Raw genomic sequence first — 113,951 nt, 5'->3', positions numbered from 1 at the left:
GGCCGTTCCCTCGTACGCGGAATGATGTCTCTGATCTTCGGTCTCTTCCTCGGTCTCGTCGGGATCGACGGGCTGACCGGTCAGGCTCGGTTCACCTTCGGCACGATGGAACTGCTGGAGGGCATCGACATCGTGGTGGTGATCGTCGGGCTCTTCGCGATCGGTGAGACGCTGCACGTGGCCAGCCGGATGCGCAGCCTGCCCGAGCACGTGACGCCCCTGGAACCCGGCTCGTCCGGGCGGGGCTGGCTGAGCCGCGACGACTTGCGCCGCTCGTGGGCGCCGTGGCTGCGCGGCACCGCGGTCGGTTTTCCCTTCGGCGCCCTGCCCTCCGGCGGAGCGGACGTCCCCACGTTCCTGTCCTACACCTACGAGAAGCACCGCTCGAAGAACCGTGCCCAGTTCGGCAAGGGCGCGATCGAGGGCGTCGCCGGCCCGGAGGCGGCCAACAACGCGGCCTTCTCCGGCGTCCTCGTGCCGCTGCTGACCCTCGGCATCCCGACGTCCGCGACCGCCGCCGTCATGCTGGCCGCGTTCCAGATCTTCAACCTGCAGCCCGGCCCGCAGCTCTTCGACCGCTCACCCGAACTGGTCTGGGCGCTGATCGCCTCGCTCTACGTCGGCAATGTGCTGCTGCTGGCCTTGAACCTCCCGCTCATCCGGGTCTGGGTCAAGGTCCTGCAGATTCCCCGGCCCATCCTGTACGCGGGCATCCTCGTCTTCGCCACCCTCGGCGTGTACGCCGCCACCGGCAGCGTCAACCAGGTCTTCATCGCGTACGGCGTGGGGGTGATCGGTTTCGGGATGCGCCACTTCGACTTTCCGATCGCGCCGGTCATCCTCGGGCTGATCCTCGGGCCGATGATGGAACTCCAGTTTCGCCGGGCGCTCGTGCTCTCCGACGGCGACCTGACGGTCTTCGTGAGCCGTCCGCTCACCGCGATCCTGCTGGCCCTGGTCGTGGTGGCGCTGCTGGTGCCGTACCTGCCGCGGATCGTGGCGCGGCTGCGGGGGAGGCCAGCCGTGGCCGAGCGGCTGACGTTCGCCGAGGACGATTGATCCCACCTTCTCTTGGCTTCGGTCTTCCGCTGCGGGGGACTCAGGCTCTTGGCTTCGGTCTTCCGTTGCGGGCAGGCACAGCCGCGCTCAGGCCTGGGCGGTGACGCCGAGCCGGTTCAGGACGCCAGCCACCCGGCTACGCTCGTCCGCCATGAACCGGGCGAAGGCGTCACCGCCCAGGTAGGCGTCGGTCCAGCCGAAGCGGGCGCGCGCGTCGGCCCAGTCCGGCGACGCGTCGAGCGCCGCGATCACCGCCCGGATCGCCTCCGCGTCCGGCGCGGACAGGCCGGGCGGGGCGACGATCCCACGCCAGTTGTTGACGACGATGTCGAAGCCGACCGAGCGTACGGTCGGTGCCGCGACCTGGTCGACCGGGCGTTCGCTGGTCACGGCGAGCGCCCGCAGCTGACCCGACCTGATCTGGTCGGCGTACTCGCTCAGCCCGGACATCGCGAACTCCACCTCGCGGCCGAGGATGGCCGCGAGCAGGTCGCCGCCGCCGTCGTGCCGGGTGTACGCGACGCGGGCGGGGGACAGGCCGACCGACTCGGCGAGCAGCATGGTGGCCAGGTGGTCCGGTCCGCCGACCGACGAGCCGCCCCCGGCCCGTACGCCGGCCGGGTCGGCGCGCCACCCGTCGATCAGCTCGTCCAGCGAGCTGTACGGCGAGTCGCGGCGGACGACGAGGATCGCCGGCTCCTGGACGAGGCGCGCGACGGGCGTGGTGCCCGCCAGGGTCGCCGGCGTACCGGCCGCGAGTTCGGCGCCCACCAGCCCCAGCCCCATCAGCATCACCAGGCGGCCGTTGCCGTGCTCGTACGCGAGGCGCCGCAGCCCGACCACCCCGCTGCCGCCGGGCAGGTTGAACACCTCCACGCCGCGGGCGATGCCGGCCGCGTCCAGCGTGCGGGCCAGAACCCGGGCGGTGATGTCATACCCACTACCGGGCGGATTCGGCACCATCACCCGCAGATCGGACAGATCGCCATCGGTGGCGGCGCAGCCCTGCAAAACGGCCACCAGTGCACCGCCCAGCGCGCCTGTGAGCATCGTCCGCCGCCGCAATCCGCACCTCCTTCGTACCGCATCTTGCGCCGTTGCGGCGAATGACGCCAGATCGGTCTTGCTTCCGCGGCGCCGACGCACTTTGCTGTGGACGCGCACGCCACCGACCAGGAGGTGCACCGTGAGGCAGCGTCTGTCGCTGGCCGGCCAGCTGTTGATCCTGCAGCTGGCCATCGTGCTGCTGGTCGTCTGTGCCGTCGCCGCGGTGTCGATCACCGAGTCGGACGCCGCCTTCCGCCGTGTCGAGGGTGAGCGGCTGAGGTCCGTCGGCGAGAACACGGCGATCAACCGGACCGTGCGGCTCGGCCTGGGCAACCCGCTCGGCCGCGAGGCCCTGGAGACGGTCGCGGAGAGCGCCCGAGCTGTGTCCGGTGCGTCGTACGTCATGGTCACCGACGCTGCCGGCACGATCGTGACCGGCCCGGACGCGGGCCGCGCGGCCCCGATGGGCGACAGCCCGGGGCTCACCGGCCGGTCCTGGGTGGGCGTCAGCTCGGAGGGCGGCAAGTCACTGACCGCGCACGTGCCGGTCCTCGACGAGCGGGACGGCCGTTTCATGGGTCTGATCATCGTCGGTCGCACCTATCCCACCCTGATCGACCAGCTCGCGGCCGCCCTGGCGAATCTGCTCACCTATCTCGTGCTCGGCACGGTGCTGGGAGCCGGCGGCTCGCTCCTGCTGGCCCGGCGGGTCAAACGGCAGACACTCGGCCTGGAACCCGGGGAGATCGTCGGCCTGGTCGAGCACCGCGAGGCGATGCTGCACGGCATCAAGGAAGGCGTCATCGGCACCGATTCCGCGCACCGCGTCACCCTCGCCAATGACGAGGCCATCCGGCTGCTCGGCATGCCGGCCGACGCGGTCGGCCGTCCGCTGCACGACCAGGGCCTGGAACCGGCGCTGCTGGACGTGCTCACCGGTCGTTCGGAGGGCGTCGACCAGGTGGTGCTCAGCGACGACCGGGTCGTCGTGCTGAATCGGCAGCCGGTGGTCATGCGCGACCGCGCGGTCGGGTCGGTGACCACGCTGCGCGACCGCACAGAGCTGACCGCCCTGCGCCGCGAACTGGACGTCAGCAGGAACACCACCGACACGCTGCGGGCACAGGCGCACGAGTTCGTCAACCGTCTGCACACCATCGCCGGCCTGGTCGAGCTCGGCGAGCACGACGAGGTGGTCCGCTACATCAACCGCACCAGCGAGCTGCACGAGAGCCTCGACCGCGAGGTGACCCGGGTCGTCCGGGACACCGCGCTGGCCGCGCTGCTGATCGCCAAGGCGAGCCTCGCCGGCGAGCAGGGCGTCACGCTGGCCATCGGCGACGGCACCGACCTGCCGCCGGTCAGCGATCGGCTCTCCAGCGACCTTGTCACCGTGGTGGGCAATCTGGTCGACAACGCCTTCGACGCGGTCGATGCGGGCGGACGCATCACGGTGACCGTGCGGGCGGGGGAAGGTGAGGTGTTGGTGACGGTCACCGACACGGGCCCCGGCGTCGACCCCGAGTTGGCCGGCAGGGTCTTCCAGCAGGGCTACAGCACCAAGGACGAGGCGCACGGCCATCACGGGCTCGGGCTGGCGATGATCCGGCTGATCTGCGTGCACCGCGGCGGCACAGTGCAGGTGTCCGGCTCGACGTTCACGGCCCGTCTTCCGTACGAGCTCGAGGCGATCTCGTGATCCGGGTGCTCGTCGTCGACGACGACTTCATGGTGGCCCGGGTGCACCGCGGCTTCGTGGACCGGGTGCCGGGATTCCAGACGGTCGGGGTCGTGCATACCGGCGCCGACGCGCTGGCCCAGGTGGAAGCCTTGCGGCCGGATCTGGTGCTGCTGGACATCTACCTGCCGGACTTCAGCGGTCTGGAGGTGCTGCGGCGGCTACGGGAAGGCGGCGACGGCGACGGCCCCGATGTGCTGGCGGTGACCGCCGCCCGGGACGTGTCGACGGTACGGTCGGCCCTGCACGGCGGCGTCGTGCACTACGTGCTGAAGCCGTTCACCTTCGACGTGCTCCGCGACCGGCTGGAACGCTACGCCGCGGCGTACGGTCGGCTGGCCGAGACGACGGACGTGGAGCAAGCCGACGTGGACAATTTGTTCGTGGCGCTGCGGACGACGTCCGCCCCGCTGCCCAAGGGGTTGACGGCGGACACGTCCGCACTGATCGCCGCGGCGATGCGAGCCTGCGACGGCGACCTCTCCGCGAGCGAGTGCGCCGAACGGATCGGCCTGTCCCGGGTCAGCACGCGCCGATACCTCGAGCACTTCGTCACCGCGGGCAAGGCCGAGGTCCGGCTCCGGTACGGCTCGGCCGGGCGACCGCAGCGTCGCTACCGCTGGGCCGGCTGACCCTGCCACCGTCGCCGGCGGCTACAGCAACCCCGTCAAGGTCCAGCACGACGTGGTTGCCCCGACCCCCGATCCACTGATGACGCTCGGATAGGGCATGAGACTGCGGCGCGACCCGTTGGGCCGCGCCGCATCAGGTGGGGAAGTTACCTGGGCGCCGGACTACTTCGCGCGGCTCGTCGACGGCCGCGGCCTGGTTGTGGACTGCCGACCGGCCGACCGAATCAAGCCGCGCGACGCGGCGGCGTTCGCCGCGACGCACACGGCGTGTGAGCTGGTCGGCTGGGAGTACCGACTGGTTGACGCGCCGGAGCCGGTGTTGGTGCGCAATGTTCGCTGGCTCGCTGGCTACCGGCACCCGCGCTACCGGATGCCGCAGACGGTGACGGCGCTGCGCGAGGTGTTCGCCGAGCCGGCGCCGCTGGAAACCCCCTTATGGCTCGGAACTGCGGTGCAGTGGGCCGCGCGACGGTCCGTGAGCGTCGCTATGCGGAGGCTCTCAGGGGCTCGAGGGCGGCTAGGACGAGGTCGAGGCCGAAGATGAACTCCTCCGCCGGGTCGTAGCCGGCAGCCACTAGCGCCGCGGCGGACTCGTTGAGGAAGGGGAACTCGTCAGGAGGAAGCTGGGGCAGGAAGACGTCCTCGGTCATGTCCGCGAACTCATCGGCGGTGTCGAACTGCAGGCTGGCTTCCTGCAGGGCGAAACCGTAGACATAGCTGTTGAGCAACCAATTGGCGTGCGTCGCCATCACGACCGAGAAGCCAGCCCTCCGCAGGCAGGCGGTGACCGCTTCGCGGTGGCGGAGGTTCGCGGGCCCCGGCGATGTCCGCGACTCCATCAGGGCGATCGCCCACGGGTGGCGTGCGAGAACCTGTCGGGCGGATACCGCCTCCCGTCGCATCGCCGACTGCCAGTCGGCCTCTTCGGGCGGGAGCTCGATCTCCTCGAACACGACGTCGATCATGGCGTCCAGCAACTCCTCCTTGCTCGCCACGTAGTGGTAGAGCGACATCGCGCCCGCGCCGAGCGCGCCAGCCAGCCGGCGCATGCTCAGCCCGTCGACCCCCTCGCGGTCAGCGAGCCGGACCGCCTCGGCCACCAACCGCCGCTTGCTCAGCACCGCGTCTGACGCGACCTGGCGTTGTTCCCTCGCAGACACGGTTCTCCTCGCTACCTCGAACGGCTTGACAATCGTACAGCGTACGGTCATCGTACAGTGTACGACGTACGGTGTACGAGTCTGCGAGAGTTGCGGCTCGGACGTGAGGAGGCTTCCGTGGGAATCGAACAGCGATCGAGTGCCGGAGCCGGGTCGAGTCAGGCCGGGCCGGCGACGATGCGGGCCGCCGTCCACCACCGCTACGGGCCGCCCTCAGTGCTCGAGTCGTCCGCCGTCGGGCTGCCGCTGCCCGGTCGAGGCGATGTGCTCGTCCACGTGGGCGCGGCCTCGGTGCACCCTGGCGACTACTTCGTCATGACCGGTGTGCCGTACGTGGTGCGCCTGGCGTTCGGGCTCCGCCGGCCGCGTCACGGCATCCCTGGCAGGGACCTCGCCGGCGTGGTGACAGCGGTCGGGAAGGATGTCACCGCTCTCCGCCCCGGCGACGAGGTGTTCGGCTGGAGCACCGCCGGAACGCTCGCGGAGTACGCCTGCGTCCCGGCGGACAACCTCGTGTCCACGCCTGCCAACCTGTCGGTCGTGGACGCGGCAGCGGTGCCCACGTCGGCCATGACGGCGTTGCAGGCATTGCGTGACATCGCGAAGGTTCGACCGGGCCAGACGGTGCTGGTCACGGGCGCGTCGGGCGGTGTGGGCTCCTTCGCCGTGCAGATCGCCAAGGCTTTCGGCGCCGAGGTGACGGGTGTGTGCAGCACCCGCAACGTCGACTTGGTCCGGTCGCTCGGTGCCGACCACGTCGTCGACTACACGAGGACCGACTTCACCCGCACCGAGAAGCGCTACGACGTCATCCTCGACAACGTGGAAGCGAAGCCGCTGGCTGCTGTCCGCCGAGTGCTGACGCCCACCGGCACCCTCATCCCGAACAGTGGACGCGGCGGCCGCTGGCTCGGCCCCCTCGGTCGGATCGTCAAGGCGCGCGTGCTGTCCGGGTTCACCCGTCAGCAGCTGAGGCCCTTCACGTCGGTCGGGAAGCGCCAGGACCTGCTCACCCTGGCCGAACTGGTCACGACCGGGCAGGTCACGCCCGTCATCGACCGCACCTACCCCCTCGACGAAGCAGCCGACGCCCTCCGCTACGTCGCGGCCGGCCATACCCGAGGGAAGGTCGTCGTCACCGTCGGATGACCGGACCGACGAGAACGACCCAACCGTGCGTATGCACGCCCAGACCTGCCGCCACTTCGGCGGACGGACCGCTCCTCTCGAAAGAAGAACCGATGACCATCCGAACGAACACCCCGAACGTGCTCGACAACCCGCCGATCCCCGTGCAGGCCAAGCTCGCCGCCGCGTGGACCAGCTTCATGTTCTTCTACATCTACGTCGACTACTTCCACCTCTACAAGCCTGGCGCCCTCGACGACATCCTGGTTGGCGTCGTCTTTGAGTTCGACATCAGCTCGACGTTGTTGACCACTTTCCTCGTGTCCATGTCGATCCCGATCCTGATGGTGGTGCTCTCCATGACGCTGCCCGCCCGGGTGAACCGCGCCACGAACCTCGTCGTGGCATCGCTCTACATCCCCTACTCGGTGATCAACGCGGTAGGGGAATCCTGGGAGTGGGCCTCCTTCTACGGCCTCTCCATCGGACTCGAGGTGCTGCTCCTGGCCTTCATCCTGCGCTCCGCCTGGACATGGCCTCGAACCCCCGCCGTCCCAGCCGGTCCCGCGACGACCGACCTTCGACAGTAGGTATCCGTGTAGAAGCGCCTCGGAAAGTCCTACGGCGTGAAGCCCGCCGCCGCGGACACCGCCGACTGTGACCAGCTCAGTCGCGGTATGCGCCTAGAAACGGTCCGGTGTGCACATGCCGAAATGCTCAGAAGCCCACCGCTTGGGCAGTTTGGAATCGCGCTCAGTGATCATCACATTTCCGCAATGGACATCGGAATAATTCACTGCCTGCGTGGCGCGGCCAACGACGCCACCATGACCGTTCGCCGGGCGCCATGTCGCTCGAGTAGAAGCCACGAAGCCCCGCAAATCGTCCCGAAAAGGCAAACATGAATCAGGATAAGACGTCCTCTAAGGTCTTACGTGACCACGTGAACTCGATGGCGCTGCTCTCCGAGAGCCTGCGGCTGTATCGCCGTGACTCGGGCGCCGAGCCCAGCGAGCTGGGGCGCGGCGACATCCTGGCGTTCCTGACCCGCCTCAGCCACCTCCACCAGACCGGCACGCTCACCGCGACCCAGCACGTCAAGATCGTGCGACACGTCAAGGCCGTCCTGACGACCTGTCGCGACGCCGGGCTCACCAAACCGGAAAAACCCATGGCCGGGTTACCGGGCGAGTTCTCGATACGCCGCGGCGACCTCCCAGCCACCCCCCCCGGCAAGCAGTCCTGGCGGGCGCTGCCTCCCTCCGTCTTCCATGCCCTCATCGCGGGGCTGCCGGAGCTGGAGAAACAGATCGCGCGGGAGTTCCGCGTGGCCGTGGAGCTTCTCATGGACACCGGGCGCCGGCCCGACGAGATCTGCCAGCTACCCCTGCAATGCCTAGACCAGGACGCCGACGGCAACGACGTGCTGGTCTACACCGACTTCAAAGCCAACCGGATCGGGCGACGCCTCCCGATCACCGCCAGTACCGCCCAGTTGATCCGCGATCAGCAGCAGCGCACCCGAGACCGGTTCCCGAACATCCCTGACCGGCAGCTGGTCCTGCTGCCCGCCAAGCAGCGCAACTCGCATGGCGCCCGAGCGATCAGAGCGACGACCCTCACCCAGGCGCACCGGCTACGGGTCGACAGCCTTCCCGCACCGACGCTGCCCGACGGCACCGCCTTTCCCCGCGAATACCTCGTCCCCTACGCCTACCGCCACAGCTACGCCCAGCGGCACGCCGACGCCGGCACCCCCATGGACGTCCTGCGCGATCTCATGGGTCACCGATCGACCGAAACCACGCAGATCTACTACCGGATCACCGAGAAGCGCACCCGCAAAGCCGTCGACCAGCTCGCGGCCCACCAGTACGACGGCACCGGCCAGCATCTGGCCCGAGAAGTCACCCGGCTCCTCGACAGCGAACGCGCCCGCCGCGGCGTCGGCCAGGTCGCCGTCCCGTTCGGCGTCTGCGCCGAACCCTCCACCGTGAAAGCCGGCGGCACCGCATGCCCCTACCGCCTGCGATGCCTCGGCTGCGGCCACTTCCGCACCGACGCCTCCTACCTCCCCGAACTACGGAGCTACCTCGACCGGCTCCTCGCCGAACGCGAACGCGTCCTCGCCACCACCGACCTCGACGACTGGGCCCGCGCTGAAGCCACCCCCAGCGACACCGAGATCACCAAAGTCCGCCACCTCATCCGCCGAGTCGAAACCGACCTCGCCAACCTCACCGACGAAGAACAAGCCCACATCAAGCTCGCCTGCGCCACCGTCCGGCAAGTCCGCCAACACGTCTCCCTCGGCATGCCCAGCGTCCTCGCACCCACGGCCGATCTACCCGGACCAGGCCGGCGCCCATGAAGGCGGCCCGTACCGCGCTCGCCGCAGCCCGCGCCGGCGACGCCGCCCGGCGCCACGACCGGGTACAGCAAGCCCTCACCGCCCTCACCGAGGCCGCACACGACATCACCGTCTCCTCCGTGGCACGAGCCGCCCGCGTCCACCACTCCTTCATCTACCGCCATCCGGAGCTACGCGCCGCTGTTGAGCAAGCCCAACGGAACACGGCCAGCCCAACAGTCGGCGCCACCTCCGCAGCTTGGATACACACCGAGCTGGCAAACGCCCAAGCCCAGAACGCCCGCCTCGTCAAGCAGGTCAAGCTGCTGGAGAACAGGCTCTCCGACGCGCTCGGCGTCCAAGCCCACCAAGTCAGCGGCATCGGCGCCCCAGACAAGACCGCCCAACTGGAATATCGGTGCCTCGAACTCGAACAACGCGTCCGCGACTTAACCAACCAACTCGAAGAACGCACCGATGAACTCGACGCAGCCCGAGCAGCCAACCGCAACCTCATGACGCTGCTCAACCGGTCACCGAGTTGACCTCTGGAGGCCGTCTCACTGCGGACACCACCGCGCAACCAGCATGAAGTCAATGAATTCGCTGCTCACGGCCACTCCGTCGCGACTAGCGTGAGATCCCCTTTGCCAAGGGACCGTCATGCTGCACTGGCCCGTCGATCCCGTCAGCGCGGCCTCTGTCAGGTTGCTTCCTGAGCCGGGCCACACGCCGGTGGTCTACGAAATGAAGTGGGACGGCTTCCGCGCGATCATCTGGCGGACTTCCGATGGCGTGCGCATCCAGTCTCATAAGGGCACCGACCTTACCTCCTATTTTCCGGATCTCACCGGTCCGCTAACAGCGGCTCTACCAATGAAGATCGTGATCGATGATCATCACAGCTTCAACAACGCCGTCGCGGACGCCTCTCCCACTGCTGCCCAGCACTTAGCTGTCCCGTGGCAGGCTTCCGGCGTACTCCGGTCGGACCCCTGAAGGTGCCGAGGTTCACGGCAGGGGAGTGAGGCGGAAGCTGGTGGCGTCCGCGGCTGACGAGGCGGTTGCCTCCAGTAGGCCGGTGTATCTGCGCGGGCCGTTGCGGCGGGCTGACAGGTAGTGGTTGCGGCCGATCGAGAACAGCGTGACCTCGCCCTCGGTGGCCGGGACGGCCTTCAGCCATTCGTACGGACCCTTGGTGGCTGCGGACAGCCGCAGCGCCGCGTCGCCCGGCAATCGCGGCCGCGTCGACACGAAGCGCTTGTTCGCGGCGAACCCTCTCAGCAGGAAGTTCTCCGGCTGTCGCGGGAGGCGGCATATCTGGAACTGCTCCCAGGTGCCGTAGGTGTCGGGACGCGTCCTGGCCCGCAACAGTCCCGCGTCCAGCCCCTGGTAGCCGTCTTCGGCGGCCACCAGCAGACCGGTCCGCACGTCGAGTAGCCCCACGGCGTCTCGGTCGCAGCGCAAAGGGTCGATCATCGATGCGCCGCCGGCGACGGTGACCAGCGTCAGCAAGCCGACTAGAACCGACGACAGCCAGCGCCGGCGCAACCGGTGGCGGCCCTGACGATACGTCTCGGCCGCGTCGTGGCGGATGCTCTCGTCGACGAACCGGCGCTCCAGCGGGCTCAGCGCCGACCGCCACGACGGCGACGCGGTCCACTGCCGGGTCTGCGCCAGCCGGTTGCCTCGGTAGAGAGTGCCCTGGTCGTACCCGAGTTCCTGCCAAACGGCCGCGGAGTCCGCGAGGTGCCGATGCGCGCGCAGCGTCGCGCGGTCCTGCTCCACCCACCGTCGCAGCCGCGGCCATGCCCGGATCAGCGACTCGTGCGCCAGTTCGACGCTGCCGTGGTCGGTGGTGAGTAGCCGCGCATCCACCAGCCGGTCGACCAGATCCGCCGCGTCGATCTGCGAGCGCGGCACCCGCCGGCCCCGCACCCCATCCAGGTCGTCGAGGTCGATCATCCGCAGCAGCAGCCGGCGAACCGCCGTGCGCTCCTGGTCGTCGAGGCCGCGGTAGACGCCCTCGGCGGTCGCCGCGACCGCGCCGTCCACCCCGCCCGCCGCCTGGTAACCGTCCAGCGTGATCGTGGTGCCGCGACGCCGCCGCCACGCCTCGAGCAACGCGTGCGAGGCCAGCGGAAGCGCTCCGGGCCGGCCCGCCACCTCGGCCACGATCGTGGAGACCAGGGCGCCCTCGATCCGCGCCCCGACGCGGTCGGCCGGTTTCACGACGGCCTCGCGCAACTCGGCCGGGCTCATCCCGCCTACCAGCAGCTGTCCGTCCTGCATCGCGGCGAGCAGGTCCGGGTACTCCGCGAACCGCGGGTAGTGATCGGCGCGTACCGCCAGGACCACGCGTGTCCTGCTGTCCGCCCGGCACAGAGCCACCAGGGCGGCGAAGAAGGCCGTCCGCTCACCGTCCGGTACGGAGGCCGAGAACACGTTCTCGAACTGGTCGACCACCAGCAGCAACTCGGCGGTCTCCGTGAGCAATGCCTGCCGCACCACCAGCTCGGCGTGTGACGGATCCTTGGTCAGGTCGTCGAGCAGCGCACCGGCCGGGACCCGGGCCAGGACGGCCAGATGCAGCGCGAGATCGGTCAGCGGGTGCTCGCCCGCGACCATCAGGACCGCCGGTTGGGACATGGACGCCATCAGCCCGGCCCGCACCAGCGAGGACTTGCCGACGCCCGACGGCCCGAACACCACGACCAACCGGTGCTGCGACACCCGCCGCACGAGGTCAGCGACGAGCTGCCCCCGCCCGAAGAAGAGCTCGGCGTCACCCTGCTGAAAGGGCGCCAGCCCGACGTACGGCGGGGAGCCGTCGACGGGCTCACCCGGCTCGGGACGGTCCGCCCCCGCGAGTACGCGCCAGCGACCCTCCCACTCCGCGACGTCACCACCGCACGCCCGGACATACGCCCGGGTCACCTGCAGCGTCGGCAACTTACGCCCGGCCGCGGCCGCCGCGAGCGTCGCCGCGGAGAAGTTCGCCAGGACAGCCAGCGACCGGTACGACGGACTCCCCGCCTTCTCCCGCAGCTTTCGCAGACCGGCCGCGAACTCGACGAGCGGGTCACCGGTGTCACCTAACGCACGCTCAGGCCGCGGCATATCCACCCCCGTGAGTTGTCCAGCAGTTGTCCGACCCATTGTCCAAACAGGGCAGTCGGAAGCAAGACAACTTGTCAGCCGCTAGACAGAGACCTGAGAGACAGCCGCTCTAGCAGCAGGAGGGAACCGGGATGCTAGACGTACGGAAGTACGTAGCGCGAATTCCAATATCGGTCAATGTGACGGGGATCGAAGGCAGCCGCCAAAGGGAGGGATCATGAAACGGATTTTGTCGCTCATTACTACAGTGGTGCTTGCCTCGGGAGTTGCCGTAGCCCTGTCCACCATGCTGACCGGCCCCGCGGCGGCCACTCCAGCGCCCGGCCCGATCCCGCGTACGGTCGAGCGCGCGCAGGCATCGGCGTTCGCGGGTATTCAGCTGCGCAACGCCAATTCGAACCTTTGCCTGGTATCGCGCGCCGGCAGCGGCGAACGCCCGGTGGTGCAGAGCACGTGTGCGAACCCACCCACGTACTGGGCGGACCAGTACTGGGAGTACATCTACCCGGATCGGCTCAACAACCCTGGATACGTTCGAGTCCGTAACGTGGCACTCGGCCTGTGTCTCACCGCCCGAGGGGCGGCTGAGACTGCTGCGGTGACCACCACATGCGGCAGCGGATGGGCTTGGCCGGATCAGATTTGGCGGCTGACGTACGTGCCGCGGTGGAACGCCGACCGGATCCAGAACCTCTCCTCCGGCAACTGCCTGGCGGCCCGCGGCAGCGGAGAGTCCCTCGCCGTCGTGACCACGTGCAATGACGGCTGGATCGATCAGCACTGGCGGTAGGGGCCGCTCGGCCTTCGTCGGCGGCCGCCGATCGATCGCCCGCAGCCACATGATGGACACCGGCTGCGCCCAGCTCGGGCAGCTGGTGTTGTCGAGCAGCCGGCCCAGCCGTGGGTAGAGCGTTCGGCGGGGCCGTCGACGGGCTCACTCGGCTCGGGACGGTCCGCCCCCGCGAGTACGCGCCAGCGACCCTCCCACTCCGCGACGTCACCACCGCACGCCCGGACATACGCCCGGGTCACCTGCAGCGTCGGCAACTTACGCCCGGCCGCGGCCGTGGCGAGCGTCGCCGCGGAGAAGTTCGCCAGGACAGCCAGCGACCGGTACGACGGACTCCCCGCCTTCTCCCGCAGCTTTCGCAGACCGGCCGCGAACTCGACGAGCGGGTCACCGGTGTCACCTAACGCACGCTCGGGCCGCGGCATATCCACCCCCGTGAGTTGTCCAGCAGTTGTCCGACCGACTGTCCAAACAGGCCGGTCGGAAGCAAGACAACTTGTCAGCCGCTAGACAGGGAACTTCAACACATCGACGGGCCGCGGACTCTGCCGCGACGGGCGGCGGCATCCCTGTCGAACCCGACCTCGCCGGCGAGCCGGCCCTCCAGCCGCGGTCAGGAAGGAACACACAGGGAGCAGATTATGAAGGTCAAGCGTGCGAGCAAGAACGCGGCGGTCATGGCCGCGGCCGCGTGCTGCATCGCCGTCGCGGCACAGCCCTACTCGACTTCCGACCGTTGCCGCATTTGAAGAGCATCGGCTCGACGCGCCTGTACCGGGCCGCACGACGGGGCCAGCCACCCCGGCCGAAGCCGGTGCTCGCGAGGGCGATCAACTCCCGTGGCTCGCGCCCTTGAACGACCGCCAGCCGAAACGCGACCTCGTTGTCGAGCCTTCACTGGTCTACACAAGATGAACGGTAGGAGAAGCTATGAAAGTCAAATCAATGGTACGCGGCTGGGGCCGCCACCTCGTGCTCGGAACAACCCTTGCCATTACCGGGGCAGTGGCCATCGTCTACATCGCTGGCCCAGCCCGGGCGGCCGAGTCCCGGATGCTGATCGGTGAGGGATGGCAGAGTTGCCCGGCCGGATACGTCTGCCTCTGGGCCTTCTCCGACTACACCGGCAGGGGATACGCCTTCTTCAACAGCGAAGTCGACTACGCAACCCTGCCCTCCCCGTTCAACGGCATCCAGGATGACTCCCGGTCGTTCTACAACAATGGCAACACCAGCGACGTCAGATTCTACCGCGCCAATCAGTTCGGCCAAGACTGGCTAGAACTGTGCAAACAGACCGGCATTCCGAAGCTTCCACCTACCACGGATCTCCCCACAACGAGCGCGCTTCCCGGCGCGGACACTGAGCCGGGCCGCGGGTGGCTAGACGTCGTCTCGAGCCACCGATTCGGGGAGTGGTGCTAATGCGTACGGTTGCGTTCGGCGGCACAGCCGCCGCGATGGTCCTCGTCACGCTGATGTCCAGCAATCAGGCGTTGGCCGATCCCATCACCGTCCCGGCACCAGAAGCGACTCCGGTCTCCGACGTGCAGCGGGCTCGGGAATCCATCGACTACCTCATGGCCACCTACCAGGTGTCGCAGGACGAAGCGTTGCGGCGTCTTCGGTTGCAGGAGCGGGCGGACGACTTGGTGGACGCGGTCCGTGCATCGGTGGGCGAGGAGTTGTTGGACTTCCGGATCGATCAGAAGGACGGCGGCAAGTTCGTCTTCCTCACCAGCAAGCCGGACATCGCCAGTCGGGCGCTCGCGTCGGTTGGCGGCGGCTCCGCCGATGCCGAGGTGGTGCGGAGCAAGCATTCGGCGGCGGAACTGGAGGCCGCCAGATCCGCCGTGGCGAAGCGGCTATCCGACAAACCCGCCGTCGAAGTATGGACCGACCCGGCGACGGAAACCATCCGGGTCAGATATTCGGGTACGGACCGGCGGACCGCTTCGCAGGTGCGGACGTCGGCCGGAAGAGTGGCGGGCGACGACGACGTCGTCGTCGCTGTCGACACTTCGGGACCGCCGCCGAGGGGCGAGCAGAAGTTCTGCGACAGCCCGCTGAGCTGTGGCCAGGGAGCCGCCGGCGGCATGCGCATGCACATCCGCCGGGACGACGGCACGTGGGGCTCGTGCACCGCCGGTTTCAACGTGCGCGGCAGCAACGGCTGGGTCTACCTGCTGACCGCAGGGCACTGCGTGGAAGGCAAGCACAAGAAGAAGCGTCAGTACGCCTACCACGCCGGCCTCCCGCTGGTGTGGGAGAAGGCCAGGGACGGATTTGACGAGCATGATCCGACCGCACCGACGGACAGCCGGTACTTCAAGAACGATCCGGGCGGGAATTTCCTCGACTACGCACTACTGCCGTACCAGACCGACGGCATGAACTGGAGCAGCTACTGGTCCAACGGACGCACCGCGCACAACCACGTCGTGTCCCAGTGCGTGAACCCCTTCGCCGACGGGTGCGTAGGAGGAAACTTCGGGATTACCGACGTCGTCCGTGATTGGGAAAGCGTTCCGGTGGGAGCCGTGCTGTGCGCCACCGGCACCGGCACCGGCGTCCTCTATCCCGAGAACGTCGGGTACACCCATGGCACTCGCTGCGGCATCGTCCAGAACAAGACCATGAACGACTATTCCAACGAGGGTGGCGGGAGAGGCATCAAGGTAGATATCTGTGGTCGCCCCGGTGACAGCGGCGGGCCCTTGTTCAGCCAGCTCAGGGGCAGGGCTTACGGCATTCTGTCAGGCGGGCCCCCGGAATCCGGCCCGTGCCGGACGAATGGGCCGCCCGAGTACGGCGTCTACTCGTTGGTAACGGACGCCCTCGCCGACCTCAAGGAACGAACCGACATCACCTTCAATATAATCACGACGGTCAACGGCTAAGCTGATCAATTGTCCGGATGCGCAGACGCCGCCTGACGGCGTCCCTGAAACGGCACATAGATGATCAGCGAAGTATGGGCCGGAAGCAAGACAACGGGCCTGCGTCACTTATAGGGGTACCGGTAGTTTCCGGCCCAAAACAACTGCAGTGCTGCTCAGGGCAGCCATTCAGAGTCAAAGGTTCTGGGACTCGACAACACCCCTGACCAGCGCTGGAGTTGTTTTCGGGCCGGAAGCTGTCCGGTGTCAGTAGATCTTCCTCGTTGCCAGTGACGCTTGCTCGGCCCGCGGATTTCGCCGGGCCATCGTGCTCGGCGCACGCTCGATGGAGCCACGGACGTCAAGTCGTACTGCTCGCGGCCTGGAGGGCGCGAACCGAAAGTAGGACTGACTGGCGAGCAGGCGGTCTCCAGCGCCGGCCAGTCTGCGCTCCCGTTCCCAGCCGACCTTGCAGATCGCCACTCAAAACTCCTTCGCCCCAGGTCACGGCGGGTACAGGGAGGACGAACTTCTGGAACGGGACAGAAACTACCGGGACGCCTCCAAGGCCCGGGCTCAGCGAGCTATCAAGGTATGGGGGTGGTGACCTACGCGTCGCCTCGATGATTCTTCAGAAATGGCGAGACGACGATCTTCCCCAACTTGCCGAAGAGGGCCTTCAGGCTGGGATCAACTGGACCGGCCCGCGCCTCACCGGCTGGGATTTCACGGTCCCCGAGGTCCTTAACCGGCTCGACCAGGTTCTCGGGACCGGGCTGTTCGTCGAGGATGAGACGAGCGGGCATCATCGTGCGATGGCTGACCGCAAGTCGGCGATCGTCCTCGTCGACGATCTCCGCTCATTCGTTGACGGCCGTCCAGCCAAGGTAGCTCGCACAAGCTCAGCTGGAGTCGAACTGCTCGACCGTCACCGGAGCTACCGGCTCGATGAACTCTGGCTGGATCACGATCTGGGCGACGATGACACCAGGACCACGACCCGGCCAAGCGCTACCCCGCGGTGGCCATCGGCGGGTTGTTCACCTCCGTGAAGGAGCAGATGGGCGGCACCTACGGCGCAGAGATGGCCCGCCGCGGCATCATCGGCCTCGCCATCGACTACCGCAACTACGGCCAGAGCAACGGCGCCATCCGCCAGTACGAGGACCCCGACAGCAAGGCCGTCGACCTCTCCAGCGCGCTGAGCTACCTGCGAAGCCGGCAGGACGTCTCCGGAGCGGGACTCTTGGGCATCTGCACGTCGGGAACCGCCGTCATCCACGCTGCGGCCGACGACCACAGCGTCGCCGCCGTAGCCACTGTCGCAGGGCCGTTCTGGGAGCCGATCCTGTGGACCGGCGTCCAGCGCCGTCTGGCCGCCGGCGAGGCAGCGAGGAAGAAGTACGAGCAGACCGGCGTCGTGGACATGGTGCCGGCATATCACCCCATCAACCCGCGGGCGGTGAACACCGTCCCGATGCCTTACTACCTCACCGCCCGGCGCGGAAAGGTGTCCGAGTGGCGCAATGAGTTCGCGGTCATGGCCTACGCCGACATGCTCAAGGCCGACGCCGTGACGAAAGCCGCGAAGGTCGTCGCCCTCACGCTCATGATCCACACCAAGTTGACGGCAGCTTCCGGCCAGTCCACGAAGGTGCACGACCGGCTCGCAGGTCAGAAGGAGTTGCACTAGTCCAAGGGGCAGCACTTCAGCTTCTACGACCACGCCACACGAGTGCACGACACCGCCGACCGCCTAGCGCCCTTCTTCAAGGACACCCTGAGCTAAGCCATCGCGCGGTGTTCTTCACCGGTGCACGCCTCACCCGCTCGCTGGGCCTCGGGAGTCTTCGGCGACAGGTGTCGTGGACAACAGGCTGGAGGTGGTGCCGACGTGAACTGCTGGACGTCGGTACGTACACCGCTTCTTGCCTGACAGAAACCGTCTTGACCCACGTCTTGGCCCGTTGCCCCGGCCTGTACGGCGCGGTCAGCCGCTTGTAGACGATGCCTTCCAGGCCGTGCTCCTGCGCCGCGGCGTACACCTCGGCGGCGCCGTCGACGAACGATGGTGGGGTGTCCACGCCGGCGCCGCGCACCCGCAGGTCCTCCAGCATCGGTCGGCGCTCGGGGCACTGCTTAACCGAATTGTAATGCGACTGGGGGTTAAGGGGTCGTAGGAGTTCACCGTGGTCGTGAACACCGAGGTCCATGCCCTGTCTGCCACCGACCTTAGGCGCGCCTCGCGATGCGTCTCGTTAGCCCGCCGCCTATTGGCTGTCATGCGCCAAACGCAAAGGGGAGTCGCTGTGTGTTGCGCCTGTCGACCCCCGTCGACCTATGCCGATCTTCGTCATCTTCCAGCCGAGGGCCTGCCTTGCGATGGTGCATGTGGTCAGTCAGCCACGGCCAACCGCCATCCGGCCGGCTTGCTCCGCTAGGGAAGTCAGGTGATGGAGAAGCAGTACACCGCGATCCTGCGGGTTGCCGAAAGCACTCTCCGACGGTGGGTTTCGGACGGGCTAGTGCCATGCCATCGTGCTGGCCGACTGGTGCGCTTCACAGAAGCTGATCTGACGGCGATGTTGAAGCCGTCGCCGGCCGTCGTTGCGGGCAGGCATGCACGTCGTGCGGGTCGCAGGCAGCGACGATGACGCTGTTTGCGCCCCGCCCGCGGATGCCCGGCGTCGTATCGCCGCCTCGATGATCGAGGCGGCGATACGCTGGCCTATCGGCCAGGCCGGTGGTCCTCAGCGGCGTGGGGTTGCGACGTGAACGGACCGGCCTCGAGTCCCATCAGGTCGGAGATGGCCTGCTTGACCTTCGGGTGGTGTCGGCGGGTGCTGTGGACGTAGATGTCGAAGGTCGTGCTGACGCGTTTGTGTCCGGCGATCGTGCGCAGTGTCGTCAGGTCGACGCCTTCGGAGGCCAGCCAGGTCAGCAGCGAGTGCCGCAGCCCGTACATCGTCCTCCGTTTGCGCAGCCCGTTGGCCTCGGCGAGGGTGCGGATCTTCTTCCAGCGGTCGTCGTAGAAGTTGTCGTGGAGCCAGTGCCCGCCCATCGGGGCGGTGAACACGAACGCGTCGCGGTCCCGGCTGCCGCAGCGCGCGGCGATGACCTTCATGACCTGGGCCGGCACCGGAATTTCGCGGTAGCCGTCCTTGGTTTTCGGCTGAGGGATGACCTTCCACTGGAAGTGTTCGCGGCGCAGCACCTGCATGATGCTGACGGTGCCTCGTTCGACATTCACCGCTTGCACCGGAAGGCCGGCCGTCTCACCCCAGCGCATGCCCGTCGCCAGCAGTGTCAGCATGAGGTCGGCGGCGTTCGGGTCGATCTCGTATGCAGCCTCGATGACGAGTCGGGCCTCGCGCTGGTCCTCGACGATCTCGCGTGGGGGCCGGATCCGCTGCGGCAGGGCAAGCCCTTTGAGCGGGTTATAGGTGCGCAAGGGTGGCTCGTCGTCTTCGCCGGGCAGGCAGGCGGCCTCGAAGATGGGTGACACCGTCTCCCCGCGGATGTTCTGGATGGTTTTGGCCGCCAGCTTCTTCGCCACTAGTCCTTCCTGCCAGAGGCGCATTTCCCGCCGGGTGATCTCCGCGATGGGCCGCTCGCCCAGCACCGGGAAGACGTGCACGCGCAAGCGCTCGAGGTACTTGCGCTTGGTCTCCGGGTTCGGCTTGACCAATCGCTCGAGGTAGTCCAAGGCGAACGTCTCGAAGGTCACGATTGCTGGTGGTTCTACCGGGTCCGTGGTGGCTGACGCCGCGTCCGCACCGGGGACCAGGTAGGCGAAGCCTTGGGCGATCAAATCCTCGGCCGGCGGCCACTGGTGCCCATGCACCTCCACCAACGCCTTGAACCGCTTCGCGTCGGTGTACGCGTCGGAGGTCGTGCCGTCCCAGGCGCCGGCTCGGGTTCCTCCCGTGCGCCATTTCACCCGGTAGCGGGTGAGCTTGCCCTTCGTCTTCCGGGTCTCGATGGAGGCCATCGCGCTGTCTCCCCAGATGCCAGGGCGACCCGATCCGGATTCCGAGAAGCGCTGCGCCGCAAGGGCGGTGTTCCCACCGTGTTCCCACGGCAGCGCATACTCCGAAATGATGAAGGCCGCCGACCTGATAATCGCTGGTCAGCGGCCACATGATGCTTGTGGAAATACTGTGTCCGAGGACCGACACAGGAGGTACGCCCACGATCATTGCTACGAGAGCGTTGCCGCTCACCATATAAGAGGGCATCTGATCCTCGATCGGGTTGATTCGTGTTTGCGGGCAGTTGGTGGCCGTGCTGGCTCGTTGGCAGGGCATGGGGATGGAGCGACGTCCATATCGATCGGACCTGTCGGATGCGCGGTGGGCGGTGATCGAACCGGTCCTGACGCAGTGGCGGGCCTCTCGGCCAGGACTCGGGATCAACCCGCCGGTACACGATCTGCGGGAGATCGTGAACGCGATCCTCTACGTCACACGCACCGGGATCGCCTGGGAGTACCTGCCGCACGATTTTCCGCCGGCCAAGACGGTGTACGACTACTACGCCAAGTGGGAGAAGGACGGCACGACGCAACGGATCCATGATCTGCTGCGTCGCAGACTCCGGCAGGCGCATGGCCGTGACGGCTCACCGAGCGCGGCGGTCATCGACGCGCAAAGCGTCAAAACCTCCTGCAACGTAAGGGAATCCGAGCAAGGCATCGACGCGGCAAAGAAGATCAAGGGCCGTAAGCGGCACATCGTCACCGATACCCTCGGGCTCCTGCTGGCCGTGGTGGTCACCGCGGCGTCCGTGTCGGACACCGCCGCCGGTCGGGGCCTTCTCGACGAGGTGGCCGCCTCGCATCCCACGGTGCGCAAGGTCTGGGTCGATGGCGGCTACCAGACCACCGTGTGGCGGCGCGGCGCCCGACATGGCATCGACGTCGAGAGGGTCACCCGCCGTCCGGCGGAGAAAGGCTTCCGCGCGTTGCCGCGCCGGTGGGTGGTCGAGCGCACCTTCGGCTGGCTGATGCAACACCGCCGGCTTGCCCGCGACTACGAGTCCCTGCCCCAACGATCACGCACCATGATCCTCTGGGCCATGGCTAACACAATGTCCCGCCGATTGGCAGGAGAATCCACCCAAACCTGGCGCGACTAAACACCGCCAATCCGGGTCAGACCCGGCTGCCCGGGATCAGATGCCCTCTAAGCGCCGGCGAAGACTGCCCTGCTGATCCGCCAGGCATTGTTGACCAGCAGGATGACCTCCTCGGACGCCAGCGCCCGCGCGACCTCGTCGATACCCTCGTCGGTCGAGAGATCGGCGGGCAACCTGGACGAGAGCCTGCTGGAGATCACCTGGCGGGAGCGACTACTCGAGTCGTTGCAGCGGCACTGCTCCGAGCTGATCGCGGCACCGGCGGACATCGCGGGGCAGGTCACCGACGGTCCGCGCCAGCATCGACGTCGACCGCCTGGTTGCTGTCACAGCGGGACGTGTCGGACGTGCGTCACCGGTCTGCCTTCGACCCAGAGGTCGGCTCCTGCGCGACGGTGGGCCCGCCAGTGCCTGCGAGAAGCCCTGGGCCCATCGGAACCGGGCGACGACGGTACGGCTTGGTGGCGCGCTCAGCCGATCAGCCGCAGTACGTCTTGGCGACTCCGATCGGCGCGACTGCTTCCCCGCAGCACCCACTGCGGTGCGACGTGGGGTCGGGCGGGCCCGCGGGGTCGGGCACCAGGGCTTCGATGGTGGAGGGGGATCAGGTGTCGCGTCCTGGTCGTGGGCCTCCGGCGTCAGGAGCGCGCGCCCCCATCCGGGCATTGTCGACAGCGGTGTCAGAGCACCCGGGGCGGGGTGTTGCCCGCGGCGACGATGGCCCGGCGCATCGGTACCGCCGCCAGCAAGGTGAACCCGATCACGAAGAAGATCAGCAGGGAGACCAGGCCCACCCGGTAGCTGGCGGTGAGTTGGAACACCAGCCCGAACGCCAGCGGCCCCAACCAGCTGGTGCCCTTGTCGCTGATCTCGTAGAAGCCGTAGTATTCGGCCTCCTTGCCGACCGGGATCAGCTGGGCGAACAGTGACCGGCTCAGCGCCTGGCTGCCGCCGAGTACCAGCCCGATCGCCGCGCCGAGCACCATGAACGGTACCGGCGCCTCGGCCGGAAGCCGGAATGCCGCCACGATCACCGCCGTCCACAGCACGAGGCTCAGCAGCACCGTCTTGTGCGCCCCGATCCGTGCGGCCAGCCCGCCGAGCAGCAGCGCCCCGCCGAAGGCCAGGAACTGCACGAGCAGGATCGTGACGACCAGCGTGGTCTGGTCCAGGCGCAGTTCCTCGGTGCCGTACTGACTGGCCAGCGCGATCACCGTCTGGATGCCGTCGTTGTAGACCAGGAATGCCAGCAGGAAGAACAACGTCAGCGGGTACGCCCGCATCGCACGCATGGTGCCTCGCAACTGCCGGAACCCGTCGACCAGTACGCTGTCGCGCCGCTCGGCGGCCTCCGCGCCTGGACGTTCCCGCAGCCAGCGCAGCGGCACCAGGGTGAACAGCGCCCACCACAGCCCGGCCGACACGATCGACCAGCGGGCCACGTCGAGGGTGCGCTGTGCGTCGCCGTCCACGGCGAACGCGCTGACCGCGGCCAGGTTGCCCAGCAGCAGCAGCCCTCCGCCCAGGTAGCCGAGCGCCCAGCCGCGGCTGGAGATGGCGTCGCGCTCGTTCGGGCCGCCGAGCTGGGGCAGGAACGAGTTGTACACCACCACCGCAGCGCCGAAGGCGATGTTCGCCACCACGAACAGCGCCCCGCCCAGCAGGTACCGTTCGCCGGTGACGAACACCATCGCCACAGTCGCCCCGGCACCGGTGTACGCCGCGGCGGCGAGCAGCCGCTTCTTGTGCAGCGACCGGTCGGCGACCGCCCCCATGATCGGCAGCACGAACACGGTCAGGAACACTGACAGCGACACCAGATAGGGAAAGTACGACCCGGCGGCCATCGTGATGCCTAATGGATGAACCGATCCGGCGCATTCGTCGGCGCCGAGCGGGCAGCCGGCCGCCTGTTCGGCGACGCTGGTGAGGAACGGACCCAGGAACACGGTGATCACCGTGGTGGAGAATGCCGACATCGCCCAGTCGTAGAAGTACCAGCCGGTGCGTTCGGCGCGGGTGCTGCGGCCCGGGGTGGCGTCGGTGATGGACGCGGCCATGCGGGGTCCTCGTCTTCGGCGGCCGGCGCGGCCGGCAGGGGCGGTGGGTCAGCCAGGCCAGTGCCCGCGCTCCGCGTACACGTCGCGCAGCACCTCCAGGTGATCGGTCATGATGCCATCCACGCCGAGATCCAATAACCGTCGGATGGTCGCGGCGTCGTCCACCGTCCAAACGTGTACCTGCAAGCCGAGCCGGTGCGCGGCGCGCACGAAACGCCGGTCGACCACCGGCACCCCGGCGTGGCGCAGCGGCACCTGCGCGGCCACCGCCCCCACCGGCACCCGCATCGGCAGGCCGGTCAGTGACGTCACCCGCAGCCGAGCCACCTCCCGCATGCCCAGCGACGTGGCGACCTGCGGGCCGGCCAGGGCGCGCAGCCGCGCCAGCCGGGCGTCGCCGAACGAGGTCAGCAGGACCCGTCGCTCGGCGCCCGTGCGGCGCACCACCTGCACGGTGGCCTGCTCGGCCCCGTCGGCCTTGACGTCGATGTTGAACCGTACGCCGGGCCATGCGCTCAGGATCTCCTCGAGGCGTGGCACCGCGGCGGCGCCTCCGACGCGTACGGTGGCCAGGTCCGCCATGCTTAGCGCGGCCACCCGCGCCGGCTCCCCGGCGACGCGGGCGAGGGTGGGATCGTGTACCACCACCGGCACCCCGTCGGCGGTGGTGTGCACGTCGGTCTCGATGTACCGGTAGCCCATCGCCACGGCCCGGGCGAACGCCTCGGCGGTGTTCTCGTCGCCGGCGGCGGCCCCGCCGCGATGGGCGAACGCCAACGGCGTCGGGGCGTCCAGGTACGGGCACGGCTGCGACATGCGGGCACCCTACGCGGCCGACGCCGTGCCGTAGTCAGTCGGTCGGGCGGACAGGAACCGACCGCTAGGCAGCGTCGTCGAACGAGCCCCGCCTGGCCGGGCTCAGCCGGCGGTCCCGGGTGACAACCCGAAGGGTTTCCAGCCCGGCGCGAAGCGCATGGTCGTCTCCGAGGGCCAGTCGGATGCGCACCCGCCAGATGTATCTGCCCGATCAGTCGGTGAACAGGTTGAGCAGGTCGCCGATGTTCCGGTCCGCTTCGGCGGGGTGGCGGAACCGACCGGCACCGTTAACGGTGTACTGATTGCGGCGCCCGACGCGCTCACGAGTAAGGTAGCCGTCGGTTTCGAGGTCCGTGACGATGGCTTGCGCGGCGCGTTCGGTGATGCCGATGGTGTCGGCAACATCGCGCAGGCGCACGGTGGGGTCGCGGGCGATGGCCAGCAGTACGTGGGCGTGGTTGGTCAGAAAGGTCCAGGTCCGCACGCTCGATCCCGAGCGCTTCACCGCTTCCGGCACCGACATCTTTCGCCCCCATCTCCGCCCGTTCCCGAACAAGTCACACCGCGTGAACGCGCACGACCAGACGAGAATGGCACATCGTAGGTTATGGCGACCTAGAAGGTCGGCTTTCCCCTTCACCTTCCCAGGCAGCTTCACGCACGAAGCGCGATTCGTGGATACTCAAATCCAGCGAGGGAAAGAACTCGAACATCGTACGCGTGACCGTCAGTTCGGACCCGTGTTTCGACGGTGCAGCCACGGGCGGATGATTGCGTCCAAGATCGTCCTGCCTCTACCCGCATGGCCAAGACCGCCGGGCCCGGAGCCCAGCAGACCCGGGCAGGCATATCAGGACTCGAAGTACCGGCCCTGTGGCCGTCGGTAACGCCGCCTCGGAGCCTGCGACAGGCGTCGCATCGCGAACACCGTTCCAGCCACGCTAGCCAGCACCGCGGCGACAATCAGTAGCATCGATGTGCCGGTTATCGGCGATGGGGTCTCGGAGTTGGCTGCCGCCGAAACGCGTACAGCGTTCGCCGACCCACCGTTACCGGCTGCAGGCGGCGGTGCCGTCGGCAGTGCGGCGAAGTTCACGATGCCGCTGCTCTCCAACAGGGTCATATGCGTCATCACGAACTGGTTGGTGCGCTGCGCCAGTTTGCGGATCGTGTCATTGCGGGTGCTCGCCCGGATCGTCGCGATGGCCGGGAAGATCTTGCCGTGAGCGGCGCGGAGCCGGTCGATGTAGACCTTGTCGAAGTCAGTGCCCTCGGCGTCGCGCATCTCGCCGAGCCACCCCTGCTGGTCCGCGTTGGGCTCGTCCGGCAGAGCGATGTCCAGCTTCTTCGCGGCATCACGGACAAACTTGTCCAGAATCTTGTGCTGAGCCGCGATCTCGCGCCCGATGGATTGGATCCTGGGGTCGTCCGACCTCTGCTGCGCCATCTCGCCCGCGGGAATCTCCCACAACCCGGCGAGGCGAACCTTCGTCGCGAAATCGCGATCGGCGTCCGAGAGGTCGCCCCTGCCGCGGTCGCTCAGCAAGCCGTTCGGCGGCTCGGGAACGCCGGGCTCCGCCCGCGCGCCCTGTGGATCGAGCAGGACCGCTGCCACGACGAGCATCGCCGCACCCGAGAGCCAACGACGCCACGACAACATCCCCGAGACGGCCAACACGTGAATCTCCATTCGTGAATTCACCATCTATGCAGGCTGAAGTACGTACGCCAGCCCGCTCGGGATCAACCCATGTCAGAAGTAGTTGCCAGAGGCGTGGCACATGACGAGGTCGCGTGCCAGTGGATGGCATGCAACGACGCCTCGCCCGGAGCCGAACCGGCAGATCACCTTCTGCACAGGCGGGGCACTACGCCCAGAACGCCATGAGGCGTGTCATCACCCGCCGCGGCGGGTGCACGGCGCGCCAGTGGCAGAGGCGACGACGAGTACGTGACCGTCGGATACTGGCAGGGCCGGTCCGCCGGCCGACCGGACCGCGCCGTCAGCCCTGGCCGGCTTCCCGGTAGGCGGCGCCGACCGCGGTCGCCGTGCCGTCCGGGCCGTACAGGCCGGTGTCGCCGCTCTCCCGGGAGGAGAGGGCGAACCAGGCGTACCGCTCCACGAAGGGCAGCCGCTCCAGCATCGCCGCCGAGCCGCGGGCGAACGCCGCCTGCTGCTCGGCGGTTGGGTAGCGGGGCGTCCCGGCGAAGTTCACCAGGGCGTACTCGGTGACCCAGACCGGCAGCCCGTACCGGTCGTGGACGGCGGTGACGTAGCGGCGCAGCTGGTCGACCGCGGCCGGGCCGAAGTCGCTGCCGTACCAGTGCAGCGCCACGAAGTCGACCCGGTACCCGCGGGCCTTCGCCCCGGCCAGGAACCGGTCCAGCCAGCCGCCGGCGAGGTCGGCGCCGGTGGCCGGGGCCGGGCTGCCCAGCCGCCGCCCGGTCGCGGTCAGCCGGGGCCACAGGTCGAGAGCCTGCTCGACGGTGAGGTTGGCCTGGGCCGGCAGGTCCGGCTCGTTGAAGCCGAGCAGCGGGCCGGAGCCACCGGGGATGCGCCGCAGCCGGTCCGGGGCCGCCTCGGCCGCGCCCCAGACCGTCGGCACGAACTCCACCCCGGCCGGCGCCCCGACCCCCTCGGTCGACCAGGTCAGGTACCAGGACGCGGAGACGTCGGCGAGGGCGCCGGCGGCGCCGGGGTACGGCGTGGTGGAGACGCCCTTCTTGGCGGTGCGCACGCCGGCCGGCGCGGCCGGCGGCCCCGACGTCGGCGCAGCGGTCGGCGACGGGGCGGCGGTCGTGGGGCCGACGGTCGTCGCGGCGGCCGTCGGCGGAACCACCGTGGATGCGGCCGCGGTGGGGGCGGTCGCCGGACGGCGCTCGTCGCGGTGCGTGGCGACACCGACCGCGACCCCGGCGGCGACCACCAGGGCGACCAGCGCCGCGACCGGCTTGGCCGCGAGCAGTCCGGCCGCGCCGCCCCCGGCCGCCGGGGCCAGCGCGCCCGCCCCGGCGCCGGTGGCGGGCGCCAGCCCGGCCGTGACGGTCCCGGCGGTACCTGTCGCCGCCGCGCCGGTGGTGCCGGCGGCCGCGGCGGCGCCGGCCGCGCCAACGGCGAGCTTGCCGGTGAACAGGCCGGCCGGGACCGGGACCAGCGCCGCGCCGGCCAGCAGCCGCTCGGCGGCGACCAGGTCCGACCAGGCCCGGCCGCAGCGCGGGCAGTCCCGGGTGTGCCGGGCCAGCCGCTTGCGCCACAGCGGCTGGGGGCGGCCGTCCCACCCGGCGGTCAGCGCCGCGAGGTCGAGGCAGCGCGGGGTGGCGCGCAGCGCCCGTACCACCGCGCGGGCCGTCTCCAGCTGGGCCTTCATCCGCTGGATCCGGACCGCCACGTGGGCCCGGTCGAGGCCGGTGGCGGCCACCACCTCGTCCCGGTCGAGCTGGCCGGCCGCCTCCAGCCACCACAGCGCGAGCAGCCCCCGGTCGTCCGGGTCCAGCCAGCGGGTCGCCTCGGCCACCTCCCGCCGCTGCCCGGACAGGCCCAGCTGCAAAATCGTCAGGTCGGCGAAGTCGGCGCCCGGGTCGGCGACGTCCTCCGGTACCGCGTCGGCGAGCGGCGGCCGGCGGCGGTGCCGGTCCCGTACCTGGTGCATGGCGATCGCCACCAGCCAGGAGCGGAACCGGGCCGGCTCGCGCAGCTCGCCGAGGCCGCGCAGCATCCGCAGCATGGTTTCCTGCACCACGTCGTCGGTGTCCGGATGGCCCTGCAGGGCCCGACCCACGACGTTGTAGACCAGCGGCAGGTACGCCGCGACCAGCGTGTCGACGGCCCGCTGGTCGCCGGCCCGGGCCGCCCGTACCGTCGCCTCGTCGGTCCGCGCGGCCCGTGTCGCGTCGTCCGCCATCCGCTGTACCTCCTCGTCGGCGCCCGCCCCGCGGGGCGCCCCTGAGCTGGGGACGTGGCGCGGGGGCCGGGATAACAAGGATCTCCGACGTTTCTGTTATCGGCGCCACCGGCAGGCGTCTCCTCCTCGACGCCACCCGCGCGCCGGCCCCGTCGGGGCCGGCGCCCGACCGTACGAGGAGCCTTCGATGACGATCACCCGCAGGACCCTGCTCGGCCTCACCGCCGGCGCCGTCGCCGCCGGTGTGCCGCTGGTCGGCGCGCTGACCACCCGCGCGTTCGCCGCCGACGGGCTGCCCCTGACGATCGCCAACGACACCGGCCGCTTCCCGAACTCCGCGATCACGGTGTACGTGGTCGGTACCGACCCGGCCGGGCGCCAGGGTTTCGTCAGCCGGTCCCGTGGCTTCACCCCGTGCAGCACCGCCCAGAACGGCCCCGACGGCTTCGCCGACCTGGGCATCCCGCTCACCGGCGGGACCACCACCCTGATCCTGCCCAAGATGTCCGGCCGGGTGTACGTGGCGATCGGCGACCGGCTGCGGTTCAAGGTGGTCACCGACGGTGCCGGCAGGCCGGCGCTGCAGTTCCCGGCCGGCTGGGTGGCCGGCGACCCGAGCTTCGGCGTCCTGCACGACTGCATCGAGTTCACGTACAACGACGCCGGGATGTTCTGCAACACCACGATGGTCGACATGTTCAGCATCCCGATGTCGATCAAGCTCGACGGCGAGAGGTCGCAGCGCACCGGCCTGCTCACCCCGGGTGGCCGGGACCGGATCTTCGCGGCGGTCGCGGCGCAGCCCGACTTCGGGCGGCTGGTGGTCGGCGACCGGCTGCGCGTAATTGCCCCGGGGCACGGCATCGACGGCGGCCGGTTCCCCGCAAGCTACTTCGCCGGCTACGTCGACCACGTCTGGCGCACCTACGCCCAGCGGCCGCTCACGGTGACCACGAACGCCGGGACGTTCACCGGCCGGGTCCTCGGCGACCGGCTCGTCTTCAACCGCGGCGCCGCCTCGTTCGGCCGGCCAAGCAGCCGTGACCTGCTCTTCTGCGACGGTACGCTGGCCGCCCCCAACGACGGCGTCACCGGCCCGGTCGCGGCGGTGCTGGGCGCCGCCCTGAACCGGTCGACGCTGCACGACCGTGCGCAGCAGCCGGTCGCGGAGGCGGCGGCCCACTACCGCAACCCGGTCACCAACCACTATTCCCGGGTGATGCACGAGAACTCCGTGGACCGACGGGCGTACGGCTTCGCCTTCGACGACGTCAACGACCACGCCTCGTACCTGGAGGACCACGCGCCGAAGGGGATGCGGATCACCCTGACCCCGTTCGGCGCCGCCCCGGCGGTCGGCACGGCCGCGGCGGCGACCACGCCGGCGGCGGGCGGCTCGGTCCGCGACGCGTACGGCCGGACCGAGGCGGAGCGGCACGACGCGCAGTCCGGCACGGCGACCCAGGGCTGCGCGGAGGGCGGCCGCAACGTCGGCTGGATCGGCGCCGGCGACTGGCTGCGCTACGACCGGGTCGACTTCGGCAAGGGGCCGGCGCGGAAGTTCGCCGTCCGGGCCGCCTCAGGCGCGGCGGCCGGTGTCTCCGGCCTGGTCGAGGTGCGGCTCGGTGGCCCGACCGCCCCGGTGGTCGGCTCACTCTCGGTCGCCACCACCGGCGGCTGGCAGTCGTGGCGGACCGTGTACGGCACGCTCACCGCCCCGGTCACCGGCGTGCACGACGTGTACCTGACGTTCGCCAGCGGCCAGCGCGCCGACTTCGTCAACGTCAACTGGCTGACCTTCGCGCGCTGACCGCCGGTCAGCCGGCCGGGGCGCGCCGGGGGGCGTCGCGGGTGGCGGCGGCGGTGACCACGTCCGGCAGGTGCGCCGGATCCGGGCCTCGACGCCCGGGTCCGGCGGCCCGGACGCGTGCACGCTGCGGTCGCCGAACTCGAACCGCAGCTCGGTCCGGTCGCCGGCACCGGTGAGGTGCTCCACCCGGACGGTGCGCAGCTCATGGTCCTCCCCGGCGCCACGCCATCAACGTCCTGGCACTGCTGCGGCACGCGCCGCTCAACCGCCGCGGGATGCATCGCGTCCAGACACCGGACCACGGCGACGAGGGCGTCGCGCTCCGCCACGCTGATCGTGGGGGAGCGCACTGGGTCGCGTCGCCTAGCGCCACCCACGGTCGCCGGGTTTCGTGGACTGGGCCAAGACGTGCCTGGCCACCGCTCCAGGTTCGCGTCGCGCGCCTTGTCGAACGACTCGCTGTCCCATTCGCCGTCCCGACGTCCGCCGGTCCGCCACTTCACCCGATGCCGGGTGACCTTGCCGTCCTTACCCGTCGCTTCTCGATGGTCGCCATGCCCCTGCCCTCCCGTGCAAGGGCGGCATCGACCGGCTCGGTCGTGCCCCGTCCGCGCGTGCACCAGTGCGACCCGTATCCGCCCCCGAGTGTACGAGGATCCGCACAACTCGGCGTCTGATGATCCCCGGTGTCCCGCCGGGAACACGAGCCAAGAAACGATCAAAGCCGCTCACCCCTGTTTCAGGAGGTCAACGGCCTTATATCTGTGGTGTCCGAGGGGGGACTTGATCAACAAACCGTGGCACCGATGCCACAAGGCATCGGTGTTCATGTGCTAAATCCTACCCTTCTTCCTCTCGTCGACCATCCCTCGAGCGAGCGACATCCATGGGGTTCACCTCGGCTGAGCAGGGCTGGCGAGGTGGTTCCTGTGGCAATCGACGTTCTGGAGGCTGACGAGCAGCGGAGTCATCGCGCCACTGGCGAACCGTCCGGTTATCTCGTCCAGTCCGGGTTCTCTCCGACCGTCTCCGAGACTCGGTGCGGCAACATGTGCTCCGCCGGGCCGCCACGGCGCGCTGCACGGCTGCCGCAGGGCCCGACTGGCGGTCCGAGGGCAAGGAGTCAGGGCGGCGGTCCTGATCGTCTTGACGCCGAGGGCTCGCACTGGCTCGGGCCGATCGGGATCGTCGCTTCGTTGCCCGTACGAGTGGGTCAGGCACTATGCGGGACGTGCAGCACGCGCCAACGGCCGCCCGGCTGGTCGCAGTCTAGTGAAGGCCAGGCGTCGACACGCCTCACGTAGCCAACGGTGCTCATCCTGGACCTGTGCGCCTCAAGTCGTGGTGCCAGATAGGCGGAAGGACGCCGCCCCGCGCACCTTTGTCCATGGAAGCACTCATTTGGCCGATGAGAGTGCACCAGATGATGCGCTCGGTTCAGCCGACCTCACCAAGTCCGGGCGAAACCGGCTGATCCCCGTGCCCAACGGAAGCTAGGTGGCGCTTCTATTTTCCGGATGCGAGGAAGTGAAACAATGCGAGCATCAGAGCGAGCGAGCCTCCCGTAGTGCCGCCGTCTTCAAGGATGGCCGCTGCGACGGTGTCACCGCCGACCCAGGCTAGAAGACCGGTCGCTGAGCCGATCATGATGCTTGCCAGGATCATGAGCGCGAACCACAGTGCGCGGTCACCTATCAGAATGAGGCCGAAAATGATATTCATTCATTTTCCGCCCACAGTACTTCCTTACCGCTTGATGGCCTCCGGAACGTAGCCATGAACCAACGCGCGATCGTGTCGACGAGTGCACCGGATCTGGCCGATGCGACGCCGCCACGCGGGGGCGCACGTCGGGCCGACGGTGTGTCAACCGGCACTGTGAACGTTCGTGGTCACGGCATGAGAAGGCGCCATAGGCTGACCTCGGACGCGGCGAGGGGAGCTACCCATATGATCGACCACTGCCCGGAGTGCGGTGAGCCCGGCACGATGCTCATCTACGGTCTGCCCGGTCCCCAGCTGAGCCGCGCCGTCGACGCCGGCCGCGTCAGACTCGGCGGCTGCATGATCGAGCCAGGGCAGCCGGACTGGTACTGCCCGGCGGGGCACCGGTGGAGCGACGAGGATCTCGACGGCCAGCAGCGGCTGCTCGACGAGATCCTGGCCGAGTGCAACGCCCCTCCCACCGCTCACGCCGGTGCAAGCGTCGTCGAGTGGCGCGTCGGCGAGCCCGCGCTCACGCTGGTCACGCCGGGGGCGCCCGACGAGGTGGCGCCGTTCGAGCCGAGCACCCCGGTCGGTGAGTACGCGTTCGTGGTGTCCCCCGACGAGCGCTACGTGGCGCTGTTCATCGATTCGGGGCATCGCACGCACGGCTTCGAGCTGTTCGAGGTGCGGCCCGAGTTCCGGCACATCGGTGGGCTGCCCGCGATGCCGGGCTCCGGGCACCCGCCCGTGTTCTCGCCGGACAGCCGCTGGCTCGTTGGGTTCGTCGCGGACGGATACCGGGTGCGCGGCACCGACCAGCACTTCACCGACCTGTTCGACAAGCGGTCCGGCGCCCGGGTCACGCTCGACTGGGCGAGCCTGCGCGCGCTGCGGGTGCCCGGCGGAGAACTGCACCGGGTCGACGTCGGCGTCGAGATGCCGGTGTCCGCATACCCGCACGAGTACACGGAGTGGGACACCGAGGATGCCGTCCGGTTCACCGCCGGCGATGTCGCGGTGCTGCGGATGCCGTGGGGGCAGAAGGTCGCGGTGTCGCTGCCCCCATCGGCGCCGGTCACCGGCGACCGGCCGGTCCCGGCTCCCTGATGTGCGGCTCTTCGGTACGGCTAGCCCAGGTCGAGGAGGGCGAGGCCGTGCGCACCACCGACAGCCAGCCGGGAGTCCGCCGCGGCGTACGCCGCGCTCCCGGGTCCCGCGGTCACTACGCCGGTGGCCAGATTCGGGGTTCCTTCCGGCCATTGTCGTTGCCGGTAGGTGTGTTGGCCCAGTGGAGCTGTCGCCGGTAGCCGTGTAGGCGGTCTCCATCAAACCCGGGCGGAACACTCCGCCGACTCCATTAGCGGCCCCCATCTGCTGGATATCGTGTGTACCTTCTTGCCGAAGGTGTGCGATTGCCTACAGCCTCAAAGGCCGCGCTGACTCCCTACTGGACCGCCACTGGACCGGGGGTGCTTAGGTGGGGAGGATGTGGGGCACAAAGCCGTTCGCGGACGAGGTGACGATCGGGCCGGACGGGATCACGCTGCGGTGGCCGCTCGGGTCGGCCGAGGAACGCTACAGCGGCACGTGGATCGCGTGGAGTGCCGTCCGCGACGCCGACCCGGACATGTTTCCGCCGGAACTGCGGCTTACCGACGGGCGGACCGTTTTCATCAGCCGGGAACGGCAGGCCGAGCTCGCCGTGGCACTGACGGCAGCCCAGGTGCCGGTGCGTAAACGCGGTGATGTCTGGTCAAACCTGCTCGAACCGTTCCTCGACATCGACTACGACGAGGTGACCCGCGCCGGCTGCGAAAGCAAGCTGCACGCCTGGGGATTCGACGATCAAGAGATAAAACAGATCCGCGACAGGGTGTGGGACTGGATGACCGCTCTTACCCTGGCAACGTCGGAATGGGGCAACTACGGCCACCACGACGTGTTGCTCGCCGCCGGGAACCTGCCCGCTGAACGTTACCTGGCCTTCCGCGCCTGGGCCGACACGATAGCGGCCCGCGCCCCCTGAACAACTCAGTGGGCGATAAGTGCGGCATAGATGCTTTCGGACGTTGTTCGGGTTTCGGCCGTTTCCTGAGCTTTTGTCATTGCTCGATGTCGTGATGTAGCGGCCGTGACCGACATGACCCACCTTGAACCGTGTACTACCTGGTCATGGGTGAGCGTTCCGGGTACCCGAGTGACCTGTCCGACCGGCAGTGGGCGTTGATCGATCCGTTTCTGCAGGCGTGGAAAGCGAAACGCCCGTCGCCGTCGGGGCATGAGGGGCCGCTACGAACTGCGGGCGATCGTGAACGCGATCTTCTATCAGAACCGGACCGGCTGCCAGTGGATGTACCTGCCAAACGACCTGCCGCCCTGGTCAGCGGTGTACTACTACTTCAGACTGTGGCGTGACGACGGCACCGACCAGGCCATTCATGACTTGCTGCGCTGCCAGGCAGATGCCCAACTCGGGCGCCAGGCCTGTCCCGGTCCGACCAGGCATCCGCGCTCCGTCTGCTCGATTTTGCCGTCCGACTTGTCTATTGAGCCTAAAGGCCCAGTCGAGGGCGGGCAGGCAGAGCGTGATCTGACGGAAAGTGCGTCGCTGCGTCGATGGAGGCCTGCCATGATGTGGGGCGCTCAAATTTGTCTTCGTCAGGTTTGGTGGAGCCACCGATCATGCAGCACAGTATCCGGCCGGCCCGGATGACGCCCGCGAAGCCGCCGGACCGGCGCTCAGGTGCGCACGTCCCGGCAGTGCGCGCGTTGTGCGACGGAGCCGATGCGTCGACTTTGACACGCGCAACCGCTGGGTCAGGTGAGGAAGCCGAGGTCGTTGGTGTGCAGGGCGAGTGGGTGGGGTTCGCCGGTGAGGGCTGCGAGGGCGGCGGCGACGGCATGGAGGTCGGCCTTGATATAGGTGGTGGTAGCGGGGCCGGTGTTGTCGGTGTGGCCGGCGTAGGCGCGGGCGATGCCGTAGCTGAAGTTGCGTTCGACCCAGGTCAGGGTGGTGTGCCGTAGCCAGTGGGTGGAGACGCCCTGGGCGGCGGCCCAGGGGAGCTGTTCGCCGATGCGTTTCCACAGCCGGTCGTAGCGGCGGGTGGTGATCGGCCGTCCGTTGCGATACCGCAGTATCGGATCCTCAGCAACGACGGCGCCGCGGGCGTGAGCGTGTTCGTCGAGTCTGGTGGCGAGGCTCAGGGTGATCGGCTGCCATCGGATCGTTTCGCCTTTCTCCCGCACAAGGACGAGACCGTTGGTGGTGTCCAGATCTGCCAGCCGTAGGCCGAGGGCGCCGCCGCGTCGGCAGGCGGTCTCGGTGTGCAGGCGCAGGATGAGGCTGTCGAGGATGACGTCGTTGCCGGTCGTGCGGGCCACCTCGGTGATCGCCTGCATCTCCCAGGGAAGCAAGGCTCGGCGGGTGCTGGGGAGCCGCCGTGGTTTAGGAACCTGATGCGCGGGACTTGATCCGACGGGAATGAGACCGTCGGCCTCGGCGCGGCGGAAGAAGGCGCGGGCCGCGGAGTTTGCGTTCTCGCCGGCGTGCCGCCCGCCTCGATAGTTGCGCCGCTGCTGGCGGGAACGAGCGGTGCAGTCACGTTGGAAGGCTTCGACGTCGGATGCCCGGATGCTATCGATCTGCCGCTCGCCCCAGTGTTCGACCATCCGGGTCCAGTAGGTGCCGTAGGACCGGGTGCTCGCTGGGCTGGATGCCGCGATCACTTGCGGCAGGTACTCCTGGACGGTTATCGCGTGGCTCGTCGGCTCGGCTACGGCGAGGCCGAAGCGGGCGAGCATGGTGTGTGCCGGGTCGGGCGTCTCAGCCGTCATCGACGGCTTCCCGCTGGGCGTAGTGCCGCGCGATCAGGTCGGCGATGGCCGTTTCCGGATGGACGACCAGGATGTCGTGTGCCGGTGCGGCGACCAGGACCACGGGCCGTTCGCTCGTTCACCACGGCGAACGAGCGAACGGCTCCGGGGATCAGGAGATCGCCGCGGCTACCGACAATCGATTTTCCGGTAGGGGAGCGGACGATGACGATCGCGTCGTCGACGACGGCATGCTCGATGCGGTCTCCGCCGGACCAACCCAGGACCCGCAACAGGTACCGGATCGAGACGCGACCCGCTGCATCCGGCCGGGCTAGGCCGAGGTGAAACGAAGACGGATGCTCGCCTACCGGCAGGCGTGCCGCAGGTAGCTGGGGAACCGCCATCGGCGCTGCCGGGATCGGCCGTCTTCGAGACTCGGGCGGCACGAGGGCGCCGATCAACTGTTCGCTGTAGTCGGCTTGTCCATCGATGTGGGGATGCCGACGAACGGTACTGCCCATGGGTTCATGGTCCGCGTCACAGCGACGGTGAGGGCGGTAAGCGGCAAAGTCTGACCGATCGACCGGCATCTTGCCGTCGCTCCGCCCCTGGGAACAAAAAATCGTGAAATTCCGCATCGAATGCGAAACTTCACGATTAATGGTGTCCGAGGATCAACACTCAAGATAAGCACACGGTGATCGTGAGCAAAGAGCTGGCTTGCGGAACGTGAGGAGTTCTATCGCCTCACCTATTGCCCGTCCATCGGCACGCGCGAACACTCGTCGGCGGAGACCTCGTCGGGGGAGAACATCCTGCAGAAGGTTTACTCGACCGCGGGCGGCCAGCACAAGCTCCAGATCGACGGCGTGTCCGGCAAGCCGAGCTGCGTGATGAGCAACAAGGAGGCCACGGGCATCCACGTCGCCAAGAGCGGCAAGTCCATGGCCGACGGCAACTGGCACACTATCGAGTGCCGCCGCGCTGGCACCATGCTGTCGATCCTCGTCGACGACCGGGCGGGAGGACAGCGCGACACTGCCCGCCGGCCTGTCGGCGGTCACCACCCAGCCGCTCAGCCTGGGTGGCAAGGGTACGGGCGTCAACAACGACCAGGTCCACGGCAGCCTCGACGACGCCTGGGGTCAGCATCGGCTGAGAACCGGACGGCGACGGCCGGGATCCCGGGTCCCGGCCGTCCTGTTCGGTCGCTCTACCGCCATTCCGGCGTCATGGACGGTCGACGGCGGACATCGCGCCGACGACCAGCAACACTCCGATCATCGTCCCGAAGAGGATGCCCGCGGCCCAATCCCGGGTGGTGCGGAGGCTGAACAGCACGATGATGAGGATGGCGGCCACCGGCAACAGGAAGATCTCGGCGAACCCCCACATCGCGTTCACCCCCCGCTCGCTTCCCTTGGTGGTGGAAGCGCCGAGCACTATGAGAAGTGCCAGCAACCCATGCGGTGCCAGACCCAGGACGACGCCCAGGCCGAGGGCTTTGCCCGTCGGCGGGCTGGCGTCGTATGGCATGTCGTGCATCTCCTGGTCGGTCGAGTCATGAGCAGGCGCGGGAGCGGGACGCCGGGCCGGTGATCCTTGCACCCGGCGCCCCGCGAGTGGCTCTCGGACTATTACTCGACGGAGCCGTAGTCCCCGGTGGTGATGGCGGCGATGCTGCGCCGCACGTCGTTCTCGCTGTAGTCGTCGGTCCAGTAATCGGAGTGCTCGTTGGGAATGTCGGGGACCCATCCCCGGGCGAAGATGTTCGCGCCGAAGGCCAGTCCATTGGATCGATCATGTTCCAGAAGACCTGGCCTGGGAGGTGGATGATGTCGAACGCGTGTGTCGTCACCCAGACGTGGTCCGCTGCGATGGTCGGCAGGTCTGAGGCTTGCCACACACCGATGCCAGGACTTGCCACGAGGATGAGGTCGTCGGCGTCGAGCCCTTCGGGTTCGCGCGCCGTGTAGCCGATCGCGGTTGTCCCGTAGCTGTGCCCGAGAACCGTGGGTCTTCGCCTCAGTGTGCTCGACCCCAGATCGCAACCTTGGCGGCCGCCGAAGTCGCATAGCCAGGCACCGGCTGCCCCGACAACCGGCACAGCTCCTGCACGGCACCGGCGAAGCCTTCGGCATCCGGGTGAGTCCCCCCGCTTCTCCGGAGTCTCACGAGGCGTTGCGGAACTGGATCCGGCAGGACGAGGCCGACCGCGGGTAGCGTGACGACCGGCCGACGACGGACATGGTGCAGGAGAACCGCCGGCTGCGGCGGGAGAACGCGGAGCTGCGCCGGATCAACGAGGTCCTCAAGGCAGCGTCGGCGTTTTTCGCCGCGGAGTGCGACCCGACCCGGCGTCGGTCATGAGGTTCGTCGATGAACACCGTGGCCGCTACGTGGTCGCGCTCCTGCTACGGGTCCCGGGCGTCAGCGAGTCCACCTACTACGAGTGGCTGGCCAAGGTCGAGCAGCCGTGCGACCGCTACGACGTCGACCGTGCTCTGTTGAGCAACATCCACGAGATCTGGCAGGCATCGGGTGGCACCTACGGCGCTGACCGGGTGCATCAGCAGCTGCGCCGCGACGGTATCCGCTCGGACGCAAGCGCATCGAGAGGCTGATGGCCGTTCAAGGCTGGCGGGGCGCCTATCTACGACGCGGCTGGCGCGGGGGATCCACCCGCCGAGACTCGCGCGCCACACCCGCGCCGGACCTGGTCAACCGGCAGTTCACCGCGAGCGCGCCGAATCGGCTGTGGGTCGCTGACGCCACCCGAATCCCCTGCGGCGAGGGGGTGTTCTGGCTGGCCACCGTCCGAGACGTGTTCTCCCGGCGCATCGTCGGCTGGAAGACCAGTGACCGGTGTAGCACCGATCTGGTGCTCGGCGCCCTGGAGTACGGCGTCTGGTCCCGTGACGTGCGCGCTGGCGAGTGGATTCATCCCAGCGATCAAGGATCGACCTACACCGCGTTTCGCTTCGGTGCTCGGCTGGCCGACCACGGCATCGCCGCCTCGATGGGTTCGGTCGGCGACAGCTTCGATAACGCCCTGATGGAGTACTTCTTCTCTACCCTGAAGACCGAGCTGGTCTACCGGACCAGCTGGCGATCCCGCGAGGAGGCCGAGAACGGGCTCTTCGCCTACATCGACGGGTGGTACAACACCCGCCGCATCCAACGCGAACTCGGCTACCTCAGCCCCGACGAGTACGAGACTGCCTGGCACGATCAGCCAGACCTCACCCACACCACCTTGGCGGCAACCGGCGCCAGGTAACCAACGCTCCGGAGAAGCGGGAGGAACTCATATTCGTCTGAGCTGAGGTGGCCGAGCTCGCGTTGGATGTGGCGGGTGTTTGTACCAGCCGTCGATGTATTGAAGATCGCGTTCTCGGCTTCGTCCTGGGTCCACCAGCTGGTGGGGTAGACCAGTTCGATCAGCCGTGAGTTTGGGTCCCAGCGTTTGCTCGTGATTCTTCTGTGCGTGTAGTCGGGAGCCACCTTCGGTGAGATACCACTAGCGTTGGTAGCGGTCTCGGCTCGCCGGTATTGAGCGACGTGACTTGTGCGTTAACCCGCGGTAGCCGTGCAGCGGCACCGCATCATTCTCGACCGGTTTGCTGCGGACGGACGGATTTTCGCTGTCTCACTGTAACGACGCAGATCACTAGCACCGCCTCGAGCAGCAGGCCAGCGATAGCCAATGCTGCTAGGTGGATCCAGGCCTCCCTGTACTCCTCCTGTGCGGATCTCTTCCGCTCGGCCACGACCCGGCTCGTGGCGTCCGACAGTTTGTTGGTGGCCTGGCGGATGTCGTACGACAGCGCCCGAAGCTCGGTCCGGTTCGCCGCGCCCTCTTCCCCCTTTTGGTCGCCCCGTAAGAGCATGTCGTTTTGCAGCACCTTACGACATTTTTCCCATGCCTTCTCGAAGTCGGAGACGGCAAGCATCTCCGAGAAGTGCAGGGTGAGGACGCGTGCCTCGTATTCGCCTTCGCTCTTCTCCACCTCATTGAGCGCAGCGTCGAGGACATCGCGGCCAGGCTGGCGGTCCTGCTCGGAGGTTAGGTAGTCGTCGAGCAGCGTCAGGAAGCGCGTCACAACGGCGTCCATCGTCCTCATGGCATCGAGGTGGATGTCGCCGCGTTGTCGCTGTTCCGTGACCTCGTGGTCCCTCGTCACCAGCTGATCGAGCGCGCGAAGGCCCGGCACCCCCAGGCATACCACCGTGAACGCGACCGTCAGCAGGATGTGCGGTCTGAACGGGGTGTCGATCAATGCTTGCAGCCACGTATGTCTGCCCGTTCGCGATCCCACCGCTTCAGGAAACACCTCGAAGGATGGTCAGCGCATGAGATTCGCACACCACCAGCTGCCGAGCTTGACGAAATTGCTCCGCGCCAAGCGCGTCCAGGTGGTCCATTCCCGCCGCGCCCCAGTCAGGCACGGACTCATCGTCGCAACCAGCGCGGACAAGGATGAATGGTAGGGCCTAGGTACGCGGCCACCGCGGTACGAAGAACACGATCGTCTAGAATGTCAGTGGTTTGCTCGGGATCAGGGACGACAGTCATAGCTCACGGTGCGTCACTTCAAGCCCATGCGCCACGCAGTCGACGCGGCAGGGAAGTGCGGGCTACTCGTACCCGGTTGCGGCCTGAACCATCGCGGCAAACAAGCGCCAGGAGGCTTGGTCTCTTTCAAGATCAGGCGCTTCGGCGACACGGGCGTCGGCATACGCCGATAGGCCATCGAGGAAACGATCAAGGGTGCCGTTCTCCCAGTCGGCTGCTCCTGTCGATCGGAAGTCAGCCAGCACAGCCGAGAGGTAGCGGGCGAAGTCGTCGCGTGTCTCGACGTTGCTCGGGTCCACGTGCGTTGCCCTCCAGTCTCGTATCCCACTGCACCATGGTGCATGGTCCGGCGACTACCTGGTGACCGGTCGGCCCGCGCCCAACACGGCTAAATGAGTACGCGTCGCCGCCCCGGGGCCTCAGGGTGCCAGGCAGCGGCCGTCGGGGAGGGGCCCGCTGATGTCCGGGGAGTCGGGTCCATCGCCCATCTCGGCGTAGGTGACGATGCAGACCCCGCCGGGTAGGGTGGCGGCGTACATGATCGCGCCCGGTGGGGCCGGGTCGTCGCGGGGCGAGCAAGGCGCACGATCGCGTCGGGGAAGACCTCGTCGTGAAGCACCTGTCGAAGCATTTCAACGTCGGCTTCTGTGGCGCGTCGCAGTGCCCGACAATCGAAGTCGCCGCCGTCCGGAGCGCAGATCGCATCGAAGAGAGCACGCCACACCCGGGAAGCGGCGGGGTCGATGCCGGCCGCGCACGGCAGGGCTTGCGGTTGCTCTCGTCCAGGGCTTCGCGGTCGCAGAGTGCCAGAGCAGTGGCCATTTCTTCCTCAGCCTGCGAGCCGGTGGTTATGCAGGAGTACGAGCCGATCGGCTCCGTTGCGGGACGGATCCCCACCCGGGCAATGACGCCCGCACCGACTAGGACCAGCACAGTGATCACCAATCCGATGAGCTGCCTGCGTCGCGAGGCTGGAGGTCGGTCGGCAGCTGGCGTGTGCTCAGTAGCCAGCTGGCTCAGCGAGACGACCACGATCAAGAAGGCGGCACATGCCCGGCTCCCTGGAGCACATCAGGGCCGTTGTCAATGGTCAAGTCGAGATGGCTGAGCAGGTGCGCGCCCTGCCTGGTGGGTGGGACGAACTGTCCATCGGCGGCCGCTTCCGATACGGCGGTGATCCGATTCGTCGATTACCCTGCCGGACCGCTGACGTCGCAGAGGATGACGGTCATGCCGGTCAGGGCGTTTGCTGTCGCCTCGATGCTCGAAGTCACGTGGCCCAGCAGCCGGCTTCTCTTCAGCTTTTGCGAAGGCTCCAGACAATCTCTCGCTCGCTGTCAAGATCGGCGACCGTTGGACTCCACGCTGTATAGGCCGCCTCAACTCGACCGCAAATAACAAAACCGGAAGTCCTTTGTGATGATATCTTTACCAATAAGAGTTCTTTCTCATCGATCAAGTCGGCGGCTCCCCTTGGTAGATCCTGGTCCGTGGTAGTACCTAGTTTGAGCTCAACCCCATCGAACGAAGTCGGCAGGCTTACCCAGGCAACGCTCTCGAAGTGGACATCGAGACACCGCTTCCCTTCTGACGGTAGCGAGCGTAGTAGCAGCTGGGAGTGACCGACGCCGTATCGCCAGAGCTTGAATCTGCGATTAGAGGTGAACGGCTCGGCGTTCTTATTCGAATGGGTTCGGGACAACGCGGCCTCCTCGATAAAATGTAATTCGACTCCAGGCGTCCGGGCTTTGGCTTACCTGATGCAACTCCCAGTTCGTCAAGTTTTCGTACATGCTCGGATCAACACCAGCTCCCGCACGTGCCGAGGCGACAGGATCCACGATTCCATCAAGGTTGAATGAGATTCGCTTGTTCGAGCCACTGCTCAGATAGCTCTTAAGTTTGTCGTACCACATTTCGTTGCCGGGCCATTCTCTGTGTGTCAATGCTTCGCGCTCCATTGCGAACACAGCTAGTGCTGATTCGCCATCTACGTCTTCCAGACCAAGGGCAATGTGATCGCAGTCCGTGTTGTGTACGAGCACCGGCGTGTTGGCGGCCATCACATAATACGTGTGCAGGCGGTCAACTGTCAGGTTGTACATCGTCATGCTGCCCGTGAAGTTGTGCACCGATTGTACTGTCGTGGAAACGCCGTCGGTACTACTCAAGATCGTGCCGGCGACGAGATCTTGTGCGTCGGTCCAACGCTGTTCTGCGGGTGTCCAGAATGGATGGTGCGCGGTGGTATGAACAACGGATCCGTCGGCCAGGGTCAGGTCCGTCAGTTCCGTGTCGGTATTGACGTGCACCGCGGTCACTGGTTGTGCAGCGGTTTCCTGGCTGACCGGGTCGGCAGCGAGCACTTGCTGACCTGGCCTGATGTCCTTGATCGGGACCGTGTCACCATCGGCCATAAGGACCCGGGTGTCGGCGCGGAAGCTGTTGCAGCTGGTGTTATTCGGGCGCAGGCCTCCCCGGATATCGAGAAAGTCTTTAATCGTTGAGGCGACGTCCAAAAGTGTCTCGGCGGTCTCGACGGCCTTTTGGATAGCGTCCCGTTCTTGGCAAGCTCCCGTGAAGATGGCAAGAGTTGCGCAAGATTTATTGAAGGTGTCCACCTTCGCTTCTAGCTTTAGGGTTCCATTCAGATTGTAGATCTGTTGATCATTGACGAATTTCTCAACGAGAAAACTCTCTTGTGCATTTACATCGCACTGTGACTCAGGGCCCTGGAGGTCGTCAAAGAGGCAGAAGTCCCACGTATCCCAGGCTTTCGCGGTGGCAAGTGCTCGGATTCCTGTACAGTGATCGACGCATAGGCGGGTGGCCGGATCCCAGATGACAGTGTGATTGAAACTGAGGTAATCGACGTCGCTGCGATTCCCGCTCGGGACGAAGGCGGTACCAGGCTCAATGTAGTAGCTCTCGTCGGGCGAAGTCGGGAAATGCAGGCTTACGATGTTAGTGTATCCATTTTGACTGTCCAGGGTGTATACGTCATTGTATGTCACCGCGAGGCCGGTCATTGCGCCATCCCATGGACTGGAGAGCGTCTCGGTGAAGCCGTAGTCGTTTTTGTGAATTCGTGCGATCCGGGGCTTCTGGAGCGTGCCGTCCGCGAGTGGTGGCACGTCCACCATGGCGTAGATCAGGTTTCCGGCCGATGCGATGTGTGCACCCATCACCTGGTAGGCAAGTCCAGTAGTGATGGTGTCGGGGGTTCCGATCGGCGTAGTTGAGAGCTTTCCGTCGGTGTCGGACAAGGACAGTTTGGTCAGTGTTCGACCGTTGATTAGCCAGGCGGCGGAACTGTCGGCGGTTAGTAGTGAGCTGATCGCGATGTCTCGTCCGACGACGTTGGTGACGCCGCTTTCGAGCCCGTACTGATAGAGGGTGCCCGAGCTGTCGAGGGTGTAGAGGTATTTGCGTGCGATGACTGATCGCATGTTGGCAGGCGCCCGTAGGGTGCGGGTGGACCCAGTGTCCGGGTTGACGGCTCGCAGGCCGCAAACATCGTCTGCTACGTAAATCAGCACTCCGTCATTGCCCACGATTGAGGCCCGGGAGAAGCTTGAGAGTGCCCCGGAGTTGCCATCCATGCAGCCGCTGTCATCGCCGCCGGCCACCGTGCCCGTGTCGGCGGGGTGAAAGATGTTGGTCCAGGTGATTTTCGAGCGCTCGGCTGTGTAAGCCATGCCGCGAAGCACGGTAATTCCCCAGCGGTCGCCGTGCATAACGTCGATCCTGGTTAGATTTCCGCTGTTTTCCGCGGGGCCGAGCGGGGGTGTCGGCGCGTAATTCCGGTTCGCAACCGTGATCCGGTGCAATCCATGCTCATCGGCGACGTACAGCCTGCCGTTGTCGCTGGCGATATCCATGACGCTGAATAGAAGGTCGTCGTCGTGGGCGCCGTCGCCGGCGATGATCCGGAGGCTGCCGTCGATCTTGCTGATCCGTCGGAGTACGTTGCTGCTGTCGGTGTAGTAGATGTAGTTTCCGGCTGACAGCGCGGTGTACGCGCTCTTCTCGGGTATGGGGAAGGTCTTGGTTTCGGTCTTGCCGCTCGGATCGAGGCGGTGGAGCATGCCATCGTTGTTGTTGAATGCCCACACGAATGAGCTGTCTGCTGCCAGGGTGCCCATGACGGTCATGTCGGTGAACAGGGGGGTGGGCTGGCGAGTGCTCAGGTTGTAGCGCCAGATCTTGCCGGCACTGTCGAGGGTGTAGAGGTTCGGACCCGCGATAACACTGTGGGGGTTTGCCCGAGCGTTGATCTTGCGGGTCGATCCGGTGTTCGGGTTGACTTCCCGTAGTCCACAGCTGGAATCTGCGACGTAGATCAATTTGCCATCGTTGCCGATAACGTTCGGGTACCGGAAGCTAGCTAGACCGCCGCTGCCGGCGTCGGTGCAGCCGTAGCTTTCGTTACCCGCAACAACCTGCTCGCCGGCTCCGGTTGCGAGATCAAACCGGACGATCCTGTAACCGACGGCGGTGTACGCGTAGCCGTTGAGCACGGTCACGCCCTTGGCCCAGCGATCCGGTCCGAACCGGGTGACTCTTCCCGAGTCCATGACCGGTCCAGTAGCAGGTGGGGCGAAGGTGCGAATTTTGGCGGCGAGTTTGGCGATGCCGTGGGCGCCGGCGGTGTATACCTGGGTGCCGTCGGTGGCGATGGCGGTGGTGTTGTAGAGCAGCTCGTCGTCGTGGGCGCCTTCACCGGCGACGACTTGCAGGCTGCCGTCGCTCTTGCTGATGCGGGTGAGCAGGTCACTGCTGTCGGTGTAGTAGATGTAGTCACCGGCCGAGCGGGCCGCGGTCACGCCGTTGTCGGGTAGCGGGAATGTTTTGGGTTCGACGCCGCCGGTGGGGTCGAGGCGCCAGAGCTTGTAGTCGTTGTTGTTGAACGCCCACACGTATGTGTTGTCGGCGGCCAGGACGCCGCTCATGTAGAAGGGTTTGACCACCACGGCGCTCTGACCGGATTGCAGGTCGTAGCGCCAGATCTTGTCGTAGTCGTGGGTGTAGAGGTAGCGGCCGGCGATGGCCGTGGTGGTGTTGACCGTCGCCTTGATGGTGCGGGTGGCGCCGGTGGCCGGGTTGACCGCGCGTAGACCACAGCTGTAGTCGTAGACGTAGATCAGTGAACCGTCGGTGCCGATTACCCGGGCGGTGCTGGACCAGATGCGGGCTTGGGCGCCGCTGCTGGCGTCGACGCAGAGGTTGCTGCCGTTACCGGCCACCGTCTGCGCGGTAGCGTCCTTGCCCGCGGCCAGGTCGTAGCGCACGACCTTGTAACCCATGGCGGTGTAGGCGTAGCCGCCCAGCACGGCCACACCATTGGTTTGGACGTCCGGGCCGAGCGGACGTACGTCGCCGAAGTTCACCGGCGCACGCACGGCCGGCTCCTCATAGACGCGGGAGACCGTGGCGAGTTTGGCGAGGCCGTGGTCGCCGGCGGTGTAGAGGTAGGTGCCGTCGGTGGCGATGGCGGTGGTGTTGTAGAGCAGCTCGTCGTCGTGGGCGCCGTCGCCGGCGACGATCTGCGTGCTGCCGTCGCTCTTGCTGATGCGGGTGAGCAGGTTCCGGCTGTCGGTGTAGTAGATGTAGTCACCGGCCGAGCGGGCCGCGGTCACGCCGTTGTCGGGTAGCGGGAATGTTTTGGGTTCGACGCCGCCGGTGGGGTCGAGGCGCCAGAGCTTGTAGTCGTTGTTGTTGAACGCCCACACGTATGTGTTGTCGGCGGCCAGGACGCCGCTCATGTAGAAGGGTTTGACCACCACGGCGCTCTGACCGGATTGCAGGTCGTAGCGCCAGATCTTGTCGTAGTCGTGGGTGTAGAGGTAGCGGCCGGCGATGGCCGTGGTGGTGTTGACCGTCGCCTTGATGGTGCGGGTGGCGCCGGTGGCCGGGTTGACCGCGCGTAGACCACAGCTGTAGTCGTAGACGTAGATCAGTGAACCGTCGGTGCCGATTACCCGGGCGGTGCTGGACCAGATGCGGGCTTGGGCGCCGCTGCTGGCGTCGACGCAGAGGTTGCTGCCGTTACCGGCCACCGTCTGCGCGGTAGCGTCCTTGCCCGCGGCCAGGTCGTAGCGCACGACCTTGTAACCCATGGCGGTGTAGGCGTAGCCGCCCAGCACGGCCACACCATTGGTTTGGACGTCCGGGCCGAGCGGACGTACGTCGCCGAAGTTCACCGGCGCACGCACGGCCGGCTCCTCATAGACGCGGGAGACCGTGGCGAGTTTGGCGAGGCCGTGGTCGCCGGCGGTGTAGAGGTAGGTGCCGTCGGTGGCGATGGCGGTGGTGTTGTAGAGCAGCTCGTCGTCGTGGGCGCCGTCGCCGGCGACGATCTGCGTGCTGCCGTCGCTCTTGCTGATGCGGGTGAGCAGGTTCCGGCTGTCGGTGTAGTAGATGTAGTCACCGGCCGAGCGGGCCGCGGTCACGCCGTTGTCGGGTAGCGGGAATGTTTTGGGTTCGACGCCGCCGGTGGGGTCGAGGCGCCAGAGCTTGTAGTCGTTGTTGTTGAACGCCCACACGTATGTGTTGTCGGCGGCCAGGACGCCGCTCATGTAGAAGGGTTTGACCACCACGGCGCTCTGACCGGATTGCAGGTCGTAGCGCCAGATCTTGTCGTAGTCGTGGGTGTAGAGGTAGCGGCCGGCGATGGCCGTGGTGGTGTTGACCGTCGCCTTGATGGTGCGGGTGGCGCCGGTGGCCGGGTTGACCGCGCGTAGACCACAGCTGTAGTCGTAGACGTAGATCAGTGAACCGTCGGTGCCGATTACCCGGGCGGTGCTGGACCAGATGCGGGCTTGGGCGCCGCTGCTGGCGTCGACGCAGAGGTTGCTGCCGTTACCGGCCACCGTCTGCGCGGTAGCGTCCTTGCCCGCGGCCAGGTCGTAGCGCACGACCTTGTAACCCATGGCGGTGTAGGCGTAGCCGCCCAGCACGGCCACACCACCGCTGCTCACGTCCGACCCAAACCCGGCAACCATGCCCGAGCTCATGACCGGTCCGGTGGCGGGTGGTGCGTAGGTGCGGGTTTTGACAGTGAGTTTGGCGAGGCCGTGGTCGCCGGCGGTGTAGAGGTAGGTGCCGTCGGTGGCGATGGCGGTGGTGTTGTAGAGCAGCTCGTCGTCGTGGGCGCCATCGCCGGCGACGATCTGCGTGCTGCCGTCGCTCTTGCTGATGCGGGTGAGCAGGTTCCGGCTGTCGGTGTAGTAGATGTAGTCACCGGCCGAGCGGGCCGCGGTGAACGCCTCGGTGCTAGGCAGCGCAAACGTCTGAGCGGTGGCGCTGGTGTTGTTCAGATCGAGGCGGTAAAGCCGGTCGTCGTCGTTGCGGAACACCCACAGGTGGGTGTTGTCGGCGGCCAGGACGCCGCCACTGGCCATGTTGAAGACGCCGACCACCACGGTGCTCTGGCCGGATTGCAGGTCGTAGCGCCAGATCTTGCTGCTGCTGCCGTCGTGGGTGTAGAGGTAGCGGCCGGCGATGGCCGTGGTGGTGTTGACCGTCGCCTTGATGGTGCGGGTGGCGCCGGTGGCCGGGTTGACCGCGCGTAGACCACAGCTGTAGTCGTAGACGTAGATCAGTGAACCGTCGGTGCCGATTACCCGGGCGGTGCTGGACCAGATGCGGGCTTGGGCGCCGCTGCTGGCGTCGACGCAGAGGTTGCTGCCGTTACCGGCCACCGTCTGCGCGGTAGCGTCCTTGCCCGCGGCCAGGTCGTAGCGCACGACCTTGTAACCCATGGCGGTGTAGGCGTAGCCGCCCAGCACGGCCACACCACCGCTGCTCACGTCCGACCCAAACCCGGCAACCATGCCCGAGCTCATGACCGGTCCGGTGGCGGGTGGTGCGTAGGTGCGGGTTTTGACAGTGAGTTTGGCGAGGCCGTGGTCGCCGGCGGTGTAGAGGTAGGTGCCGTCGGTGGCGATGGCGGTGGTGTTGTAGAGCAGCTCGTCGTCGTGGGCGCCATCGCCGGCGACGATCTGCGTGCTGCCGTCGCTCTTGCTGATGCGGGTGAGCAGGTTCCGGCTGTCGGTGTAGTAGATGTAGTCACCGGCCGAGCGGGCCGCGGTGAACGCCTCGGTGCTAGGCAGCGCAAACGTCTGAGCGGTGGCGCTGGTGTTGTTCAGATCGAGGCGGTAAAGCCGGTCGTCGTCGTTGCGGAACACCCACAGGTGGGTGTTGTCGGCGGCCAGGACGCCGCCACTGGCCATGTTGAAGACGCCGACCACCACGGTGCTCTGGCCGGATTGCAGGTCGTAGCGCCAGATCTTGCTGCTGCTGCCGTCGTGGGTGTAGAGGTAGCGGCCGGCGATGGCCGTGGTGGTGTTGACCGTCGCCTTGATGGTGCGGGTGGCGCCGGTGGCCGGGTTGACCGCGCGTAGACCACAGCTGTAGTCGTAGACGTAGATCAGTGAACCGTCGGTGCCGATTACCCGGGCGGTGCTGGACCAGATGCGGGCTTGGGCGCCGCTGCTGGCGTCGACGCAGAGGTTGCTGCCGTTACCGGCCACCGTCTGCGCGGTAGCGTCCTTGCCCGCGGCCAGGTCGTAGCGCACGACCTTGTAACCCATGGCGGTGTAGGCGTAGCCGCCCAGCACGGCCACACCACCGCTGCTCACGTCCGACCCAAACCCGGCAACCATGCCCGAGCTCATGACGGGACCCGTAGCCGGGCCCGCGTACACGAGCCAGGGGAAGATGGTGTGACCGGTACGCCCGCTGCCGCTGGTGGCAGTGACGGTGACGGTGAAGGTACCGGCCGCGCGCACGGTGCCAGTGATGACGCCGGTGGTGCGGTCGATCGTCAAGCCCTCAGGGAGGCCGTCGGCGGTCCAGGCGAACGGCCCCACGGGCTCGTCCACGGTCATCGCCAGGGCAGGGACCTGCTGGCCCTGATCGACGGGTGCAGGCTTCGGCTCGGACAGTGTCAGCGCGGCCGGGATCCCGGCGATGACGCCGCGGATCTCGATCTCGTCGATGAGGCTCCAGCCGGCGCTGCCGTTGACGGTGGCGCGCACGTAGCGGGCGGTGTCATTGAGGCCGACCGCGCGGTAGGCCTTGACCTGGTCCGCATCGGAAACGTACGGGCGGGAGACGAGGGTGAGGTCGGTGAAGTTCTGCCCGTCGTTGGAGAAGGCGTAGGCGACGGTCACCGGCAGTTCGACATCCTGATTCTGCTTCTGCAGCCAGGTGCTGTTGATCTCGGTGATGGGCCGGCTGGTGCCCAGGTCCACCGTGAACGTGTACTTGTCGGTGGCGGGACGGCCCTGCCAGGCCACACCGGCGGCGTTCAAGTCGCCGTGGACGCCGTCGGTCAGTCCACGGCCGGCGTCCGGGTGTGTCGCGTCGGCGGGTGTGCTGGCGGTGTAGGCGCAGCTGTGGGTGTCGCTGTCGGGGCAGGTGGTGTAGTTCTCGGGCGCGGCCGGCGTGGGCAGCGTGGTCGCCGCGGTCTGCGTGCTGGTGGCGGTTTCCACGCCTTCGCCGCTGATCGCGGTGACGCGGTACTGGTAGGTGGTGGCGCCGTCGAGCTGGCGGTCCCACAAGGTCGTGTCTGTGCCGGTGGTGGCCACTCGGGCGCCGTCGCGGTAGATGCCGTAGCCGGCGGCGCCTTCAACTGAGGCCCACTCGAGCTGCACCGTCTGCAGGCCCTCGGCGTGGGCGGTCAACGCGATCGGTGTCAACAGCTCGACAACCCACGTGAACGCGATGTGGTCGGTGCGTCCGGCGGCGTCGGTGATGGTGGCGGTGACGGTAGCTCCGGCGCTCGCGTCACCCGGCGCTCCGGTCACGATCCCCGTGCGCGGGTCCAGCGCCAGCCCGGCCGGCAGGCCGTCGACGGTCCAGGTGTAGGGGGTGGCGCCGCCGCCGGCGACCAGGGTGAGGTTCACCGGCTGGCCGACGAGCGTGGTCTGGTCACCAGGGTTGACCGCGGCGACGGCGGTCGCCGCGTTCCAGGCGAATTCGATGCTGGCGGTGCCGTCGTTGGCGTCGGTGACCGTGACCGCTACCGTCCAGGTTCCCTCGGTGGTGGGTGTGCCAGAGATTTCGCCCGTGGCAGCGTTCAGGCTCATCCCGGTAGGCAGACCGGTCGCGGCCCACCGGAGATCACCAGAGCCGCCGGTGGCGACGAGCTCCAGCGTGGTGGCAACGCCAATGGTTCCGGCCTGCGCACCGGGATCGGCGACGGCCAAGGGCCCGGCGACGTTCCAGGTGAACGACGTCGTGGCGGTGCGGCCGGCACCGTCGATGACGGTCGCGGTGACAACTGACGTCGTCGCCCCGGTCGGGACGCCGGAGACGACACCGGCCACGGTGGCCGACAGGCCGGCGGGCAGGCCGTTGACGATCCACGTGTACGGCGCGGTCCCGCCATCAGCGTTCAAGACGACGTTGGTGATGGCGGCCCCGGCGGTGCTGGCGCGGGTGCCCGGGCTGGTGACGGCGATGGGCGTACCTACGGTGAGCGCGAAGGTCACCGTGTTGGTGATCTTCAGGGCATCCGTGACTGTGACCGTCACGGACGCCGTGGCGGGAGTGGTGACGGTGCCGGTGATGAGGCCGGTGCTGGCCTTGATGGTCAGTCCGGCGGGCAGGCCGGTGGCGCTCCAGGTGTAGGGGGCTTTGCCGCCGGTGGCGGTCATCTGATGGGACAGCGCGATACCGGTGGTGGCGTGCACCGTGCCGGGGTTGGTCAGCTCGGGTGCGGCGGCGATGGTCCAAGGGAAACTGGTCGCGCCGGAGACGCGAGCCGCGTCGGTGGCGGTGACCTTGGCAGTGTAGACACCGTTGGTGGTCGGGGTTCCGGTGATGACGCCACTGGCTGGGTCGATGCTCAGGCCGGGAGGAAGGCCGGTGGCGGTCCAGGTGTAGTCGCCGGTACCGCCGGCAGCCTTGATCGCCAGCGGGGTGATCGGCATGCCGATGCCAGAGCCGCGGCTGCTGGGGTAGGTGACGATGACGCCGGTGGCGAAGGAGAACGAGACGCTGCCGGTGATGCCATTCTTGTCGGTGACGGTGACCTTCGTCGTCTGGCTACCCGCGGTGGTGGGGGTACCCGAGATGACACCGGTGGCCGCGTCGATGGACAGGCCGGCAGGAAGACCCGTGGCGCTCCACCGGTAGGGAGTGGTGCCGCCGCTGGCGGTCAAGGTCTTGGCATACGCGACGCCGGTGGGACCGACCTGACCACCCGGGTTGCCGATCGTGATCGGCGCGACGATGTTCCAGGTAAACGTGGTCGTGTGGGTGCGCTGGCCGGCGTCGGTGGCGGTGACGCTCACGGGGCTGGACCCGACAGTGGTGGGGGTGCCTGAGACGACACCCGTGACTCGGTCGAGGGCCAGGCCGGCGGGCAGGCCAGCGGCCGACCACGTGTAGGGCGCGACACCGCCGGCGGCAGCAAGAGTTGCGGAGACGGGATTGCCGGTGGCGTCGCTGCGGGTGCCCGGGTCGGTGATCGAGACCGGGGTGGCGACGGTGACCGGGACGGTGATGGTGGTGGCGATCTTTGCGGCGTCGGTGACGGTGATCAGTACCGACGCGGTGCCGTCGGTGGCAGCGGTGGCCGTGCCGGAGATGAGGCCGGTGCTGGCCTTGATGGTCAGGCCGGCGGGAAGGCCGGTGGCGGTCCAGGTGTGCGGCGTGGTGCCGCCGGTGGCGATCATCTGCTTCGACGCGGCCACGCCGGTGGTGGCGTGCACGGGTCCGGGGTCGGTGATGGTGGCGCCGGGGGCGACGGTCCAGGTGAAGCCGGTGGAGCCGGCCTTGCCGGCGGTGTCGGTAGCGGTGGCCTTGACCGTGTAGGCGCCGTCAGCGGTAGGGGTGCCGGTGATGACACCGGTTGCGGCATCGATGGCCAGGCCAGTGGGCAAGCCGGTGGCGGTCCAGGTGTATTCGCCGGTGCCGCCGGCGACCTTGAGCGCGAGCGGGGCGATGGGGGTGCCGGTGTTGCTGCCCCGGCTGCTGGGGTAGGTGACGATCACACCGGTGGCGAAGGAGAACGACACCGTGCCCGCGACACCGGTGGTGTCGGTGGCGGTTACCTTCGTCGCATACGTGCCCGCGATGGTCGGGGTGCCGGAGATCAGACCCGTCGTGGCGTCGATGGCCAGGCCCGGCGGAAGCGACAACGCTGACCACGCGTACGGGGTGGTGCCGCCGGTCGCGGTCATCGCCTTGGAGTAGGCGACCCCGGTCGGCGCGGCCTGACCGTACGGGTTGGTCACCGTGACCACCCCTGCAGCCGACGCCGGCGGCACGGCGATGAAGGGCACAAGCAGCGCGAGCACGCAGGCCAGCGTGAGCGTGGTGAGCCGGCGTGACCGCCAGCCCGCGCGTCCAACCGCCGGTACCGCGAACGTGCGAGGTTCCTGCCGCAGCATCTGCAACCCTTCGACAACCGTCAGATGACCGAACGGTACGGATTTGCGGCATACGCGCAGCAGATGCAATCGACCGGATACGGATCCTCCGGCCCGGCGTGCAGCTGACATGCAGGGGCGGAATCCAATGCCCGAAAGGCTGACCGTCGCATCGCGAAGCCGCACCACAACGCACGCGCCGTCACATCAACCACGCGGGAAATGTGGACGAGCTGGGCGAAGGCCGTGCGTATTCAATGTCTCGCCAGAAGCCCTCAAGTCCGCGTGCGTAGAGCTGTCGCAAGATCAGCATCCCGTCGGCGCACGCCCGGGACAGCGGCCTGGGCGGGACATCTAGAAGTCGCGAGACGTCCAGGGCCACGCGGTGCCGATCAGTTCTGGCGGCGACGAGCCTTGCTCGTGGAGTTGCCACTTCGCGTGGCGCTCGCCCAAGACCCCGGCCGTCCGTGACAGTTGCCTCCGGGCGGCCGGGCTGTCGCCGCACGGAGGACACCGATGGCTTCTGAACAGCACGGATACGAGCCTGTGTCCCTGACCGATCGACTCCTGTCCTATTACCGCGACGTTGTCGCCATGCACGCCGATGATCCGGTCATCGGCGCGTGCCTGGTCTGCCGAGTGCCGAGGTGCGAGGACTGGCGATTCGCATCCGAGCGGCTGTTCGCCCCCGCCGCCCGAGAGGCAGAGCCGATTATCCCGGCTCCTCCGCAGCCTCAATACGGAGCCGACGCCTCGTGAGCCGCGTCGCCCCGGTACGCGCGGGAGACGTGATCCAGGTAGCCGAACCGGACTACTGCTACGGCGTCGGCTCTATAACGCTGAGGATCACCACGGTGCACTACCTCGTGTACCTCGATGACGGGCCCTGGGTGGTCGTCGACGGCATCCCGTTGTGGCCGAACGGCTACGAGGGCGAGGAGCGCTACGCGCAGATACGCGTCACCGGCATCCAGCACCTACCCGGCGGGCCCGCATCGAGGACCACGTCATGACCCCGACGGTGTACCTGTCTCATGTCGCCCGCGCACAGATCGCGATCGCGGAGGCAGACCTGTACTTCCACCTTCCCGTGACGCCGGGCGGTCTCTGCGTCACCTGCGCTGAGCCCGAGCCGTGCTCAGGACGCTATGCAGCACTTCAGGTGCTTCTCCGGTACGGAGTCCTGCCCAAGCGGCGACCGGGTGTCGCAGGAGTCCGAACCACCGGTTCTCAGACGATGGCGGGCTTCGTGACAGACCAGACGCGTTCGAACGAGGCGAGATAGGTCGCCACCATCCCGTCCACGCGGCTGCCCTTCAAATGCAGCACCGGAGCGTGGGCGCCGGGCCGTCCATAGATGTGCGAGGTCACGAGCAGTTCGTCGTCGGCGCGGCAGATCGAGTTGTAGAGCACGGTGTCGTGCAAACCCAGCGCGGCCCCGGGCTCTTCAGCCAGCGGACCGAAGCCGACCAGCGCTGTGCGGATGCGGGCGCTCATCCCGGCACCGATCCGTTCCTCGTCCCCGCGCGTGGCAACGTGCTTGCCAGCCGGATCGCCGAGCGCGATGCGAACCCGTACACCTGCTCGGGCTTTCTCCCGCAACAGGTCGGTCACCGCGACGTTCTCGGCGAGAAAGAGCGCGCTGTAAGCCAGGATCGCGACCTCATGCTCAGCACGGCTCAGCAATCCTGCCCACGCATCGGCCGGCACGGCGGAGCGGTGCGGGTAGACGATCCGCACCTCGTCGGCCAGGGTCGCCGGATCGGCCGGACGTGCCAGTTCGGGCCAAAGGTCGTGTGGAGACCAGCCGGTCAGCGCCACCAGCGCCTCCCGATGCCGCGGGTACGGCTGGCGGCCCGTCATCCATCGCTGCACGGTCTTCGGGTCGACACCCAGGCGCGCCGCAACGTCAACTGCGTCGATGCCTGCACCGCGGAGGGCTCGGGCGAGAGGATGGTTCACGCAACGACTCCGATCGCTGGCGAGAACGTCATCCTAGCCAAGAAGTCCCAAGACGTCCTCACGGCGTGGTTCACCTGTCGTCACTCCACGTTCAGAGTCGACAGCGAGAGAACATCAGGAGTCGAGGTGGACGGGCGACGATGGCCAAGGAAGAAGACGAGGCGGCGCGGAGGTCAGCGGAGCGCCTGGCGCTGGCGCTCGAGGACGCCGGGTTCGACGTCGGCCAAGAGTTTCCCGCACTCCATGACGCCGTCGGCCGTCAGGGTAGGGCAGTGGTTCGCATCGGTGACGTGTTGCCACCCATCGCCGATCGGCTCGCCTCGGCACTGATGGCAGGCTCCGGTCAGGATCACCAGGCTGAGGGGGAGAGCAGCAGGTAGCGACCTTGATCCCGTCGGCGGGGCGTTCGTTAGTCTGCTCCGGTGGAGCAGATCGAACGAGCCCGCGATCTCGCGCGCCAGTTGCTGGCCGAATCGATCCCACGTCGCTGGTCACACAGCCAAGGTGTCGGCCGCAAGGCCGAGTCAGTTGCCCACCTCGTCGGGGACGAAGGGACGGCGTTGATATCTGCCGCCTGGCTGCACGACATCGGGTACGCACCCGATCTCGTGGTTACTGGCATGCATCAGCTCGACGGCGCCCGCTACCTGCGCGACGTCGTCCACGCCGACGAGCTGGTCTGCCGGCTGGTCGCCCACCATTCGTGCGCGTTCATCGAGGCCCGGAACCGTGGCCTCGATGGTCAGCTCGCAAACGAATTCCCGCAGGTGCCAGGCATCATGTCGCATGCGATCACGTACGCGGACATGACGACTACACCGGTAGGCGAGCCGACCGACGTAGAGCCGCGCCTTGCCGAGATCCTCGCCCGCTATGGGGACGGTGACATCGTCGCCGAGTCGATCCGTGAGGCGAGCCCGCTGATCATCAACTCGGTTCAGGTGATCACGAAGGCACTCCACGAGGACTGACTCAGTCGGCCCGGCAGAGCGAGCCCTGTTCGTCGCGGCTCCACCGGCGGCCGGCGCTGTCCAGAAATTCGATCTGTACGGGCTCCGGCTCGATGTACGTCCGCAGCCAGTCCGACGGCGCCGGTCGCTGAACCGTCCGGCCGGGTGGGACGAGGCCGACGAACTCTGCGTCCGGCTGCTCGCCGTTGCGCGCGGGCATCGGCAGCTCGACCTCGTAGATCGGCATGTCGCTCGCATTGTGAATGTGGAACGCCAGGTCCCGGCCGCCGTCGACCTTACGGGTCAGCTCCACCCACGCACTGATGCGCTCTGTCTGGGCGCGGCGTTCGTCCTCGGCACGGTCAGCCTCCCGGCGATGCTCACGCCGTAGAAGAAGGAACCCGACCAGAAACGCGCCGACGGTGCCCACCGCGGAGAAGACATCGGCGAAGGCGCTCAACCAGTCGCTATCCAAGGTGTACGTCCTGCGGCGCGGTCAGGAAGTGGTCGAGCCGCATGCGCATGGAGCGGTCCATCGGCAGCGAGCCGATTTCACGTACGGGTACCCATCGCACTTCGGTCGTCTCGGCACTGCGGGCCAGGGACCCGCCGATGGGCCGGGCGGCGAAGACGACGGAGAACTCCTGCCGCACCTCGCCATCGCTGGTATAGAGGATGACGTGTCGGGGGTCGGTGAAGATCCCGACCAGGCCGGTGACCTCGACGTCGACCCCGGTCTCTTCGGCGGTCTCGCGCACTGCGGCATCGGGCAGGGACTCGCCGAGGTCCATCGCACCGCCGGGAAGCGCCCAGTTCCCGTTGTCCGATCGGCGGATCAGGAGGATCTCCCCGTCCTCGTTCGTGACGACGACGTTCGCCGAGGGAACAATGGACGTCGGGCGGGGCGCCTCAGGGTCGTCGTAGAAGTCGATGCGCCGTCCCATGCCGTCCTCACTCCACCGGGGTCGCGTCGTCCCACACCCGCTCGAAGCTGTCCAGGTACGTCGACACCATGCCGCCGCCGGCTACCCGACGCAGGTGGAGTACCGGGGCTTGAGCCGCGGTGAAGCTGTAGATGTGAGTGTTGACGAGCAACTGATCGTCGGCACGGTAGATCGAGTTGTAGAGCACCGTACGGTGCAATCGGAACTCGATGCCGTCGACCTCGCGCAACGGCCGGTACATCACGAGCGCATTTCTGATCTTCGCGGCCTGAACGTCGTCCACGCCCTCGTCAGCGCCGCGCTGGGCGACAGCCTCACTGTCCGGATCACCGAGCAGGATGCGTACGCGTACCCCGGCATCGGCCTTCTGCCGGAAGATGCGCTGGATGCCGGCATCCTCGGAGAGGAACAAGCCGCTGTAGACAAGGACGCCGATCTCCTCCTCGGCGCTGTCGAACATGTTGCGCCAAAGGTCCGACGGAACGGTCCAGCGGTGCGGATAGATGTTGATGATCTCGCTCTCGCTGGCGCTGGCCACCTGGTCAGAGCTCAGCGCGTCCGGCCACAGATAGACCTCGTCCACCCCGAGATGAGCCGAGACCGCATACCGATGACGCCGGTACGGTGTGCGCCCGCTGATCCACCGCTCGACGCTCTTCGGGTCCACCTTGAGCACTTCCGCCAAACCGGCCGGGGTGATGCCGCGCTCCAACATCGCGGTGCGTAGTCGGTCGTTCGGCATCGTCTTCCCGTCAGGACGTCCGGCAGCGAAACCACCTTAGGCGAGACGTCTCGGACACGTCCAGCCATGACCTGATCACGTCCCGTCCTCAAATCGCACTCTCGGAGGCATCGATGCGGGTCACGCATCGCCGGCCCGAGAGGAGATCAGCAATGGACACCCAGCACTTCACGAACGAGGTCCCGACCTGCCCGTGCGGGGCGCAGCTCAGCGCGGGGCACCCGACCCTGTGCCGCAAGTGCGTCGCCCGCTCCCGCTGGACTCGCCGGCATCAGGCTCGCGGCAGTCACGGAGGAGCAGACCGAGCCATCCGTACGCGTCGAGCCCGACGGAGCCGGGACGGTGGCGACGAATGACGATCGCCGTATCCGCCGTCGTCCTGCTCGGCGTCTTCGTCTACCTGCTCTGGCGTTACGCCCGCCTGCCGCTCTGGCAGGCCGCCATCTGCGCAGCCTTCGGCTACTACCTCTCCTCATCGTCCATCGGGCCGGAGGTCGGCAACGGGCTCCGCGCCCTGGCCCGGTTCATCGCCGGCCTGGTCCTCTGAGGTGAGGCACCGCGACTGGTGGGTGATCGTCGGCATGACGGTTGCCGCTGTCTCCGCCGCGGTGGCGAGCTTCGCCGGACTCCGGGGCCTGGCTCACGTCGCCGGCTGGCCGGACCGGCTCGCGTGGCTGCTGCCGGTCACCATCGACGCATATGCGATGACCTCGACCCGGGTGTGGCTCACCGGGACGGTCGGCAGCAGCCGAGCCCGGAGGTTCGCTCGCGCCAACGCGATCGGCGCGATTGTGACGAGCATCGTCGGCAACGCCGGATACCACCTCGTCGCCGTCGGCCTCGTCGCGATCTCCTGGCCGATCGTCGTCCTCGTCGGCGCTGTACCGGCTGCCGTCCTCGGACTGACCGCACACCTCCACGCGCTGAGAACCATCGTCTCCGTTCCAGAGGACCGGACCGAGATCCGTACCGGAGTCCGGCCCCGGCGTACCGATGCCGCCCTCCTGAACGCCGCCCGCGAAGCCGACGCCCGGCACCGCGCCTTGCACGGCGGACGCCCGATCAGCCGAGACGGCTTGCGCTCGGCGCTTCGCATCGCCGGACCCAAGGCGACCGAGCTGCGGCGCCAACTCGCCGCAGAGAACACCGACCGAAAGGAGGCTCCTTCCCGCTCATGACTACCGATCCGCGTATCCCGCGCCCGACCGTCGACAAGGAGGCCGTTCTCATCCACCTGCACGCCGTCCGCCTGCGGCCGACGCCGCTTGCGGCTTGGACTGCCATCGCTGACATCCCTCTCCTGCTCGCCGAGATCGACCGTCTCGCCTGGCTCCTGAGCCGTACCCGGTGGGACTTCGCCAACCTCCTCGCCGCCGCCCGCGGTACTTTGGCCGCCGACCACGACGGCGAGTCCGACCCGCTGACCTATCTCCGTGATGCGGTTGCCGAGCATCGGGCCTTCACACCACCCACCGATACCGGCCTCGCCGAATGAGGGCCTACGGACGTCGGCACCGTCGCTGGAGCCGCCGCAACCCGCAACCGCTCCTGCTCGTACCGGATGAACCGCTCCTCATTGCCGGCTTGGCCGCGATAGGGCGCGCCCTATTCCGGTATCGGTCCGGACTCGCCCCGATCACGTCCGGACTCGTCCTCGAGGTCGCCGGACTCCTGCTGCACCACAAGCAACCCGGCGCATGGCCGATGGTCGCGGTCCTGGCGACGCTGGCGGCCCTTGCGGCCGGACTGCGCGGGTGGCCTTGGGGACTCATCCGGCTTGAAGAACGCGCGTATGCGGCATCAGTGACCGTGGTCGCGGGAGGTTGGCTCGCCGCCGCGACGGCAATCGGCCCCGGCCGTGGTCCGCTGCCTACAGCCCTGTTGTCGGCCGTGGTGGTTCTCGGGGTGCCGTGGTGGGCGCACCGGCGGCGCCGTGCACGCGTCCGGGTGGACCGCGTCGTCCGTGCCTGGCCGGACCTCGCCGAGGCGATCGGCCTCGACGGCTCTCGGGTCATGTCCGCCGTCGTGGACACCTGGGGCTGGCGAGCCCGAATGAAACTACGGCCGGGACATAGCGTCGCCGACGTCATCGCCCGGGTGCCGGCCATCGAATCAGCTTTGGGTACGCGACCCGGGGCGGTCCGCGTCGAGCAGGACCCGGCACACGCCGGCCGCTGCACGATGCGGGTCGTCGCGATCGACCCGCACGCCGGCGCCATCCCATGGCCCGGCCCGTCCGCTCGATCGCTGGCCGATCCGATCGAACTCGGCGTCTTCGAGGACGCGACAACCGTCCGGGTTCCACTGCTGCGACGGCACGTGCTCATCGGTGGCACCACCGACTCAGGCAAGAGCGGCGTGCTGAACGTCGTCCTCGGCAACCTCGCCGCTTGCTCCGACGTCGTCCTGTGGGGCATCGACCTCAAAGGCGGCATGGAACTGCGGCCGTGGTCGTCATGTCTTGCCCGGCTCGCGACCACCTCGGCGGAGGCGACGCAACTGCTCGCTGACGCTGTCGCCATCCTCGATGCACGGGCGCACGCGTCCGGCCGCGACAACACTCGCGTCTGGGAGCCCACGCCGACCGCACCGGCGCTGGTCATTGTGATCGACGAGTATGCCGAACTCGCCGACACGGCGCCGGCTGCCGTCGGTCATGCCGAATCGATCGCGCGCCGCGGCCGGGCGGTCGCCGTCGACCTGCTCACCGCTACCCAGCGGCCGACGCAGAAGGCCATGGGTGGGGGAGCGCTGCGCTCGCAGATGAGCGTTCGGGTCTGCCTGCGCGTGCGGGAACGCCGCGACGTCGACCTCATCCTGGACAAGGGGATGCTCGCCGCCGGCTGGCATGCCCACACGCTCGACGGTCCGGGCAAGTTCTACGTCCTGGCGGACGGCCACAACCAACCGCGCCGCGCCCGCGGCTACCTCGTCACGGATGAACACGTGCGGGAGACCGCCGCCCGCTACGCCGACCAGAGACCCGATCTCGACCCGCTGTCCAGGGCAGCGATCGAGCACCAGCCGCGCGCCCTCGAACCGCCGACGACGATCGCCGACGACCCCGAGCAAGCGCTCCTGACCGCACTCGCTCACGCGCCCGACGACGGTCTGACCGTCCCGGAACTCATCGACGCCACCGGCATGCGACGCACCTGGGTCTACGACCGGCTCCAGGCGCTTGCTGCCGCCGGAGATGCCCGTCAGGTCACCCGCGGACGTTGGCGGGCCTGACCCCGATCGTCCGCGCGGACGTCCGTCCGCTCGCGCGCGTCTGCGCAGATCAGCGCGCGGACGGACGACGGACGGACGACCGTGCGGACACCCACTGCCTGGCAGGAAGGAGGCTCGCGATGACCACCAACGGTCCGCCTGGAGAGGGGAGAAGTCGCAGCATACGAACAAGCAAGACGCTGGAAATCGAGAATGGCCAGCTCAAGACGTCCCTAGAAGTCCCGCTCACGGATGCCGCCGCCGATGCGCTGTGGCGCATCATCGACCGCGCCCGGAAGACTCGGCAAACATGAGGTTCGCCTTCTACGGACGCGTATCCACCGAGGACCAGCAGGACCCGCAGGCATCGAAAGCCTGGCAGCTTTCCCGCGCTCGCAGCCTGATCGAGCCAGCCGGTGGCGGGATCGTCGCGGAGTTCTTCGACATCGGCTTGTCCCGCTCGCTGCCATGGAAACGGCGGCCAGAAGCGCTCCGGCTGCTCGACACGATCAAGAGCCCGAGCCGCGACTTCGACGCCGTGGTCATCGGCGAGCCGCAGCGCGCCTTCTACGGCAGCCAGTTCGGCATGACGTTCCCGATCTTCATCCACTACGGCGTCGGCCTCTGGGTGCCCGAGGTCGGCGGTGCCGTCGACCCTGGCTCCGACGCCCACGATCTCGTCATGGCGCTCTACGGCGGCATGAGCAAAGGCGAGCGCAACCGCATCAAGATTCGCGTCCGGTCGGCGATGAAGGCGCAAACCGAGTTGGAAGGCCGCTATCTCGGCGGACGGCCACCCTATGGCTACCGGCTCACCGACGCCGGTCCGCACCCCAACCCAGGCAAGGCCGGCGAGGGCAAGCGACTCCACAAACTCGAACCCGACCCGATCACCGCTCCGGTGGTCGAGCGGATCTTCGTCGAGTACATCGCCGGGCGGGGCATGACGTCGATCGCGCGAGGTCTGACCCAGGACGGCATCCCGTGCCCGTCGGCCTATGACCGCGGGCGTAATCCGCATCGTCGGACTGAGGTGTGGGAGACCACGGCCATCCGCGCGATCCTGCAGAACCCCCGGTACACCGGCCGGCAGGTGTGGAACCGCGCCCGCACCGATGAGGTCCTGATCGACGTGGATGACGTCGCTCTCGGCCATGAAGCACGCCACCGCTGGAACCACCCGAGCGAATGGGTCTGGTCAAACACCGAGGCGCACACGCCGCTTATCAGCACCGACGTCTTCGAGCGAGCGCAGCAGACGGTGAAGGCGCGCGGCACCCGCGGCGATGCGGGCAAGGCACCACGTCGCAGCCGGCACCCCTACCTGTTCCGCGGCCTGCTGCGATGCGCACTCTGCGGGCGGGTGATGGCAGGTAGCGTCAACCACGGACGCATCTACTACCGATGCAAGGCATCACGCGACTACGTCCGCCAGCACGAGATCGCGCATCCGCCGGTCCTGTACGTGCGGCAGGAGTCAATCACCGATCCCGTGGACCGCTTCCTCTCCGAGGAACTCGGCCAGGCACGTCTACCCGACACCCTGCGTCGCATCGCCGACGCCAGCCACCGCGCTGCGCTCGCCGAGCATCAGAAAGACGACGAGGCACCGAGGCTCCGGACCACCATCGCCGAGTGTGACGCCAAGACCGTGCGATATCGGGCCACGCTCGACGCGGGAGGCGACCCCGCCCTTGTCGCCGGCTGGATCTCGGAGACGACGGCGATCAAGAAGGCGGCACAGGCAAGGCTTGGCCTCACGCAGGTGCCACCGGAACGGATGACCGAACAGCAGATCGCCGCGATAGTGGAGGCGTTCGGCGGGTTGCTGGGCCTGCTCAGGAGGGCGGAGCGGCAGGATCGGGCAGAGATCTACACCCGGATTGGCTTGCAGATGATCTACCGTCCCGGCACCGAAACGGTGCTCGCGGAGGTCAGGTCGAAAGAGATCGACCGTGTACCTGTGTGGTGTCCGAGGGGCGATCGATACCACAACCCCACGGGAGCAGCAGCCTGACAGCGAAATCGTCATCGACGGTGCCACCGCGGTATTGGGCTCGGTTCCGAACGAGCTCTGGCTCGCCCAACGGCATCGTCGAGGCCGGGCGACTACGGTTCGTGACGAACTGGGGTAATTCCGCGACCGAGTCTCTGCTCGGCGCGGACGCAGAGTCAGTCTCCGCACATGGCCGAGAAGCGTGAGCGGTCTTCGACCGGAGCCGGTAATTCTGTTGCCTTCGGCGAAGATCGGCCGGCGCGTATCGCTAACGGCCTTGCCGAGCGTCGGGAGACCACCAGAGATGCTCGGAACCGATGTGTCCGGCTGCTCAAAGCATCCTGAACAGAGTCTTCTGCGTGGATGTTTCCCTGATGGCTTGAAGAAACCTACCGCATCGGTTGCATATTCGGCTTGGAGTTTCTGCGGCCGACTTCACTTTGGGAGCAGCGGGCTTGCCCTCCCGGGACAACGGCAGCACGGTCCGCGCACTGATGCGCCAGGCCGCCGGAGATCCTCAAGCGCCAACCCCCGCTCTAGACCCTGCGGCCCGCAGTGCGAGGTGTCTCTTACCATGGTCGGTGGCCATGTCTCAGAGGGCGTCTCATTCTGATTCATGTTTGCCTTTTCGAGGCGATTTGCGGGGTTTCGTGGCCTCCGGTTGGGAGATACAGCGCCCGGCGAACGTCCGCTGCAAGGCTGGATGACCCACAAGCCATGGCATAAACGAATCAAACACGCTTACCGTTACCGAAGGTGTCCAAACGGCTATTATCAAATTGCCCGCTAACGTTGAAACTATGGCAAATCGAGCACTGCAGGCTGCCGCACTCGATACGCGAAGCTGGCCTTACCATCGCTAATCCGATTCAAACGTCCAGTCAGAGCGTGTTTGAGAAGACCGCCATGTCGGCGCTGTCGTGATGGTGGTGACGGCTGGCTGGGTTATAGCTGCGCCAGCCAGTCGGCGATGACGGCGAAGTCCGCGTCCGTGAGGCCGCAGCGTGGATCCACGCGATGGAGGAGGGCGTGGCCTTGATGGTGCACTGATACCCAGGCACGGTCGGCATCGGTGATCTCGTCATCGATCCAGACGAACGGGCGTCCGGCGGCCCAGCCGACCAGTGCGCGCGTTTTCCAGTGCAGCGGGCCGTCCTCGTCCTCATCGGGCCAGTCCACAACCGGCAACGCGGGCAGGCCGAGCGCGGGGGCGATCACGTCGTTCGCGTCGCTCATCCACGTCGTAGCCCAGACCAGCTCACACGGCAGCGCCGACAACCGTGATCCGTGTCGTGGGTCAAGCCTATCCAGCAAGGGGTTTCCGGTTACCTGGGGAAGTCGCGGCTGCGCCTGGTCTCCTGCGCGCCCCACGGAGCGCGACGGTGGGGCCCCGAACGGGATGAGGGGTCCATCAACGTCGAGGAACAGCACCGGGCGATGGGCAGGAGCAGGCATGGCTGCAGGGTAACGATGGTGTGCTGGCGCGGACGCGGCCGCTCGATGTCGTCGATCGGTGCTGATCGGTCCAGGGTCGGTGGATGCAGCCACAGCGGCGTTACCCCTCGGACCTGACCGACGCGCAGTGGGAGCTAATCGAGCCGATGCTGCCGCTACCGAAGTGGTTCGGGCGGCCCGAGAAGCACCCGCGGCGGGCGATCGTCGACGCGATCTTGTACGTCACCCGCACCGGCTGCCCATGGCGCTACTTGCCCATCGACTTCCCGCCCTGGCAGACGGTGTACTGGCACTTCGGGCGATTCAACGCCCGCGGGGTCACCGAGCGGATCCTCAGCCGACTACGCGAACAGGCCCGCCTCGCCCAAGGCCGAACAGCGCAGCCGAGCGCTGCGATCATCGACTCGCAGTCGATTCGCGGCGCCGACACCGTTGCACGCGAGTCACGCGGCTACGACGCCGGGAAGAAGGTCAACGGCCGTAAGCGGTTCATCGTCACCGACACCCTCGGCCTGCTCATGACCGTCATGGTGTGCGCCGCCAGCGTCCAAGACCGCGACGGCGCCAAGACCATCCTCCTCACGACGTATCTGGCCAGCCCAGTCCGCTTCGTCTACGCCGACTTCGCCGGCCGCCTGGTCGACTGGGCCGCCCAGGTCCTGCGCACCACCGTCGCCGTCGTTCGCAAAGCGCCTGGTCAGCGGGGCTTTGCCGTCATCCCGCGCCGCTGGTGCGTCGAGCGGACCCTGGCCTGGCTAGTTGCCCACCGCCGCTTGGCCCGCGACTACGAACGTCTCCCCACCACCTCAGAGGCCCTGATCCGCTGGGCCGCCATCGCCGGCATCCTGAACCGCATCGATCGGGGTCACCCCGCCACCCGACAACGCCGCTGGCGCTGGCCCGACACCCCCGACTGACGCCTATGTCAAACACGCTCTCAATTATCAGCGACTAGATCGCCTATCGCGTCGAAGACAGACTGGGTGTGATGCTCGCTGGAGACGACCTCGTTGAGATACAACGGCGGCCAGGCTCGCCACTCCTTCTCACGCGCGGCCGCAATCCTCGGGGCGAGCGCGGGAATCGTCTCCAATGCCTTTGCGGCACGGTCAACGCGCGCTGCCCCCAGCCTTCGCACAATGCCGTCGAGGCGGAATCGCAGCCACGCGTTCGTGCCGGGACGGTCGCTGCTGGTACTGAGCTGCCAGACCGGACTCAACTTACCGGCGAGCGGGTACCGCCCGTTGACGTTGGGCATCTTGGCGCCTCGGCCCCCGCAAACTTGACCGCCGCGTTGGTCGACGTCGTCGAGTAGTCGGCGCATGAGTGCTACCTCGGCGTCTGGGCAGCGCTTGGATGCGGTGTCCAGGAACGACTCCCGCTCCCACCGAGGCCCGAGCTCACGCGTCTTCACGGTGACGGCAGCCGTCGTGCGCCCTCTAACGGTCCGGACGTATACGGTGTGTTCGTCGCCGATGTGCTTGCGTACTTCGACACCGAGCACCTCGGCAGGGTTCATCTGCTCGTTGAGGAACTCGATGATGCGCACGAGTTCATCCGGCAGCTCGTCGGCGACGAACAACATGCGGATTCGCCCGGCGCTCAGGTTAGTCTCCACTGCCTTCCAGAACTCGTCGGGATCCACGTCCGGCCGCAGCTCCGAGAGCAGGTTCTCCTCGGTGAGCAGTTCCCCCATCTCGCTGCTTCGTTCCTCCGCCCTCTGCTGCAGCCAATGCCTAAGGTCCGCGAGCGGCCAGTATCTGACTGCGTTGGCCGCATAGTCGAGCATTTGGCCGACGTATTCCCGTCGGATGCGGGTGTCGCTTGATCGTTTGACCTCTACCAGCACCAGCACGCCTTGTGCGTCAATGAACAGATGATCGAGGCTCCACGTTCTCCCTCCACCACCGGCGCTGGGCACTGGCACCTCCCGACGGACAAGCAGCAGCCGCGGCTCGTCATCGTCTTCGGTCGTCGGTCCAGCAATGACCTCCGGGTACGACGCGAGCAACTGCTGCAGCACAGACTCGGTGTCGTAGGGCGCCTGTTCCATCAGAACAAGATGTCCATCGGCCTGCCAGAAGACCCCGTCAGTAGTCACAGTGCGATCCTTTCAGCCGCCGGATTCCGCTCGTTGCAACCGTGACATGGCTGATCTGAAGCGCGCAGTCGATTGCCGCAGCACAACCGCCGGTGGCCATTACCGCGCGGTCAAATCGGCACTAGAGAGCCGTTGGAGACGAGCGCGTCGATGTGTTCGTGGATCACTGCGGGTTGGGGACCGCCCCGCACAAGGATGCCGCACTCAAGATTGCGTTCGAGTGCCCAGCCGGTGACGTTGGCGCTGCCGACGAGTGCGACAGAACGGTCAACGACCAGTACTTTGGCGTGCAGCGCAGCGCCTCCGGTCGGTCGGTGCTCCGCGGGCCAGGCGAGGCGCCTGGCTGGCAGTGACGGGAATGGGGAGCCGGTCCCCGCGTAGTTGGGGTTGTCGATGGACCGCTCGAGAAGGAGAGTGACCTCCGCGCCGCGGCTGACCGCAGCTTCCAGCGCCTTCGCTACGCTCGGCTCGCTCTGTACGGCATAGCCGATCAGAAGGACGGAGCGCTGGGCCTCGCCGAGGATGGCGGAGATCACCGCCCATGTCAGACGACTGGCTGTGACGTTCGAGGTGGGGCCGGTCCAGACAACGTCGAGCGCGAGTGCACCTCGGGTGTGGCGGGCGGCGTGGTCGGCTCCGAGAAGTGCGCCGCTGAGCGCGCGTGGGTCGGCGCCACGGTTGAGCGCTGCGACGAGTTGTTGGCAGGCCGACCGTAGCTTGTCGCTGGCTGAGTTCGCGGTCAGCCGGTGCAGGTCCTGTAGTCCTGCTGAGGTTGCGTGGGCGAGTTTCGCCACGTCGGCGGGCGGGAGGCGGCTGACGAGCGAGATCGTGAGTTGGATGTCCGCGTCATCCATCGAGGAACGCCAGCCCATCTCCGGTGAGGTTGAGGAGCACGGCTCGGTCGAGCCACCGGTTGTTCGTCTCGCAGGTGGTTTCGGAGGCGAAGAGGCAGGCGTGACAGGCCGCGGCGTGCAGGGTGTCCGAGGGGTCCTGTGGTACGTGTTCGGCGCACAGCGGGTCGGACGAGCATCGTGCGGCGTCCTCCAGCGCGAGGTCGAGGAGTCGTTTGAGGTGCTGGGCTTCGCCGAGGGCGACGAGCCCGCCGAGGGTTCCCTCACTGTCGCTGGCTGCCGTGGACAGCAGGATCCCGGCTGCGGGGTCCGTGGGTGTGCCGACGTACAGGCGTTCGCGGATGCTGGATGAGGAGTAGCCGCATTCCAGCGCGACCTGGCGGATGAGCAGGTGGCTGACGGTGTGGAGGAGCAGGAATCGTGGGATGGGAAAGGTGTCGTCGACGGGGCGGTCTCGGTTAGCGCTCCATCGGGTGTGGGCGGCACGGAGCGCCTCGATGCGGGGATGATCCGATACTCGGGCGGTCCAGGCACGCACGCGGTCTTCGCGCAGCTGTAGGAAGATGCCTTCGCCGCGTTGTTCGAACGCCGGTACCCAGGCCGGGGTGGCTCGCCCGAGTGGGAGCCTGTTGTTCGGCTCGAGGTCGCGTCGTTCGGGGGCTGACAGTCGGGTGAATCCGACGAGGGCTTGGACCTCGCGCAGCCGGGTGACGAGTACGACCTGGTCGAGCAGGTTGTCGTAGCCGGTGGGGTTGGGGGTAGCGACGGCGCGGAAGTCGTCGTCTTGACGCTCGGTGGTGGGTCTGGCCAGCAGTTGCCATTCCGCCTGCAGCAGGTCGACGCTGCCCTCCTCGGCGGTGGGCCCGCCGTTCGCGCGCAGCTGTTCGATGGCAGCCCATGTTTGGTCGACGGGCGTGTCACGCAGGCCGCGCAGGGCGTCCATGCCGTCGACCACAGTCTGCACGACGGTGGCGTTGGGGAGCTGTCCTAGCAGGTCCCAGTGGGCGGAGACCAGGTCGGTGACGGTTTGGCTCTGGGGCAGGTGCAGGGCACTGGCGGTAACGCTGAACCACAGGTTGGATGCGCCGAGCACCATCAGCCGTAGGTCTCGGCCGCATCCGTCAAAGCGGCGCAGGTGAGGGTGTCGGCCGCGGCAGGCGGGCAGCGCTTCCCAGCCGTCGCGTCCGGCGGCGTCTTGAATGTTGCGGGATGCCCCGCACTCGTCGCAGCGGACGGTGACGCGGGGGCCGAGGGTGCTGGCGCTGTCGCGCATCTTGAGTTTCGGCCCTAGGCAGGGCGCGGTCTGGCCGTGGTGGATGAAGTCGACGTAGGGGAAGTCGTCTAGGTGGCCGGCTTCGCAGACGACGACGAAGCGGGCCGGCAGACAGGCGCGTTTGCGGCGGTCGGAGACTTGGGTCTGTTGGGTGCATCTGGCGTGGACCCATTTGGCCAGGTCGGGGCGTTTGCCGCTGCGGTGGATCAACTCGAATTGTCCGGGCGGGTTGAGTGGCCCGAGGCGGTGGCAGCGGGGGCATCGCAGCCAGCCGGGGAACGGGCTGACCGGTACTCCGGTCCGGGTCCAGGGGTCGTCGCTGTCTTGGGGATCCCAGGGGGCTGAGCGCAGCGTTCTGACTTGGGGGCCGATGACGCGACGGACCTCTTCGAGTAGGCGGGGCTCGTCGATGGCTTCGGCGCGTTCGAGTCCCCAGGTGTCGATACCGCGGACAACGACACTCATCGTGGGCAGGTCGACGATCGAGCCGATCCCGGCTGTGGTGATGAGGTGGCTGGGGCGGGCGCCGCCGATGCGGGAGGGTTGGCCGCGTTGTCCGGCGGGGCGCGGGTTCGCAACGGTCATCGGGATCCTCCTCGTGGTGCCCGGTCGTAGCTCCACGGGGGTTCGTCGTCGACGCCGGGGTCGCGTTTGTCGAGCTGTAGCAGCACCTCGGGTTCGACCTCACGCAGGCTCATCGGTGCCGACCACAGTTCCCAGGCGCCGTCGTCGGGTTTGCGGAGCAGCCCGGTGACGTCGACGGCCTGTTGGTAGCCGAGCAGCCCGGTTTGCAGGTGTGCCCGGCGGTGTGCCCATCGGTCGAGGCGGTGCTGGGTCCATTGACGTACCCGGTGGACACGGTCGTTGTCGTGGGTGACCCGTTCGGCGCGCCGGGCCAGCAGGTCGAGGACGAGGTCCGCCGCGGGTCCGGACAGCGGCACCGTGGATGCGGCGGTGTTGGGCAGCGCGCTTGTCGCGCTGTGCCGGATGGCGGCCGTGAGTACGGCGCTTAGGCCACGGTCGATGGCGCGGTCGCTGAAGGGTGTGGTGGTCAAGCCCTCCACGCGCATGCCGAAGGTGGAGTGGTCATAGGCGAAGCTCTCGTAGTGGGCCAGGTCGCGTGGGCGGCTCCACTGGAAGATCGTGAGGACGAGGCCGGGCCGGGCGGCATCGCGGCCGACGCGGGAGGTGGCCTGGATGTATTCGGCGGTGTTTTTCGGCTGGCCAGTGACGACCATTAGTCCGAGGCGTTGGACGTCGACACCTACCTGCAGCATGGACGTGGCCAGCAGCACGTCGAGGGGTTGTGCCCGGGGTGCCAGGGTCCGGTCGGTGCCGGCCTTGCGGTCGCGGCGGAGTTGGTCGAGGTGGTCGGAGCTGTCCAGGACGGCGTCGAAGGTGCGTTCGAGGTCGGCGAGGGTGGAAGCGATCTTGCTGCTCGGCATCCGGCTGGTGAGTTCGCTGACGGTGGGACGGCGGCGGCGGGTACGTACCTGCAGGCTGGCGAGGCGGTCTGCAACGTCATCCTCGACGAGGCGCCGCATGCCGGCGAGTTCTCGGGTGGAGGTGAAGTAGTCCACCAGGGTCATGTACGGGTCGGCCGCGGCGCCGTGACGGTCGAGCAGGTACTGCGCGTGTTCCATGATCGCTGCGGCCACCCGGATTTCGACCGCTTTGATCCGCTCGCCGGTCGCGCAGATGCCGCGGTAACGGCGGCTGGGTGTGGTGGGCGAGGGCGGTTTCACGGTGGAGAAGAACGTCTCGCCCGCGTCGAGGGTCTGTGGTGGGAACACGGACAACCCGCGGGCGAAGACCTGCTCGACCTGGTCGCGGGCGCGTCGCACGGTCGCGGTGGACGCGACGAGGACCGGCCGGATGATCCGGTCATCATCGGTGCGGCTGCACAGCCGGTCGATGACGGTCTCGTAGAGGCCGACCATCGAGCCGAGCGCGTCGGAGATAAGGTGCAACTCGTCCTGGATGATCAGGTCCGGGGGACGTAGCCGCATCGTGGGCTGCGGTTGGGCGGCCGGCAGGCGCGGTGTGCGTTGGTGGTTGCCCTTGCAGAACGTCTCAAAGTCCGGCGTCTTCCAGCCGTGCCGGGGGCAGCGCTCGTCGAGGAGGCCGAACAGCGTGCTCGTCGCGGCCTTCCACGGTAGTTGGGCGAACTTGTCGACGGTACCGATGACCAACGCCGGGGTAAGGCGGTAAATCTCCTCGTCCACGGTGACGACGGGCAGCCCTTCCCCCGGCGAGTTCCGCGGGGTGAACTCGCATCGGCCTTCCGGGTCGCTGCAGAACAGCAGGACCCGGCGTCGCTTGTCGTCGGTGCGCAGGTCCCCGCCAGCGGACAGCCGCTGCCCACACCACGGGCAGACGGCGAGTTGCAGAGGCCCGCCCAGGGCGTCGTCCTGACCGCGGCTGTCCTCGACCTGACGTTTCGCCTCCTCGAAGGAGTTCGGTGTGACCTTGCTGCCGACCCACAGGCCGACGCGGAACGGTGTCGAGCCCCATCGACCGTCCCCGGCCGCGAGCCGCTCCCGTCGCAGCCATTCGCACGCGCACACCAGCGCGGCGGCGCGCTGGAACTGCTGGGCGGTCAGCAGCCGCAGGGTATAGCGCATGAGCACCGCCACACCCTCGGTGCCATCCCGCGCGTCGTCGCCTACGCCGACGACGCCTTGGAGACGTCGGATGGCGAAGGTGTACGCGGTCAGGCCCAGATAGGCCTCAGTCTTGCCGCCACCGGTCGGGAAGAACAGCAGTTGCGCCTCACCGTCATCGATGCCTCGGTGCGCGTCCGGGTGAGCAGGGTCGGTCAGGCCCGGCAAGCACAGCAACACGAACGCCAACTGGAACGGGCGCCAACTGCGCTTGACGGGCACGTCGAAGCGGGACAGCAGCGCAGCCAGACTCTCGTCGGGATGGGCCATGCGCTCCCGAGTAACCTCGCTGCGTACCCGCTGCAACGCCATCGCCTGGTTAGCAAAACGAAACGCCTCCCGCGCCAGGCTGTCGCCACGAAGCAGTTCGACGGCGCGGTCCAGGCGGTCGGCAAGGGCGTCGGCCCGGTCGAGGGCATGCACCCCGGCCGGGGCGTAAGCGGCGATCTCCGGTTCCTCCAGGCGGGCACGCTGGGTTTGCAGCCAGCCCCGGTAGCCGGTCGCTAGCGGTTTGAGAGCACGTACGAGGTCGTCCCGGGCCAATTCGGCGCTGCCCAGCCGCGCCATGTCGAGCACCAGTCCGGGCATCGTGGCAGTGTCGGCCGGCACGGTCAACGGCACGTCGGCTACTGGGAAGCAGGTTGTCGCCAGCCGCCACGCCCGGATCTCGCCATCACGGACATCGGCGTCCACGGCGCACTGCCTGCCATGGGCGTACTCGCGCTTGGCCCGATAGAGCAGGGCTAGATGCAGCCGCTCGTCGTCGCTCGTGGAGGGCCGCGCACCGATCTCCGGGTCGTTGTGGCCGATAAAGATGGCGCTAGCCCCGTCGAGCGCGGTCACCATCAGGAACGTTTGGTAGAGCCGTGACGAGTCGACGTTGGCATCGGGCACACCCTGGTCGTTGACCAACGCCAGGTCCACGACCTTGCAACTTCCCCTGGTGCGGACGGTGACCCGCAGTACGACGCCCTCATGGTTCGGATCGACGACGATGGGTTTGCTATCACCCTCCACGAGGGCTACCTCGACACGACCGCCGGCCGGGCTGCGTTTCCACACGGACCTTGGCCGGCCCTGCTCGGTGACGTGCGTCTCCGACTTCGCCGGGGCATAACGACCCCACGACGCCTCCACTACCAGCCGTTCGACTTCGGCTGGGACGCGGAAGGACAAACCCAGGGCGGAGGCGGCCATGCTTCCGGTACGAGTCGACTGCGAGGTTTCCACCTCCGCGTCGGTGTCGTCGCCGGCGCCGGTCACCTCCAGGTCGACGAGCGCAGGGTCGTCATCCAGATGGGTCTGCTCCGGTGGCGGCGCGCTCGGACGGGTGCGCGGCACTAGCCGACCTAGGAGATACCGCTCGGCCGGCGGGACGCCCGGCGGGAGCTCCTCGTCCGGACCGTCCCATGGGCCGCGCAGGTCACGCTCCAGCAGGCTCTCCAACTCCGCCCGCACCTCAAATGAGGTGATGCCGTCACTCACCAGTCCGCCTCCCCTTTCGCTTGCCCACTCCCTCAGGGCGAAGCCGGCCGCCGCCGAGATGCGAGAGCGGGGTGACCGCGCAGTAGCCGTTCACTGCTCGGCCTCGTGACGGCGGTGGTTCTCCTCCAATAGGCAGTCCAGCAACTGGAAGCGGGCGTCCTTGCTGAAGGTCCACCGTGTGCCGATCTTGGTTGGATGGTGGCCCATCTGCGGGTCAAGGCCGCTCCATCCGTACGCCGCGAGCACCGCATGGTCAATTTCGGTATGCAGATCACGGAGGGCTTGCACTTCAGGGTCGCGGTCGGCTGGGTTGTGCACGTGCCGGATGTACGTGGTTGTTAACCCCCAGCCTCGGTCAAGCATCAGGTTCCGCCGTTCGGTATCGAGACGCCGCCCGAGGGTTTCTAGCTCTGAGGTTACGTCAGGCAACGGAAAGGTGAGGAAGACATCAGAAGGCGAGTAGTTGATGTCGGTCCTCATAGTAGAAGTGTAGCGAATGACCCAAAGGACGTGAATGCTCGACGAAAGCACCGCCATGCTTGCATAGTCTTCAAGGGCAAAAACTGCGGTCTTGTGCGAGAACACTTGCCCGGTCGGAACACGGACTGGCATCACCGCGTTCCCAACCAACGCCATCGCCAGCACGTTGTTGGCGCTCGCGATCGTCTCGTAAAGCTCGGTCCGTCGCCCTTCGTATTGCCAGTAGAAGGTGGCTGACTTGCGCCGCCAACCAGCGAAGCCGTGTCGTTGGCGGTCTGGCTTCACGAGTCTTTCAACAATCGCAAAGGCATCTGGGTAGGAGCGAGCGCGCTCCTCGTCCCAGTCACGGAAGTTGATGATCCAGCGGCTAGCTGAGCAGTCTGGGCGCTGGTTGAGGTCCTTGCCGATCACGTATGGCTGGAGGATTTCGGCGTTGCGCGGATCGCGCGCGATCAGTTCTGCAGCCTGCTCGCGCGTAAGGGTGAAACCAAGCCCCAGAACGATGGAACCTTGAAAGGCGATGCCTTCGTTCTCGCTTAGTCTGACAGGGCGGCCAGTAACACGGCCGACCGGCTCGAGGTCGACTCCGATTGAGGGCACATCCTCTCCGTCGAGACAACGAACTCCGCCCGGACCCGGCGGGGTGCGTGTAGCCCATATCTCGACGATCTCTAGGTTGGCGCTGGCACTCGGCCATGGATGACTGGACGTCCCCCGACGAAGTTGGAGTCCACGTTCAGCGACCTGTCCGAGGCCGACCTGCAGTGTGGCCCCTTGGACAAGGGTATTGGTGGTGATGTAGCCGAGTTGACCGCGTCGCGAGAGTAACCGCTCGGCACGCAGCACGAAGCGGGCGGCCAGGTCAGCGCTGCCTTTGACTCCGTGGCCGTCCCAGCGTTGCAGCCAGGCAAGGTAGTCCTGCCCCAGCAGACCAGAGAGCTTTTGTCCGCCGGCGAATGGCGGATTGCCGACAACGGCGTCGAAGCCGGTATCGGCGGCATCGACAAAGACCTCCGGGAAAGTCAACGGCCAGTGCTGGGGCCTACGCGGCTCGACGCCCTGCGGACGACCCGACTGCAGTTCCTGCTCCGCTTCGGAAAGGAGCTTCTCGGCATCATCGGGCAGTGCGTTGGCCACGCGAACTTGCAGAGCAACGAAGGCGCCGTCCGTTTCCCGAGCCCGAGCGGCGGCGTACCGAACCCCAGTTGCGGTTACTGCGCTGGCAACGGAGTCCAGTGAGCGGGCGAGCTGTTGAGCCTCCGCGAGCAGTCGCTGCTTGTGTTCGACGTCGCGCATTGTCACCACTGGTGCAGCCGTGATCCTCCGCCGCAGATCGGCCGCTTCCGCAAGCAGCGGCCGCCACTGCGCCGAGAAATCGAAGGCTCCGCGGTGCAGGCGGCGGCCATCGGGCGGGTTGACGTGCAAGGTCTCCAACTGGTCGAGCGAAGCGAGTCCGAGCAGGCTGTCACCGGTAACGAGGCGGTCATCGAGGAAGCCGAAGGGCCGTTCGCGGTCCATGGTGACCAGCCACAGGGACAGCTTGGCCATTTCGACGGCGAGCGGGTTGATGTCCACGCCGTAGAGGCAGTGCTCTGCGACGAGGCGTCGGGCGTCGAGCGCGATCTGGTCGACCTCGGTGTCGCTCGTCGACGGTGCGGTCCGCTTGCGTTCGGCGATCAGCGCCTCTTGCTTGCCTTCCTCGACCCAGGCGTCGACAAGCCGGTCGGCGAGGTAACGGCAGGAGGCGACGAGGAAAGCTCCTGATCCCATGGCGATGTCTGCGACGCGCAGGTCAAGCAGCTCATTGGATGGTCGGATTCTCCATCCCTTGCGGTCGGCGGTCTCGAGTGGCCCGGGGCGATAGACGAGCGGTTCAAGGGTGTTGTTGGCGACGTCCTCGGCCAGGGAACGGGGGGTGTAATGGGTGCCGGTGACGGTTCGACGGGTGCTGGGGGCGATGTAGCGTCGGCCAGGCATCACGACGACCGGCAGGTCGCGTTCGTCGTAGCGCAGGACTGCGGCGAAGGGCTCGATTGCCTTGACTAGCCTGGTGTCTGCACCTGTTACAAGAAGCAGGCCAGCGTGGTGCTCGGGTTTGACGGGGCTACCGAGCAGTGTCGCGAGTTGGGTCTTGCCGTACCCAGTGCGGCCGGCCAACCATTCGATCAGTTCCGGAGAGCCTGAGCTGCCGGCAGCGCTCGCGGCGGACAGCGACACCTCGGACGGGTGCTTTGCCTTGGGCCACTTCTTCGCGCGTTCGAGACATAGCATCGTCTCGGCTGCGGTGCGGACCTCCAGTTCGAGCAGACCCTCATAGACGTAGCCGATCTGTTCGACGTCGAGGGCGCGGAAGGTGAGCCGGCGTCGTTCTCCACCGATGTTGACGTACTGCACCGCCCGCAGCATTAGCCAGACGGTGCGGTCGTCGATCGCGGGTGGTACGGCGTCGCTGCCGTCTGCCGGTGACCGGCCTTCGAGCCACGGATAGCGGTCTGGGTCGAACAGGCCGCCACCGTACGCGGGTAGCCGTAGGTCCTCGTGGGCGACGCCTCGGTGCAGGGCTCGGGCTATGGCGAGGAGGCGGTGCCAGGCTCCGGTGCGGTGCTCCAGGCTCTGTTCGCCTGCCAGTTCCTTCTGTTCGTCCAGTTGCTCGACGAGTCGGGCGACGCTGTAGCCGGTGATGTAGACGTGGTCGTCGCTGGGTAGCAGGCGGCGTTCCTCGGCGAAGAGGAGGAACACGACGCGCATCATCACGGTGACGACGCCGTCGTAGAGGGTGTCGTCGTCGACCCCGGCAAGCAGTTGGCCTTCGGAGTCTGCGTCGAGGCGGTCGAGGGTGGTGATGAGCAGCTCGACGGCGTCGCGGACCTGGCGGCCGAGGGTTACGGTGACTTCCTCCTGTGCGCCGAGGCTTTCCGTGAGCAGCTGCGGCAGGGTGTCTTGCGTGCCGACGGCGAGGAAGCGGGCTCGGGTGAGCAGGACGACGAAGGCCTGCAGTGTTTCGGGTTCTTCGCTCCAGAGGCTGGCGTCCCAGACCGCGGCACCCATGCTGCCGCCGACAGGTGCCCAAACCAGGGCCCACCACCGGCCGTCGGTGACGAGCCCGATGGGCACGTCGCGGGCTCGCAGGAGGTGTGCCAGGCGCTCGACGGGGCTCGCGGTCCAGCCGTTCTCGGTCGTGCGGGTGAGCGGGTGGGTCTCCCAGGGTGTCAGCATGCCCAGCAGCCGCCAGGGGCCCTGAGCCGGCCCGGGTTCCTCACTGTCGCCGTCCTCGTCGGTGTCGTCTGTCTCGTCGGTATCAGCTTCCCGTGCGGACTCGTCGGCAAGCTCGTCGGTGGAGTCCTCGGCGTAGAAGCCGAAGTCGGCGGTCAGTGTCAGGCCGTGATCGGGGACCGGCTCGGCGAGGGCGGCGGGAATCTCATGATCCATGCGGAGGTGGTCGCCCCAATCGAGGACGTCGCGGAGCATCTGCGAGACGACCGTGCGGCGGTTCGTTCCTTTGCCCTCCAGCATGTCGGCCACGGCGGCGCGGACCGCTGCCCTGCTGGCCACGGGGACCTCCGGAAGGCCGTCGGGGAATACGCGATCGACAACGGGCAGGGTGAGGAACGGTCCGCTCTGCTGGACAAGCTCCAGCCAGGCGTGGCGACGTCGTGCCGCCTCTCCAGCGGTGTAGCGGCGTCGCCGTGTGCCCCGGGCGCTCACTGAATCGCTCCGGAGTCCGGGACGCAGAACGCCACCGCGAACGGGAACACGAGGCCGTGGACGTCGGCGTAGCGCTTGTGCAGTGCGGTGAGTTCGGTGGCGCGGTTCTCGTCGAGCCGGTCGCGGCGTTCTTGCCAGGCGCGGCGGTCCCGCTCGAACTGGCGGGTCTCGTCCTGGTCGAGTCCATCGAGGGTGAGCTGAACGTTGCCCGGGTCTGCCAGAGCGCTGTCCAGGGTGGCGCGGAGCTGGTCGAAGACGACGTTCGTGCGGTGCAGGTCTGTGTTCAGTCGCTCGTCAAGTTTGTGACGCAGTGACTCCCGTTGCCGGGTCGCTCGGGCCTGAATGTCGGCTACCAGCCGGTCGGTCAGCTCTGGCCAGCGCTGCGCGAATGCGGCTCGCAATGGCGGCGGTGCGGGACGGCAAGCGCCGGGTTCGAGGGCGGCCTCGACGGCGGCTCGCAGGTCGGTGTAGCCGCGTTGTTCGAGGTCCACTCGCTTGCCGCGACCGGTTTCGGGCAGTTCGCGGGCGGCGAGGATGACCTCTTCGTGTAGGCGGCTGCCGTCGCTGCCCACTACAACGAGTCTGGCGAATACCGTGACCAAGGGGCCGCGCAGGTTGAGGCCGGGTGGGGGCGTGAAGAGCACCGCGGCGACGCGGTGTAGGTCGGTGCGGCCTCCCCAGAGTGCGCTGCGCAGCAGCCGGGTGCTCTGCGCTACCAACGGATGCCCGAGGTGGGCGAGGACCGCATCCTTACGGTTGGCGAGCTCGCGGGCGTCGAAGGTGAGTGGTCGCGGGGTGCCGCTGAGAGGGTCGACCGAGCCGGCCACCGTGCGCTCCCAGCCCGCTTTGAGTTGTGGGGGCGCCACGGTGCCGTCTCCTTCGTCGACCAGTGGCGGCTGCCCAGCGAGGTGGAGCGCGGTGTCGACGACTCGGCGGATGTTCGCGGGTGCTACGTGCAGCGCCGCTATGGATCGGTCGAGTTGGCCGCGCAGCCGCTCTGCCTGGGCGCGTAGGTGCTGCTCGGCTTTGAGGACGCTGGTGGAGACCTTGGGGGTGACTTGGAGCGGGTCGAGCAAGACTGGGCGGCCGAGCATCCGCGCTTCTACGGCGTGGGCGAGGACGGGGTTGACGCTGCCCAGGTCACGGCGCTCGGTTGCTACCTTGCGGGCTACCCGGCTGAGGAATTCCAGGTCGGCTTCGTAGGAGCCGGCTTCGGCGTGTTCCCAGCCGGCGCCGACGAAGTGCGCGACGTCGACCTTGTGGTGTTGGCCGTAGCGGTCGACTCGACCGATGCGCTGTTCGAGCCGGTTCGGGTTGAACGGGATGTCGTAGTGGATGACGCGATGGCAGTGGTCCTGCAGGTCGATACCTTCGCTGGCCGTGTCGGTGGCGAGCAGGATGCGGACCGGGTCGCGGTCAGGGGCGGCCTGGAAGGCTTGTTTGAGGTGTTCGCGTTTGGCGTCGTCCATCCCGCCGTAGAGCAGACCGAGCCGTGCGCCGCCCAGGCCTCGCGCTTCGAGTAGGCCTGCTAGCCAGTTCTGGGTGTCGCGGTACTCGGTGAAGACGATGACCCGCTCGTCGGTCCACGTCTTGCCGCGCCGGCAGATGCTGGTGAGTTCGTCGATCAGTCGGTTGGCCTTGCTGTCGGCCGGCTCCCCGTGCCGCTCGGCCCATGCGGTCAGCTCGTCGAGTAGGTGAGCTTCGTTGTCGTCAGGGGCATCGACCAGGGTCGCGGCGCGGCCGAGCAGCTCAAGGTCGGCCTCTTGTGCCTGGTCGTCGGTGTCGTCATCGTCCCAGGCCAGCGCCTCGGACAGCCACTCTGGGATGTCTTCGTCCTGGGTGCGGTGCGCGTTGCCGATGGTTTGGCGGTGAGCGGCGAGGGTGGCGGCGAAGGCTGCCGGGGAGGAGAACAATCGCTTCTTCAGCAAGAGGGTGATGAGGTCGCCGGCTCTGACGGCGGCGGTGCCGGTGACACGTTGCCGTGCCCGGGTGTATCGATCGAGCAGGACATGCCCGGCGGTCTCATCGGCGCTGTAGTGCACCTCTATCGCGCGGGGTTCGCGGCCGGGGAACTTTGGTTGGCCGTCGGCGTCGAGGATGGAGTCCTTGAGCCGGCGCACCATCACCTGCTGTACCAGCGCGGGGTCAGGCTCCGCACCGCGGAGGAACCGCTGGGGATCAAGCATCTCCAACAGCGCCTGCCACGACTCGCTGTAGCCGTTGTGCGGTGTGGCGCTGAGGAACAGTCGATGCGCCGAGTGCTCACCGAGGCGGCGCACCGCTTGGGTCTGGCGGGTGTCGACAAGGTAGCGTTTCCCGCCGCCCGGCGCAGGCGGGGCGCAGTGGTGGGCCTCGTCGACCAGGAGGATGTCGAAAAAGCCGGGGTGTCGCGCCTGCGGGGTGAGTACCTCGTCGAGCAGGCGCTGCACCCTTGGGGTGCGTAGCCACGGCAGGCTGATGATGGTGCGAGGAAACACCTGGAACGGGTTGGCTTCCAACCCGTGGGTACGCCGCAACTGCTTGAGCGCTGCGGCGTCAAGGACGGTGAAATCCAGGCCGAACCGGTCGGTCATCTCATCGCGCCACTTGCCCGTCAGCGGCGCAGGGCACACCACGATCACCCTCCGGGCGCGGTGCCGCAGCAGCATCTCCTGGATGACAAGGCCCGCCTCGATGGTCTTCCCGAGGCCCACGTCGTCGGCAATCAGCAGGTTCACCCGGGGCATCGCGAGTGCCTTCGCGACCGGTTCGAGCTGGTACTCCTCGATCGTGATGCCAGCCCGGAACGGCGCTTGCAAGGTTTGGTCGTCAGCGCTCGCGACGGTGCCCCACCGCACGGCGTCTAGGAAGGCACCGAGCGTTTCCGGATCGTCCCACCCAGTTTCGGTGACCTGGGGAAGTTGGGTCTCCGGCAGCACCTTTCGGCCGGGCTCGACCTCCCAGGCCAGGGTCAGCTCTTCACCCAGGTCGTCGTCGCTGACGCTGGTCAGCGTTACCAGAGTGCGACCAGGCGGCTGACTTGCCGCCAGCTCGTCGCGGGGTTGCGTGCTCACGCTGCACCGGGCGACCACCCACTGCTGGCCACGCACTCTGACCAGCTCGCCGACTTCCGGCGCCTCGACCGCCGCCGTCACCGATACGCCTTTCCGGAGTCGGCGGCCATGGCGAAGGACGAGTCGGCGGTCCGGTCAAGCGAGCTGCCGTGGCGTTGACAAGTCAGATGAACATCCACCGGCGTCCGGTGGAGACGCTTCGGCCCCCTGCAGTCGTTGTCTCGATACCAGACCCAGTCGCGCAGTTGATACGTGCTCTGGACCGGCGCGAGTCCCGCCGTGGACCGCGTAGCACCCGCATGGGCCGGACGTGGGCGGAGTTCGTCCTTCGTCGTCACGTCCGGCCCGCCTTGCGCGAACTTTGACCCCAAAGGGTGATTCCGCATGAAAAGGGCGCCACGGATCAACTTGGACATAAGCGGTATGGTAGGCACCCGGCGTGCAGCCCGTCTGGGCTTCGAGCGAACCAGGAGCAGACCAACACGCGGCAGTGACCGGGCCCCCGTACTTGCCAAGTGCGCGAATCGGCATCGCTTCCCGCGCGCTTCTCGGCGTTCAAACAGCGTGGCGAGTGGCGAGCCGGTCGAAGAAGGCGTCGAGGCGGCGTACCGTCTCTGGGCCATCGACGAGGTCAGCACCTCCGAAGCGGTAGACCTCGTAACCGTTGAGCCGCAGCTCGCGGTCTTCGGCCATCATCTCGGCATAGCGGCGGGGACTGGCCCGGCCGTCGTCGTCTGCGTAGTGCTGCTTGCCGTCGCACTCGATCACGACACGGACCCGGTGCGGCAGCAGTAGAAGGAAGTCCATTCGCTGCCTTGCCAGTGACGCCGCGCCGGGCTGGTGATGCGTGCGTATGTAGGGGTCGTAGTGGAGGTAGACCTGCGGGATCAGGGCGGGGATGTCGGGGCCGAGCCGTACGTACCGCTCGGCATAGGTCCGCAAGATTCGCCGTTCGGCGTCGTTCCCGCCGAGGGACCGGTCCAGCCGCTGGTAGAGGCTACGGGCTACATCGCGCTCCGATGCCGCGGCGATGCCTTCCTGGTCCGCCCACCAGGCAGTCAGTTCGGCCCAGGTCAGGCCATGCGCCGCCAGCGGCCGGTCGTAGATCAGGCAGTTCTGCCCGTGCCGAACGATGCGTAGATCGTTGTTCACCGCGTCGGCGAGCACAATTTCCGGCTTGGGACCGATGGAGGCAAAGATCAAGTTCTTCATGGTGCCGCGGACGCCTGCGCCGACACGGCACGCGGCGAAGATCGGTGCGCCGCTGATGTCATCGACCTGGACAAGCTCGTAGCCGTCGCTGATCAGCACACGGTTCAGGAAGCTCCGTATCCGCTCTACTTCGGTCACATCCGTGCGGACCTCCGGGTGCAACATCTCAACGAGGAGCGCCAGGAGCGCCTCGTCGCCGTCCGCCAGGCCGAACCGAGAGTCATGGAAGATCCAGTCGTCATCCCAGTCGTTGTTCAGCCAACGATGCTGGACGATGTCCTGGCCGGCGGTACTGAACCGCGGATCGCGGCTCGGCAGTGCATCGACGTCGTAGAGTCTGCCCAGAAAGTCGACCTCTTCAAGTGCGCCGCTCCAATGCGCCCCCATCTCGGCCAACCCGTCGATGAGCCGCCGGCGAGTGACGCCGGTGATGTATCCAGCTGCCGCGATGGTGACCTCCCTGCCGGTCGCATTGAGCAGGCCCGCCGGACTGGCAGACCCCATCGCTGTCTTACCTCTCGCCAGCCGGAGTGTCTAACGCGGAGGGTGGAGGGCGACCGGCTGACACCGGCGCCGATCGATCGGCACGAGATGGCATATCAACAGGATCGGATCTAGCCGAGCGTACCCAGTACGCTATGCAGCGTGGCTGATCAGGTCGGCGGGCACGTCCGCAACGGGATGCTGAGCCTTGACGAACTGCTGGCCGTCATGGACCGCGCCGCCGCCAACCTCGAACGGCTTCAAGCCGTGTGGGAGAGGGCTGGTCCGATGCTCCCCATTGGCCCGTCAGGGGGATCCACGCCGGAGTACGAGGATCTCACCCGCACGTGGGGCGACCTGCTTCGCGGCTTGCCCAAGATCGATGACTGGACGATTACCGAGCGACTGCCAGACATGCACGCGATCGGAATGGCGTACCTCGAGTACGCCGAGTTTGGCGAGCCGCCATTCGGCCTCATGGACGCTTCAGACGCGCCTGGCAAGGCGCTCGCGGAGTATCGGCATCGCCTGAACCGGGCCCGCCGGCGCGCCGTCCGCGACCGGATGCAAGAACTGGTCACGAAGGTCGATACCCTTCTGCCGCAATTGTTGGCGGATGTCCCGCGTGACTCGTTGGAGCGCTTGGAGGATGCCCGGGCGTCCGAGGTCGATGCCGCCATCGCCGAGATTGAACGGCTGATGGGCGCCACCGCCTCGCGCCGCGGACGGTGGAGCGACCTTCACCGACACATGCACTTCGGTCAAGGACACGACTGGCACGACATCTACGAACTCGACTGGCCTACCCTCAAGCCGGACATCGAGGCAGCGATGTTCTCCGAGGACGACCCCCTGCCCGTGCCCGACATCGACCTCGGCAGGGCTGCTTCCCAACGACCCGTCGGCGGGGCCTCCACCAAACTGTCGTGGAACAAACTCGACCCCGACGTCTTCGAGCGCCTGCTTCATGATCTTCTACGGAACCTACCTGGCTACCAGAACGTCCAGTTGCTCATGAAGGCCAACGCTGCGGACCGGGGCCGGGACATCTCGGCTGAACGTGTCCTCCACGATGGCGCGGGCGGGGTGCGTACTGAGCGCGTGATCGTCCAGGCCAAGCATTGGCTGTCGAAGTCCGTACCGCCGGAGGAGATCACCAGTGCGCTCACCCGCATCACCCTCTGGGAGCCCCCGGTAGTTCGAGGTTTCGTCGTGGCGACCAGCGGCCATTTCACCCCGGATGCTGTTGCGTGGGTCGAGAGGCACAACGAGGCCGGCAAGGTGCCGTTCATTGATCTTTGGCCCGAGCCGCGGTTGACAACCATGCTCTCGGAGCGTCCGTGGTTGGTGGCCGAGTACGGGCTCAGGTAGCACCCAGGTCGCCACTCTCGCTCGGCGGACATCAGGGCCGCCCGATCGGATGGTCCGGCCTTCCCGGTGTTCGGATCAACACCGCGGCAAGCGACTCGACTCGCCGAGTCAGGGTTGGTTCCTTGCGGCTGAGCCTCGTACTCAGCTCGGGTCAGAACAACGTGTCCGGCGCCTGCGTGGGTGCTACGTCCGGCAGGGCGGCCACCGTGCGCAGTCCGGCAAGACCGACACCGGTGGGCCACCGTCGGGTGACGAGGCTGCCGAGGAGGATGGCCGCGCCGACGGTGTCCCACAGGGCTCGGTGGGGCTGCCCGTGCGGCACTACCCCGGTCACGGTGGCGGTCAGTTCGAGGTGGTCGAGCAGCGTGGTGAGGCTGTGGCCGCCGGCGTCGAGGTGGCAGGCGCGGGCCAGGCGCAGCGTGTCGATGAGCCCGGCCGGTGCGATGTCGGGGCAGCGTCGGTGCAGCAGGCGCCAGTCGACGCCGATGTTGTGCCCGACGAGCCAGCGGCCGTTGATGCGGTCGGCCAGCTCAGGCTCGATCGCGGTGAGCGGCCGGGCGCGGCTGAGTACGTCGTTAGTCAACCCGGGTGAAATCCACGGCCGGGCCGGGATCGAGCGGCCGGGGTTGACCAGGGTGGCATACGACTCGGCGACGGCAGGCTTTCCGGCGGTGAGCGGGACGAGTGCGATCTCCAGGATGGCCTCGTTGTCGCGGTCCTGGGCGCCGCTGCCTTCCAAATCCAGGGCGACGAGGTCGGCCTGGTGCCAGGGGGCGTCGGTGCTGGTCACGGGTCCGTCCTGCCGGGTGTCGGGGTCAGTCGTCTTCATACCGCGCCTCCTGCTCGAACTGCTGGCGCACCGCCGTGAACACCTCGACCTGTGCGGCGTCGGCGCGGTGGCCGTTGAGGGATCGGCCGTGGGCGTGCAGGTGGTGGGGCTGGTCGAGTTCCCAGATCTGATAGCGCAGGCCGTGTTGGATGGCGTAGCGGCGCTGCTCGCCGAGGCCGTGGGTCCACACGTGGCCGTCCTCGATGACGTACTGCGTCTGGTAGCCGAGCTGGCCGAGGATGCGGTCCATGCTGGCCGGCGTCGGTGGGGTGTGGTCGTCGGCGCAGCGTTGCTGCTGGGCGGCGGGGCAGATGTCGCACAGCTCCCGCACGCCCCAGTGCCCGTTGTAGTCGGGCACCTCGTGGGCGTAGGCGACGCCGCAGCTCGTCTTGCGGAACAGCGGGGTGCTGATGCCGGAGGTCCGCCAGGCGGCGACCACGGCGGCGTCGAGGTCGGCGGGCATGGTCTTGCGCCGGTGGTAGTCCTCCCCGAAAGGCACGGGCACGCCGAGGCCGCGGAGGTAGTCGGCGTTCTCGGGCTTGTGGTAGTAGCCGGTGAACACGATCGCGTCGGCGTCGCGGCCGACGTCGAGCACCCGGGCCATGGTGTCGGGGGCGTCGTTCCAGCCGGGCACGATCGGCCGCCAGTACAGCACCACCCCGGTGCGGCGCTTGTGGGCGGCGGCGGTGCGGATCGACGTCACGGTGATCTCGCTCTTGGAGATCGGCTCCACGCGCGGGTCGGTGATCCCGGAGTAGGTGAACAGCAGCGTGACCCGCAGGTGCTGCAGCCTCTCCAGCGCGGCCATGTCCGCCTCTGTGACCTTGAACCGGGTGATCAGCAGGACGTGGTTGGTGAACCCGCTCGCGTCCAGGGCCTGCAGCACCTGGAACAGGTGCGGTTTGACGCCGGGCAGGAACGGGTCGGTGGCTTTGTTGAACAGTTGGATCGGGGTGACGCCGGGCCGGAACGCCTCGTGCCCGACGAGCCTGTCGATCGCCTCCTCGGTGGGCATAAGCAAGTGCGGGACCTTGACCTCGAAGTTGCCCCAGAAGTGCCGCACGCAGTAGCCGCACTCCAGCGGGCAGCCGATGATGTGGTTGAGGCTGAGCCCGGACTTGCGGTAGCCGACGATCTGCGCCATGTACGGGTCCAGCTCGGCTTGCTGGTCGGCGGGCATGACCGGCAGTAGCCGGGGGCCGGGGGTGAAGGTGGGTATGGCGGTGCTGGTCACCGGGTGCCTCCGGAAGGGGTGGGGGCGGTAAGTAGGTGCGCGGCGGTGGGGCCGTACCAGATGCCGAAGTCGCGGGGAACGACCTCGACGGTGTCGGAGCTGTGAATCAGGTTGTCTACGAGGCGACCTTCGGCCATCGCGGTCCGGAGGCTGTCGATGCCGAACCGGCCTCGGATGGTGTCGGCCGGTGCGGTGGCCGGGTCGGTGGGGCCGAGGCGTTCCCGCAGCCGGGGTGCGGCGTTGGGACCATAGCCGAGGGCGAGTCCAGTGGGTTGCCCGACGAAGATGCGCCGCAGCTCGGCGGGCACGTCGCGGCCGATCTGCGTGGACAGCGGCAGCATGTCGGAGTAGTGCACGAAAATCTGCGCCTCGGTCGGCCAGATCGTGCGGACGTCGACCACCTGGACCTCGCGCTGGAGCCAAACCAGGACCGGTTCGCGCAGGCCACGGGCCAAGCAGTCGGGCTTGAGCAGGATGACGGTCCAATCCGACCAGTCCACCCGGGGCGGCGTCACGACGCCCACCCCACCCGGATGGTGGCGGGCATCCGGTCCGGCCAGCGCGCCGCGACAAGCCACCGGTGGCCGGGGTGCAGCGCGGCCATGGCGTCCGGGCTGACGGGACCGTCGGGGTCGTGGACGATCTGCCGGTACACCTCGAACAGGGCGAGCACCTGCTGCCAGTACAGCGGCAGCGGAACACGGTCCAGCCGCACCGGGTCCAGACGCCGGGTGTCGGTGCGCAGGCCCTCCTCCCACGCCATGACCAAGGCCAGGTCGTCATGGCTGGTCACCGGCATCGACGGAACCGGGAACCTCGGCCGGGCGTTCGGCCCGGCGGCCTCGGTGAGGATCGCGTCGACGCGGTCCAGGTCGAGCAGGTTGATGTGCATCGAGCCGACGTGGTGGGCGTAGGTGCCCACCGGCACGCCGAGGCGGCGGGCCGTGTACTCCTGGAGGAAGGTGAACGAGAACGTGTCGCACAGCAGCCCGATCACCGCATCGTTGCCGCGCATGTAGGCGGCGGCGTGCAGTCGCCCGTCGCGGAGCAGGAACTGCAGGCCGAGGGTGCACGCCACGTCGGGATGGGTCGGGTCGGTCAGCTCGTCCGGCCGCATGATCACCATCGCGGCCCGCTTCGTGTCCGGGTCCTCCCGCAGCAGCGACATCACCCGGTCGAACTGGCTGCGCCCGTCCTCACCGGTGGGGTTGAACAGCCTCGGCCCGTAGGCGGTGCCGGTGAGCCGGCCCTCGACGGCGAGGTCGCGCAGCCGCGGCGCGTAGTACCCGATCATGTCGACGTCGTCGCGGCCGGTCAGGTACCACAGCGCCTCGGCGTGGTTGAACACGATGTTGGTCCGCCGCGCGGCGAGGTACGGGGTGCGGTCGATCGGGTCGGTGATCGTGAAGCTGCTGTTGATGATCTCCCGGGCCTTCTTGCCACGGCTGGCGGTCTCGTACTGGTAGCGGCGGGCGACGGTGCGCAGCACCGCGAGGTACGCCTGCTGGAAGCTGTCGTAGGTGGGGCCGTAGACCATGGCTACCTCCGGGGGCTCAGGCTGGTCAGGGTGGTGAAGACGTCATCGAGGACGGCGAGCTGCCGGGACAGCCGCATCGGCTCGAGGAAGCCCAAACAGGCCGCGATCAGGTCCGCGTGCTCGGTGCTGCCGGCCATGCGGTGCAGGTGCTCGACCCGCTGCACCACGTCCGCCCCGTCGCTGACGCGCAGCACCGGCGGCACGAACACCTCCCCGCCGACGAACTCGGCGGGCAGCAGGGGCAGGCAGCCGGCGAGCAGGGCCTCGAACAGCCGCGACGTCATGTGCCCGACCGCGTTGTAGCGCTCGGGCAGCAGCAGCACCGTGGCCAGGGCCTGCCGGTGAATGGCCTCGACCTCGGCGAACGGGCAGCGGCCGGTGAAGGTGACGTGCGGCCACCGCTCGGTGCGCGGCCACTTGCCGGCCACCCGGTGCCCGACCTGCCGCGCTGCCGGAGCTAAGTAGTGGTCGAAGGCGTCGTCGCGGTCGTACTGGTTGCCGACGTACACCAGCGACACCGGCCGGGCCATACCCGCCAGCGCGGCCGGGTCGGCGGCGTCCAACACGGCGTCCGGGACCGGGCAAAGCACCGTCGTGGCGCCCGGCGTCGGGTGCAGGGCGAACTCGCACACCGCCACGTTCGGCAGCACGCGGAGCGGGTCGTCGGCGGGGAGCTGCCGGTCGAGGTCCCAGATCACCGTCGGGATGCCGCACGCGCGGGTGTAGTGCTCCAACAACTCGGTCTGCCGGTGCAGGTCGCAGGTGTGCCTCGGCGTGCCACACGGAGTGGTGTTGCGACCGGGCAGCGGCCACCGCCACTCCAGCATCAGCACGTCGAAGTCGGGCAGCCCGCCGTACGTGTACTCCTCGCGCAGGTCCAGGCCCGCCTCGGCCAGGTCCCGGTTGCGCTGGACGAGCACCACCTCGTGACCGGCGGCGGTGAGCCCGTCGATCAGCGGGCGGCGGTAGGCCCGCGACCCGTCCGGCGTGTCCACCACCCCGGGGCCGAGAAACCCCCAGCAGCTATACCCGACCCTCATCGCGCCTCCCAGGCCGAGCGCGGGCGCCGCCACATCGGGTACAGCTCCGGCCCCTTCGGCAGCCGGTATCCCGGGCGGGGCAGGTAGCCGTGCCGGCGGTAGAAGACGCCGTGGCGGCTGCTGGTGGCCTCCAGGTAGGCGGGCATTCCGATGGCGTCGAGCTGGCCGTGGTGGTGCTTCAGCAGGGCGCTGCCGAGCCCCTGGCGTTGCCGGTCCGGGTGCACGCCGAGGTGGGCGAGGTAGTGGTGCGGCGTGCCGGTGGGGTGGTGTTCGTGCATGATCTGGTCGAGGGCGACGAACCGGTGCAGGTGCTGGCCGCACGCCTGCGCGAGGCGGGTGTCGTAGTTCGGGAACTCGACGTCGAACCGGTCACCAACCGGGTACCAGAGGGCGACGGCGGCGAGGTCGTCGGTGACGTCGATCCAGCCGGCCGCCTGGGCCACCTCGGCGAGGAGCCTGAAGTACGGCCAGTACACCTTCTCGCGGGTGTCGACGTTGAGGATCAGCCAGGGAGCGAGGTCGCCGTGCAGGAACGCCTCGGCGAGCACGGCGGCCACAGTGTCGATCTCGGCCGGGGTGGCACGGCGGATGATCGGAGTGAGCGCGCCCACGGTCGTCACCACCCGCTCGCGGCCGGCGCGGGATTCGGCTGCCCGAGCGGGGCGGCCAACTCGGTGGTGACGCTGTTCGCGCCCCTGCCGATCCCGGCGTACACCGCTGGCCTGACGGCCCGCAACACCAGCGCCCACAGCACCCCGAGGACGGCGGCGACCCCGAAGGCACCCGGGAAGATCCAGCGCAGCGGGTTGTTGGCCTCGACACCGAGCAGGATGTGGAACTGATCGATGGTGGCCCACAGGATCCACAGCAGCGCGGCAGCCGCGAGGGCGGGGGCGATCAGGCACCGCCACGCGCTGATGTCCTCGCGGTTGGAGCGGCGGGCGAAGAACGCGATGACCGCGACCGAGGTACCGGCCATCAGGATCAACACGCCGAGACCGCCCACGACGGTGAGCCAGAAGAACAGGTGAACGATCGGATCCCACCCCATCGCCGCGTAGACGGCCAGGACCATCGCGGCCAGCCCGGACTGCACGATCGAGCCGACCTTCGGCGCGCGGGTCCGGGTGCTGGTCCGTCCCAGGACCGGCGGCAACACCCGCTCGCGACCGAGGGCGAACAAGTACCGGGCCACCGTGTTGTGGAACGACAGCAGCGCCGCGAACAGGCTCGTCACGAACAGCAGGTGCCCGACGCCGACCACGAACCCGCCGACGTGCGGCGCGACCAGGTTGAAGATCAGTTCGGTGCCGTCGGCCTTCGCGGCCTCGACGATGCGGTCCGGGCCGGTCGCGACCGACATCGTCCACGCGCAGAAGGCGTAGAGCAGGCCGATGATCGCCAGGGCGCGGTAGGTGGCCTTGGCGACGGTGCGCTGCGGGTCCTTGGACTCCTCGGAGAAGACCGCGGTGCCCTCGAACCCGACGAACCCCGCAACGGCCGTCACCAGCGCGGCGCCGATCCCGGCGCCGAGGAGGTTGCTCGGCGCGAGGGTGTCGAAGGTGACCCGCCCGTCGGCCGGGTGGGCGAGCTGCACCACGGCGAACACCACCGCGACCGCGATCTCGACCAGCAGGATCACGGCCAGCACGCGGCCGTTGAGGTCGATGCGCCGTACCCCGAGGACCGCCACCACGGCCCAGCCGGCGAACGCGCACACCGACCACGGCACCGACCAGCCGAGCCAGTCCTCCAACAGACCGGCGAGGACGGCGCCGAACCCTCCGTAGAGGCCGATCTGCATGGTGTTGTAGGCCGCGACCGCGACGAACGAGGCCCCCACGCCGGATACCTTGCCCAGGCCGCGTGACACGTAGGTGTAGAAGGCCCCGGCGTTGACCACGCGGCGGGACATGGCGACGTAGCCGACGGAGAACAGTCCGAGGGCTACCGCGACCGCGAGGTAGGCGATTGGGATACCGGTCACGCCGGTGACGGCGTAGCCGGTGGTGGCGCCGCCGGCCACCACCGTCAGCGGAGCGGCGGCGGCCATCACGATGAACACCACCGGCCACACGCCGAGACGGGAACGCGCCAACGCCAGCGAGACATTGCTGGCAGGCGTCCGGGGTCTGGGGACGGACATGGTGAGCGCTCCTCGTATGCGAAAGGGGGTCAGTGGCCGGTGAGGACGGCGTCGCCGATGGCGGCCTCGGTGTGATGCAGCAGCAGCCGCAGGGACGGCGGCGTGGTGTCGATGAGCTGGCGAAGGCTCGTGATGACGTGCCCAGGGACGCCGTCGAGGACGTGTCGGTGCAGGTCGGCGGCGAGCGTTAGCCCGGCGAGGACGGTGTCGAAGGCGTCCAGCGGCTGGGCGTTGCGCAGCCGGGTGGACAGCCGCGCCCACGGCCACGCCGCCACGTTGGCGTCGGTGGGGACGTAGGTCGTGCTCTTGGTCAGCAGTCGTCTGCTGGTCTCGGCGCGGACGTGCCCCGACCGCAGCATCCGCGATGCCACTTGCTCGTGCGAGGTCTGCGACAGGAACGCCAGCCAGGTCCGCACGGTGTGCGCGATCGTCTCGCCGGCGAGCTGATCCAGAACCGTGTGCGCGAGCGCGTCGCTCGGCGGCGTGCGGCTGATGACGTGCACCTGGTCGTGCTCGATCACGATCGTGTCGGTGAAGGCCAACTCCGCCAGCAGCGCGGCGGCCAGCCCGAGACCCGCCACCGTCGAGTGCAACAGCGGACGGCCCGTCGTGTCATGGTGCGCCAGCCGAAACAGGTCATCAGCCAGCCGCGGCCACCGAGTCCGAGGCGGCACCGACGGGTTCGGGCGGACCGGTCCCCCGGGGATCTGCGTTACCGGGTGTCCGTCCGGTTCAGGGGCCGCGTGCCGGGCCGGAATTGGGACGGTGGTCCGGGGCGTGCGTGGTGCTGGCGCCCGGCCCGCCGCCGGCCATGTGACAGCAGCGGCGGGCCGGGGATCCTGGTACGGCACGCCGGCATCACCGCGCGGAACGTGGGGCTGCGCAGGTCCAGGCGTAGCCTGCGCCGCCAATGGGTGCTGTGCCTGCATCGGTCGCCTCCCCTGCCTGGCCTCTCGTGCCGTCGCTGATCGGGACGCCTTCATCGATGAGGACGCAGCCCTGGGGGGCTGCCGTAGCCATCGATGTATTGCGTGTCGTGAGTCCACGATAACGGACTGTCCGTCGGGCCGGAACCCCGTTCTATGGGGAGACTTAGGGGGAGATTTGCGGGGTGACTGGCCGCTGACCAGCGGTTTTGCGGATCCGCCCTGATCAACTAGTGATCAACATGGACGATTCCGGGGTTACGCTCTTCGCGCGCTGACAGTCCACGGAGACGGTCAGTGAGCTGACATGGCCGGTGTGGCTGGAGGACTTGATGATGGTCAGCCCATATGTGCGACGGCGTCGGCTCGCGATGGAGATCCTGCGACTACGCGACGAGTACGGCTTCTCTGCTGACCGTCTTGCCAGTGCGGTCGGGGTGAAGCGGCAGACCATCAGTCGGATCGAGAACGGCCACGTACGGCCCGACCCTGACCTGATCATGCGGATCCTCGCGGTGTTCAACGTCGGCGAGAAGCGTTGGGCGCAGATCATGACGATCGCTCGCGAAGCCCAGGAGCGCGGCTGGTGGGAACGTCACGCCGAACAGATGGGTCCTCGGCAGGCGCTCTCGGCGAGTCTGGAGGCCGGCGCCCACCGGATCTACGAGTACCAGATGACCTTGCTGCCGGGGCTGCTGCAAACCCCGGCATTCAGCCAGTCTCGGGTCCACGCCGACCCCTCCGCCCACACGCAAGGAGTTGACCCCGCCCGCGCCCTAGAGGCGCGCCTCACGCGGCAACGCTTCCTGGAACGGCCCGGCGGCCCCACCTACGAGGTCGTTATTGACGAGCTGGCGATCCGAAGGTTTGCCGCGCCCGTGCACGTTGTTAGAGGGCAGCTTCGACATCTGGCCGACCTCGGGCGCACACACGACCGGGTCACCATTCGGGTGCTACCGATCGCCGCGTCGATCGCCGGCCATGTAGTGCCACGCTCGGCGTTTTCCATCTACCGCTACCCAGATTCCGCCGACCCGATCGTGGTTTCCGTCGACACCATCACCTCGGACCTTGTCCTGACCGAGGCCGTCGAGGTAAGCCATTACCTGACTCTGTACGACCGCCTCCGGGCGGCGGCCCTGACGCCGGAGCAGACCCTCGACTTCCTCGCCGCCGTGGCCGAGGAGCTACCCGAACACCAAGGAGCCATCTGATGCCCCACCGCTTCACCAACTGGCGCAAGTCCACCCGCAGCGGCAGTGCAGACAACTGCGTCGAGATCGCCGTCGCTGAAGACGGCGTGGTTGGCGTACGCGACTCGAAGAACCCGACCGGGCCGGTCCTCGAGTTCACCCCGGCGGAATGGGCGGCGTTCACCGGGGGTGTCCGGGACGGCGAATTCGATCTCTGATTGAGGGTGACCGAACGCGTTCTCGGTCGCGGTCTGTCATGACCGCAACGCCTTGAACGCCGTTCGTCACGGTGGGATGCTGACGCTGGCCGACATGTCGGGGCTGACCGGACATGTCGGCTCGCGGATCGATAGCACAGCGAATCGAGGTGAGGACGGTTGGGGATGACGCGGGGCCACGACCGTCCGCCCAACGAGCTGCTCCGTAACGCTCGCCGCCGCCGAGCGTCGCCGTCCGGATCGGGAAGGCCGATGTCCCGCCAAGAGGTCGCCGACGCGGTCAACCGCTACCTCGCCCGCAAGGGGTACAACGAGGCCGACATTGACGCCAACTACGTCGGCAAGCTCGAACGCGGCGAGCACCGCTGGCCCCGCGATACCCGACGCGAGGCTTTCCGTGCCGTACTGGGTGCGGCCAGCGACGCCGCCCTGGGCTTCTACGTCGTCCGTGGCGACCCTGCCGAGGTCGAACCGCACGCGCCGTTTGAGGTGGGGCGGTTGGAGACGGCTGATGGCGGTAGGCGTTCGCTGCTCGGCGGCATCGCTGGCTTGATCGCAGCCCTCGGGCTGTTCAGTCGCGGACCACATGGCGACAAGAGCAGGCGCATCGGCGGCTCCGATGTGGCCCGCCTGAACGCCGTGGTGGCGCTGTACCGGTCGGTGGACTACGAATCCGGCGGCGGCGTGCTGCGCGTGGAGGCGGGTCGGTTCGCCGAGGCGGCGACGTCGCTGTCCGACCGGCCCTGCAGCGACACGGTCAAGCCCGCCCTGCTGGCCGCCATTGCCAACGCCCGCCAGCTCGCCGGATGGGCCGCGTTCGACACCGGTCACCACTCCGACGCCCAACGCCACTGGCTCTCGGCCGAACGTGCCGCCGTCACCGCCGGGGACCTGCGACTGGCCGCCCGGGTCCGCTACTGCCAGGCCCGGCAGTTCCAGCACCTGCGCCACAACGGCGACGCCCTGGACACGCTCCGGCTGGCTCGCGAACACCTTGCCAGCCTCGCCACGCCGGCCATCAGCGCCATGCTGCACGGCGCGGAGGCCGCCTCCCTGGCGGCCCGGGGCGATCGGCAGGAGGCCCTGGCCGCGCTTGGTGACGCCACCGATGCCTTCGACGGCATCGATCCCGACCGCGAACCGGAGTGGATGGGCTTCTACGACCGCGGCGAGCTACTCGCCCAGTACGGGCGCGTCTACCGCGACCTGGCCCGAGTCGACGGACGACACGGCAACGCCGCCGTCCGGTGGGTCTCCGAGGCCATCTCCGCCTTCGGACCCCAGAACGTACGCAGCACGGTGCTCAACGAGGTCGGGCTGTGCAGCGGCCTGTTCCTCGCCGGGGAACCACATGAGGCCGTCTCCGTCGGTAACCGGGTCATCCAGCACGCCGCCCAGTTGACCTCCCAGCGGGTACACGACCGCATCCGCAACCTCCGCCGCGACCTGGATCCCTACGCCTCCAACCCGGAGGTGGCCGAGTTCAGCCGTGCCCTGTCCACGATCGGCTCGGCCGCATGACCACCACCGACGCCAAGGGCCGGTATACCGAAGCGGCCATGACCGAGGCCATGCGCCACATCGCCGACCAGCTCGACGTTCCCAGTCACGACGCGAAGTTGCTCCGTCTCACCAACAATGCCGTCTTCGCGCTGCCCACCGCTGCGATCGTCGTTCGCATCACCCGCTCCACCGTTCTGCACGACCGCGTCCACAAGGTCGCCCGTCTTGCCACGTGGTTCGCCGAACGCGACGCCCCGACCATCCGGCTCGCCACGCACGTTGATCAGCCCGTCCCCGTCGAGGGCCTTCTCGCCACCATCTGGGAGTACGTCCCGCCCACTGACCCAACGCCGACCGTCGAGGATCTCGGCCACCTCCTGAGCCGCTTCCACAACCTCGGCACGCCGCCGTTCCCTCTGCCGAGTTGGGACCCCGTAGCCGACGCACGAAGCCGGCTCGCCGACGCCGAAGCCCTGCGAGACGATGAGGCCGACTACCTCCTGACCTGGTGTGACCACCTCGCCCCCCGCATCGCGGCACTCAACGAGCGATCGAAAGGCAACCTTGTCCACGGCGACGCGCACGTGGGCAACCTGCTCCGCACCCCGGACGGCGATGTTGTCATCGGCGACTTCGACCCCACCTGCGCAGGCCCCTGGCAGGTCGACCTCGTCGCCGTACCCGTCGGTGAAACCCGCTTCGGCCGCCACGGTGCCCACTCCCGCCTAGCCCGCGCCTACGGCTACGACGTGACTCAAGATCCCGACTGGCCCACGCTGCGCGAAGCACGAGAACTCAAAATGGTCTGCGCCGCCGTACCTCTTCTCGCGAGCACCCCAGGCGTAGCCCGCGAATTCCGCACCCGCCTACACAGCGTCCGCATCCAAGATCAACATGCCCGGTGGACCCCGTTCGCGGACCTCCGAAGGGAAGGAGGCTGACGTGACTGACAAGGACAAAGGGCATCGAACGAAGACTTGCGGCGTCGTCGCCCTGCTCGGTGCCGCCTAGCTCACGGCAACTGCGAGTAGCCACCCCGCCCACATCGCCGGCCCCATCGGCAATGTCGCTGGCGCCCTCGTTCGCACCCTGACGAGCAAGCCGATGACCCCTTGCAGCAAGAACGCGATGAACATGCCAGCGATGGCCGCCTGCCAGCTCAGCCATGCAAGATTGAGGGTCACCGCGCCCGAGAGGGCTACGTCCCCCAGGCCGAGCTGTCCGGGGAAGGACAGTGCCACGCCCAACATCAAGAGCGCTGCGATCAACGCAGCCGCGAGCGCTCGAAGTAGAGAACCCTCGCTTCCGTGCACCGCGGCATCCACAGCGAAGCAGAGTGCGCTTGCGGCTGCAGCGGTCCCCACGAGAGGGTACGGCAGACGGCGTCGCCGGACGTCGATAACGGCTAGGCCGGCGCCGACAACGGCGAAGATCCAGAATGCGGGCATGGTAGTCGTCGGAAGCCGCCAGGCCACGAGCCAGGTCGCCACTCCGGCCATGAGCGAAACGGCGAGCACAGCCGCCGGCCGTGCGGGGGCGCCGCGCCACCATCCTGCCGGCACCTGGAGGCTTCCGTGAGCCGGCGCGGCGTACGAGATGGCGGAGATGGGGATGCCGGCAAGCGCGCCCGCGACGGCGAGGCCGCTCGCGGCGAAGACGTCCACGGCCTACAAACTGCCCTCGTCGTCCTCGTCCGGCCAGTGTTCTCGGGTCCAGCGGTCGAGTTCGGCCAGGAGGTCGACCAGTTCGGTACCGGCCCTGGTGAGCCGATAGTCGGCGGCCTCGTTGTCAAGGTGGTGCTCGACCAGGCCCTCCGACTGGAGGTGGGCGAGCGTGCGGGTCAGGGTGCGCGAGTGGACGACGTCCGGACTAGTCTGCGAAACGGCGTGGAGCACCCTGGTGTACCGGAGGGGGCCGTCTCGGAGGGCGGTCAGGATGGCGCGGGTCAGCTTTCGCTTGGCGATGTTGAGGATGGGTTCGAGATCTTTCGGCAGCGCGACTCACCTCCCCCGACACGAGCGCGCGAGCAAGCGATCATTCTATCGGGTCATACAAATGTTCGGCCAGTCGATTGTGATCGCCGTGACCTCTGTCCACTGTGAATCAGGTAAGGGTCAGCGCCGTGAGGCGCGCCTTACTGACCTGGAATGTGGAGATCGAGGGGTTATGTCGCTACGCCGCAGCTCCTCGGCTGCCACGACGAGTCGGCCGGCTGGTGACCCACTCTTGGAGCCGGACGAGGTGACCGGTCACCGCCTCGCCCTTGGCGGTTAGGCAGAAGTGGGTCCGCTCGCACGGCTCGATGTCCAGGGTTCCGCTGTGGTAGCTGCGCACGAAGCCTTCGGTCGCCAGCGCCCGCAGGAGGGCTAGCGGCTGGCGTGCTGCGGTCTTGATCTCGGCGAACGTGGCCGTACCGTCGCGCGATTGCATCGCGTGGAGCACCTCGTAGGCGCCTGGCCGCGCAAGCAGCGTCAGCGCCCTGTCGGTGCGGCCGTGGTCGCTCATCGCGGTCACCTTTCTTGCGGCCACAAGCATTTCGGGGAGTGTAGCCCGCAATCGAAATCGACGGATCTGTCGGCTGGGTGACAGTTTCGCGGATGGCTTCTGAGGGTCAGCCGCGAGGTACGCACCTCAATGTCCACACCTCTAGGTACGTACGTCGGGGTACGTGAATTCAGCCCCTTGAAGGTGCGTACGTGCAGGTACACACGTTGCGGTCCCTATGGGGTGAGGGTGTACACACGATTCGTGACCTTGATTCGCGTCCTCAGTGGCCAGTGTCAAGGATCGCAGACGCGGTTCCTCGACGGGGGGCCGTCCACGAGTTGGGGAGGTACTGCCCGGTGTTCACCCGTCCGGTTCTGGTTGGTCTCGTCGCGGCGTCCGTCCTGCTCGGCGCGGGGTGTACCTCGGACAAGCCCAAGAGCACGCCGACCAGCGCGCCAACGCCGTCGGCGACACCGAGCCTTGGCCCGAGCGCTGCCGCTGAGCGGGATGCGCTGATCGCGTACCGCGGCATGTGGAGCGCGTTCGTGGAGGCGGCGAAGACCTCGGACCCTGAGGCGCCCGATCTGAACAAGTACGCAACCGGCAACGCCTTGCGGCTGATCTCCAGCGCTCTCTACACCAACCGCTCCCAGGACGTCGTCACGCTCGGCGAACTCAAGATCGACCCCAAGGTGACGGCGCTGAAGCCGTCCGACGCGCCCACCGAGGCGAGCGTCCTTGACTGCGTCAACGACGAGAAGTGGCTGGAACACAAGAAGTCCGGAGGGCTCGTGAACGACAAGCCCGGAGGCAAGCACCGCACGACGGCGACGGTGACGCTCACCGCCGACGGCTGGAAGGTCAGCCGCTTCGTGATCGGAGACGAGTCATGCTGAGGGTTATCGGCCGCGTCCTCGTGGTGGCGATGCTCGCCCTCACTCCCGTGGTCACCGTGTCAACGCCGGGGTTCGCCGACGGCGGCATCGGCAAGGTCAAGTGCGACAAGCAGAACCCCCAGCCGGGCTGCGACGTTGACGTCGGCACACCGGCCCGCCCTGGTAACGGTGGCGGCAACGGCGGGGGCACCGGCGGCCGAGGCGGCGACGGCAAATGCCGCAACCCTGAAGGCGCGGAGATTCCCTGCCAGCGAAACGGGGGCTGGGCCGGCGCGGACGGCTGCTACTACAAGCCCGCCGACCTGTCACCGACCATGATCGAAAACATGGGTGGTCAGCCCGCCGGAGAGGGCGGCTGGTACGAGAAGGTCTGCTACGGCGCGGACGGTCAGGCGACGACCGGGCTCGGTGGGCCGGTGTGGATCGCGGGCGCGCCTCCGGCGGTGTCGCCGGAGATCCTCGCGCGGCAGGCGCGAGCGAAGCTGCGGTTGCCCGATGTCACGATCCGGATGAACCCGCCGGGTGACCAGCTCGTCAACCTGCCGATCTGGCTCGCGTTGGACCCTTCATCGTGGAAGACGCAATCGGCCACCGCTTCGGTTCCCGGCGTGAGTGTCACTGCGACCGCCCGGCCGGTGATGGTGTCCTGGGCGATGGGTGACGGGACGACGAAGACCTGTGACGGGCCGGGTACGGCGTGGACGCCGGGCACCGACCCGGCGAAGGCGTCACCGGACTGCGGACACGTCTACCGACGCTCCTCGGCGGGCGCTGCTGGCGGCACCTACACCGTGACGGTCACGGTGACGTGGGAGGTCTCCTGGGCCGGGGCGGGTCAGTCCGGCACCGTGCCGGGGATGACGACGACCGGTCAGGTGCAGACCCAGGTGCAGGAGTCGCAGGCGGTCGTCCGCTAGCACAAGCAACGAAGTAGTCCGTAGAAGCGCGCCAAGTCGGGGAGGACGTTGGTCATGGCGCTAGGTTCCATGCGCCCAAAATCAGGGTTGGAAGATCGTTCCACGGTTCCCGCACCGCGTGCGGGGCGGGGACCGTGGCGGGCTGCGAGGCGCCGTCGTCGGCTGCCGTTCATGGCACTCGGCGGCCTGCTGGTCATCGTGTGCGTGCTCGGTTACGCCTACGGCGCGGTCCGTCTCGGCGACCGGGTCCAGGTGCTCGCGGTGGCCCGCTCGGTCGCCGCCGGGCAGACGCTCACGGCCGCCGACCTCAAGCAGGTCTCCGCCGCGCAGGACCCGGGGGTGCAACTCATCCCCGCCGCGCAGGCCGAGCAGGTCGTCGGCCGCACGGCGGTGGTGCCGCTTCTGCCGGGAACGCTGCTCATGCCGTCGCTGGTGGGTGAGGCGGCGTTCCCGCCGCCCGGCAAGGTCGCCGCCTCCCTTGCCTTGAAGCCGGGTCAGTACCCGCAGGGGTTGTCCACCGGTGCCCGGGTGGCGGTGTACGTCTCGGCCACCGGTGCGGGCGGCAACGGCCAGGCGGCCCCGGCGCCCAGCTCGGGCAGCTCGACGGCGGGCAGCTCGGCCCCGGCGCGGTTGGCGGCGGTGGTGCTCGGGGTGGATCTCGCCGGCGACGGCCAGGGCGCCACTGTCATCACGCTCCTGCTCGACGCCTCCGATGGTCCGAAGCTCGCGGCGGCCCCGGCGGGCGGCGTGGTGCTGATGCAGACCGCTCCTGGAGGTGCCTGACATGCCGCTCATTGCCGTGACCTACGTCAAGGGCCGTCCCGGCGTGACCACGACCGCGCTCGGGCTGGCCGCCGTCGCCCCGCCCACAGCACGGCCGGTGGTGGTGGAGGCTGATCCGGCGGGCGGGGACCTGATGCGCCGCCTCGACCTGGCCGCGACGCCGAGCCTGGTGGACCTGGCCGCCGCCGCCCGGGGCGCCACGCACGCCGAGGACGCCCTCGCCGCCGGACGGCAGGGAGTCGTCATCGGTGACGTGGCCGTGCCGGTGGTGGTGGCCCCGGCGGGCGGGGCGCAGACCCGCGCCGCCCTGCCGGAGCTGACCGGCATGGGCCGGGCGGTACTCACCGCACCGGACCGGCTCGTCATCGCCGACTGCGGGCGCCTGGCACCGGGTTCCTCGGCCTGGCCGCTGCTCCGCCTCGCCGACGTCGTCCTCGTTATGGTCCGCGCCCGTACTGACGAGCTGGCCCATCTGCGTGAGGTGCTGGCCGAGCTGGTCGACGTCGGTCCCGGCCGCCTCGTCGTGCTGCTTGCTCCGGGTGGCGTGTACCCGGCCGCCGAGGTGGCTGACGTGCTGTCGACCCATGTGGCCGAGGAACTGGCCCGCGACCCGAACGCGGTCAGCGTGCTCGGGCCGCTGCCGGCCGACCGCAAGGCCGCCGCGGTCCTCGGCGGGGAACTCGTCGCGGGGCGGCGGTGGCGGCGGTTGCCGCTGATGCGCGCCTACGCCGGTTTGCTCGGCGACCTTGCCCCGCACCTGAGCCTCGCCGCACCGACCCCGACTGACTTTCGTGAGGAGGCTTCCCGATGAGCTACCCGTTCGAGCCCCGGCCGCTGGGCAGCCGCCGGGACGGGTTCACCCCCGACCTGCCCGCTGACGCCGCCGAGATTCCGGTGGTGCGCCGGATCCGTCGCGAGGTGGCCGAGCGGCTGACCCGGGCCACCCGGGCGCATGAGACCGCCACCGGGGCGGTGATGTCGGCCGCCGAGCAGACCGCGACCACCCGCCGCCTGATCACCGAGGCTCTCGACGCCTACGCCACCGAGGAGATGAACGCCGGCCGCCCGCCGCTGCGCCCGGACGCGGAGTCCCGGGTGGGCCGAGCGGTGGCGGACATGCTGCTCGGGGCGGGCGGGTTGCAGCCGCTGCTCAATGACGAGCGGGTGGAGGAGATCCACGCCAACGGCGCCGATCAGGTCTTCGTCCGCTACACCGACGGCAGCCGCGTGCAGGTCGCCCCGATCGCCGACTCCGACGCCGACATGGTGGAGCTGATCCGCCGCCTGGCCGCCGACGCTGGCCGGGCCGAGACCGGCGGGGAGGGGGGCGAGGAGCGCCGCTGGGATCGCGCGTCGCCGATCCTCAACCTCCAACTCCCGGACGGCTCGCGCCTGCACGCGATCATGTCGGTCACTCGGCGGCCCGCGTTGTCGATCCGCCGGCACCACTACATCAAGGTTTCGCTGGCTGACCTGGAGCAGCTCGGCACCCTCAACCCTGTGCTGCGGGAGTTCTTTGCCGCCGCCGTGCGGGCCAGGCAGAACACTCTCGCCGCCGGGCGCACCGGCGCAGGGAAGACGACCCTCCTGCGCGCGCTCGCCTCGGTGATCCCGCCGGACGAGCGGATCGTGACGATCGAGGACACGTACGAGCTGGCCCTGGACTCGGACAAGGCGCTGCACCCGGATGTGGTGCCGTTGCAGTCGCGGGAGGCCAACGTCGAGGGCGAAGGCGCCATCGACATGAGCATGTTGTTCCGCTCGGGGCTGCGGATGTCGCCGGACCGGGTGATCGTCGGTGAGATCCGGGGCCACGAGGTCATCCCGATGCTCAACGCCATGAGCCAGGGCAACGACGGCAGCCTTGGCACCATCCACGCCTCCTCCAGCGCCGGGGTGTTCAAGAAGCTCGCGCTCTACGCCGCGCAGTCCCCGGAGCGCCTGGACCCAGCCACAACGAACCTCCTCGTGGCAGAGTCGGTGCACCTGGTGGTGCACCTCGGCCTCGCCGAGGGCAGCCGCCGTGTCGTCACGTCCGTGCGCGAGGTCGTGGACGCCGATGGCCTGTCGGTCGCGAGCAACGAGATCTTCCGGCCCGGCCGCGACGGGCGGGCCGTGCCCGGGTCGCCGCCGTCGACCGCCTTGCTGTCCACCCTGGCCGATGCCAGGTTCGACCCGCGCCTGCTCGATGAGGCGCGTACCGCACCGGGCGGGGGGTGGGCGTCATGACGTTGACCGTGCCCCTGGCCGCGCTGCTCGGGCTGGGAACAGCGTTCGGGGTGGTCATGGTGGCCGTCGGGCTGTCGGGCCGGGACAACGGGCCCGTCGACCTCGATGGCGACTCGTGGCTGTCGAGGTTCACTTCGGGCCGTGGGCCGATCGACCGGCGCCGGGTAGCCGTGTGCCTGGCCGTTGGGGTCGTCGCGGCTGTGCTGACCCGCTGGCCGGTCGCGGCGGCCCTGTCCGCCGTCGGGGCGTGGGTACTGCCGGCCGTCATCGGCCCGGACCGCGACCACGCCCGCCGGGTCGCCCGCATCGAGGCCATCGCGACCTGGACGGAGTCCCTGCGTGACAGCCTGTCCGGTGCGGCCGGGCTGGAGCAGGCCATCACCACCAGCGCGATCGAGTCCCCGGAGGCCATCCGCGATGAGGTGACCCGCCTCGCGACCCGGCTGCAGCGCAGTTGGCGGCTGCCGGCGGCGCTGCGGGCGTTCGCCGCCGAGTTGGCCGACCCGACCGCCGACCTCGTCGTCGCCGGCCTGCTCATGGCCGCGCGGGGCAGCGCCGGGCAGCTCGGCGAGGTGCTCGGCGAGCTGGCCGCCTCTGCTCGCGCCAAGGTCGCGAGCCGGCAGCGCATCGCCGCCGGCCGCAAACGCAACCGCACCTCGGCGCGGGTCATCGTCGGCGTGACCCTCGCCATGGCCGGCATCCTCACCCTGATCAACCGGGGCTACCTGGCGCCGTTCGACACCGCCACCGGACAGCTCGTCCTGCTCATGGCCGGCGGATGCTTCGCCTTCGCGTTCTTCTGGCTGGCTCAGCTGATGCGCGACCGAGACACCAGTCGGATCTTGCAGGGGGTTGCCGACAGCACCGACGCGGAGGCGGTGGTGCTGCGATGACCGGGACTCTGCTGTTCGGCGCCGGCACCGGCCTCGGACTGTGGCTCATGCTCGTCGGTTGGTCACCGCGCCCGCCCCGCCTGGACAAGGCCCTCGACGCCCCCTACGGGCAGGTGCGCCGCGCTCAGGCCAACGCCGAGGCGACCGAGGCCGCCGCCGGGTGGGCCGGACGGTGGGGACGCCCGGCGGTGCGGTGGCTACGCCGCGCCGGCCTGCCGCTCGCCAGTACCCGCCGGGACCTGGCGACCGTGGACAAACCGGTCGACGTGCACCTCGCCGAGCAGGCCACCGCCACCGTCTTCGGGCTGCTCGTCCCGCCGGTGCTCGCCACCCTGCTCGCCCTCGCGGGGATGGCTCCCGGGTTCACCATGCCCGCCGCCGCGTCGCTGATCCTCGGGGTGGCCGGATTCCTGGCCCCGGAGCTGTCCGTTCGCAGCGACGCGGCCAAGCACCGAGCCGCGTTCCGCGACGCGCTTTCGTCGTTCCTCGACCTGGTGGTGATCAGCCTCGCCGCCGGGTCCGGGGTCGACCAGGCATTGGACGAGGCCGCCGCTGTCGGGTCGGGCCCCGCGTACGCGGAGCTGCGCTACGCGCTGACCGAGGCCAGGTTGGCGCGGGTGGCGCCGTGGGACATCCTCGCCGTCCTCGGACAACGCCTGGCCGTGGCCGAGTTGCAGCAGCTCGCCGCAACCGTCGGGATGGCTGGCACCGAAGGCGCCCGGGTCCGTTCGTCGCTGCGCTCCAGGGCGGTGGCGATGCGCGAGCGACAGCTCACTGACGCCGAAGGCGAAGCCAACGCCGCCACCGAACGCATGAGCCTGCCCATCGTCGCCCTGTTCGGCGGCTTCCTGATCTTCCTCGGCTACCCGGCCCTGGCCGCCGTCCTCGGCGGTCTCTAGAGATCCCCGCCAGTTCACCAATCCCGACTGTCCGCCCCGGCTGATCTGGAAGGAGACCCGGAGGTGAGCACCGAGAGCCGCGTCATGCCCGTCGTGCTGGCGGTCGTGCTTGGCCTGCTGCTTGTCGTCGTGCTCGTCGCCAAGTGCACCTGACCACCAACCACCGGCCGCCGCCACGGCGGCCACGCCCCACATACCGACCGCCTAGCCCGCGAAGGAGCTGATCGTCTCGTCCACCACTACGAACACGCCCGCCCCTGACCAACGCCGAACCGGCCCCGCATGGTGAGCGACCAGCGGCTCGTCTGGTACCTCACCGCCGTTCCCGGCACCAGCACCAGTCGCCGCCACGTCCGCTCGTTGTTGACCAGTCCCGATGCAGCCAGCCCCGGTACCTGCCCGCACCGTTCCGTGCTCGCCCGCCTTCGAAGGAGGAAACCATGCCCGCACTGCTGAGCTACCTGACCGCCGAAATCCGCCACCGCTGGAAGGCGGTGCGCGACACCAAGGACGGCGGCTACTCCACCGAGGCCGTCCTCGTGACGGCGCTGCTGGTGGTGCTGGCCATCGCGGTCATCGCCATCATCGCCACGAAGGTGACCGGCAAGGCCAACAGCATCAACCTCGGCTGAGGACTGCCATGCCCCCGGTGACCATCTCCCGAGACCGCCGTGCCGCGCGACCCTCCTCCCCGGCGCGCGGCACGGCCGGGCGGTTGCGTGCCCGATGGCGGCGCGTGGCCGCCCGCCCCGACGCGGGCGGCGCCACGGCCGAGCTGGTCATCGCCATGCCGCTGCTGCTGCTCATCGTCATGTTCGTCATCCAGGCCGGAGTGTGGATGCACGCCACCCACGTCGCCCAGGCCGCCGCGACTCGGGCGGCGAGCACGGCCGCCGGCTACCAGTCCAGCGCCGGGGCCGGGCAGGGTGCCGGCGCGGACACCCTCGCCGCGATCGGTGACGGGGTGCTGAAGAACCCCCAGGTGTCGGTCACCCGGACCGCCACCGAGGTCCGGGTGGAGATCCATGGGACGGCGGCCACCGTCGTGCCGGGCATCTCGTGGCGGGTCACCGCCGTGGTGGTGCGGCCGGTCGAGAGGTGGACCGACCCGGGAGGCGCAGCATGATCTCCGATGCCGATCCGTCGGCGGTCCCGCCGAGCACCGGGACGCAGCCCATCGACCCGGAGGCGGACGCCCGGTTCGCCGCCTACGTGGCGTCGCTGAGAGCCGACGTCGATGACCCGGTCCACGGCGAGGAGTACCGGGCGCTGCTGGCCGAGGACCCCGAGTTCCTGCGCGCCCTGTTCGACGTCGCCGACGCGCACGCGGCACCCGCCGCCGCGCCGTTCGGGGTGGCAGTCCTCGTCACGGTGCTGATCGCGTGCCTCGGCGCGGGCGCGCTGCTGGTGTTCGTTCTCTCGTCCCTCGGATGACCCACATCCGCCATCCCGCTACCGCCCAGAACGGAGGTGCTGGCATGACCCAGCTACGCGCGGGCCTCGCCGCCCGGTGGCGGGCACTGACCCGCACCCCGGATGCCGGGGCGAGCACCGCCGAGATGGCGCTGCTCACCCCACTTTTGATCATGTTTCTGCTACTCGTGGTGCTCTGCGGTCGGCTGGCGGCGGCGCAGATCGACGTGGACGCCGCCGCGAGCAGCGGCGCCCGGTCGGGATCGATCGCCCGCAGCCAGGCCGCCGCTGTCGCGGGCGCCGAACGCACCGCCCGCGACACCCTCGCCGCCCGAGGTGTCACCTGCCAGCAGACCACCGTGAGCGTCCACACGGGCGGGCTGCGCCCCGGTGGGGCGGTCACGGTCACTGTCTCGTGCCGGGTCCTGCTGGCGGATCTCGTTCTGCTCGGCGTGCCAGGCAGCCGGGTCGTGGAGTCGACCGCGACATCGCCCGTTGACCAGTGGAGAGGGGTGGCCCCATGAGGTCGCGTATCCGTGCCGTGGGCCGGTGGTTGCGTCACCGTACCGGCCGAGCCGATGCCGGGGAGGTGACGCCGTTCGCGGTGCTGCTCAGCGTCGTCATGGTCGCGGTGGCCGGACTCGTGCTCGACGCCGGCCTGGCCCTGTCGGCGAAGGTGCAGGCCCTGGACATCGCGCAGTCCGCCGCCCGCGCCGGGGCGCAGCAGCTCGACCTCAACGCCTACCGCACCCGCGGCGTCGCCCAGCTCGACCCGGCCGGCGCCGCCTCCGCCGCGCAGGCGTGGCTGGCCTCGGCCGGAGTGCAGGGCGACGCCTCCGCCACGGCCACCACCGTCACGGTCAACATCCGCCGGACCAGCCGCACGCAGCTACTGCAGATCGTCGGTGTGCGGACCCTGAGCGTGTCCGCCTCGGCCACCGCGACCGCTGTGCAGGGCGTGACCGGCCCCAACACGTGACCTCATCCCCAACCGGTAAGGAGAGTCTGAGCATGGTGCGCACCCTCGCCACCGCCGGCCGGCTGCTGCGGGCCGTGGCCGCCCTCGCCGCCCTGGCCGGCTTCGTCGCCGGGGTGCCGTGGCTGCTGACCGCCTCGGCCAGCTGGCCGCTGAGCTGGATCGGCTGGCCCCAGGCCGCCCACCTTCCCGGCGTCGCCGAGGTAATCGGTGCGGTGACGAGCCCCTGGTCGGACCAGATGATCCTCGGCCTCCTCGCCACGATCGGCTGGGCGCTGTGGCTGACCTTCGTCCGGCACGTCATCGTCGAGGTCATCGAGGCCAGCGCGCACGCTGCCGCCGCCCGCCACGGCCGCCCCCGCCCGCCGGTCACCGGGCGCGGCCCGATCCGGTGGGTGGCCGCCGTGCTGGTCGGCGCCATCGCGGGCGCGGTCCTGTTCGACGCCGCCCGCGCCCTCACCAGTCCCGGTGCGAGCGCCGCCGCTGCGGCCGATGCCGCCGCGCGCCGCCCAGCCGTCGCGGTCGTCCAGGCAGCCCCGACCGTCGCCCCGGCGGTGGTCGATCACGCCTGGGTGAAGTCCCTGGCCACCGGCGACGCCGTCACCTCCGCGTACACCCGGACCTCCGCAGCGGCCCAGGCCCTCGCCGACCGCAACCTCGACGTCCCGGCGTGGGCACGCGACGCCCCCGGCGGAGTCCACCACGTCCGGGCCGGGGACAACCTGTGGGACCTGGCCGAGGCGAAGCTCGGCGACCCGCACCGGTGGCGGGAGATCTACACCCTCAACCGAGGCCACGAGCAGGCCAACGGCTACTCGTTGACCGACCCAGACGAGATCCACATCGGGTGGGTCCTCGCCCTGCCCGCCCACGACACCGACCCGGCCCCGGCCGCCCCCGCGCCCGCCGACCCGGCCCCCAACGACGCCGGCCCGGCAACGGGCGACCCCGCGCCCGCCAATCCCGCGCCCGGCGGCACGGGCGCGGCCGAGCCGACTCCGGGCGACGCCACGCCCGGCCCGGCCACCCCGGCGCCGTCGGCGACCACCACCGCGCCGAGCAACGCCGCTCCGGCCACCGGAGCGTCGGCCAGCGCGACACCCGCTGACAGCGGCACGCCGTCCGCCGAGGCCCCCGACGACGGCAGTGACAGGGAGGCGGTCGGCGCGCACGACGAGGCCGGGATCAGCCTGCCGTCGCAGGGCTGGGTCAGCCTCGGCCTGGCAGCCCTCATCGCCACCGTGGCGTCGCTGCTGCGCCTGCAGCGGCGCCGCCGCGCCCGCCTGGCGTTCCCGATCCGCGCCAGCGTCGAGGCGCAGCCCGCCCCGGTACCGGAGCCGCTGGCCCGGGTTGACGCGGTCGGCACCGCCCGCCTGGGCACCGAGGACGACGAGTCGCACCGGCCGCCGGTCCCGGCCGTGTCCGCTCCGATCGGCGTCGATGTCGATGGAGGCGAGGTCAGCCTGTTCGACCTTCCTGGCCCCGGCGTCGCCCTGACCGGGGCCGGCGCCGAGCCGGCCGCCCGCGCAATCCTCGCTGCCGCCCTGGCGACCGGGACGACGGCGCCGGTGGAGAAGCGGCCGGTGGTGGTCACCACCGTGGAGATCGCCGCTCGGCTGCTGCCCGACGGGGCGCCGCTGGTCGGCCTCGATCCGGACGGCACCAGCTTCGACGGTGAACGCCTCGTCGTGCTCTCCGACGTCGCCGCGGCCGTCACCCACGCCGAGGAGGAGATGATCGTCCGCCGGCGAGTCCTCGACACGTTCGATCTCGACACCGTCGCCGCGCTGAACGCCCGCACCGACCACGCGGAAATGCAGCCGCCGTACGTGCTGCTCATCGAGGCGACGGCGCGGCACGCTGCCCGGCTGCTCGCCGTCGGCGCGCACCGCGCCGCGCTGGACCTGCACCCGGTCGTACTCGGCCCGCTCGACGGCATTCCGAGCGTCGAGGTCGCCGCCGACGGCACCACCACCACCACCACCGGCGGCGACGAGGCGGCCCGGGTGGCGCGGCTGTCCACCCTCGCAGCCGATGATCTCGCCGCCGTGCTGGCCATGCTGACCGACGCCACCGCACGGCCCGAGGCCGGCTACGACGTCGAACTCGACCCCGCCCCGAGCAGCAACGCCGCGGCCCCGGTCGAGGCCCCGGCCGAGCCGGTTCCGGCTCAGGCCAGCGACGCGCCGGCCCTGGTGCGGCTAAGGGTCCTCGGCCCGCTGGTGGCCGAGACCGACGCGGGGCCGGTGACGAGCGGGATGCGCAGCGGCTCCTACTTCGTCCTCGCCTCCCTGGCCGTACACCCGGGCGGGCGGACCCTCGACCAGCTCGCCGCCGACCTGCACCCCGAGGTCCACCTCGCCACCGCCGGCAAGCGGATCCGCACCGACGTCAGCACCACCCGCCGGGTCCTGCGCACGGCGACCGGCAACCCCGAGGCCATGTTCGTCATCTACGACGGCGCCACCGGCCGCTACCGCCTCGACCTGGAGCTGATCGCCGTCGACCTGTGGCAGATGCTCACCACCATCGAGGCCGCGAACACCGCCGACGACGACACCCAGGCCCTCGCCCTGCTGCGGGAGGCGGTCGAGCTGTACGGCGGGGACTTCGCCGACGGCGCCGACCAGACCTGGATCACCGACCACGCCACCACCTACCGGCACCAGATCCTCTCCGTGTATGCCCGCATGGCCGAGATCACCGAGGCCGACCACCCCGACCAGGCCGTCGCCGCCCTCGAACGCGCCCTGGAGTTCGACCCGGTCAACGAGGAGCTGTACCAGCGCATCATGCGAATCCACGGCCGCCAGAACCGCCCGGACGCGGTCCGCCGCACCCTGCGCCGGCTCGAGGAACGCCTCGCCGAGTTGGGTGACGCCGAACCGTCGCAGGCCACCCGCCGCGTCGCCGAACGCCAGCTCCGACCCGCGACCGCGAGCGGGGTGCGCGGATGAGCGAGGCACGCCTGCGGCGGCTGCGATGGGCCGTGCGCCTCACCCTCGCCCTCGGGGTGGCCGCCTCGGTCACCGCGAACATCCTCCATGCGAGGCCGCACCCGGTTTCGCAGGCCATCGCGGCATGGCCGCCGCTTGCCCTGCTCATCACGGTCGAGCTGGTCTCGCGGATCCCGCTGTACCGCCGCAGCCTCGGCGTACTGCGCATCACGGCTACCGCCGCCATCGCCGGCATCGCCGCCTGGGTCTCGTACTGGCACATGGCCGGAGTCGTGGCCCGCTACGGCGAAACCGGCACCGTGCCCTACCTGCTCCCACTGTCCGTCGACGGCCTCATCGTCGTCGCCTCGGTGTCCCTGGTCGAGCTGTCCGCCCGCCACCGCGACACCACCCCCGCCGCACCGGCCCCCGGTAGGGCCGGGGCGCCCGCCACAACGACCGCGGCCAGCGCCACACCGGAACCGGAGCCGGGCCTCGCCGCTGCGACACCTGCGACCGCGCCACCGGTCCGGCCCGCGCACGCCGAGCTGACCGACGGCGTATCCGACGACCGTCCGCCCGCCATACCCGCGCCCGATCCGGCGTCCGCCGCCGAACGCGGTCAGTACCCGGACGGCCAGGACGACGAGGACGACGCAACCGACGACGACAGCGCCTCCGAGGCCGACGACGAGGACGACGCTGACGACGGCGCGGACCTCGCAGCGGACCTGGTGCCGCTGCTGCCGGCCGCCCGCGCTGCCCGCGACGAGCTGACCCGCGAAGGCCGCACCGTCAGCCGCGACGCCCTCGCCCGTCGGTTGCGCCGCAACGGCACCGCGATCCGCAACAACCGGGTCTCCGAGCTGCTCACTGCCCTGCGCCGCGAGGAGCCATCGGTGAACGGCTCCCGCCCGAAGCTGCCGGTCTGACCCCGCTCCGACCGCATCCCGCCCTCGCCAGAATCGAGGAACCCCATGGACGAGCAACCCGCGACGCCCGACGCCCGGCGACACCTCGGCTCCTGCCCGCCGTGGTGCGCGGACTGCCGCGACTCCGACCCGCCCGGCACGCTGCTGCACCGAGGCCCGACAACGTCGGTGGCCGTCTACGACGAGGCGTGCCACCTGGTCGACGCCCACGTTCGCCCGGCCTTCTGGAACAAACCGCCCGCCTGGCTCGGCACCGACCCCGCCGACATCGAACGCCCACACGTCGAGGTCCACCTCGGCGACGGCACCGATGTGCAGCTGTACCTCAACCCCGCCCAGGCACGCACCTTCGCTGCCGCCCTCATGCGGTCCGCCGACGCCGCCGAGACCGAGGCCCTCTACCGCACGCCCGCGCCATGCGGGCCGCCCTCGGATACCGCGCCGGTCAGTGCGCCGCCACGGTCGGCTTGATGCCTTCATGCCGGTCGCCATGGATGGACGGCGGGTGCCCCGACCGGGACGCCCACCCCATCCACGTTGGAGGAGCCGATGACGACCGAGACCCGACCCGGCTGGCACCAGATCGAGGTCAGCCAGGACAGCTACGACGTGCTCGCCCGCACCGCCAAGACCCGGGGCACCGACATCAACGGAGTGCTGCGCTACCTGCTGGAGCTGTCGCCGGTGCCTACCACGCCGGCCGAGACCGACGACGAGGACTGATCTCCCCGCGCGTGGGGCGCTGCCGGGCGAGGGGGCCGGCGGCGCCCCACGCTGCTCGACGGGGTCAGGTCGGCTGCCCGCCCTCGGCCACGGTGAGCAGCCGCTGCGCGGTGCGCTGCGGGATGCCGAGGCGGCGGGCCAGCTCGACCCCGAGGCCGCGCCGGCCCCGCCCGGCCTCACGCGCCTCGGCTAGCAGGTCGGCGGCGGCCCGCAGGCGCGGGTCGTCGGCGTACGGATGCGGCTTACGCGGGCCGGTGGTGGTGCCCGGGGTGCGGCCGGTGGACTGCCGACCGGTCCGCCCGTCGGCGTAGTCCCACACGGTGCGCCGGTACCAGAACCGGCGCACCCGCCCGTCGGCCAGCTCCTCAGTGTCGTCCGCGAGGTCGAGTAGTTCGTCGGGCAGGTTGCGGTACGAGCGGTAACGGAGGATGGCCGCCGCGCCGCCGGAGGTGACCAGTTCGGTCGGGCTGCCGCTGCGGTCGACCTCGGTCAGCTCGGCCTTCTTCGTGGCCTGGTGGGCGGCGTGGAATGCCTCGATGTCGTCGAGCCAGAACCACTCGCCGTCGTCGTGGGTGAAGCCTTCGGGGAAGCCGAACCGGTCGCGGTGCAGGTGCCAGTGGTTGACCGTGGGCCGGGCCGCGCCGGTGTGCGCGGCCACCCCGTCGCGGTCGAGGGCGACTCGGCCGCCGATGTTGCGTTTCGCCACGGCGATCATCCTCTCTCACCCCGCCCAGGCCGCTCGTCGCCGTGGCGATGCATCGAGGTGTTCGGCATAGGATCGGTGCCACGCTCGCCCGGGAAATGCGGCTGTCGATGGCCTGGATGGTCCGGAGCGGGTGAGGTGGCCGGCGGGGGTTCCACACGCCCTCGGGCGTGCCCGCCGGCCACCGACCGGCCCTACAGGTGCGGGCGCAGCAGGCGCCACGCCACGGTGGTCATCTTGTCGAGGTCCAGGGCGAGGAACTTCGCCCGCGTCGGCGGTTTCATCACCTCGTAGACGGTCAGGATCGCGGCGGCGGTGGTGCCGTCCACGATCAGCCCGTCGACCTTGCGCATGTGTCCGCGCGTGGCTTCACGCAGTACCTCGATGATCCGGGGGTCTCCCGCGGTGGCGTCGTTGGGCAGTTCCTCGATCCAGACGAGGTCCGGGCAGTCCGGGCAGGTGATCTGCAGCGGGTCCTCGCTGACCCGGGTTGCCGGTCCGTCGTCGGCCCCGCACACCGGCCCGCCGTGGTGGGTGGCCTTGGCGTGCGTGACGACGGGCGTCACGATCGGTCCCCGTCCGGAGCCGGGGCCGCCGACCCGACGGCGGCCGGGTCGGCGGCGGTGCCCAGGTCGACCAGGCGGGCCGGGTCGAGGGTGACGCGGAGCCGCAGGCGCGCGGAGTCGATCAAGCTGGCGGTGTGGAAGAAGATTTCGGCGCTGAGTTCGTCGTCGCCGTAGTCGTGGCCGATGCGGCACGCGGCGGCCAGCGACCGGAACGCCGCGTCGAGGTGGGTGATGAGGGCGGCGTGGTCGTCGTCGCGGCCACACGCGGTGATCTTGTCGGGGGTGTAGGTGCGCTCGTCGCCGGTGGGGAACCGCAGCCGGTACCAGTGGATCCAGGTGGTGAAGCTGTCGAGGCGGAAGTCGGTGACGGTGCCGAGGCGGTGCTCGAAGCCGTGTTCGGGGTGGTCGACGCGGGCGGTGTCGCCCAGGCCGAGGCGCTGGTTGCGTGATAGGGGCATCGGGTGTTCTCCGTCCGTGGAGGGGGGTCAGCGGGTGGGGTGGTCGGCTTCGCCGCCGCCGTTGATCTCGAAGTGGATGAGGTCGTCGTCGCTCTCGCTGGTGTCGGCGTGCAGGTACAGGCCGCCCGCGCGGCGCTGCGCGCCGAGGGAGACGCCGTGCAGGTCGAGGACCACGTAGGCGCTGTGGTCACCGGCCGTGTGGTCGCGGGGGTAGAGGCGCAGGTTCAGGTGGTCGAGTACGTCGGCGAGGGCGGGCTCGACCGGGCCGAGTGCACGTAGCGCGGCAGTCAGCCGGCGGCCGTCGAGGAAGATCTGTGTGACGTCGATCTCGGGCGCGTTCTCCGGGGTGCTGGTCATGCCCGCGTCCCGTGGTCGGGCGTGTCCTGCCCGGTCGCCGGCTCCGGCTCGGAGTCGGGTGAGTGGGCTCCGGGGAAGGTGCCGAGGATGCGTGACAGGGTGCCGCCCTCGGCGGTGTCGGTGACGGCGGCGCAGGCGATGAGCGCCGTGCCGGCGGCGACGGCCTCGGCCGGGGTGTAGCGCACCCGCACGGCGCGGGCGCCTTTGGCCGTGATCGCGCGGACCTCGACCAGGCCGCGCTGCCACATGCTCACCGCGAGGCGCCCGTCGGGCACAGCCCGCACGGTGGACTCGGTCACCGTGCGCAGGGCGCGGCGCAGTTCCTCCTGCCGCTGGGTGGCGGTGACCTGGCACTGCTGCGCCTTGGCGGTGTGCTCGTTGCGCTCGTCGTCGGTCGTGGCGCGGGCGGCGTAGGCGTAGGCGCGTTCGGCGGCGCCGGTGGCGAGTGCGAACTCGGTGGCGAGGGCGAGAAGGCGTTCCGTTGTCATGGTGATCTCCGATCGAGGGGGTTGGGGGTCGCCCGCCGCGCGGCCGGTACCGGACCGACCGGCCGCGCGGTCGGTCGGTTAGGCGTGGCGGCGGTGTCCGGCGGGTGCGGTGGCGACGCCGCGCGCCGGGGCGGCGGGGCCGGCGGTCATGAGCGCGGCGGGGCCGCCGGGCCGGGCGTCGGTGGTGGTGGCCGGCGGCGGGTCGGTGATCATCGGGGGCAGGACGCGGTCGACCTTGGTGCCGGTGCGGTCGAGGCCGATGGCGGCGTACGCGGTGAGGTGCACGCCGACGGTGACGGCCTCCGGGCCGGACAGCGCGAGGACCACGGGGCGGGTGTGCTGGTCGCGGGCGTGGATCTCGACGTGGCCGTTGGGCAGTACCCGCACCGGCAGGAACGCCTCGATCCGGGCGCCGCGCGGGAACGCGGCCTCGACCGTGTCGGCGAGGGCGTCGAAGCGGGTGCGGACGCTCAGCTCCCAGTGCTCGGCGCGCGCGGTGAGGTTGTCGTACTCGGCCGGCGTCTCGGCGTGCTGCGCGAGGGCGCGGGTGGATCGCGCCAGCGCGTACGCCTCGCACAGCTCGTTGATCGAGGTGAGAAGCTCCTCGGCGGTCGGTGTGGCACCGGCGCCGGGCATGGGCTCGGTGGGCATGATCGGGTCCTCCATCGTGGAGTGAGTTCGAGGCGATCGAGGTTCGGGCGCGGCCGTGACGGCGCCCCGCGAGCCGGGGGCGGGCGACACCCCGGGCCGGGCCAGATACGGCGCCTGGGGGCGTCTAGGGCCGGGCTACGTGCGCGGGCGGGACCATCCCGAGGCGTTCCGCTCGGTGGCGGTGGCGCGCTCGGTGGTGACGGTGTCCGCCGGTGGCGGGGCCGGTCGCCTGCGGCGGTGCCGGCCCCGATACCCGGGCTACGGCTCAGACCGACAGCAGGTCGAACGCGCGGGCCTTCAGGTCGGCACCGGCACCGGTCACCGCGCGGCGGGCGCGGATCTCGGCGGTGCTGGCCTTGGCGTAGTGGTCGACGTACTCGGTGATCGCCTGGTACCCGGCCCACCGGGTGCCCTTGATCGCCTTCTGCGTGTCCGCGTCGCGGACGAGGTAGCGCAGGGTCGAGGCGCGCTGCTTGGCGTTGTTGCGCGCCGTGTCGGTGGCGTCGTCGGCGAGGGGCCAGAGCTGCGCGACGATCTTCTCGAACTCGCCCATCGTGAGCGCCTCGTTGATCATCTTCTCGGCCGCGGCCTCGAACGCGTCGAAGTGCTTCCACATCAGGCCGAGGGCCTGCCTGGCCTCGCTGATCTTCGCGGTGATGTTCGAGGTGTGCCGGAAGGTGTAGGTTCCTTCCGACTGCGCGAAGGCTGACCGCTGGGTGTTGGCGCACACGATCCGCACCGGCGTGGCGTCCAGCCTCAGCGACGCGGTCCCGTCGTGGCTCGTGGTGCCGGCCAGATAGAGGTCCATCCGGTCCACCCCGGCGATCTCCATGGCGGTCGGCAGCTTCATCGTGACGAAGACGCTCTTGCCCTTGCGCATCGAGCCGGCGGTTTCGAAGTGCGCGCCGGACTCGTCGACCAGGAGGTTGAGTACCTCGGCGATCTGTTCGTTCTGCACGGTGGTGTAGTCCTCGCCGACGATGCCGAGGTACTCGGTGGCGCCGGTCTGCGGGTTGGTCCGCACCGTCATGAACTTGTCGGGGCAGTCGACCTTTGTCACGCCCTTGTCGGTGATCTCCATGCCCTGGAGCGGGATCTTGCGGACCTCCCAGCCGCCGAGCCACGCCTTGCTCATGATCTCCTCGGCGGTCATGCAGTCGTCGGTGACCTGGCCGAGCTGGTGCCAGGCGGACAGTCGGGCGGAGGCGAAGGCGGTCTGTCCGTTGGCGAGGCGTTCGAGTTCGTGTGCCACGGGTGTTTCCTTCCGGGTCGATGTGGATGGTGGCGGCGGGCCGGGGGTTCCAATCCCGGGTGCGCCGTCACAAATAATGGTCCCTACCTACAGGTGGCGGATCAAGTCGATCCGGGCCGGTCTATGGAGTTTTCTGCGGCGAATCTGGCGCCCGCCGCTGGCGCACGGCTACCGGGGTACCGGGCCGGTCGGCCGGTTCGGCGTCATCCGCAATGGCGGCGTCGGTAAGGGTTTCGCCGCACGTCATGCAGTCCAGGGAGACGTTTTCTCCCGCGTACGTCACGATCTCTACTTCGTGGCCGGCGTGCAGGATCAGCTTGTCGACGGTGAGATCGGAGTGAAACCCGGTCATGGCGCTTGCTCCCTAGGGTCGCGATTGGGGGTCGGTGTTCAGCCGTCCGTCGGGGCCGTAGCGGTACTCGTGGACGGTCTTGAACCGGGCCGGCAGGTACACGCTGAAGCCGTGCTCGGGGATGAACCGGGTCCGGTAGTGCCGGGTGATGCCGAGCAGGTAGCGGTCGGGTTTGTCGCCGTGCGAGCCGGGCGGGATGATGCCGCCACCGGGCCGGTCGGCGCGGGCTCGCCGGTGCCTGCCGAGGGCGATGTGTGGGCACAGCGTGAGTGCGGCCGTCATGCACTCCACGCACCCGGGCGGGTCGGCGTAGCGCATCAGCTCGGCCGCGCGGGGGCCGCCGAGGAACGCCACCCAGTACCCCAT

General features: G+C 68.6%; 104 protein-coding genes and 2 pseudogenes (2 of these 106 only partly in view). 55 read left to right on the top strand and 51 right to left on the bottom strand.

Annotation, left to right across the window (positions count from 1 at the left end; all coding sequences use genetic code 11):
- Positions 1-1,059 carry the 3' portion of a tripartite tricarboxylate transporter permease gene (locus tag EDD30_RS04510; protein ID WP_071806517.1) on the top strand. 489 nt of this gene lie to the left of the window's left edge, so only the last 1,059 of its 1,548 coding nucleotides appear in the window; its start codon lies beyond the left edge, outside the window; the stop codon is at positions 1,057-1,059.
- 87 nt (positions 1,060-1,146) lie between these two features.
- Here EDD30_RS04510 and EDD30_RS04505 read toward each other — a convergent pair whose 3' ends face one another.
- Positions 1,147-2,079, bottom strand: a complete 933-nt coding sequence (locus EDD30_RS04505; protein ID WP_244945107.1) for a Bug family tripartite tricarboxylate transporter substrate binding protein — start codon at positions 2,077-2,079, stop codon at positions 1,147-1,149.
- Between the two features lie 166 nt (positions 2,080-2,245).
- Here EDD30_RS04505 and EDD30_RS04500 point away from each other — a divergent pair, with 166 nt between their 5' ends.
- The 3 genes from EDD30_RS04500 to EDD30_RS39760 all read left to right on the top strand — a co-directional run bounded on the left by EDD30_RS04500 (position 2,246) and on the right by EDD30_RS39760 (position 5,020).
- Positions 2,246-3,805 carry a sensor histidine kinase gene (locus EDD30_RS04500; RefSeq protein WP_211277844.1) on the top strand — a complete coding sequence of 520 codons (1,560 nt, stop codon included), beginning with the start codon at positions 2,246-2,248 and terminating at the stop codon, positions 3,803-3,805.
- A complete protein-coding gene (locus EDD30_RS04495; protein WP_071806515.1) occupies positions 3,802-4,476 on the top strand; it encodes a response regulator in 675 nt (224 codons plus the stop codon). The genes EDD30_RS04500 and EDD30_RS04495 overlap by 4 nt, the downstream gene beginning before the upstream one ends.
- A gap of 97 nt (positions 4,477-4,573) precedes the next feature.
- Positions 4,574-5,020 (top strand): TnsA-like heteromeric transposase endonuclease subunit, encoded by a 447-nt coding sequence (locus EDD30_RS39760; protein WP_084556539.1) that lies wholly within the window; start codon positions 4,574-4,576, stop codon positions 5,018-5,020.
- Here the strand turns inward: EDD30_RS39760 and EDD30_RS04485 are convergent.
- Entirely contained in the window at positions 4,962-5,636 is a 675-nt protein-coding gene (locus EDD30_RS04485; RefSeq protein WP_071806514.1) for a TetR/AcrR family transcriptional regulator, read from the bottom strand. The two genes, EDD30_RS39760 and EDD30_RS04485, sit on opposite strands and share 59 nt — an antisense overlap.
- 177 nt (positions 5,637-5,813) lie before the next feature.
- On the opposite strand from EDD30_RS04485, the gene EDD30_RS04480 reads away from it, so the two are divergent.
- The 5 genes from EDD30_RS04480 to EDD30_RS04460 all read left to right on the top strand — a co-directional run bounded on the left by EDD30_RS04480 (position 5,814) and on the right by EDD30_RS04460 (position 10,113).
- Positions 5,814-6,785 carry an NAD(P)-dependent alcohol dehydrogenase gene (locus EDD30_RS04480; protein WP_071806513.1) on the top strand — a complete coding sequence of 324 codons (972 nt, stop codon included), beginning with the start codon at positions 5,814-5,816 and terminating at the stop codon, positions 6,783-6,785.
- A gap of 92 nt (positions 6,786-6,877) precedes the next feature.
- Entirely contained in the window at positions 6,878-7,354 is a 477-nt protein-coding gene (locus tag EDD30_RS04475; RefSeq protein WP_071806512.1) for a DUF6326 family protein, read from the top strand.
- Between the two features lie 362 nt (positions 7,355-7,716).
- Positions 7,717-9,135 (top strand): tyrosine-type recombinase/integrase, encoded by a 1,419-nt coding sequence (locus EDD30_RS04470; protein WP_244945558.1) that lies wholly within the window; start codon positions 7,717-7,719, stop codon positions 9,133-9,135.
- The gene (locus EDD30_RS04465) at positions 9,132-9,659 is read left to right on the top strand and encodes a DUF6262 family protein (protein WP_084556538.1); all 528 of its coding nucleotides are present in this window, start codon (positions 9,132-9,134) and stop codon (positions 9,657-9,659) included. Before EDD30_RS04470 ends, EDD30_RS04465 begins: the two co-directional genes overlap by 4 nt.
- Before the next feature lie 118 nt (positions 9,660-9,777).
- Positions 9,778-10,113 (top strand): ATP-dependent DNA ligase, encoded by a 336-nt coding sequence (locus EDD30_RS04460; protein WP_071806511.1) that lies wholly within the window; start codon positions 9,778-9,780, stop codon positions 10,111-10,113.
- Positions 10,114-10,125: 12 nt separating this feature from the next.
- Here EDD30_RS04460 and EDD30_RS04455 read toward each other — a convergent pair whose 3' ends face one another.
- A complete protein-coding gene (locus EDD30_RS04455; RefSeq protein ID WP_170208248.1) occupies positions 10,126-12,234 on the bottom strand; it encodes an ATP-binding protein in 2,109 nt (702 codons plus the stop codon).
- Positions 12,235-12,451: 217 nt separating this feature from the next.
- Here EDD30_RS04455 and EDD30_RS04450 point away from each other — a divergent pair, with 217 nt between their 5' ends.
- Positions 12,452-13,024 (top strand): RICIN domain-containing protein, encoded by a 573-nt coding sequence (locus EDD30_RS04450; protein WP_084557005.1) that lies wholly within the window; start codon positions 12,452-12,454, stop codon positions 13,022-13,024.
- On the opposite strand, the gene EDD30_RS04445 is transcribed toward EDD30_RS04450, so the two are convergent.
- A complete protein-coding gene (locus tag EDD30_RS04445) occupies positions 13,009-13,449 on the bottom strand; it encodes a helix-turn-helix domain-containing protein (RefSeq protein WP_123678067.1) in 441 nt (146 codons plus the stop codon). The two genes, EDD30_RS04450 and EDD30_RS04445, sit on opposite strands and share 16 nt — an antisense overlap.
- Before the next feature lie 505 nt (positions 13,450-13,954).
- On the opposite strand from EDD30_RS04445, the gene EDD30_RS04440 reads away from it, so the two are divergent.
- From EDD30_RS04440 to EDD30_RS04425, 4 genes and pseudogenes are all read left to right on the top strand, one after another.
- A complete protein-coding gene (locus tag EDD30_RS04440; protein WP_084557267.1) occupies positions 13,955-14,449 on the top strand; it encodes a peptidase inhibitor family I36 protein in 495 nt (164 codons plus the stop codon).
- A gap of 35 nt (positions 14,450-14,484) precedes the next feature.
- Complete coding sequence (locus tag EDD30_RS04435; RefSeq protein ID WP_143162965.1) at positions 14,485-15,924, top strand: S1 family peptidase; 1,440 nt, start codon at positions 14,485-14,487, stop codon at positions 15,922-15,924.
- Between the two features lie 794 nt (positions 15,925-16,718).
- Positions 16,719-16,892: pseudogene (locus EDD30_RS41735) on the top strand (cyclic-phosphate processing receiver domain-containing protein); the annotation flags it as partial.
- A 71-nt stretch (positions 16,893-16,963) separates the two neighbouring features.
- Entirely contained in the window at positions 16,964-17,596 is a 633-nt protein-coding gene (locus EDD30_RS04425) for an alpha/beta hydrolase (protein WP_148088114.1), read from the top strand.
- A gap of 76 nt (positions 17,597-17,672) precedes the next feature.
- Here the strand turns inward: EDD30_RS04425 and EDD30_RS41730 are convergent, their stop codons facing one another.
- Positions 17,673-18,020 (bottom strand): ATP-dependent DNA ligase, encoded by a 348-nt coding sequence (locus EDD30_RS41730; RefSeq protein ID WP_143162963.1) that lies wholly within the window; start codon positions 18,018-18,020, stop codon positions 17,673-17,675.
- Between the two features lie 336 nt (positions 18,021-18,356).
- On the opposite strand from EDD30_RS41730, the gene EDD30_RS41935 reads away from it, so the two are divergent.
- Positions 18,357-18,557 (top strand): helix-turn-helix domain-containing protein, encoded by a 201-nt coding sequence (locus EDD30_RS41935; RefSeq protein ID WP_143162962.1) that lies wholly within the window; start codon positions 18,357-18,359, stop codon positions 18,555-18,557.
- A gap of 74 nt (positions 18,558-18,631) precedes the next feature.
- On the opposite strand, the gene EDD30_RS04415 is transcribed toward EDD30_RS41935, so the two are convergent.
- On the bottom strand, positions 18,632-19,894 hold the full coding sequence (locus tag EDD30_RS04415; RefSeq protein WP_084557265.1) for a tyrosine-type recombinase/integrase: 1,263 nt from the start codon (positions 19,892-19,894) through the stop codon (positions 18,632-18,634).
- 320 nt (positions 19,895-20,214) lie between these two features.
- On the opposite strand from EDD30_RS04415, the gene EDD30_RS04410 reads away from it, so the two are divergent.
- Complete coding sequence (locus tag EDD30_RS04410) at positions 20,215-21,039, top strand: IS5 family transposase (RefSeq protein ID WP_211277928.1); 825 nt, start codon at positions 20,215-20,217, stop codon at positions 21,037-21,039.
- A 47-nt stretch (positions 21,040-21,086) separates the two neighbouring features.
- On the opposite strand, the gene EDD30_RS04405 is transcribed toward EDD30_RS04410, so the two are convergent.
- The 6 genes from EDD30_RS04405 to EDD30_RS04380 form a co-directional block, all read right to left on the bottom strand.
- A complete protein-coding gene (locus EDD30_RS04405; protein WP_143163053.1) occupies positions 21,087-21,323 on the bottom strand; it encodes a hypothetical protein in 237 nt (78 codons plus the stop codon).
- 396 nt (positions 21,324-21,719) lie between these two features.
- Entirely contained in the window at positions 21,720-23,099 is a 1,380-nt protein-coding gene (locus EDD30_RS04400; RefSeq protein WP_071809686.1) for an MFS transporter, read from the bottom strand.
- 48 nt (positions 23,100-23,147) lie between these two features.
- Positions 23,148-23,915: a glycerophosphodiester phosphodiesterase family protein gene (locus EDD30_RS04395; RefSeq protein WP_071809687.1), complete on the bottom strand. Its 768-nt coding sequence runs from the start codon at positions 23,913-23,915 to the stop codon at positions 23,148-23,150.
- 211 nt (positions 23,916-24,126) lie between these two features.
- The gene (locus EDD30_RS04390) at positions 24,127-24,438 is read right to left on the bottom strand and encodes a helix-turn-helix transcriptional regulator (protein ID WP_071809688.1); all 312 of its coding nucleotides are present in this window, start codon (positions 24,436-24,438) and stop codon (positions 24,127-24,129) included.
- Between the two features lie 327 nt (positions 24,439-24,765).
- Positions 24,766-25,605 carry a DUF4142 domain-containing protein gene (locus EDD30_RS04385; RefSeq protein WP_342353726.1) on the bottom strand — a complete coding sequence of 280 codons (840 nt, stop codon included), beginning with the start codon at positions 25,603-25,605 and terminating at the stop codon, positions 24,766-24,768.
- A 313-nt stretch (positions 25,606-25,918) separates the two neighbouring features.
- Complete coding sequence (locus EDD30_RS04380; RefSeq protein WP_123678066.1) at positions 25,919-27,817, bottom strand: sigma-70 family RNA polymerase sigma factor; 1,899 nt, start codon at positions 27,815-27,817, stop codon at positions 25,919-25,921.
- Positions 27,818-28,004: 187 nt separating this feature from the next.
- Here EDD30_RS04380 and EDD30_RS40310 point away from each other — a divergent pair, with 187 nt between their 5' ends.
- Positions 28,005-29,627 carry a beta-1,3-glucanase family protein gene (locus EDD30_RS40310; protein ID WP_071808793.1) on the top strand — a complete coding sequence of 541 codons (1,623 nt, stop codon included), beginning with the start codon at positions 28,005-28,007 and terminating at the stop codon, positions 29,625-29,627.
- Between the two features lie 1,506 nt (positions 29,628-31,133).
- Here the strand turns inward: EDD30_RS40310 and EDD30_RS04370 are convergent.
- Positions 31,134-31,349 carry a hypothetical protein gene (locus tag EDD30_RS04370; protein WP_071808792.1) on the bottom strand — a complete coding sequence of 72 codons (216 nt, stop codon included), beginning with the start codon at positions 31,347-31,349 and terminating at the stop codon, positions 31,134-31,136.
- Positions 31,350-31,577: 228 nt separating this feature from the next.
- Between EDD30_RS04370 and EDD30_RS04365 the strand changes: the two genes are divergently transcribed.
- The 3 genes and pseudogenes from EDD30_RS04365 to EDD30_RS41725 form a co-directional block, all read left to right on the top strand.
- Positions 31,578-32,441 (top strand): hypothetical protein, encoded by an 864-nt coding sequence (locus tag EDD30_RS04365; RefSeq protein WP_071808791.1) that lies wholly within the window; start codon positions 31,578-31,580, stop codon positions 32,439-32,441.
- 409 nt (positions 32,442-32,850) lie between these two features.
- On the top strand, positions 32,851-33,360 hold the full coding sequence (locus tag EDD30_RS04360) for a hypothetical protein (RefSeq protein ID WP_148088113.1): 510 nt from the start codon (positions 32,851-32,853) through the stop codon (positions 33,358-33,360).
- A 146-nt stretch (positions 33,361-33,506) separates the two neighbouring features.
- Positions 33,507-33,825: pseudogene (locus tag EDD30_RS41725) on the top strand (transposase); the annotation flags it as partial.
- A 326-nt stretch (positions 33,826-34,151) separates the two neighbouring features.
- Here the strand turns inward: EDD30_RS41725 and EDD30_RS41375 are convergent.
- Entirely contained in the window at positions 34,152-35,168 is a 1,017-nt protein-coding gene (locus tag EDD30_RS41375; protein WP_084557376.1) for a tyrosine-type recombinase/integrase, read from the bottom strand.
- Positions 35,169-36,043: 875 nt separating this feature from the next.
- On the opposite strand from EDD30_RS41375, the gene EDD30_RS40290 reads away from it, so the two are divergent.
- Positions 36,044-36,484 (top strand): hypothetical protein, encoded by a 441-nt coding sequence (locus EDD30_RS40290; RefSeq protein ID WP_342353756.1) that lies wholly within the window; start codon positions 36,044-36,046, stop codon positions 36,482-36,484.
- Here EDD30_RS40290 and EDD30_RS40285 read toward each other — a convergent pair.
- Positions 36,381-36,686 (bottom strand): hypothetical protein, encoded by a 306-nt coding sequence (locus EDD30_RS40285; RefSeq protein ID WP_244945691.1) that lies wholly within the window; start codon positions 36,684-36,686, stop codon positions 36,381-36,383. The two genes, EDD30_RS40290 and EDD30_RS40285, sit on opposite strands and share 104 nt — an antisense overlap.
- Positions 36,687-36,711: 25 nt before the next feature.
- Entirely contained in the window at positions 36,712-37,257 is a 546-nt protein-coding gene (locus EDD30_RS41930) for an alpha/beta hydrolase (RefSeq protein WP_071808787.1), read from the bottom strand.
- A gap of 140 nt (positions 37,258-37,397) precedes the next feature.
- Between EDD30_RS41930 and EDD30_RS41370 the strand changes: the two genes are divergently transcribed.
- The 3 genes from EDD30_RS41370 to EDD30_RS04330 are packed head-to-tail and all read left to right on the top strand — an operon-like array spanning position 37,398 to position 38,430.
- The gene (locus tag EDD30_RS41370) at positions 37,398-37,520 is read left to right on the top strand and encodes a hypothetical protein (protein WP_280526124.1); all 123 of its coding nucleotides are present in this window, start codon (positions 37,398-37,400) and stop codon (positions 37,518-37,520) included.
- Positions 37,517-37,774 (top strand): IS3 family transposase, encoded by a 258-nt coding sequence (locus EDD30_RS04335; protein ID WP_123678065.1) that lies wholly within the window; start codon positions 37,517-37,519, stop codon positions 37,772-37,774. Before EDD30_RS41370 ends, EDD30_RS04335 begins: the two co-directional genes overlap by 4 nt.
- Complete coding sequence (locus EDD30_RS04330) at positions 37,774-38,430, top strand: IS3 family transposase (RefSeq protein WP_123678064.1); 657 nt, start codon at positions 37,774-37,776, stop codon at positions 38,428-38,430. Before EDD30_RS04335 ends, EDD30_RS04330 begins: the two co-directional genes overlap by 1 nt.
- A 325-nt stretch (positions 38,431-38,755) precedes the next feature.
- Here EDD30_RS04330 and EDD30_RS04325 read toward each other — a convergent pair whose 3' ends face one another.
- The 3 genes from EDD30_RS04325 to EDD30_RS04315 form a co-directional block, all read right to left on the bottom strand.
- Positions 38,756-39,430 carry a hypothetical protein gene (locus tag EDD30_RS04325; RefSeq protein WP_071808786.1) on the bottom strand — a complete coding sequence of 225 codons (675 nt, stop codon included), beginning with the start codon at positions 39,428-39,430 and terminating at the stop codon, positions 38,756-38,758.
- Positions 39,431-39,788: 358 nt separating this feature from the next.
- Positions 39,789-40,025, bottom strand: coding sequence for a DUF7660 family protein (locus tag EDD30_RS04320; RefSeq protein ID WP_071808785.1), 237 nt, complete (start codon positions 40,023-40,025; stop codon positions 39,789-39,791).
- A 1,380-nt stretch (positions 40,026-41,405) separates the two neighbouring features.
- Positions 41,406-52,199 (bottom strand): putative Ig domain-containing protein, encoded by a 10,794-nt coding sequence (locus tag EDD30_RS04315; RefSeq protein WP_170208247.1) that lies wholly within the window; start codon positions 52,197-52,199, stop codon positions 41,406-41,408.
- 764 nt (positions 52,200-52,963) lie between these two features.
- Between EDD30_RS04315 and EDD30_RS38720 the strand changes: the two genes are divergently transcribed.
- Positions 52,964-53,122 (top strand): hypothetical protein, encoded by a 159-nt coding sequence (locus EDD30_RS38720; RefSeq protein WP_170208246.1) that lies wholly within the window; start codon positions 52,964-52,966, stop codon positions 53,120-53,122.
- A 217-nt stretch (positions 53,123-53,339) separates the two neighbouring features.
- On the opposite strand, the gene EDD30_RS04305 is transcribed toward EDD30_RS38720, so the two are convergent.
- A complete protein-coding gene (locus EDD30_RS04305) occupies positions 53,340-54,071 on the bottom strand; it encodes an XRE family transcriptional regulator (RefSeq protein WP_071808724.1) in 732 nt (243 codons plus the stop codon).
- A 140-nt stretch (positions 54,072-54,211) separates the two neighbouring features.
- Here EDD30_RS04305 and EDD30_RS04300 point away from each other — a divergent pair, with 140 nt between their 5' ends.
- Both EDD30_RS04300 and EDD30_RS04295 read left to right on the top strand, forming a co-directional pair.
- Positions 54,212-54,451 (top strand): hypothetical protein, encoded by a 240-nt coding sequence (locus EDD30_RS04300; RefSeq protein WP_071808725.1) that lies wholly within the window; start codon positions 54,212-54,214, stop codon positions 54,449-54,451.
- Between the two features lie 42 nt (positions 54,452-54,493).
- Positions 54,494-55,042, top strand: a complete 549-nt coding sequence (locus EDD30_RS04295; protein ID WP_071808726.1) for an HD domain-containing protein — start codon at positions 54,494-54,496, stop codon at positions 55,040-55,042.
- A 1-nt stretch (position 55,043) separates the two neighbouring features.
- On the opposite strand, the gene EDD30_RS04290 is transcribed toward EDD30_RS04295, so the two are convergent.
- Genes EDD30_RS04290 through EDD30_RS04280 form a run of 3 tightly spaced genes read right to left on the bottom strand, consistent with a single transcriptional unit; the run spans position 55,044 to position 56,707 of the window.
- Positions 55,044-55,496, bottom strand: a complete 453-nt coding sequence (locus tag EDD30_RS04290) for a hypothetical protein (protein WP_143162981.1) — start codon at positions 55,494-55,496, stop codon at positions 55,044-55,046.
- Positions 55,489-55,965, bottom strand: a complete 477-nt coding sequence (locus tag EDD30_RS04285; RefSeq protein WP_071808728.1) for an NUDIX domain-containing protein — start codon at positions 55,963-55,965, stop codon at positions 55,489-55,491. Before EDD30_RS04285 ends, EDD30_RS04290 begins: the two co-directional genes overlap by 8 nt.
- A 7-nt stretch (positions 55,966-55,972) precedes the next feature.
- Positions 55,973-56,707: a DUF5919 domain-containing protein gene (locus tag EDD30_RS04280; RefSeq protein WP_071808729.1), complete on the bottom strand. Its 735-nt coding sequence runs from the start codon at positions 56,705-56,707 to the stop codon at positions 55,973-55,975.
- A gap of 352 nt (positions 56,708-57,059) precedes the next feature.
- Here EDD30_RS04280 and EDD30_RS04275 point away from each other — a divergent pair, with 352 nt between their 5' ends.
- The 6 genes from EDD30_RS04275 to EDD30_RS04255 all read left to right on the top strand — a co-directional run bounded on the left by EDD30_RS04275 (position 57,060) and on the right by EDD30_RS04255 (position 61,937).
- Positions 57,060-57,254 carry a hypothetical protein gene (locus EDD30_RS04275; protein ID WP_071808730.1) on the top strand — a complete coding sequence of 65 codons (195 nt, stop codon included), beginning with the start codon at positions 57,060-57,062 and terminating at the stop codon, positions 57,252-57,254.
- 34 nt (positions 57,255-57,288) lie between these two features.
- Positions 57,289-57,885, top strand: coding sequence for a DUF2637 domain-containing protein (locus EDD30_RS04270; RefSeq protein WP_071808758.1), 597 nt, complete (start codon positions 57,289-57,291; stop codon positions 57,883-57,885).
- Entirely contained in the window at positions 57,882-58,202 is a 321-nt protein-coding gene (locus tag EDD30_RS04265; protein WP_071808731.1) for a hypothetical protein, read from the top strand. Before EDD30_RS04270 ends, EDD30_RS04265 begins: the two co-directional genes overlap by 4 nt.
- 89 nt (positions 58,203-58,291) lie before the next feature.
- Positions 58,292-59,941, top strand: coding sequence for an FtsK/SpoIIIE domain-containing protein (locus EDD30_RS04260; protein WP_244945105.1), 1,650 nt, complete (start codon positions 58,292-58,294; stop codon positions 59,939-59,941).
- 119 nt (positions 59,942-60,060) lie between these two features.
- Positions 60,061-60,234, top strand: a complete 174-nt coding sequence (locus tag EDD30_RS38715; RefSeq protein WP_170047637.1) for a hypothetical protein — start codon at positions 60,061-60,063, stop codon at positions 60,232-60,234.
- Complete coding sequence (locus EDD30_RS04255; RefSeq protein ID WP_071808733.1) at positions 60,231-61,937, top strand: recombinase family protein; 1,707 nt, start codon at positions 60,231-60,233, stop codon at positions 61,935-61,937. The genes EDD30_RS38715 and EDD30_RS04255 overlap by 4 nt, the downstream gene beginning before the upstream one ends.
- Positions 61,938-62,861: 924 nt before the next feature.
- Here EDD30_RS04255 and EDD30_RS04250 read toward each other — a convergent pair.
- Positions 62,862-63,371 carry an HAD domain-containing protein gene (locus EDD30_RS04250; protein WP_071808734.1) on the bottom strand — a complete coding sequence of 170 codons (510 nt, stop codon included), beginning with the start codon at positions 63,369-63,371 and terminating at the stop codon, positions 62,862-62,864.
- A gap of 83 nt (positions 63,372-63,454) precedes the next feature.
- On the opposite strand from EDD30_RS04250, the gene EDD30_RS04245 reads away from it, so the two are divergent.
- Positions 63,455-64,288 (top strand): IS5 family transposase, encoded by an 834-nt coding sequence (locus EDD30_RS04245; protein ID WP_071808735.1) that lies wholly within the window; start codon positions 63,455-63,457, stop codon positions 64,286-64,288.
- 20 nt (positions 64,289-64,308) lie between these two features.
- Here EDD30_RS04245 and EDD30_RS04240 read toward each other — a convergent pair whose 3' ends face one another.
- From EDD30_RS04240 to EDD30_RS04210, 7 genes are all read right to left on the bottom strand, one after another.
- On the bottom strand, positions 64,309-65,472 hold the full coding sequence (locus EDD30_RS04240) for a PDDEXK family nuclease (RefSeq protein ID WP_071808736.1): 1,164 nt from the start codon (positions 65,470-65,472) through the stop codon (positions 64,309-64,311).
- Between the two features lie 110 nt (positions 65,473-65,582).
- A complete protein-coding gene (gene drmC / locus EDD30_RS04235; protein ID WP_071808737.1) occupies positions 65,583-66,326 on the bottom strand; it encodes a DISARM system phospholipase D-like protein DrmC in 744 nt (247 codons plus the stop codon).
- Positions 66,319-68,181 carry a DUF1998 domain-containing protein gene (gene drmB / locus EDD30_RS04230; RefSeq protein ID WP_071808738.1) on the bottom strand — a complete coding sequence of 621 codons (1,863 nt, stop codon included), beginning with the start codon at positions 68,179-68,181 and terminating at the stop codon, positions 66,319-66,321. The genes drmC and drmB overlap by 8 nt, the downstream gene beginning before the upstream one ends.
- Positions 68,178-71,744 carry a DISARM system helicase DrmA gene (gene drmA, locus EDD30_RS04225; protein ID WP_071808739.1) on the bottom strand — a complete coding sequence of 1,189 codons (3,567 nt, stop codon included), beginning with the start codon at positions 71,742-71,744 and terminating at the stop codon, positions 68,178-68,180. The genes drmB and drmA overlap by 4 nt, the downstream gene beginning before the upstream one ends.
- A 90-nt stretch (positions 71,745-71,834) precedes the next feature.
- Positions 71,835-75,929 (bottom strand): Eco57I restriction-modification methylase domain-containing protein, encoded by a 4,095-nt coding sequence (locus EDD30_RS04220; RefSeq protein WP_143162982.1) that lies wholly within the window; start codon positions 75,927-75,929, stop codon positions 71,835-71,837.
- Positions 75,926-79,063, bottom strand: coding sequence for a DISARM system SNF2-like helicase DrmD (gene drmD / locus EDD30_RS04215; RefSeq protein ID WP_071808741.1), 3,138 nt, complete (start codon positions 79,061-79,063; stop codon positions 75,926-75,928). The genes EDD30_RS04220 and drmD overlap by 4 nt, the downstream gene beginning before the upstream one ends.
- Before the next feature lie 474 nt (positions 79,064-79,537).
- Positions 79,538-80,698: an AbiJ-related protein gene (locus EDD30_RS04210; RefSeq protein ID WP_084557361.1), complete on the bottom strand. Its 1,161-nt coding sequence runs from the start codon at positions 80,696-80,698 to the stop codon at positions 79,538-79,540.
- A 141-nt stretch (positions 80,699-80,839) separates the two neighbouring features.
- On the opposite strand from EDD30_RS04210, the gene EDD30_RS04205 reads away from it, so the two are divergent.
- Positions 80,840-82,048, top strand: coding sequence for a restriction endonuclease (locus EDD30_RS04205; protein WP_244945104.1), 1,209 nt, complete (start codon positions 80,840-80,842; stop codon positions 82,046-82,048).
- 151 nt (positions 82,049-82,199) lie between these two features.
- Here EDD30_RS04205 and EDD30_RS04200 read toward each other — a convergent pair whose 3' ends face one another.
- Genes EDD30_RS04200 through EDD30_RS04165 form a run of 8 tightly spaced genes read right to left on the bottom strand, consistent with a single transcriptional unit; the run spans position 82,200 to position 89,469 of the window.
- On the bottom strand, positions 82,200-82,877 hold the full coding sequence (locus EDD30_RS04200; RefSeq protein ID WP_071808742.1) for a 3'-5' exonuclease: 678 nt from the start codon (positions 82,875-82,877) through the stop codon (positions 82,200-82,202).
- The gene (locus EDD30_RS04195; RefSeq protein ID WP_071808743.1) at positions 82,864-84,111 is read right to left on the bottom strand and encodes a radical SAM family protein; all 1,248 of its coding nucleotides are present in this window, start codon (positions 84,109-84,111) and stop codon (positions 82,864-82,866) included. Before EDD30_RS04195 ends, EDD30_RS04200 begins: the two co-directional genes overlap by 14 nt.
- A complete protein-coding gene (locus EDD30_RS04190) occupies positions 84,108-84,671 on the bottom strand; it encodes a nucleoside-diphosphate kinase (protein WP_211277992.1) in 564 nt (187 codons plus the stop codon). Before EDD30_RS04190 ends, EDD30_RS04195 begins: the two co-directional genes overlap by 4 nt.
- Positions 84,623-85,648, bottom strand: coding sequence for a thymidylate synthase (locus EDD30_RS04185; RefSeq protein WP_071808745.1), 1,026 nt, complete (start codon positions 85,646-85,648; stop codon positions 84,623-84,625). The genes EDD30_RS04190 and EDD30_RS04185 overlap by 49 nt, the downstream gene beginning before the upstream one ends.
- A gap of 2 nt (positions 85,649-85,650) precedes the next feature.
- Positions 85,651-86,688: a CgeB family protein gene (locus EDD30_RS04180; protein WP_071808761.1), complete on the bottom strand. Its 1,038-nt coding sequence runs from the start codon at positions 86,686-86,688 to the stop codon at positions 85,651-85,653.
- Entirely contained in the window at positions 86,685-87,311 is a 627-nt protein-coding gene (locus tag EDD30_RS04175; RefSeq protein WP_071808746.1) for a GNAT family N-acetyltransferase, read from the bottom strand. The genes EDD30_RS04180 and EDD30_RS04175 overlap by 4 nt, the downstream gene beginning before the upstream one ends.
- Positions 87,305-88,834, bottom strand: a complete 1,530-nt coding sequence (locus tag EDD30_RS04170; RefSeq protein ID WP_071808747.1) for an APC family permease — start codon at positions 88,832-88,834, stop codon at positions 87,305-87,307. The genes EDD30_RS04175 and EDD30_RS04170 overlap by 7 nt, the downstream gene beginning before the upstream one ends.
- Before the next feature lie 29 nt (positions 88,835-88,863).
- Positions 88,864-89,469, bottom strand: a complete 606-nt coding sequence (locus EDD30_RS04165) for a GOLPH3/VPS74 family protein (protein ID WP_084557368.1) — start codon at positions 89,467-89,469, stop codon at positions 88,864-88,866.
- 623 nt (positions 89,470-90,092) lie between these two features.
- On the opposite strand from EDD30_RS04165, the gene EDD30_RS04160 reads away from it, so the two are divergent.
- From EDD30_RS04160 to EDD30_RS04145, 4 genes are all read left to right on the top strand, one after another.
- Positions 90,093-90,974 (top strand): helix-turn-helix domain-containing protein, encoded by an 882-nt coding sequence (locus EDD30_RS04160; protein WP_071808763.1) that lies wholly within the window; start codon positions 90,093-90,095, stop codon positions 90,972-90,974.
- A complete protein-coding gene (locus EDD30_RS04155) occupies positions 90,974-91,171 on the top strand; it encodes a DUF397 domain-containing protein (RefSeq protein WP_071808748.1) in 198 nt (65 codons plus the stop codon). The genes EDD30_RS04160 and EDD30_RS04155 overlap by 1 nt, the downstream gene beginning before the upstream one ends.
- A gap of 252 nt (positions 91,172-91,423) precedes the next feature.
- Positions 91,424-92,692 carry an NsdA family TPR-like regulatory protein gene (locus EDD30_RS04150; RefSeq protein ID WP_071808749.1) on the top strand — a complete coding sequence of 423 codons (1,269 nt, stop codon included), beginning with the start codon at positions 91,424-91,426 and terminating at the stop codon, positions 92,690-92,692.
- Complete coding sequence (locus EDD30_RS04145; RefSeq protein WP_071808750.1) at positions 92,689-93,615, top strand: aminoglycoside phosphotransferase family protein; 927 nt, start codon at positions 92,689-92,691, stop codon at positions 93,613-93,615. Before EDD30_RS04150 ends, EDD30_RS04145 begins: the two co-directional genes overlap by 4 nt.
- Positions 93,616-93,681: 66 nt before the next feature.
- Here EDD30_RS04145 and EDD30_RS04140 read toward each other — a convergent pair whose 3' ends face one another.
- The 3 genes from EDD30_RS04140 to EDD30_RS04130 form a co-directional block, all read right to left on the bottom strand.
- Positions 93,682-94,338, bottom strand: a complete 657-nt coding sequence (locus tag EDD30_RS04140) for a prepilin peptidase (protein ID WP_071808751.1) — start codon at positions 94,336-94,338, stop codon at positions 93,682-93,684.
- A gap of 3 nt (positions 94,339-94,341) precedes the next feature.
- Positions 94,342-94,623 carry a winged helix-turn-helix transcriptional regulator gene (locus EDD30_RS04135; RefSeq protein ID WP_425321275.1) on the bottom strand — a complete coding sequence of 94 codons (282 nt, stop codon included), beginning with the start codon at positions 94,621-94,623 and terminating at the stop codon, positions 94,342-94,344.
- A 223-nt stretch (positions 94,624-94,846) separates the two neighbouring features.
- Complete coding sequence (locus tag EDD30_RS04130; protein ID WP_071808764.1) at positions 94,847-95,179, bottom strand: helix-turn-helix domain-containing protein; 333 nt, start codon at positions 95,177-95,179, stop codon at positions 94,847-94,849.
- 338 nt (positions 95,180-95,517) lie between these two features.
- Between EDD30_RS04130 and EDD30_RS04125 the strand changes: the two genes are divergently transcribed.
- From EDD30_RS04125 to EDD30_RS38710, 16 genes are all read left to right on the top strand, one after another.
- On the top strand, positions 95,518-96,057 hold the full coding sequence (locus tag EDD30_RS04125; RefSeq protein ID WP_244945101.1) for a hypothetical protein: 540 nt from the start codon (positions 95,518-95,520) through the stop codon (positions 96,055-96,057).
- A 29-nt stretch (positions 96,058-96,086) separates the two neighbouring features.
- Entirely contained in the window at positions 96,087-96,974 is an 888-nt protein-coding gene (locus EDD30_RS04120; protein ID WP_123678759.1) for a hypothetical protein, read from the top strand.
- Positions 96,975-97,145: 171 nt separating this feature from the next.
- A complete protein-coding gene (locus EDD30_RS04115) occupies positions 97,146-97,757 on the top strand; it encodes an SAF domain-containing protein (protein WP_071808754.1) in 612 nt (203 codons plus the stop codon).
- 1 nt (position 97,758) lies between these two features.
- Positions 97,759-98,568: a hypothetical protein gene (locus EDD30_RS04110; RefSeq protein ID WP_071808755.1), complete on the top strand. Its 810-nt coding sequence runs from the start codon at positions 97,759-97,761 to the stop codon at positions 98,566-98,568.
- The gene (locus EDD30_RS04105; protein WP_071808756.1) at positions 98,565-99,986 is read left to right on the top strand and encodes a TadA family conjugal transfer-associated ATPase; all 1,422 of its coding nucleotides are present in this window, start codon (positions 98,565-98,567) and stop codon (positions 99,984-99,986) included. The genes EDD30_RS04110 and EDD30_RS04105 overlap by 4 nt, the downstream gene beginning before the upstream one ends.
- Positions 99,974-100,879 (top strand): type II secretion system F family protein, encoded by a 906-nt coding sequence (locus EDD30_RS04100; RefSeq protein ID WP_084557363.1) that lies wholly within the window; start codon positions 99,974-99,976, stop codon positions 100,877-100,879. The genes EDD30_RS04105 and EDD30_RS04100 overlap by 13 nt, the downstream gene beginning before the upstream one ends.
- Complete coding sequence (locus EDD30_RS04095; RefSeq protein ID WP_071808757.1) at positions 100,876-101,778, top strand: type II secretion system F family protein; 903 nt, start codon at positions 100,876-100,878, stop codon at positions 101,776-101,778. Before EDD30_RS04100 ends, EDD30_RS04095 begins: the two co-directional genes overlap by 4 nt.
- A gap of 440 nt (positions 101,779-102,218) precedes the next feature.
- Complete coding sequence (locus tag EDD30_RS04090) at positions 102,219-102,410, top strand: hypothetical protein (protein ID WP_071806292.1); 192 nt, start codon at positions 102,219-102,221, stop codon at positions 102,408-102,410.
- Positions 102,411-102,418: 8 nt separating this feature from the next.
- A complete protein-coding gene (locus EDD30_RS04085; RefSeq protein ID WP_084556504.1) occupies positions 102,419-102,904 on the top strand; it encodes a TadE family protein in 486 nt (161 codons plus the stop codon).
- On the top strand, positions 102,901-103,212 hold the full coding sequence (locus EDD30_RS04080) for a hypothetical protein (RefSeq protein WP_071806290.1): 312 nt from the start codon (positions 102,901-102,903) through the stop codon (positions 103,210-103,212). Before EDD30_RS04085 ends, EDD30_RS04080 begins: the two co-directional genes overlap by 4 nt.
- A gap of 44 nt (positions 103,213-103,256) precedes the next feature.
- Positions 103,257-103,715 carry a TadE family protein gene (locus tag EDD30_RS04075; RefSeq protein WP_123678062.1) on the top strand — a complete coding sequence of 153 codons (459 nt, stop codon included), beginning with the start codon at positions 103,257-103,259 and terminating at the stop codon, positions 103,713-103,715.
- Complete coding sequence (locus EDD30_RS04070) at positions 103,712-104,170, top strand: pilus assembly protein TadG-related protein (protein ID WP_071806288.1); 459 nt, start codon at positions 103,712-103,714, stop codon at positions 104,168-104,170. Before EDD30_RS04075 ends, EDD30_RS04070 begins: the two co-directional genes overlap by 4 nt.
- A gap of 32 nt (positions 104,171-104,202) precedes the next feature.
- Positions 104,203-107,124: an AfsR/SARP family transcriptional regulator gene (locus EDD30_RS04065; RefSeq protein WP_071806287.1), complete on the top strand. Its 2,922-nt coding sequence runs from the start codon at positions 104,203-104,205 to the stop codon at positions 107,122-107,124.
- Complete coding sequence (locus EDD30_RS04060) at positions 107,121-108,035, top strand: DUF2637 domain-containing protein (RefSeq protein WP_071806286.1); 915 nt, start codon at positions 107,121-107,123, stop codon at positions 108,033-108,035. The genes EDD30_RS04065 and EDD30_RS04060 overlap by 4 nt, the downstream gene beginning before the upstream one ends.
- A 45-nt stretch (positions 108,036-108,080) precedes the next feature.
- Positions 108,081-108,506 carry a DUF6907 domain-containing protein gene (locus tag EDD30_RS04055; protein ID WP_084556502.1) on the top strand — a complete coding sequence of 142 codons (426 nt, stop codon included), beginning with the start codon at positions 108,081-108,083 and terminating at the stop codon, positions 108,504-108,506.
- A 78-nt stretch (positions 108,507-108,584) separates the two neighbouring features.
- On the top strand, positions 108,585-108,758 hold the full coding sequence (locus EDD30_RS38710) for a hypothetical protein (protein ID WP_170047332.1): 174 nt from the start codon (positions 108,585-108,587) through the stop codon (positions 108,756-108,758).
- Positions 108,759-108,822: 64 nt separating this feature from the next.
- Here EDD30_RS38710 and EDD30_RS04050 read toward each other — a convergent pair whose 3' ends face one another.
- From EDD30_RS04050 to EDD30_RS40280, 9 genes are all read right to left on the bottom strand, one after another.
- Complete coding sequence (locus EDD30_RS04050; RefSeq protein WP_071806285.1) at positions 108,823-109,473, bottom strand: hypothetical protein; 651 nt, start codon at positions 109,471-109,473, stop codon at positions 108,823-108,825.
- Positions 109,474-109,655: 182 nt separating this feature from the next.
- A complete protein-coding gene (locus EDD30_RS04045) occupies positions 109,656-110,027 on the bottom strand; it encodes a hypothetical protein (protein ID WP_071806284.1) in 372 nt (123 codons plus the stop codon).
- Positions 110,024-110,485 carry a hypothetical protein gene (locus EDD30_RS04040; RefSeq protein ID WP_071806283.1) on the bottom strand — a complete coding sequence of 154 codons (462 nt, stop codon included), beginning with the start codon at positions 110,483-110,485 and terminating at the stop codon, positions 110,024-110,026. The genes EDD30_RS04045 and EDD30_RS04040 overlap by 4 nt, the downstream gene beginning before the upstream one ends.
- 27 nt (positions 110,486-110,512) lie before the next feature.
- On the bottom strand, positions 110,513-110,842 hold the full coding sequence (locus EDD30_RS04035; RefSeq protein WP_071806282.1) for a hypothetical protein: 330 nt from the start codon (positions 110,840-110,842) through the stop codon (positions 110,513-110,515).
- Positions 110,839-111,330: a hypothetical protein gene (locus tag EDD30_RS04030; RefSeq protein WP_071806281.1), complete on the bottom strand. Its 492-nt coding sequence runs from the start codon at positions 111,328-111,330 to the stop codon at positions 110,839-110,841. The genes EDD30_RS04035 and EDD30_RS04030 overlap by 4 nt, the downstream gene beginning before the upstream one ends.
- Positions 111,331-111,408: 78 nt before the next feature.
- On the bottom strand, positions 111,409-111,981 hold the full coding sequence (locus EDD30_RS04025) for a hypothetical protein (RefSeq protein ID WP_071806295.1): 573 nt from the start codon (positions 111,979-111,981) through the stop codon (positions 111,409-111,411).
- Positions 111,982-112,246: 265 nt separating this feature from the next.
- Positions 112,247-113,233 carry a DUF932 domain-containing protein gene (locus tag EDD30_RS04020; RefSeq protein ID WP_071806280.1) on the bottom strand — a complete coding sequence of 329 codons (987 nt, stop codon included), beginning with the start codon at positions 113,231-113,233 and terminating at the stop codon, positions 112,247-112,249.
- Between the two features lie 121 nt (positions 113,234-113,354).
- A complete protein-coding gene (locus EDD30_RS04015; RefSeq protein ID WP_071806279.1) occupies positions 113,355-113,585 on the bottom strand; it encodes a hypothetical protein in 231 nt (76 codons plus the stop codon).
- Positions 113,586-113,597: 12 nt separating this feature from the next.
- Positions 113,598-113,951: the 3' portion of a hypothetical protein gene (locus tag EDD30_RS40280; RefSeq protein WP_244945100.1), read on the bottom strand. It continues 216 nt past the right edge of the window; 354 of the gene's 570 nt are visible here — the last part of the coding sequence; the start codon falls outside the window, past its right edge; it ends in the stop codon at positions 113,598-113,600.

This window comes from Couchioplanes caeruleus, from assembly GCF_003751945.1.
In the GTDB taxonomy this organism is placed as follows: Bacteria; Actinomycetota; Actinomycetes; order Mycobacteriales; family Micromonosporaceae; genus Actinoplanes; species Actinoplanes caeruleus.
This window is presented reverse-complemented; position numbering and strand designations above follow the sequence as displayed.

Bases quoted from the DNA above. Each gene is read 5' to 3' on its own strand.
- EDD30_RS39760 (WP_084556539.1), top strand. From the start codon at position 4,574: ATGAGACTGCGGCGCGACCCGTTGGGCCGCGCCGCATCAGGTGGGGAA.
- EDD30_RS04480 (WP_071806513.1), top strand. From the start codon at position 5,814: ATGCGGGCCGCCGTCCACCACCGCTACGGGCCGCCCTCAGTGCTCGAG.
- EDD30_RS04475 (WP_071806512.1), top strand. From the start codon at position 6,878: ATGACCATCCGAACGAACACCCCGAACGTGCTCGACAACCCGCCGATC.
- EDD30_RS04470 (WP_244945558.1), top strand. From the start codon at position 7,717: ATGGCGCTGCTCTCCGAGAGCCTGCGGCTGTATCGCCGTGACTCGGGC.
- EDD30_RS04465 (WP_084556538.1), top strand. From the start codon at position 9,132: ATGAAGGCGGCCCGTACCGCGCTCGCCGCAGCCCGCGCCGGCGACGCC.
- EDD30_RS04460 (WP_071806511.1), top strand. From the start codon at position 9,778: ATGCTGCACTGGCCCGTCGATCCCGTCAGCGCGGCCTCTGTCAGGTTG.
- EDD30_RS04455 (WP_170208248.1), bottom strand. From the start codon at position 12,234: ATGCCGCGGCCTGAGCGTGCGTTAGGTGACACCGGTGACCCGCTCGTC.
- EDD30_RS04450 (WP_084557005.1), top strand. From the start codon at position 12,452: ATGAAACGGATTTTGTCGCTCATTACTACAGTGGTGCTTGCCTCGGGA.
- EDD30_RS04445 (WP_123678067.1), bottom strand. From the start codon at position 13,449: ATGCCGCGGCCCGAGCGTGCGTTAGGTGACACCGGTGACCCGCTCGTC.
- EDD30_RS04440 (WP_084557267.1), top strand. From the start codon at position 13,955: ATGAAAGTCAAATCAATGGTACGCGGCTGGGGCCGCCACCTCGTGCTC.
- EDD30_RS04435 (WP_143162965.1), top strand. From the start codon at position 14,485: ATGGTCCTCGTCACGCTGATGTCCAGCAATCAGGCGTTGGCCGATCCC.
- EDD30_RS04425 (WP_148088114.1), top strand. From the start codon at position 16,964: ATGGGCGGCACCTACGGCGCAGAGATGGCCCGCCGCGGCATCATCGGC.
- EDD30_RS41730 (WP_143162963.1), bottom strand. From the start codon at position 18,020: ATGCTGGAGGACCTGCGGGTGCGCGGCGCCGGCGTGGACACCCCACCA.
- EDD30_RS41935 (WP_143162962.1), top strand. From the start codon at position 18,357: ATGGAGAAGCAGTACACCGCGATCCTGCGGGTTGCCGAAAGCACTCTC.
- EDD30_RS04415 (WP_084557265.1), bottom strand. From the start codon at position 19,894: ATGGCCTCCATCGAGACCCGGAAGACGAAGGGCAAGCTCACCCGCTAC.
- EDD30_RS04410 (WP_211277928.1), top strand. From the start codon at position 20,215: ATGGAGCGACGTCCATATCGATCGGACCTGTCGGATGCGCGGTGGGCG.
- EDD30_RS04400 (WP_071809686.1), bottom strand. From the start codon at position 23,099: ATGGCCGCGTCCATCACCGACGCCACCCCGGGCCGCAGCACCCGCGCC.
- EDD30_RS04395 (WP_071809687.1), bottom strand. From the start codon at position 23,915: ATGTCGCAGCCGTGCCCGTACCTGGACGCCCCGACGCCGTTGGCGTTC.
- EDD30_RS04390 (WP_071809688.1), bottom strand. From the start codon at position 24,438: ATGTCGGTGCCGGAAGCGGTGAAGCGCTCGGGATCGAGCGTGCGGACC.
- EDD30_RS04385 (WP_342353726.1), bottom strand. From the start codon at position 25,605: ATGGAGATTCACGTGTTGGCCGTCTCGGGGATGTTGTCGTGGCGTCGT.
- EDD30_RS04380 (WP_123678066.1), bottom strand. From the start codon at position 27,817: ATGGCGGACGACGCGACACGGGCCGCGCGGACCGACGAGGCGACGGTA.
- EDD30_RS40310 (WP_071808793.1), top strand. From the start codon at position 28,005: ATGACGATCACCCGCAGGACCCTGCTCGGCCTCACCGCCGGCGCCGTC.
- EDD30_RS04370 (WP_071808792.1), bottom strand. From the start codon at position 31,349: ATGAATATCATTTTCGGCCTCATTCTGATAGGTGACCGCGCACTGTGG.
- EDD30_RS04365 (WP_071808791.1), top strand. From the start codon at position 31,578: ATGATCGACCACTGCCCGGAGTGCGGTGAGCCCGGCACGATGCTCATC.
- EDD30_RS41375 (WP_084557376.1), bottom strand. From the start codon at position 35,168: ATGACGGCTGAGACGCCCGACCCGGCACACACCATGCTCGCCCGCTTC.
- EDD30_RS40290 (WP_342353756.1), top strand. From the start codon at position 36,044: ATGAGCAACAAGGAGGCCACGGGCATCCACGTCGCCAAGAGCGGCAAG.
- EDD30_RS40285 (WP_244945691.1), bottom strand. From the start codon at position 36,686: ATGCCATACGACGCCAGCCCGCCGACGGGCAAAGCCCTCGGCCTGGGC.
- EDD30_RS41370 (WP_280526124.1), top strand. From the start codon at position 37,398: ATGGTGCAGGAGAACCGCCGGCTGCGGCGGGAGAACGCGGAGCTGCGC.
- EDD30_RS04335 (WP_123678065.1), top strand. From the start codon at position 37,517: ATGAGGTTCGTCGATGAACACCGTGGCCGCTACGTGGTCGCGCTCCTG.
- EDD30_RS04330 (WP_123678064.1), top strand. From the start codon at position 37,774: ATGGCCGTTCAAGGCTGGCGGGGCGCCTATCTACGACGCGGCTGGCGC.
- EDD30_RS04300 (WP_071808725.1), top strand. From the start codon at position 54,212: ATGGCCAAGGAAGAAGACGAGGCGGCGCGGAGGTCAGCGGAGCGCCTG.
- EDD30_RS04285 (WP_071808728.1), bottom strand. From the start codon at position 55,965: ATGGGACGGCGCATCGACTTCTACGACGACCCTGAGGCGCCCCGCCCG.
- EDD30_RS04280 (WP_071808729.1), bottom strand. From the start codon at position 56,707: ATGCCGAACGACCGACTACGCACCGCGATGTTGGAGCGCGGCATCACC.
- EDD30_RS04275 (WP_071808730.1), top strand. From the start codon at position 57,060: ATGACGATCGCCGTATCCGCCGTCGTCCTGCTCGGCGTCTTCGTCTAC.
- EDD30_RS04270 (WP_071808758.1), top strand. From the start codon at position 57,289: ATGACGGTTGCCGCTGTCTCCGCCGCGGTGGCGAGCTTCGCCGGACTC.
- EDD30_RS04265 (WP_071808731.1), top strand. From the start codon at position 57,882: ATGACTACCGATCCGCGTATCCCGCGCCCGACCGTCGACAAGGAGGCC.
- EDD30_RS38715 (WP_170047637.1), top strand. From the start codon at position 60,061: ATGACCACCAACGGTCCGCCTGGAGAGGGGAGAAGTCGCAGCATACGA.
- EDD30_RS04255 (WP_071808733.1), top strand. From the start codon at position 60,231: ATGAGGTTCGCCTTCTACGGACGCGTATCCACCGAGGACCAGCAGGAC.
- EDD30_RS04250 (WP_071808734.1), bottom strand. From the start codon at position 63,371: ATGCCTGCTCCTGCCCATCGCCCGGTGCTGTTCCTCGACGTTGATGGA.
- EDD30_RS04245 (WP_071808735.1), top strand. From the start codon at position 63,455: ATGCAGCCACAGCGGCGTTACCCCTCGGACCTGACCGACGCGCAGTGG.
- drmC (WP_071808737.1), bottom strand. From the start codon at position 66,326: ATGGATGACGCGGACATCCAACTCACGATCTCGCTCGTCAGCCGCCTC.
- drmB (WP_071808738.1), bottom strand. From the start codon at position 68,181: ATGACCGTTGCGAACCCGCGCCCCGCCGGACAACGCGGCCAACCCTCC.
- EDD30_RS04210 (WP_084557361.1), bottom strand. From the start codon at position 80,698: ATGGGGTCTGCCAGTCCGGCGGGCCTGCTCAATGCGACCGGCAGGGAG.
- EDD30_RS04200 (WP_071808742.1), bottom strand. From the start codon at position 82,877: ATGAAGACGACTGACCCCGACACCCGGCAGGACGGACCCGTGACCAGC.
- EDD30_RS04185 (WP_071808745.1), bottom strand. From the start codon at position 85,648: ATGGTCTACGGCCCCACCTACGACAGCTTCCAGCAGGCGTACCTCGCG.
- EDD30_RS04180 (WP_071808761.1), bottom strand. From the start codon at position 86,688: ATGAGGGTCGGGTATAGCTGCTGGGGGTTTCTCGGCCCCGGGGTGGTG.
- EDD30_RS04170 (WP_071808747.1), bottom strand. From the start codon at position 88,834: ATGTCCGTCCCCAGACCCCGGACGCCTGCCAGCAATGTCTCGCTGGCG.
- EDD30_RS04160 (WP_071808763.1), top strand. From the start codon at position 90,093: ATGATGGTCAGCCCATATGTGCGACGGCGTCGGCTCGCGATGGAGATC.
- EDD30_RS04155 (WP_071808748.1), top strand. From the start codon at position 90,974: ATGCCCCACCGCTTCACCAACTGGCGCAAGTCCACCCGCAGCGGCAGT.
- EDD30_RS04150 (WP_071808749.1), top strand. From the start codon at position 91,424: ATGTCCCGCCAAGAGGTCGCCGACGCGGTCAACCGCTACCTCGCCCGC.
- EDD30_RS04145 (WP_071808750.1), top strand. From the start codon at position 92,689: ATGACCACCACCGACGCCAAGGGCCGGTATACCGAAGCGGCCATGACC.
- EDD30_RS04130 (WP_071808764.1), bottom strand. From the start codon at position 95,179: ATGAGCGACCACGGCCGCACCGACAGGGCGCTGACGCTGCTTGCGCGG.
- EDD30_RS04120 (WP_123678759.1), top strand. From the start codon at position 96,087: ATGCTCGCCCTCACTCCCGTGGTCACCGTGTCAACGCCGGGGTTCGCC.
- EDD30_RS04115 (WP_071808754.1), top strand. From the start codon at position 97,146: ATGGCACTCGGCGGCCTGCTGGTCATCGTGTGCGTGCTCGGTTACGCC.
- EDD30_RS04110 (WP_071808755.1), top strand. From the start codon at position 97,759: ATGCCGCTCATTGCCGTGACCTACGTCAAGGGCCGTCCCGGCGTGACC.
- EDD30_RS04105 (WP_071808756.1), top strand. From the start codon at position 98,565: ATGAGCTACCCGTTCGAGCCCCGGCCGCTGGGCAGCCGCCGGGACGGG.
- EDD30_RS04095 (WP_071808757.1), top strand. From the start codon at position 100,876: ATGACCGGGACTCTGCTGTTCGGCGCCGGCACCGGCCTCGGACTGTGG.
- EDD30_RS04090 (WP_071806292.1), top strand. From the start codon at position 102,219: ATGCCCGCACTGCTGAGCTACCTGACCGCCGAAATCCGCCACCGCTGG.
- EDD30_RS04085 (WP_084556504.1), top strand. From the start codon at position 102,419: ATGCCCCCGGTGACCATCTCCCGAGACCGCCGTGCCGCGCGACCCTCC.
- EDD30_RS04080 (WP_071806290.1), top strand. From the start codon at position 102,901: ATGATCTCCGATGCCGATCCGTCGGCGGTCCCGCCGAGCACCGGGACG.
- EDD30_RS04075 (WP_123678062.1), top strand. From the start codon at position 103,257: ATGACCCAGCTACGCGCGGGCCTCGCCGCCCGGTGGCGGGCACTGACC.
- EDD30_RS04070 (WP_071806288.1), top strand. From the start codon at position 103,712: ATGAGGTCGCGTATCCGTGCCGTGGGCCGGTGGTTGCGTCACCGTACC.
- EDD30_RS04065 (WP_071806287.1), top strand. From the start codon at position 104,203: ATGGTGCGCACCCTCGCCACCGCCGGCCGGCTGCTGCGGGCCGTGGCC.
- EDD30_RS04060 (WP_071806286.1), top strand. From the start codon at position 107,121: ATGAGCGAGGCACGCCTGCGGCGGCTGCGATGGGCCGTGCGCCTCACC.
- EDD30_RS04055 (WP_084556502.1), top strand. From the start codon at position 108,081: ATGGACGAGCAACCCGCGACGCCCGACGCCCGGCGACACCTCGGCTCC.
- EDD30_RS38710 (WP_170047332.1), top strand. From the start codon at position 108,585: ATGACGACCGAGACCCGACCCGGCTGGCACCAGATCGAGGTCAGCCAG.
- EDD30_RS04050 (WP_071806285.1), bottom strand. From the start codon at position 109,473: ATGATCGCCGTGGCGAAACGCAACATCGGCGGCCGAGTCGCCCTCGAC.
- EDD30_RS04040 (WP_071806283.1), bottom strand. From the start codon at position 110,485: ATGCCCCTATCACGCAACCAGCGCCTCGGCCTGGGCGACACCGCCCGC.
- EDD30_RS04035 (WP_071806282.1), bottom strand. From the start codon at position 110,842: ATGACCAGCACCCCGGAGAACGCGCCCGAGATCGACGTCACACAGATC.
- EDD30_RS04030 (WP_071806281.1), bottom strand. From the start codon at position 111,330: ATGACAACGGAACGCCTTCTCGCCCTCGCCACCGAGTTCGCACTCGCC.
- EDD30_RS04025 (WP_071806295.1), bottom strand. From the start codon at position 111,981: ATGCCCACCGAGCCCATGCCCGGCGCCGGTGCCACACCGACCGCCGAG.
- EDD30_RS04015 (WP_071806279.1), bottom strand. From the start codon at position 113,585: ATGACCGGGTTTCACTCCGATCTCACCGTCGACAAGCTGATCCTGCAC.